The sequence below is a fragment of the Enterococcus mundtii genome (assembly GCF_002947535.1).
GTDB classification, from domain to species: domain Bacteria; phylum Bacillota; class Bacilli; order Lactobacillales; family Enterococcaceae; genus Enterococcus_B; species Enterococcus_B mundtii_B.
On record NZ_PUAP01000027.1, the window covers coordinates 57,672 to 173,014 of the forward strand.

Consider the following 115,343-nt stretch of genomic DNA (forward strand, 5'->3'; position numbering starts at 1 on the left):
TGTTCGAGACTTTTTGAGAGGATCTCAGCGCCATGTTGTTGAAAAAATTCGGCCATTGGTTAAACCTCCTTTGTTTCAGATGGCGTACCAATTGCATCAGTAAGCGATGATTCTTCGCCCCAGATCACGTCATAGACGATGTCGACAAGAGACGCTCGAGTTAAAATACCAACGACTTTATTTTGTTCATCAACTACTGGTACATATTTTAAACCACGTTTTAAGATTCGTTGTAGGGTATCACGTAAATAAGCAGATTGTTTTACATAAAAAACATCCTTGTTCAAGATATCGCCAACACTCGAGACTTTGCCACGTTTCTTATCGATTGTTTCAACATCGATAAATCCTTTTAAGGTATTTGAATTATCAGTCACTAAAAGCGTATCGACGCGTTTTTCACGCATCAATTTGATGGCTTCTTGCAATGATTTTTCTGGCGTGATCGTGATGGCTTGGTTCAGCATGACTTCGCCTACTTTTGTCGTATCTGGTTTGGCTTGAAGCAAGCGATCTTCACCAATCAATTCTTCGACAAATTCATTGGCAGGGTGGCGTAAAATGTTTTGTGGCGTATCAAACTGAATGACTCTGCCTTCGCTCATGATCGCAATGCGACTGGATAATTTGATTGCTTCATCCATATCATGTGTTACGAAGACAATCGTTTTTCCTAAACGTTCTTGCAGATCCTTGACTAAATCTTGTAAAGAATCTCTTGTGATAGGGTCTAACGCGCCAAAAGGTTCATCCATCAAAATGATGTCTTGATTCGCTGCTAACGCGCGAACGACACCGATACGTTGCTGTTGACCACCAGATAACTCATGTGGGTAACGATCAAGCATTTCACGAGGAAGCTCCACAAGATCGATCATTTTCTCAGCTGTTTTGTTCCGTTCTTCTTGGCTGACCTTCAATAATTTTTGCACAAGAGTGATATTTTCTCGGATCGTCATGTGGGGCATCAAACCGATACTTTGGATCACATAGCCGATTTGTCGTCGGAGTTCAACGGGGTTGATTTCTTGGATCGATTTTCCATCAATCAAAATCTGACCTTCTGTCGGGTCTGTCATGCGGTTAAGCATCCGCATCGTGGTTGTTTTTCCGCTACCACTGGTACCGATAAAACAAATGAATTCGCCTTTTTCAAAAGAAATATTGACGTTCTCAACCGCGATTTTTCCACCTTTGTAAATTTTTGATACATTCTGAAATTCAATCATATTTGCACCTCTTCTTTTCTTTTCCATAAAGAATGTTCTTATAATAGTATGCCTAAAATAACTAAGGAATACAAATTTGATGATTTATTTACTATACAAATAACTAGATTAGTAGGCATTTTTTGAATTTATAAATAAAAAACAACTGAAAAGATAACGCAACTAATTATAAGTGAATGGAAACAGAAGATTTTTGCTTTTTGGCATTGTCCGCATAAAATGGTAAAATAAAAGGGCCAAACAGAGAAAGTGAGTGACGATATGTTAACAACAGAAGATTTTGATTTTGAGTTACCCGAAGAACTGATTGCCCAAACACCATTAAAAGATCGGGATCATTCCCGATTACTTATAGTTGACCGTAAGACAGGTGAGATGATGGACAAACATTTCCATGAAATCATTGAGGAATTAAACCCTGGTGATGCGTTAGTGATGAATAATACACGCGTATTGCCTGCGCGTTTATATGGTGAAAAAGTTGAGACTGGCGCCCATTTAGAAGTCTTGCTTTTAACCAATACAGAAGGTGACACGTGGGAGACACTGATCAAACCAGCCAAACGTGCCAAAGTAGGAACGGAGATCGTTTTTGGTGACGGCCGTCTAAAAGCAGTTGTGAAAGAAGAGCTAGATCATGGTGGACGAATCATTGAATTTGCTTATGAAGGGATTTTTTTAGAAAATCTAGAAGCACTTGGTGAAATGCCGTTGCCTCCTTATATCAAAGAACGGTTAGAAGATCCAGATCGCTATCAGACTGTCTATGCAGAAGAGAATGGCTCAGCAGCTGCACCAACCGCTGGCTTGCATTTTACAACAGAACTGTTAAAGGAAATCAAAGCAAAAGGGGTAGAGCTTGTCTATTTGACTCTCCATGTCGGTCTAGGAACCTTCCGTCCAGTGAGTGTCGATAAAATCGAAGAGCACGAAATGCACAGTGAATTTTATCGTTTGACCGAAGAAGCTGCTACTCGCTTAAATCAAGTTCGCCAAAATGGCGGGAAAATCGTAGCAGTAGGTACGACTTCGATCCGCACATTAGAAACGATCGGTACGAAATTTGATGGTGAGATCAAAGCAGATAGTGGGTGGACCGATATCTTTATTACGCCAGGGTATGAGTTCAAAGTAGTTGAAGCTTTTTCTACGAATTTCCACTTACCAAAATCCACTTTAGTGATGTTAGTCAGTGCGTTTGCTGGTAGAGAATTGACATTATCAGCATATCAACATGCCATTGATGAACGTTACCGTTTCTTCAGTTTTGGAGATGCAATGTTTGTGAAGTAACTTTTTAAGATAAAAAAGACCCCGACTCTCGATTAGTCGGGGCTTTTGTGCTTCGGAAGGAAACAAATAAATAGAATTAGTGTAACTTTCCATAGAACATGCAAAGTACGGTGTTGAATTTCTTCTTGATAAACAAAAAATCTTGTTTTCTTTACATCTTCAACAGTTGAATCATCTCTTGTTCCTATTCAATTTTCAGATGTTCGTGTTATTTAATTGTTACGTATCCCATTACTTCTTTTTTTGAACGATTTTCGTTTCAAACAGTCATACGCATTCACTATTTATAATGGTTACTTCACATGCTCGTTAAGGTGAAACTTGTACTTCTAACAACTTTGTTTGCTTATACTACTCTATCGAGAAATTCTTCTATCTATTTGTCTTTTCCTCCTTCCTTATGGTTAAATAATACCACGTTTTGGTAGCGTTTGCAATTGATATGTATTGATTATTTTAAAATATTTCTCTTCATATATATATGCGATATAGTTGAATTAATTAAAAAAATGATGTTATACTAAAATAGTACGTTATACATAACGTATGATTTTTAAAGGAGGTATAGGATGGACAGTTACAAAAAAACAATAGAAGAAACAGTAGAAGAAACAAAAGTAGATATAGATCAAGGATTGTCGACTACTGAAGCAAAGGAAAGGAGTCGACAACAAGGAAAAAATCAATTCGAAGAAGCCCCCAAAGAATCACTCTTCAAAAAGTTTATACGAAGTCTTTCAGATTTTACCACGATTATTTTATTAGTTGCCGCAGTCATCTCATTTTACACCGCATTTGCAACGGAACACGGAGACCTATTTGAAGGGCTCTTGATCATTGCGATCGTTATCATCAATTCAGTTCTAGCGATCGTTCAAGAAGGAAATGCAGAAAAAGCATTAGAATCTCTACAGGATATGAATAAACAAACCGCTACGGTCATCAGAGATGGCAAAGTAGAAAAAGTAGATGCTGAGAATCTAGTCGTTGGGGATGTACTGGTATTAGAATCAGGCTCAGCAATTGCTGCGGATGCTCGCTTAGTTGAAACATCACAATTACGTGTAGAAGAATCAGCTCTAACCGGTGAAAGTGAGGCTGTCGAAAAAGACGCAGGTTACATAAGTCAAGAAGATGACTCTCTCGGTGACCAATTGAACATGGTCTTCAAAGGTTGTACTGTTGCTGCTGGTCGTGGGAAAGCGATCGTCACAGCGATTGGTATGCAGACCGAAATGGGAAAAATCGCCGGATTATTAAATGACCATACAATGCAGAAAACGCCATTACAAGTTCGTTTGAACCAATTAGGGAAGCGAATCAGTGTGATTGCATTAGCAGCTGCTGCCTTAGTCTTTTTGATTGGTGAACTTCAAGGTGAACCGTTGCTTGAAATGTTCATGACTTCGATTTCGTTGGCTGTTGCCGCAGTACCAGAAACGCTCACTGTTATCGTTACGTTGACACTTGCTTATGGTGTGCAGAAAATGGCGAAAAAACATGCGATCATTCGTCAGCTGCCAGCTGTTGAAACACTCGGAACTGCTAATGTCATCTGTTCGGATAAAACCGGTACACTGACACAAAATCGGATGCGCGTCCGTCGTGTGTGGAGTAAAGAAGATGAAGTAACAGATGTCGAAGATTCAATGACAAATAGCGCTATGGAAATTTTAAAAATGGCTGCATTATGTACAGATGTGACGGTTGAAAAAGAGGACGATGAATTGATCGTCAAAGGTAATCCAACGGAAGCAGCAATCGTACGTGCAGTTGAGGAAAATATCATACAAAAGAAGAATTAGAAGAAAAATACCCAAGAGTTGACGAACTCCCATTCGACTCAGATCGAAAAATGATGACGACTGTCCATAAAATGGGTGATAAGTATATCTCTATCACAAAAGGCGCATTTGATGTCTTAGCACCAAAATTTACGTCTGGAGATGTTGAACAAGCAGAAGTGGTCAACGACCGTTTTGGGAAACGTGCCTTACGTGTGATTGCAGTAGGTTATCGAACGTATGACGAAAAACCACAAGAAATCACTTCAGAAGCTTTAGAAAAAGATTTACGTTTGATTGGCTTGATCGGTATGATCGATCCGCCACGTCCTGAAAGTAAAGGTGCTATCAAGCGTGCGAAAAAAGCTGGTATCAAAACAGTGATGATCACTGGGGACCATGTTGTCACTGCCAGTGCGATTGCCAAAGAATTGGGGATTTTGACCAATAGTAACGAAGCTCTTTCAGGTGCGGAACTCCGTGCTTTATCTGATGAAGAATTAGATGATCGAGTAAAAGATTTATCCGTTTATGCTCGCGTAACCCCTGAAGATAAAATCCGAATCGTCAAATCATGGCAACGAACAGGTGCTGTGGTCGCAATGACAGGTGATGGTGTGAACGATGCGCCAGCATTGAAAGCGAGTGACGTTGGATGTGCGATGGGGATCACCGGTACAGATGTGGCGCAAAGTGCCGCTGACATGATTTTGACCGATGACAACTTCGCTACGATCGTTGATGCAGTTAGCCAAGGACGTTCTGTTTATCAAAATATTCGAAAAGCAATCAACTTCTTATTAAGTTGTAATATCTCTGAGATTTTTATCGTATTGATTGCGATGTTAGTTGGTTGGGGTGCACCATTTACAGCCGTTCAACTGTTGTTCGTAAACGTTGTCGCTGATGGACTACCTGGTTTCGCTCTAGGAAGAGAACCAGCAGAGGAAGGGATCATGAATGAAGCACCAATTCCTAAAAATGAAGGGATTTTCGCTCGAGGTCTAATGAAGAAAATTGCCATCAATGCGGGAATATTTACGGTAGTTACTTTGTTTGGTTACTACTTAGGAAGCTTCGTTGATACGATCAGCCCTTGGGTCGATGCTAGTCAAGAAGTTGGACAAACAGTAGCCTTTCTAGTATTGGCTTACTCTTCGATCATCCATGTCTTTAATGTTCGTAGTAGTCAATCGATTTTCAAAGTGAACTTAGCAACGAATAAATCGTTAGTCGAAATGGCGATCCTTTCCATTCTTATCACGTCAGCGGTCGCTTTGTTGCCATTCACGCAAGAATTATTTGGTTTAGTTCATATCAGTCTGAATCATTGGTTCTTAGTAGGAATCTTGTCGATCGTACCGATTGCGGTCAATGAATTGATCAAGTTCCACCAATTGCCAGATGAGGAAGAGGCAGTAGAAGCACCAGAGTCTGAAATGTAAAAAAATAAACACCAAAAAAAGGATTGGAGATTTTCCAATCCTTTTTATTATGGTGAAAAAGCTGATTAAACTTGTTTTGGTAATTGTTCGTAAAAAGCAGCTTTAGTTGCAGTGATATATGGATTCAACCATAGATAACCGATACCGACTGTGGCAATTGCTAAGATGTGCCATCCGATAAACGATAAGTCTAACCAGAATAATTTTCCTTTGTAGCCATCCATCAATTTGCGGCTTGCAGTGATCGTATCAAGGATTTTTGGTTTTTCGCCTGTCTCTGTCACGACATCATAGTAAATGAAATAACTTTGAGAATAGGCATACCCTTTGATGATACCAGGAATGACTAAAAGCAATGCCCATAATGTAGTGAAAATCGTTGTCACTAGTGCTAACAATAGAACGCCACCGAAGAATACGCCTGAAAAACCTCGGAAAGCATCTTTAAATGGTTCGATCGTTGTTCGTTTCCCACGGATGATGTCTAAATAGGTCCAAGAGATCCCACTCATGAACAATGCACTGATGATCGTAGAAACGATCCCTCCGCCTGAACTACTGCTACTTGAACCACTCACCATTTCTTGCATTGCGCTACTGTCTTGCATCGTTGCAATCAGTAAAGCAGTAGGTAAAGCTAAAATAAGAATAATAGCAATTGTGATCAATGTTGGAATCAGATTTAATAGAATTGCTTGCCCCCAACGTCCCTTTAAGCTGTCTTTTGCTTGTTGTTTTAATTCCCCAGAAGATACCATATTTTCCACTCCTTTTTTTTGATAATCTTAGTATATCAAAGAAGGACTGATTTTGCTCTAGGAATCCTCTTTCGTTATTGAAAGGTTCACAAAAAAAGCAGGTTAAAAAAACCTATAAAAAAAGAGAAGCTCTTGCAAAAAGTGGTTGAAAAGATTATGATGGTGGGAGTTGCAAACGTGATTCTATAAAAGAAAGTAGGGAATTGAATGACAGAACCTGCCATTCGTTATCGTTTAATAAAAAAAGAAAAACATACAGGCGCCCGCCTTGGTGAATTGATTACTCCACATGGAACTTTTCCAACGCCGATGTTTATGCCTGTGGGTACATTAGCTACTGTTAAAACTATGTCGCCTGAAGAATTAAAAGAAATGGGTGCCGGCGTGATTTTGAGTAATACCTACCATTTATGGCTTCGTCCTGGAGAAGATTTAGTCGAAGAAGCAGGTGGATTGCATAAATTTATGAATTGGGACCAGCCGATTTTAACCGATTCTGGTGGATTTCAAGTCTTCTCATTAAGTGATATGCGTAACATCGTTGAAGAAGGTGTGCATTTCAAAAACCACTTGAACGGCTCAAAAATGTTCTTGTCTCCTGAAAAGGCCATCAACATCCAAAATAAATTAGGTTCTGATATCATGATGAGTTTTGATGAATGTCCTCCATTTGATGAGAGCTATGATTATGTAAAAAAATCAGTTGAGCGGACTTCTCGTTGGGCTGAACGTGGATTGAAAGCTCATGCGAATCCAGATCGTCAAGGATTATTTGGTATCATCCAAGGAGCTGGTTTTGAAGATTTACGTAAACAAAGTGCGAAAGACTTGATCAGTATGGATTTCCCTGGGTATTCCATCGGAGGTTTATCTGTCGGTGAACCAAAAGCTGAGATGAACCGTGTCTTAGAATTTACGACGCCATTGATCCCAGATCATAAACCACGTTATTTGATGGGTGTAGGAGCTGCGGATTCATTGATCGATGGCGTGATTCGTGGAGTCGATATGTTCGACTGTGTTTTACCAACTCGAATCGCTCGTAACGGGACATGTATGACTTCGCAAGGACGATTAGTCGTAAAAAATGCGCAATATGCTCGGGACTTCCGTCCAATCGATGAAAAATGTGATTGCTACACTTGTAAGAATTATACGAGAGCGTATATTCGTCACTTGATCAAATGTGATGAAACATTTGGTATCCGTTTAACGTCTTATCACAATCTATACTTCTTATTAAACTTGATGAAACAAGTTCGACAAGCGATTATGGATGATAACTTATTAGAGTTTCGTGCAGCCTTTTTCGAAGAGTATGGGTTCAATAAAGAAAACGCAAAAAGTTTCTAGCAGGATTTGTGAAATTTAGTTAAAAAACTAGTTTCTAGCGCCTTTTTCTGCTAAAGTGTTTAGTGTAGATATTTAGTTAGTGAGGTGAAAAAAATGGGTTCATTACCAATGTTAGTGATGTTCGTTGCCCTATTAGGGATGTGGTTCTTTATGTCACGTACACAAAAGAAACAACAACAAGAACGTCAAAACTTGCTTGACAGTATGAAAGCTGGCGATGAAGTAGTCACGATCGGTGGGCTTCATGGCGTAGTCTCAGAAATCGACGAGACAAATCGTACAGTCGTTTTAGACTGCGAAGGTATCTTTTTAGAATACGATCGAGCAGCCATCAAAACGGTAAAACCAGGTACAGGCGCGATGACGAGCACACCAATTGCACCAGTAGAAGAACCGACAGAACCAGAAGTAATTGAAACTGTTGAAGTTCCAGAAACACCTGAAGAGAAAAAAGAAGAAAAAGAATTGTAGACACCGGTTGTTTCCCACGCGTTGGCTAAATGTACAGGAGTTAGAGCATTCTTTATCAAAAAGACTGATAGTCATTCCTATCTCATATGGAGATAAGATGGCGATCAGTCTTTTTTTTGTATAACTTTACTAAATAAATCACTTATTCCATTATTGAAGGGTTGCTCGATGATCAATCCTACTGAATGGACTATTTTCTAAAGAAAAACATAACTGTGAAAAAAATCACAAAAAAGTGTTTACATCGAAAAAAAAGTATTGTATGATGTGTATGTGAAATAATTAACAAATTACCATGACTCGGTAGGAGGATTATAATGGCTAAAATAATGGAAAAAGAAGAGACGAAAACGGTTGATGTACAAGCGATGATCGACGATTTAGCAACAAAAGCAAATGTTGCGTTGAAAGAAATGGAAAGTTTTGATCAAGAGAAAGTGGATCACATTGTGCATGAAATGGCAATGGCGGCGTTAGATCAACATATGCCTTTAGCAAAAATGGCTGTCGAAGAAACTGGCCGTGGAATCTATGAAGATAAAGCAATCAAAAATATGTATGCTTCAGAATATATCTGGAACAGCATCAAATATGATAAAACTGTCGGAGTAATCAATGAAGATACTCAAAAAGGATTGATTGAAATTGCTGAACCAGTCGGCGTCGTTTGTGGAGTAACACCAACAACGAACCCAACTTCAACAACGATCTTTAAATCAATGATCGCTTTGAAAACCAGAAACCCAATCGTTTTTGCTTTCCATCCAAGCGCTCAAAAATGTTCTGCTGAGGCAGCAAGAGTCGTTCGTGATGCAGCGATTGCAGCAGGTGCACCAGAAAACTGTATCCAATGGATCGAGCATCCATCGATCGATGCGACTTCAATGTTGATGAACCACCCAGGGATTGCGATCGTATTAGCAACTGGTGGTGCAGGCATGGTAAAATCGGCTTATTCAACTGGTAAACCAGCTTTAGGTGTAGGACCGGGTAACGTTCCTGCTTATATCGAAAAAACAGCAAAAGTAAAACGTGCAGTGAATGACTTGATCGTATCAAAAACATTCGATAACGGAATGATTTGTGCTTCTGAGCAAGCAGTCATCGTAGATAAAGAAATCTATGCAGCTGTAAAAGCAGAATTCCAAGCACACCAAGTTTACTTCGTCAAACCAGCAGAGCTTTCAAAATTAGAAGATGCTGTCATGAATGAAGGCAAATACGCTGTAAATCCTGCAATCGTGGGACATTCAGCAATGGATATCGCAAAATTAGCAGGAATCAATGTACCAGAAGGAACCAAATTATTAGTGGCAGAATTAGAAGGTGTAGGGCCTGATTATCCACTTTCACGTGAGAAGCTTTCACCAGTTTTAGCAATGGTCAAATCAAACAGTACAGAACATGCTTTCGAATTATGTGAAGGAATGTTGAACCTTGGTGGATTAGGACATACAGCTGTCATCCATTCAGAAAACGAAGAGTTGCATGTCCAATTCGGACTACGCATGAAAGCTTGCCGTATCTTAGTCAACACACCATCAGCAGAAGGCGGAATCGGAAATATCTACAACGAAATGATTCCATCATTGACACTAGGTTGTGGTTCATACGGAAAGAATTCTGTTTCAAGAAACGTATCAGCAGTCAACTTAATCAATGTCAAAACTGTAGCGAAACGGAGAAATAACATGCAATGGTTCAAATTACCACCAAAAATCTTCTTTGAAAAGAACTCTTTGCTTTACTTGGAAAAAATGGAAAACGTCGAACGTGTCATGATCGTTTGTGACCCAGGTATGGTCCAATTCGGCTACTGTGACACAGTAAGAGAAGTACTAGCACGTCGTAAAAATGATGTGAAGATCGAGATCTTCTCAGATGTTGAACCAAACCCTTCAACAAACACAGTTTACGCTGGTACAAAAATGATGGCGGACTTCAAACCAGATACAGTGATCGCTCTTGGGGGCGGATCAGCAATGGATGCGGCGAAAGGCATGTGGATGTTCTATGAGCACCCAGATACTTCATTCTTTGGCGCAAAACAAAAATTCTTAGATATCCGTAAACGTACGTACAAGATCGACAAACCTGAAAAAACTCAGTTTGTATGTATCCCAACAACATCAGGAACTGGTTCAGAAGTGACACCATTTGCGGTAATCACAGATAGCGAAACACACGTGAAATATCCGTTAGCTGACTACGCATTGACACCAGACGTAGCGATCGTTGACCCACAATTTGTTATGTCAGTTCCAGCTTCTGTTACAGCGGATACAGGTATGGATGTATTGACACATGCCATCGAATCTTATGTATCTGTGATGGCTTCTGACTACACTCGTGGTTTAAGTTTACAAGCAATCAAATTAGTCTTCGACTACTTGGAAAAATCAGTGAAAACACCAGATATGGAATCACGCGAAAAAATGCATAATGCGTCAACAATGGCTGGTATGGCCTTTGCGAATGCCTTCTTAGGAATTTGTCACTCAGTTGCGCATAAGATCGGTGGAGAATACGGTATCCCTCATGGACGTACAAATGCGATCCTATTACCGCATATCATCCGATACAATGCGAAAGATCCACAAAAACATGCGATGTTCCCTAAATATGACTACTTCCGTGCGGATACAGACTACGCAGATATCGCGAAGTTCTTAGGTTTGAAAGGGAAAACAACAGCAGAGCTTGTAGAAGCATTAGCAACAGCTGTTAGCGACTTAGGAAAATCTGTTGGTATCGACATGAGCTTGAGAGCGCAAGGCGTGACGCAAGAAACATTAGACACAACAGTTGATCGCATGGCTGAATTAGCTTACGAAGATCAATGTACAACAGCCAATCCAAAAGAACCATTGATCAGTGAATTGAAACAAATCATTATCGACGCATATAACGCGTAATTCATAACTAAAAGTTGTCCCAACAACGAATCAAGCATGAGAGAATCTTCTCACTTGGTTCGTTGTTTTTTCTTTTTAAGATAATGACTATCAAGCGATACACCAGAAGAATTCGAAAATAATTTTTGTAGAATCGCTCAATATGTTGTTAGAAGAGAAAAATATCGTAGCTTTTTTTTCTTATATCAAAAAAAAGAAGTATTAGATAACTCGAATAATAGTCATTTCAAGAATGGTGCTATGCTACTATTTTTTTATAAAAAAGGAGATGAGATCTTGAAGAAATATATCTTTACTTTGTTGATTGCATGTATCGTTTCTCTTGGGCTATCCTTTCTTTTGGAACGAGAAATCTTGCGTAATATTGGCATTGGTTTACTTTTGATCGGAATTGCACTTTCTGGAACAGCAGTTTCAGGGGATCGGATGCGAGCGAATCAGGAAAATAGCGAGTTGGGTTTTCGTAAGAACTACTTTTGGTTTCCGTTACTTGCTTGTTTGCCATTTTTTATGGTGTATACATTTTTATGAACTGTTGATTTTGAAGAGGTCGGGACAGAAGTGTTCAGCCTCGAGAAATAAGGCGCCATCCACGAAAATTGTTCTTCAAATTTTTGTGGATGGCGCCTTATTTCCGAAGAGGTTACTTCTGTTCCCGCCGTTTATTCGGTTTTAGGTGGTACAAGAGGACTAATGTCCCAGACACTTTTCTTTTGGTAGCACTCTTTTTCACATGAAATCCATTAATAATCTTGTTATGTCAATTTTAGATAGTTTTTGTTCAAATGATGCTATTTATTGAGAAAGCGTTTACTGATATATTAACAGCATAGAATGAAAGCGTTTGAAAAAGGAGCGGGATAAATGATCATTAAAGAGGAAATATTCGTACAGAAAGAAGTTGTGGAAGAAACAATCGATCGATTGGTGGAGAATTTGACGACGATCAAAGATGATTCAGGGGAATTTTTATTGGATTTTGATGGGTTAAAGGTAGATGACAAAAGTTGGTCTATTTGGAATTGGCCACAAGGTGTGGGGTTGTATGGTATCTATAAAAATTATCAGTTGACTAAAAATCCTCGTGCGGCGGAAGTGGTGAAAGAATGGTTTGAAAAAAGGATGCAAGAAGGCGCACCACCGAAGAATGTCAATACAATGGCACCAATCCTCACGATGGCGTATTTATATGAGGAGACGGGTGATACACGCTACTTGCCTTACTTGCAACAATGGGCGGAATGGGTCATGAATGATATGCCGCGGACAGAGGAAGACGGATTACAGCACGCTACATATGGACCAGAAAATAAGAATCAATTGTGGGATGACACGTTGATGATGACGGTTTTGCCATTAGCCAAAATCGGTAAGCTCCTAGATCGTCCAGAATACCTAGAGGAAGCCAGATACCAATTTATGATCCATATCAAATATTTGATGGATAAACGTACAGGTCTTTGGTACCACGGATGGACCTTTGAAGGTAATCATAATTATGCGGAAGCATTTTGGGGACGAGGGAATTGCTGGCTGACGATTGCGATTCCTGAAATCATCGCGATTCTTGAACTGAAAGAAGGCGATGCTTTCCGTAAATTATTAATCGAAACTCTAGAAGCACAAGTAAAAGCCTTAGCAGATCATCAATCAGCAAGTGGCTTGTGGCATACCTTGATCGATGACCCAACCTCATACTTAGAATCATCTGCGACAGCAGGTTTTGCTTACGGTATTTTAAAAGCAGTGCATGAGCGCTACTTGCCAAAGAAATATTTAGAAACCGCCTATCGTGCGATCCAAGGGTTGCTTGAGCAAGTAGATGAAACTGGCGAAGTACAAAATGTTTCGGTAGGTACAGGCATGGGCGATGATTTAGAGTTTTACCGTACGATCGGTAAGACAGCGATGCCTTATGGACAATCGTTACTTGTATTATGTCTGACAGAATTACTTGTGTCGTATTGTTGAAAGAAAGGAGAAAAAAATGAAAAAAACACTTGCTTTTGCTTTGGTTCTATTAGGAATTATCGGTTTGAGTGGATGTGGTAGTCAGTCAAGTGTCGGTGTTGTTGCAAATGCAGAGGAAGAATCAACGATCACTTTACGGTTTGCTTATGCTAGTAATAGTCAGCCAGTCATTGATGCAATGAATAAATTCGGAGAGTTAGTAGAAGAAAAAACAGCTGGCTCAGTCAAAGTAAAATATTTTCCTGATGGTCAATTGGGGGGAGAACGTGAATTGATCGAACTGACTCAATCAGGTGCGATTGATTTCACGAAAGTCAGTGCTTCTGCGTTAGAAAGTTTCTCTAAAGTCTATTCGATTTTTTCAGTTCCTTACTTGTTCAATGATGAGCAACATTTTTTCAATGTCATGGAGAACGAAGAAATCATGCAACCCATTTATCAATCGACGACAGATCTAGGTTTTTCTGGAATCACTTACTATGATTCAGGGCAACGTAGTTTTTACATGGTCGATGGCCCGATCCATACACCGGATGATCTAAAAGGAAAAAAAATCCGAGTGATGCAAAGTGAAACGGCCATTAAAATGGTGGAACTACTAGGTGGATCACCTGTGCCGATGGGCAGTGACGAAGTATATACTTCGCTGCAGTCAAACTTGATCAACGGATCAGAGAACAATGAATTTGTTTTGTATACAGCCGGGCATGGTGGTGTAGCAAAGTATTATTCCTATGATGAGCATACACGAGTACCGGACATCATCATCATGAACGATGCGATCAAGGAACGTTTGACTGCTGAGCAACAACAAGCAATCGAAGAAGCGGCGAAAGAATCAACGATTTTTGAAATCGAAGCATTCGCTCAAGCAATCGAAGAAGAAAAAAGAGTGGCAATTGAAGAATACGGCGTCCAGTTCAATGAAGTGGACAATACGCCATTTCGTGAAGCAGTCGCACCGTTACATGATGAATTCAAAAATCATCCAGATTTTCAAGCGCTTTACCAAATGATCCAAGAAGAAGGAGTGTAATAGATGAAAACAGGAATCAGTCGGCTGTTAGAACTTCTAGGGGCATGTCTGTTGATCGGTATGATCATCATTGTCTTGTGGCAAGTATTCTCGCGCACGGTTTTAGGTAACCCCAATACCGTCACAGAAGAGTTAGTACGGTTTGGACTAGTCTGGCTTGCGATGCTTTCTTCCGCTTATGTAGTGGGTCAAAAAGGGCACTTAGCAGTTACGTTGTTAAGTGAGAAATTGAGCGGTAAAAAAGCCAATATATTGGAAATCGTCGTTCAGTGTCTTTTTCTAGCTTTTGCAGCAACGATCATGGTTTATGGCGGATGGAATGCTGTGACATTGACGATGGGACAAATTTCCCCTTCATTAGGGATTCCGATGGGCTATGTCTATTTATCGGTGCCAATCTCAGGTGTTTTGATCATTATCTACAGTCTGATCAATTTGATTGAAGTAATGAATGGGAAGTCTGTCGTTCAGGAAAAGGGATAGGAGGAATTTGATGGCTTTAGAAGCAGGTGCAATTTTATTTTTCGTTTTTGTCTTTTTGTTGATTGTTGGAATGCCAATTGCAATCAGTATCGCTTTTTCATCGATGCTCACATTGTTGTTAGTGATACCCTTTGACGTCGCAGCGTTTAGTTCTGCACAAAAAATGGTTGGTAGTATCAATAGTTTCTCATTGATCGCCATTCCGTTTTTCGTTTTTTCGGGAATCATCATGAACCATGGTGGGATTGCCAAGAAATTAGTTGATTTTGCCATGTTGTTTGTTGGTCGGATCCCAGGTTCTTTAGCCCATACAAATGTATTGGGAAATGCGTTGTTCGGCTCGATCTCTAGTTCGGCGATTGCTGCTTCGACAGCGATTGGTGGTGTGTTGATCCCACAACAAGTAGAAGAAGGGTACGATCGTAAATTTGCGACAGCAGTCAATATTGCTTCGGCACCTACAGGGATGGTGATTCCGCCCAGTACGGCGTTTATTATGTACTCTCTAGTTGCCGGCGGCGCTTCGATCTCAGCTCTATTTATGGGTGGTTATCTCGTTGGCGCATTGTGGTCATTAGGGATCATGCTCGTTGCTTTTGTGGTGGCGAAGAAAAATAAATATCCGACGGTACCAAAAGGACAAGGGAAGCAAGTCGGAAAAGTGTTAAAAGAAGCGATTCCTAGTTTGGCTTTGATCGTGATCATCATTGGTGGTATTTTGACTGGTTTCTTTACAGCTATCGAAGCTTCAGCGATTGCGGTATTGTATTCTCTGTTGATCTCCATGTTCTTTTACAAGACAGTGAAACTAAAAGATATACCAAAGATGTTGGTACAAGCCGTGGCGATGTCGGGAACGATCATGTTTTTATTAGCGACGTCTTCCATGATGTCATTCGCTATGGCATTTACTGGAATACCTCAAGCAATCAGCAGTCTGATCATTGGGGTCACTGATAATCGATTCATTATTTTATTATTGATCAATATCATTTTGTTACTTGTCGGCATGTTCATGGATGTTGCACCAGCCATTTTGATTTTCACACCAATTTTTTTACCGATCGTTACAAGTGTAGGTGTTGATCCTGTTCATTATGGTCTATTTTCAATTATGAATCTTTGTGTTGGATCAATTACTCCTCCAGTTGGGACAGGGCTTTATGTAGGTGCCAGTGTAGGTGGTGTGAAAGCAGAATCCATGCTAAAACCATTGCTACCATTTTACGGTGTCATATTAGCAGTTTTATTTTTGATTACGTATTTCCCACAAATCGTAATGTGGTTACCGAATCTATTAGGATAAAGGAGAAGGCATGATGAACTTAAACCTAGTTGCCAGAGGTCATGACTTGAGCCACGTACAAACCGTGGATGATTTAGCAAAAAAAGCGAGTCAACAAAACATTTCTACGCTACAATTAGCATTAAGCCGCTCGTTTCCTACACTTGCATCAGATGGACAAGCCATCAATGCCGGAATGGGTCATTACATGAAGCGAAGCCTCGCAAAAGAAGGGATAAGTGTCGGTATCTTAAGCTGTTATATCAATATGATCCACCCTGATCTCTCTGTTCGCGAAACGTTGCTTCGCCAGTTTGAACGATATCTCCAGTATGCTGCAAGCTTTGGAGCAACGATGGTCGCAACCGAGACGGGGAGCGTGAGTGAAGGGGGTTATACAGAGAAGAATTTTTCAGATGATGCCTTCGCACAAATCGTTGAAGCCATTCGCCGATTAGTACGTGCTGGAGAAAAACATCGAATGATGGTGGGGATCGAACCAGGGTTGAATCATCCGTTATATTCATTAGATCGTGTGGCAGAATTAATTGCAACGATTGATTCGGACTATCTAGGGATCATTTTAGACCCAACCAATCTGATCACTTCAGAAAACTATCATCAACAAGTAAGTTTAGTTGAAGAAGCTTTTGAACGTTTTGGAGAGAAAATTTGCGGATTACATTTGAAAGATTATATCGTTTCTAATGAAGGCGAGATCATTCCGGTTGATTTAGGTATGGGTGTGATCGATTATGAAGCAATCGTAAAGATCGCACAGAAATATCGTCCTTATCTCTATATCGTCTTAGAAGAAACGAAAGATGATGCATTAAAACAAGGTGTGTCCATATTGGAGCAAGTCACTGGATAAGAAAATAATGGAATGTATGATTGTTCAACAGTGAGCAATCGAAAAAGGGGGATAGACATGAAAAAGAAACCAATCAATGGAAAAGAAGTGAATACGATGATTTCGGATCAGTATGAGATCTATCATGTAAAAGATATCGTTAGTCAAAACAAAACGGTTTATCATCATCATGATTTCTATGAGATCCATGCTACTTTGGAAGGGGAAGCCATTTTTTATTTAGATGGTCGTCAGTTTACGATCCAATCAGGAAATGTCTTATTGATCCATTCAAGAGATCTACATCGGATCGTTCGTCAATCAACTGACGTATTCGAGCGTGTCTACATGTTTATCACCCCTGCATTCTTGGAGAGTCGTTCCACCAAGTGGTCCAATCTATCCGCCTGTTTTTGGCCAATCGGTGAACACCGAAGCCGGATACTACATATCGAACCACAAATATTAAAAGAAAAACTCGCTTTTATCGACCAAACGTTGGATCGTTCAGATTATGGTGCGGATATTCGTTATGAACAAGCATTAGTCGAATATTTGATTTTTCTAAATCGCATGGTACAGATCGAAGAACATATTCCGGAAGAAAATTTTACTGTACCAAATGAACGTTTAGAAAAAATGCTCCAATTTGTCGCAAAAAATCTGAGTGAACCACTTTCCCTTGAACAAATGGAAAAGGAATTTTTTATCAGTAAGTATCATGTGACACGAGAATTCAAAAAACATACTGGTTTTACATTCCATCAATACGTAATGAAGAAAAAACTACTTTATTCAAAACAACTATTAAGAGAGTACGGCAGTTCAAGTTCTGTTTATAGTAAATGTGGTTTCGCCTCCTATCCTCATTATTTACGTGCATTCAAAACCGAATTTGGCTTAACTCCGAAAGAATTTTTGAAAAAAGATCTCGCAGGAGAGTTTGTTCATTATACGCATTATGAAGAAGAAAACAAAGACCCCTTTTAAATTTGCTGTCTTTCCGATATAATTTCCTATATAGAAATAGGAGAGTGTAATATGGAAAATAAAAAACCTTATGGAACCGTTCTAATCAAAGCATCATATATTTTAGACTATCTAGCAGAGCATCCAGATGCTTCATTACAAGAAATTGCAAAAGGCATCGACATGACTTCCTCCACTACATTAAAAATCTTAGATACATTATCTTTGATTGGCTATGTAAATAAAAACCAAGAAAAAAATTATCGTTTAGGGGCGAAACTCGTACGATATGCAAACAAAAATATCGATCAAATCGATCTCGTTGAACGTACCTTGCCATTTTTGGAAAAACTACAACAAACAATTGATGAAACCATTCATCTAGGTATTTTAGACAACAACGAGATCCTCTATGTCAATAAGCTGGACCCTAAAAATCAAACGATCCGCATGTCTTCAAAAATCGGTATCACCAGACCTTTATATAGTTCAGCAATGGGGAAAGCTGTCTTAGCACATTTTACGGAAGAGCAATATCAACAGTATATCGAACAATGTCCTCTGATCCCCTTCACTGAATATACGATTACCAATCCATTAAAACTAAAAAAAGAAATCCAACAAGTCGAACAAACAAAAATCGCCTTCGATGATGAAGAAGTCGAAAAAGATATCTTTTGTATCGGGACTTCTTTAGTTCATGAAAACCAAGTAGTCGGAGCATTCAGTGTTAGTATGCCGAAATATCGATTGAGTGAAGAAAGCAAGGCTCAAATCATTCAAATGATCCTACAAACCAAAGAAGAAATCGAAAAAACTTTTGAAAAAAGCTAAAAAGCGTTTGCATTTTTTTATTCCTGCCGTATAATAAAGATGTAAATTTCTTTATTGTAAACTATAATTTCCAAATAAGAAATGGGTGGGAAAATGAAAAAAATGGAGATCTTATCTCGTTTAAAACAAGCGGGAGTTATTGCAGTCGTGCGAGGAGCAACAAATGAAGAAGCACTAAATGCTTGTCACGCCATTGTCAAGGGCGGAATAACAGGCATTGAATTGACCTTCACCGTGCCACAAGCAGATCAAGTAATCAAAGAATTAGTAACGACCTACAAAGACCAACAGGATGTGGTGATCGGTGCAGGGACAGTATTAGATGCTATTACTGCGCGTTTAGCGATTTTAGCAGGTGCTGAGTATATCGTCAGCCCGTGCTTTGATCAGGAGACTGCAGAACTATGTAATTTATACCAAATCCCTTATTTACCGGGATGTATGACGATCGATGAAATCAAAACAGCGCTCAAAAGTGGCGTAGACATCGTCAAACTATTTCCTGGAAGTGCTTTCGGACCAAGTATCATTTCTGCATTCAAAGCACCGATGCCTTATGTCAATATCATGCCTACTGGTGGGGTCAGTCTAGAAAATATGCAAGACTGGTTTGATGCAGGTGTGATCACTGTTGGTGTAGGTGGCAACTTATTGGCTCCAGCAGCACATGGAGATTTTGAGGAAGTAACAAAAGTCGCACAACAATATGCGACAAAAATGAAAGAAATCACGAGGTAATCGCTCATGGGAAGAGTAGTGACACTCGGAGAAATCATGCTACGCTTGTCGACAGAACAAGGGCAACGGTTGCAAGATAGTCGTCATTTTTGTGGGCATTACGGTGGTGGGGAAGCGAATGTCGCAATCTCACTAGCAAACTATGGACATACGGTTTCGTTCATGTCAAAAGTCCCAGAGCATTCACTGGGTCAGGCAGTCGAAAAACACTTACGAAGCTATGGGGTGGATACTAGCCTGCTGTTAAAAGGTGGCCCACGGCTTGGCACATATTATATGGAAACGGGGATCGGTGAACGTGCGGCTTCAGTCATTTATGATCGTGCCGGTTCCAGTTTCGCGGTGATGGATCGTTTGGAGTGGTCACTAGAAGACTGCTTTAAGGAAGTCGAACTATTCCATGTTTCAGGAATCACACCGGCACTATCAGAAAATTGGCGATGGCTGACAAAAGAAATCATGGAAGCAGCCAAACAAGCAGGTTGTCAAATCAGTTTTGATATCAATTATCGCGGCAAGCTGTGGACACAACAAGAAGCGGGGAAAGCGTTAGAACAATTATTACCACTCGTGGACATTTGTTCAGCCGGTGAGATGGATGCGCTTTATTTATTAGGGATACCAAAAGCACCTGAAACGACAGTAGATCCGCTTATTTATTATTACGAAAAAATGCAAGAAAAATTTCCCAACATCCAAACGTTTTACTCAACAAAACGCACGGTACATTCAGCGAGTGAAAATGATCTACAAGGTACCTTGTGGATGAAGGATAGCTATTTCGAATCGCCACTTCATCAAATCACTTCGATCGTGGATCGTGTGGGTGGAGGAGATGCGTTTGCTGGGGGATTGCTTCATGGGATTTTAGAAGAGATGCAGCCACAAGCGATCATTGATTTTGCGACTGCAGCCTCTGCATTGAAACACACCATTCATGGGGATTGCAACCAATTTAATCAAGCAGAAGTGGCTAGTTTTATCACTAGCGGTTCTGGAAAAATCATTCGATAAAGGAGAGTCTATCAACATGCAAGAAATGGAAACACGTTATACACATAGCCCAGAGGATATTCGTCATTATTCAACAGAACAATTGAGAAATGAATTTTTAGTAGAGAAAGTATTTGTTCCAGGGAAAATCAGTCTTACTTATACGCACAATGATCGTATGATCTTCGGCGGCGTAACACCAACAACTAGTCCATTAGAAATCAAACTAGATAAAGAACTAGGTGTTACTTATTTCCTAGAACGTCGCGAGCTTGGTGTGATCAATATCGGCGGACCTGGATTCATTGAAATCGACGGCGAAAAAGAAGAAATGAAGAAACAAGATGGGTATTACATCGGTAAAGAAACGGAGCATGTTGTCTTCTCCTCTGTAGATCCAGAGAATCCTGCAAAATTTTACATCAGTTCTGTGCCAGCTCATCACAAATACCCGAATGTAAAAATCAGCATCGATCAAGTGAAACCAATGGAAACAGGCGAAGGTGTCACATTGAATGAACGTAAAATCTACCAATATATCCATCCAAACGTCTGTGAAAGTTGTCAATTACAGATGGGTTATACCATTTTAGAACCTGGTAGTTCATGGAACACGATGCCTTGCCATACACATGAACGTCGCATGGAAGCGTATGTTTACTTTGATTATGCAAATGAAGATACACGTGTGTTCCATATGATGGGTAAACCAGATGAAACCAAACATCTAGTCGTAGATAATGAACAAGCCGTGATTTCACCAAGCTGGTCGATCCACTCAGGAGTTGGCACAAGCAATTATTCGTTTATCTGGGCAATGTGTGGTGAAAATATCACCTATACAGATATGGATATGGTATCAATGGATCAATTGAAATAGGAAAGGAAGATAAAAATGTCATTCAATATGGATATGTTTCGCTTAGACAATAAAGTCGCTTTAATCACCGGTGCGGTATACGGAATCGGTTTTGAGATCGCTCGCTCATTAGCGGAAGCTGGAGCAACGATCGTCTTCAATAATTTAACGCAAGAATCAGTAGATGAAGGGATTGCCAACTACAAAGAAATTGGCATCGAAGCAAAAGGCTATGTTTGTGATGTGACGGATGAGTCAGCTGTACAAGCAATGGTCAAACAAATCAAATCAGAAGTTGGTCCAATCGATATTTTGGTCAACAATGCAGGTATCATCAAGCGTACACCAATGATCGAAATGGATGCGGCGGATTTCCGTCAAGTCATCGACGTAGACTTGAATGCACCATTTATCATGTCAAAAGCAGTCATCCCAGATATGATTGAAAAAGGTGGCGGGAAAATCATCAATATTTGTTCAATGATGAGTGAACTTGGCCGTGAGACAGTAAGTGCTTATGCTGCTGCTAAAGGCGGATTGAAAATGTTGACGAAAAATATTGCTTCAGAATATGGACAATACAACATTCAATGTAATGGGATCGGACCTGGTTATATCGCGACGCCGCAAACAGCGCCATTAAGAGAAACACAAGAAAACGGGGAACGTCATCCATTTGACCAATTCATCGTTGGACGTACACCAGCTGCTCGTTGGGGCGACCCAATCGACTTAGCTGGCCCATCTGTCTTCCTAGCATCAAGTGCCTCTGATTTTGTTAACGGACATATCTTGTATGTAGATGGCGGTATCTTAGCTTATATTGGAAAACAACCATAATAAACAAAAAATGGCGAGTGCATACGATGCACTCGTCATTTTTATTTGCGTCGACCATATTTTGATAATGGGATGTCTCTGGCTTCACACCATTCTTTGACAGGGCCAGACAAAATCAAGGATTGCTTCGTTAAATCACTCGTTTTTGTTGCACCGACCATGGCATAGAGCATCCGTAGTTCTTCTTGCCACTGTGTCATAAGGGAAATTGTCTCCTCAACACCGTGTGTCATGTAATGCGTCAAGATCGTTCCGGAAATCCCTACAGCATTCGCACCAAGGCACAATGCTTTAAAGATATCATAAGCATTTCGTATGCCACCCGAAGCAATGATTTCGGCGGCTGTATTCGCTTCGTTCGCTTCAAGTAAGGAGGACACAGTAGACTGGCCCCAATCGGTCAAATAAGCCAATTCACGTTTTTTACGACGAGCATTTTCGATTTGTGTGAAGCTGGTTCCGCTACGTCCGCTGACATCAATCGTCTTGATACCTAGTTCAGACAGTTCAATGATGGTCTCCCTCGTCATCCCAAAGCCTACTTCTTTTACGATCACTGGAACATCAAGAGTTTGTTGGATTTCTGCAATCAGTTCTTTCCATTGCGAAAAATCGCGATCCCCTTCAGGCATGACTAATTCTTGTGGTGCATTTAAATGGATCTGTAATGCATCCGCTTGGAAGAGTTGTACAGCTTCTTGGGCACGTGCGACAGAAGTACCAGCACCGACATTCGCTAAAATCTTCCCTTCAGGATAGACCTCCCGCATCACCGTATAAGAATCTGTCAAGGAAGGATCTTTCAAGGCGGCGCTGACAGAACCGGTAGCAATCATCAACCTAGCACTTTTAGCAATCTGTGCAAGGTCATGATTGATCTTTTTTGTTTTTTCGCTACCGCCAGTCATGGCATTGATATAGAAAGGACTAGAAAGAGTAAAACCTGCAACTTCTGTCTTCAAAGACACTTCAGCAACCTTGCTTTGTGGAAGTGGACGATGAACAAGTCGAACGAAGTCGAATTCATTTATCTGTTTGTTGTGAAATGCTTTGGCTAATGATACATGTTCATCTTTTCGATTCATAACTTGTCCTCTTTCTGTTGATGGTAGACATGTAATGGAAGTGGGGTGATCTCAGCTTCTTCCCAAGCACTCATCAATGGAAGGATACCTGATTTTTGGTCCACGATCACGATGCCACAATCCCCACCGCCAGCGCCAGAAGATTTTGCCGCGCCTTCAAACTGTTCAGCTAGACAACATAATTTATTTAATGCCGGCGTTTCAATCAATACGCCAGTGATGGCAGACAGGTCACGCAATAATTCACGGTTTTTACGAATCATTTCTTGGATCAGAGCAACATCATTTTCTTTGAATCCTTGGATCATCGTGTTGACGCAAAGCGTACTATCTTCGAGAAATTGTTGATACGCCGCCATTTTATCTTCGCGAGAGCGATGCACTTGGTCCACTAAGTCGGAAGTAGAGGCAGGACTGCCAGTCCAACCAATCAATAAACGGAGATCTTCCGGAGTGTGTAAGGATTCAATGGATAAACCAGGCCAATCGAGCGCTAATAATTCACTGATCGATTTATTTGTTTCCTGTTCTTTGAGCCATTGGTGGTCAAAAGTGGAAAAAGCGATCCAACCACCATAACAGCTAGCCGCAATATCACCACAAGAACCATTGTCTTGGACAGCTAGATTAGCTAAGGCTGCAATTTTAAAAATCTCAAGCTGAGATAAATTCAGTGCGTAAAATTGGTTCAATGCTCGAACAGTCGCTACCGCAACTGCACCACTAGAACCAAGTCCATACTTCCTACCGTTTGAGCTATCCAATTCACTTGTTACCTTCAAATCATAAAATGAAAGAAGAATGTTTTTTTCCTGTGCATATTTCTCAGTTAAACGTATAGCAGCAAGGATATAATGGAACGGATTTTCACGGATATCCAAAACGAGTTCGCCTTTTCGTCTTGTCCAGCGCACAGGCATCTCACTGTATTGTGCAGATTGGATACTTCCTACTTTGCGAGCAGCTTCCACTGTTACTGTGACGAATTGATCGACTGCCACGATGATTGCCGGATGTCCCGTTTCGACAACTGCGTATTCTCCAGCGATATAAAGTTTTCCAGGTGCAGATACTTCAACCATAACAATCTCCCTTTATTCAATAATCGTGATTCCTTGCCCCGCATGAGCAAGTATCACTTGTTGACGGCTAAATAATTCAATGAATTTTGCTTGAACAGCCGTTTGATTTTTCTTTTCAACTAACACTTTGACATTAGGCCCCGCATCCATCGTGAAATAGCAAGGAATGCCTGAAGCACGTAGTTCACGAACTGCTTGCATCGCCTTTAGGCTATCTGGAGACCAATAGGTGAAGGGCGGATTAGCAGCTAACGTGGTGCCGTGCATTTTTAACCCGTTTCGCTCCATGACTTCGCCCACTGTTTGGAACGACTTTTCAGCGATTGCTTGTTTCAGCTCCATTAGATCTGTTTCGACTGAATCAAGCCACCCTTGATAAAAATGCGAAGTCTCCACTGTTCGACGCATCCCATCACGACTGGATACATCTTTTTGTTGGTCATTGATCAATACAAATACCATGGCGAGCTCTTCTTCAAATCCATTAGAAGGGATTTGTTGCGCGTAAGAGGTTTGGTCATCATGGCCTTTTTCCCATTCCACGAAGCCTCCAAAAATACTGCGACAAGCAGAGCCAGAACCCCGACGAGCGAGTCTAGAGAGGGCTTGCTCATCAAGATTTAGCCCTAAGGCTTCATTACAGGCACCAGCCAATGCAGCTAGTCCGCTTGCAGAAGAAGCTAGACCTGCGGCTGTTGGAACAAAGTTGTGACTGATCACTTTAGCGCGTTTGTTTGTATTCGCTTGTATGCGTACAAGATCAAGGAAGCGACTGATTTTTTTTGTTGCTGCTTCTGTTTGTAATTCATGATCTAAATAGAACAGATCGTCTGTGAACGTATCTGAAAAAATCACTTCGGTTTCTGTATAGAAGGCATCGAGAGTGAGAGATAAACTGTTGTTCATCGGAAGAATCAATTCTTCGTTTTTCTTGCCCCAATATTTGATCAAGGCGATATTTGTATAAGCACGGGCTTTACCACTAAGCATAGGTATGTACTCCTAATCCTTGAATCCAAGTTTCAGCTGCGCCTGCTTGTATTAGTGCGTGGCTGATTTCTTGAGCTTCTGTTTTTGTTTGTGCTAAAGCAATCATACATCCACCACGTCCGCCACCGGTCAATTTTGCACCTAAAGCGCCAGCAGCACGTGCGGTAGCGATCAGAGTGTCTAAAAAGTCATTACTGATCGTTAAACTTTTTAGAATGTGCTGGGCATCATTCATTGCTTCAGCTAGCTTTTCTGGTGAGTTGTCGATAATTGCTTTTTTAGCTTGTTTCGTCAAGTATCCTAGTTGTTGGATTTTTTGTCCAGTTTTCTGCGCATCTTTTTCAAAAAGGTGAGCCACATCTTTTACAGCTGCACGTGTTTGACCTTTGATTCCCGTATCAGCAACGATCAAAAAAGCATCGATATTCAACGCAAAATAATCAAAAGGATGTCCTTTTGTAAAATAAATAGGTTCGTATCCACTTGTTGCGGCAGCATCGATTCCACTGGGATTTCCATGAGCGATTTTTTCAGAAACTTGCACATGTGCCAATAGTTGTTCTCGTGATAACGGCAACTCATAGGCGGAATAAAAAGCCCTTGTGATCGCAGTGGCTACAGCTGCACTGGAACCCATCCCGCGTTCTGCAGGGACGGTACTTTCAATCGTCAAACGCAATGTGTCTTGCACATGATAGTGGCTTTTCAGTCCAGCAATCAGCTGTTTGATATTGTTCAACGCATGTGGTGCGTCATTTAAATTTCCTATATAGTAGGAAGAAATAAGTTGATCTTTATTGAATGATGGGAGTGCTTCAAGTGTAGCCGTTACTTTTGTTGCATAAAACGGAAAGGCAATGGCAGGCTCGCCGTAAACGACAGCATGCTCACCCATTAAAATCAGTTTTCCACTCGATTCCCCTTGGCCATGAATTGCCATAGTACAACTCCTTCTTTTCCTCTGAGAGTAGCTTTTAAACAAAAAATAAAGCGCCTATTACTACGTGCGCGATGTTTGTCCAAAAAAACAGTCCTTCTTTATTTTACTAAAACCAGTCAAGAAGTAAAATAAAGAATACGATTTCTCGACAAAAAACGCGATTTTCTTAATAAAATTTTGATTTTTCTTAGGAAAGAATCTTGTCGATTTCGTTTGACACCACAAGATATTGGGGTTATATTTAGAAACATGAGAAAAAAACACTGTATTTAGTGGGAGAAGTGAGTTGGAGGGAAATGAGTGTGATTGTTTTAGCAGGAACGATAGGAGCAGGGAAATCAAGCTTAACAAAAATGATTGCTGACCATTTTAAGAGTCAGGCGTTTTACGAATCGATCGATGACAACGAAGTATTGCCTTTGTTTTATGCAAACCCTGAACAATATGCGTTTTTATTGCAAATTTATTTTTTGAATAAGCGATTTGCAAGTATCAAGCAAGCGATGCAAGAGGATAACAATGTGTTAGACCGTTCGATCTATGAGGATTCATTATTGTTTCATTTAAATGCAGATCTTGGTCGAGCGACAGCAACAGAAGTCCAAGTCTACGATGAATTATTGGCAAACATGATGGAAGAATTGCCCTATGCGGCATCGAAAAAACATCCCGATCTATTGGTTCATATTCGTGTATCTTTTTCAACCATGTTAGAACGGATCGAAAAAAGAGGTCGGTCATACGAGCAGCTTTCTTTTGACCCTAGTCTCTATGAGTATTATCAAGAGTTGAATCGCCGTTATGATGAATGGTATGAAGCTTATGATGAAAGTCCTAAGATTCAAATCGACGGTGACTGCTTGAACTTTGTGGAAGATGAAGCAGCAAAAGTGCAAGTGTTACAAATGATCGAAGAAAAACTAACAGATATCCGTGAAGAATTAAGTGTCTAAAACTGTTCTGACGTTAGCGAAACTTTTATTTGCTCAAATAAAGAAATCACAAAAAAGGCAACCACGAATGAGTGATTGCCTCTTTTTTTTATTTAAATCGTTGTTTAGTCGAACAAAGGGTAGTGTGTTGATTTATTTAGGGTAGAATAATGAGTGAGCAATTCCTGGTGCCCAGTTTGTATCACCGTAGTTCAAGTGAGACTGCCAAGTAATATAAGTCACACCATTGTGGACTACCTCTTCACCAGCTGTATAAGAAACAGGTGAGAAGAAGCTTCCTACTGTCCATTGACGTCCTGTAACGACTTCACCGCCGCCGTTTCCGCCATCGCCACCGTTTTCGTCACCGCCGCCATTTTCATCGCGATCAGTTGTGATTGTTAGTGTATTACTTGCATCTGAAACATCGCCTTCGTTGCTGATTGCGCGTACTACAAATGAGTATTGTGTTTCAGCTTTTAATCCTTCTACTTCAAAAACAGTTTCAGTTGTTGAACCAATTACTTGGCCATCACGCAAGATTTCGTACTCTTTGATTCCTTTTGAGTGAGTAGAAGCTCCCCACATCAATGAAACGCTAGAACTTGTCTGACCCATTGAGTGTAAGTGGCTAGGTGCAGTTGGTTTTTCTTCTGTAGTTTCAGATAAAGTTGTAACAGATAAAGCTGTTCTTTCAGAAACTAGCCCTGTTTGTCCAACTGCTTCGATCTCATATCTATATGTAGTTTCTGCAGTTAGGTTTTGATCGCTGAAATCTGGTGAAGCTGTGTTTCCTAATAATTGACCATCACGGTAAACGTTGAATGATGAAGCATTCGCTTGTCCATCCCAAGTCAATTGAGTTGTTGAAGAAGTTACGTTAGTAGTACGAACGTTACGTGGTGCTGTTGGTGCTACTGGGATTGCTGAATCACCTTTCAAGTTCACATCGATTACTTGGTAGAATGCCATTCGTGTATCGTCGATATCCCAAACTGCTAGAACAACATGGTAACCAAGACGATCATTAGGGATATTCACTGAATGTGATGGATTTGTTGAAGCTTGAGCCCCACCATGGTTGATCGTTGTTAACAATTCAAAATCGCTACGATCTAACTGATCATTTGGATTCCAATCAGCTTTTGTGATGTAGTAATGCCATTTAGTTGTGCTGTGTGATTGTGTATAGCGCCAAGTGAATGTATTAGGACCTGTGTTCAAGTCTTGTTTTGTCCACATAGTCGAAGTTTGACGGTCTAAGTTGAAGTTGTTTCCAACTGCACCGCTTGCAGAAGCAATCTGTCCGTCAGCAGGACCAGCTGCTGGGTAGCCTTTCAATGCTTCTAATGATTGTGGTTCATAAATCACTGGACCGTATTTTGCTAATGCTGCATTATGGTTCACATTACGGTCTAAGTGACCTTGGTATGAACGACTGATCGGTGACTGCACATAACCGTGAGCTGAAGCGTCTTGGCCTCCGATAGATAAACCTACTCCTACTAAAACGCTAGAGCATAGAACTGTTGCTAAAATTTGTTTTTTCATGTTTCCCTCCATAGATAAAATGATATTTTAGATAACTAATAAGGTCGATGAGTATGACTCGTACGATGTGTCTTGTTGTTATCTGTATTTAATATTATCAGAGAATTGGACTATTGGATAATCTGTTTATACCGAACATTAGGTAAAATTGGGTCTTGACTTCAGATGATAGTGTTTTTATCCAAAACATGAATAAATATTGATTTAAAGGCATTTTTGTTGTCTTTTTTATTTGCTATTAGTTATTTATTTTGTATAATAAATAACTAAGAAAAAATAAAAAGATAAAATTTGATTCTAATTGAGAAAGCTTGTAGTGACGTTTATAGTTATTTTTTAACGTTTGCTTATTTTTTTAAATATATCTTTTTATTGGCTGTTTTATTCCTTTTTTATGGATTTGACCATCAATTTTTTGGTCTGAGATTGTGATAGGAGCGTTCGGTCTTATTATCGAAAAAAGTCAAATTAGAATATCGTTTATTTGGATTCAAGAGTTTCGAGAGGACTAAATACCACCTCTCAAGCAATTCTAGATATTTTATCTATTTATAGAAGGAACTGGATACGAAGAGGGAGAGAATGTGTTTTGCAATCTGTGATAATGGATAAGCGCTTTGAAAAAAACAGCACCTGTAATATTCGTCTCGAATGTTACAGGTACTAGCTTATTTTTGAGGCAAAGAAAGTTGTTCTAGCCTCATTCTTATAGGGTTTTGTTTACGTGGAATGTTTTCTATATTATCGTTTTAATTACGTTGATAAGGTTTATTTTATTTAGGATAGAATAAAGCATGAGCAATTCCTGGCGCCCAGTTTGTATCACCATAGTTCAAGTGAGATTGCCAAGTGATGTATGTCACACCGTTGTGAACAACTTCTTCGCCTGCTGTATAAGAAACCGGTGCGAATAAGCTTCCTACTGTCCATTGACGTCCTGGAGTGACTTCACCGCCACCGTCGCCACCATTGTCATCGCGATCTGTCGTAATAGATAACGCATTGCTTGCATCAGATAGTTCATCCGTATTGCTGACTGCGCGAACCACGAATGAGTAGGCAGTGTTTGCAGCTAATCCAGACACTTCGTATTCTGTTTCTTTTGTTGAACCAATCAATTGATTGTTACGGTAGATGTTGTATTGTTTGATTCCTTTTGAATGAGTAGAAGCGCCCCACATCAATGAAACACTTGAACTTGTTTGACCCATTGAGTGTAAGTGAGTCGGTGTAGTTGGTTTTTCTTGTGTATTTTCTGTTGCAGTTTTTACTGTCAAAGCTGTTTTAGCAGAGACTAAGCCAGTTTGTCCAACTGCTTCGATTTCATAGTTATAAGAAGTATCTGCAGTTAAGTTTGTATCATTGAAATCTGGCGATGATGTATTTCCGACCAATGCGCCATCACGATAAACATTATAAGATGCAGTGTTCGCTTGACTATTCCAAGCTAATTGGACAGTTGAAGAAGTTACATTCGTCGCACGCACGTTTTGTGGTGCTGTTGGTGCTACTGGAATCGCTGAATCACCTTTCAAGTTGACATCAACTACTTGATAGAAGGCACCGCCTGTATCGTGAATGTCCCATACAGCTAAAACAACATGATAACCGATACGGTCGTTTGGAATGTTGACTGTGTGGTTACGATTATTTGCAGAAGCAGTTCCATCATGTTGGATTTCTGTGATCAGCTCTAAATCGCTACGTTTCAGTGGTGCATTCGGGTTCCAACCTACTTTAGTAATGTAATAATGCCATTTAGTTGTACGGTGAGATTGTGTATAGCGCCATCTGAATGTATTCACGCCTGTATCTAAGTTTTGTCTTGTCCACATTGTTTCTGTTTGATTATCTAGCAAAAAGCTTCCGCCAACCGCTCCGTTTGCAGAAGCGATACGACCGTCGACAGGACCTCTTTCTGGGAATCCCTTACCAGCTTCTAATGATTGTGGTTCATAAATGACAGGACCATATTTTGCTGCTGCAGCGGATAAATTAACATTACGATCTAAGTGTCCTTGATACGCACGACTGATCGGTGATTCGACATAACCGTGAGCAGAAGCGTCTTGTTCTCCAATCGCTAAGCTTGCTCCAAATAAGATCCCCGAGCATAAAACTGTACCCAAAATTTGTTTTTTCATTTTTTCCTCCATATGTAAATAAGATTTAGATAACATATATTGAACGATGAGTTTCGTAATTATCATTTTTTTGTGTTATCTGAAATTAAGATTATCAAAAAAAATAAGTAGTTACGAATCAGTTTATACCGATGTGTAGGTAAAAAAATAATAGGAGCATAAATAATACGGTTTGTTATAATGTTGATTTTTAAGGGTTTTAGTACCTTTTTTGAAAACGTAAATAAATTTTTGATAAAAGGATACTTTTTAGGGGAGTAAGAAATGAATGATTTGTTCAGGTTTTGTTGTAGTTATCTTAAAATAAAAGAAATGGAATTATATAAAACGTGGATGGAGTAGTAGCAGAAGGGATTCATATTCGATTGGTGATATGCGGAACAACAGTCCATTTAGAATGCGTACAAGATGGGGAAGTGCTACGATCAAATAGAAAAAAGTGAAGAAATGATTGACAAAAAGAAATAGATTTGGTATGATAATTAAGTTGAGAAATAAAAGCAGAAGCACCCGCTTCTCGCCTTAGTTGATACAGTCACTGGGCTAGATAGTTTTCATCTATATGTAGTATAGATGGAGTACGTGCGGGTTCTATCAAAAGAACTCGTTTTTTTTATTGCCGTTCATTCGGTAAGCTTTTCTTTCTCTCATAATATTTGGAGGTGAATGACCATAGCAAAGGATATGATGGTTAACGACGGCATTCGTGCACGTGAATTACGATTGATCGGTTCAGATGGTGAGCAATTAGGAGTTAAGTCAAAAGCAGAAGCATTGCAAATTGCAGAACAATCAAACTTGGATCTTGTGTTAGTTGCTCCAGGTGCGAAACCACCAGTAGCGCGAATCATGGACTACGGAAAATACCGTTTCGAGCAACAAAAGAAAGACCGCGAAGCGCGTAAAAAACAAAAAGTGATCAATGTAAAAGAAGTTCGTTTAAGTCCAACGATTGATTTGAATGACTTCAATACAAAACTTCGTAATGCACGTAAGTTCTTAGAGAAAGGCGATAAAGTGAAAGCTTCTATCCGTTTCAAAGGCCGTGCCATTACCCACAAAGAAATTGGTCAAAAAGTCTTGGATCGCTTAGCTGAAGAAACTGCTGATATTGCAACAGTGGAACAAAAAGCGAAAATGGACGGACGCAGCATGTTCTTGACGCTGGCACCGAAAAACGACAGTAAGTAATTTGAATGACTAACTGATTGTTGGACAGTCAATAGTCGGATAACGAAAGATTTTGAGGAGGAAATATAGTCATGCCAAAACAAAAAACACACCGCGGATCAGCAAAACGTTTCAAACGTACTGGTAAAGGCGGATTGAAACGCTTCCGTGCGTTTACAAGTCACCGTTTCCACGGTAAAACTAAAAAACAACGCCGTCAATTACGTAAAGCGCGCATGGTTTCTAGTGGCGATTTCAAACGTATTCGTCAACAACTAGCAAAAATGAAATAAGAACGTAAAATAACTGAAATTTAAAGATTTATTTTTATTAGGAGGAATTATACATGGCACGTGTAAAAGGTGGAACAGTAACTCGTAAACGTCGCAAAAAAATGCTGAAATTAGCAAAAGGTTACTACGGTTCAAAACACACTTTATTTAAAACAGCAAAAGAACAAGTAATGAATTCATACAACTACGCATATCGCGATCGTCGTCAAAAGAAACGCGACTTCCGCAAATTGTGGATCGCTCGTATCAACGCAGCGGCTCGTATGAATGGCTTAAGCTACTCAAAATTGATGCACGGTTTGAAATTAGCTGAAATCGACATCAACCGCAAAATGTTAGCTGACTTGGCTGTCCATGATGCAGCAGCATTTACTGCATTAGCTGACCAAGCAAAAGACGCTTTAAGCAAATAATCGAACTAACGTTGGTACACCAACGTTTACCCCGCCTTTATTGAGCGGGGTTTTTATTTTCATTAATTTGTTATTCCATAACGAATCACGTCTTTATTTTAAAGATCTAAAAGAATTTGAAAATTAATATAAATAAATTGACGAATAGTGTTCCTTGATTTAAGAGCATCCAACGATTTAAAATGTTATAATAATATTCATAAGTAATCACTTAAATAATTGTTGGAAGGGAAGAACAAAATGAATCGAATAATCGATAGTATCTGCAAACATAAGAAGATGATTGTGATAGTTTCTGTTTACGTAGTCATGGTCATCTTGAATTTTTTAACGCCATTGATTGCAGATGATATTGAATACATGTACAAAACAACAAGTTTTTCAACTATTCTCCATGACGAATATATGCAATACATGAATTGGACAGGTCGATCAGTGGTCCATATCATTGCGCGTTTATTTTTATTGATGCCAAAAATCGTATTCAATTTTATGAATCCATTGATTTATGTATTACTAACTATTTTGATCTATAAAATATCAACTAAAGATAATAAGAATTTTTATGTGTTTAAATATTTAATGATCAATTTGTTGATTTGGTTATTTGTCCCAACTTTCGGACAAACGATCTTATGGGAGACTGGAGCGGCAAATTATCTATGGGGTGGCATCCTCATTATTAGTTTCCTTTCTATGTATCACCGCTATTATACAAATGGCCGAGAATTACCATTTAATCAACCGTTACAGATTATTTTTATGACAGTTTTAGGGATACTTGCCGGATGGTGTAATGAAAATACATCTGGTGGAGCAATTCTTGTTGTTTTAGGGTATATCTATTTTATCTATAAAGAGAAAAGACCGTTTAAGGTATGGTTGTTTTCAGGCTTAGGTGGAGCAATCTTTGGATTATTGATGATGGTTGCGGCTCCAGGGAATGCGATACGAGCAACGTACTTTGACCGTAGTGCATGGTCGCTTCCTCACAAGCTATATTCTGGTTTTTCTACAATCACACGAACTCTTTACGAAAACAGTTTGCAATTATTTGTTTTAGCGGCTATTTTAATTGCATTAGGTATTATTTTTAACCAACATAAAAACTGGTTCCGACTTTCGTATGTATATGTACTTGCCGGACTAGCAACTATCTATGTATTGTCTCTTTCACCAACAGGACTTAACTGGGGGCGTTCATTTTTTGGAGGCGCATTGTATATTATCATTGCGATGTTAATCGAATGGCCAGATAAATTAACGAAGACGACAGCTGGAAGTTTTTATAGTGTGATCAGCTCAGTTCTCATTGTTCAGTTTTTATTTTCCTTTGTCTTAGGTGTGCATGGGATCATTCAGTCTTATCGTGATATCAACGAACAATATAGGTATGTGGAGAGCCAGAAAAAGCAAGGGAATCTGAATTCTTTGATCGCTGATTTCAATGCAAATGAAGGGATGCCCTATCCAGCATATTCTAGCGCGCTGTCACACGTTGGCGCGAGCATAGACTCCCAGATCAACCGTTCAAATGCTAAATATTTTGACTTAGAGACGATTCGATCGGTTTCTAAAGATGCTTGGAATACGATTTATAAAAATGGAGATCCAACCTTGATGAACATTTGGGATTATCAGGAATATCTAAAAGAATTAGAAGACTCAGATTATACAGTTCTGATTGCTGGTGCAGGGGAGTCCCAACAAATGAGTGAAGCTTTAGCAGTGGAAATAGCAAAACTTTTACCGGATCTTGATTTACAGAAGTTTACTCATGACTGGAATTTTACTGGTATTCATCAAGCGAATCAGAGTCCTATTCTTGCGCAAAATGAAAATTATAATGAGGTTAATCAAAAACTCACTGATAAGAACATCTCAATGGTTTCTAGTTTTACATCTTATGAGGAGCAACAATTTTCTAGAATTAAAATCGACGGCGTTGATGTATCAAGAAATAAAACAGGTGTCAATATTATTGTATTATCTGAGGACGGTCGGATCATGGATGCGGTAAACATCGCTTCAAATGAACAGGGAGTGACCGTTTCAAGATAAATATAGGATTTAAAGTAAAACACGTCTAAGCTTGCTTAGGTGTGTTTTTTTATATCTATCATTCTTCAATAAAATTTCTGTTATCTATAAATAGATTGAAATAACCCAATAAATAAAGTACATGATATTTTTTTGAAAAGAGAGGTGATCATTGCTTATTTTTTATCTTAGATAGTAAATCTATTTATATAGTTAGCTAAATGAAATGTTTTTTGAAAAAACATTTTAGTAGCCCATAATGAATCTTCTTTAATCATATGTCCTTGTTCTGTCGTCAATATTTAATGAAAGCGATTTCTCGGTGAGGTAGAATGAACCCAACTGATATATCAGTGAGATGAAATAGAATGGAGTGAGTCTATGAGTGAAATGATTATTGGTATGTTGTTGATTTTGTCGTTCTTCTTTATGGTTTGGTATTGTGTCAAAGGACTTAATTTGATGGTCGGTTTAGCGATCATGGCGACGATTTGGATGGGGTTAGCGCTGATTGGTAATTTTTTCTCACAGAATGCCGCAATGGAAGGACAGTCAGTCATTGATGTGTTGACCCATGTATATGCTACTGGTCCAGCAGAGTATGCGAAATCAATTTTAGTGAATGTATTCTTTGGTGCTTTTTTTGGTCGAGTATTGGTAGATAGTGGGATAGCGGCTACGTTGATTCGGAAAGTCGTGGAGCTTGGCGGTGATAAACCGCGGATCACGATGAGTCTTTTATGTCTTGTGACGGCAATTATTTTTATGTCGATGACCGGGATTGGCCCAGTGATTTCGATTGCTGTCATCGTTTTACCGATCTTGATGTCGTTAGGAATTGCTGCACCAGTTGCTCTATTTGCATTCATGGGTTCGATCATGGCAGGGATCTTTGCGAATATTGTCAATTTCAAGCAATATCAAACGATCTATGCGGGATTTAATTCTGCGGCTGAAAATTATACATACAATGATTACTTTCAAATCGGGATGATTGGCATGGTCGTGAGTTTAGTGATCGTTCTACTTGTAGCTAATATATCAATGAACCCGAAGAAACGCTATGCAATGGCGGCTGAACTTCCACGAGAAGGTGGAGAGGCGCCTATGATTTCTTGGTTGGCAGTCGTTATACCTGTGTTAGGAGTGGTGGTGTTAGAAATCCCGATCATTCTTGGTTTTATGTTGGCAGGGATCTGGGCGTTGCTATTTACAGGGAAATTACGTGGGGGATACAAGGAGATCTGTCGGCAATTCGCTAAATTATTTACAGATGGAGCAACAGATGTGGCACCAATGGTTGGCTTTTTGATGACTTTAGCGATGTTCAATAATTCGGCGGTGTATGCTTCTTCTTATTTCTCTGCGATCCTTGGCGATTTTATTCCCCAGACACCTGTTGTATTGGCACTTGCCTTTGCATTGTTGACCCCTCTCGGGTTTTTCCGTGGTCCGTTGAGTCTAGTCGGTTCGGGATCAGCGATTTTAGCAGTAGTTTTAGCAGTCAATCCGACGATGCCCGTGGCCTTTTTATTTCCACTATTTGCGACAACGACCATTGCGCCGCAGCATTTAGATATCACTCAATCCTGGATTGCATGGGGATTAGGGTATACAAAGGTTTCCTCTCGTGAATTCATGAAAAAATCGATTCCGACAGGGTGGGCGATCGGTGTGATCGTCTGTATCTTGACGTTGATCCTTTATGGTAATTTTTGATAGGTATAGAAAGTAAAAAATTTGGAGGATGCAAAAATGAAGCGTGCAGTAAGAATGGGCATCGATGTAGGTGGTACCCATACAAAAGCAGTCGCAATCGACAATGCGACACATGAAATCATCGGTAAATCATCTGTCAAAACAACGCACCACCATCCAGAGGGGGTAGCTGCCGGGGTTGTACAATCGTTTCAAAATTGTTTGCAAGAAAATCTGATCAGCCCGGAAGATGTCGTTTTTGTCGCGCATTCCACGACCCAAGCAACAAATGCATTGATTGAAGGAGATGTGGCAAAAGTAGGAGTGATCGGAATGGCGAAGGGCGGGTTCGAAGGTTTTTTGGCGAAAAGACAAACTCGGTTAGCCCCGATCGATTTAGGGAATAATCGAAAAATAGACATCGCAAATGTCTTCTTGCCACTTAAACAACTGACAAACGAACGAGTGTTAGAGACGATTGCTACACTGAAAAAGGAACAGGCGGAAGTTTTGGTTTCTTCAATGGCTTTTGGCGTAGATAATAGTGAGTCGGAACAGGTCATTTATTCCCTTGCTTCGGAACAAGGGATACCAACAACGATGGCTTCTGAGATCACTAAGCTTTATGGGTTGACGAGACGAACGCGAACGGCAGCGATCAATGCCTCGATTTTGCCTAAAATGTTGGAGACAGCGACGTCGACTGAACGTTCGGTTAGAGCTGCCGGTGTCAATGTTCCTTTGATGATCATGCGTGGCGATGGTGGGGTAATGGAAATCGCTGAAATGAAGAAGCGGCCAGTTTTAACGATGCTTTCAGGACCAGCTGCCTCTGTCATGGGTTCTTTGATGTATTTACGTGCCTCGAATGGTGTGTATTTTGAAGTAGGAAGGACAACGACAAATATTGGTGTCATCAGAAATGGGCGTCCTGCCATCGATTACTCAGTGGTCGGCGGGCATGCGACCTATATTTCCTCTTTAGATGTTCGTGTCTTAGGTGTTGCCGGTGGTTCGATGGTTCGGGCAGATCGGACAGGGATTCTTGATGTAGGACCACGTTCTGCCCATATCGCCGGGTTGGATTATGCTGTATTCACACCGATTGAAAAAATCGATCAACCGAAAGTCGTCTTTTTCTCCCCTGTTGAAGGAGATCCGGCTGATTATGTCAAAGTAATTTTGGCAGACGGAAAAGAGGTCACTATCACCAATTCTTGTGCAGCGAATGTTCTTGGTCTTGTCCAAGAAGAACACTTTTCCTATGGTGATGCACAAGCCGCAAGAAAAGCCATGGAAGCTTTGGCTGCGTATTGTCAGACTACTGTGGAAGATATCGCTGAGCAGATCATGGCAAAAGCTTATGCAAAAATCGAACCAGTTATTTTGGAACTGGCAGAAAAATATCAATTGGAGAAAGAACAAATCTCTTTGGTGGGTGTAGGCGGTGGAGCAGCTTCCTTGATCACCTATTTTAGTCGGAAAATGGGTGTTAAGTACTCCATACCGGAAAATGCAGAAGTGATTTCTTCGATCGGTGTGGCATTAGCGATGGTGAGAGATGTAGTGGAACGGATCATTCCTTCACCAAGCAAAGAAGATATTCGAGGATTGAAAAATGAAGCGATGAATAAAGCAATCGAATCTGGCGCCACACCGGAATCGATTGAAGTCCATGTTGAAATTGATCCTCAAACCTCAAAAATCACGGCAATTGCCACAGGATCAACGGAAGTCAAAGCGACTGATTTAACAAAACAGATCAGTAAAAATGAGGCGTTGTCAATAGCGTCAGAAGACCTGCGGATGCCTCTAAAAGCTGTTTCCTTATTAGCGAATACTGACTTCTTCTATGTGATTGGGGAAAATAGTCCAGAACATTCGATCGGCGCATTACGGATCATCGACCAAAAAGGATTTATCAAAGTTCAAAGAGGGTATGCCAAATGTTTAAAAACCACAGCTGAACAATATCTCTTCGCTGTCCAACAGTTATGGGATGAACTTGCGGTCTATCAGACTGAACTGATTGCTCGTCCAGAATTTTATCTATGTATCGGCGCACGTGTCGCAGATTTTTCGGCGACAGAATTTGAACAATTACAACTCTTGATGGAGTTAGAAATCTCGATGTTAGATCCAGAGGAAGAAGTGATTGTGATTGCGGGGAATATCAAGCAAAAATAAACTAGATGAGTTGATTTTAAAATTACGGACGATTTCTGATGAACAGTGGTGTGATTATCAATTTCAACGAGAGCTTTTAGTAGAGAAGGTCTCGCTTTCTGAACAACAAAGATGGGGGGCACTAGCGAGAGAATGTGGAAAGACGCTAGCTGAAACGATCAACCGAAAGTATTGTACAAGGAATATTCAAGAACTATGGCGATTTTTTGGGTATCGTCATCAGTCTAAGATCCGAGCATTGAGTGAAATTGCAGCAATGAGTTTTTCGGAGAAGTTGAATAACGTGGGATTCTCACCATATGTGTTAGAAGTCGCTATGACTTGGCCATATGATCCGCAATTGTGTGAGCATCTCGTCCAGTCATTTCAGTCGTTTTGAATAAGAAAGGCATAGTCCTTCCTGAAAGTTCGGGAGGCTACGCCTTTTTTCATCATGCTTCAGAAGAGATTGTTTCAAAATAACTCGGATAATGTAGAATCACTTGTTCTTGTTCCTCAATGATCATATGGAGGTGGAGGTTACAAAGGAAGCCTACTTCATCAAGTGAATGTTCTTTCATAGATTTCAACAGGAGTTGATGTTCATCTAATACACGGCCCCAATCTAATTCGGAAATCGTCAAGCGTAACCAACGGAAACGATCTAAATGAGTACTATAGCTTTCAAGCCAAGTCCATATTTCTTCTTTGCCCGCGACTTTGTAACACATTTGATGAAAGGCTTTATCTAAAAGAAAGAAGGTTTTTTTGTCTTGTGCTAAGATTGCTTGATCTGTCTGTTCTAAAATCATCTCCAAGCGCTGATGCGCTCTATCGTTCATTTTAGCACTGCACTCTTGTAAAATCGGTTGTTCTAATTTTTCTCGCATGTAACGTGCCAAGTCTGCGGAACGTATGTCGATTTTTGAGATATATGTACCGGATTGAGGAATCGTTTTGATCAATTCCTGATTTCTAAGTTGGATCAATGCTTCCCGAATCGGCGTGCGTCCGATTGCTAATTGTTCTTCTAAAAATCTGTCAGAAAGCTTACTCCCCGGAGCTAATTCAGAATAGATGATTTGTTGCCTGATAGCTTCGTATGCTTGTTGTTGCAAATTGTTCCCCATAGAACACCCCTTTCAAAAAGCTATACCTAGTATAGCATATCCTTTCCTGAGAATAGAGTAAGGGAGGGGACGAGCTGATCAGCGAACAGAAACACAAAAATAGAGCCGCAAACGATTGGTTTGTCGACTCTTTTCAATACATATCCATGGGGCGAACATCTCATCCTTTCACGAAAGCAACAGTCAATCTGGGCGAACTTCCTGCAGTTGTTTGACACGACCACCGATTTGATTGGCAAAGGTTTCTGATTCTTTTTTGTCTTTGAAGACAAGCAAGGTTTCCGGGTTTTTTTCACGTGTGCGACAGCCAGTTTTATCAATATAACCGTGTAGTACTTTCACGACATACATTATAATCACCTGCTTTTTTTCTTTCCATTATACAAATCGGGGGTTAAAAGGCAAGAATAAACACTTATTTTTTCTTTTATTTCATTTCTGTTGCAGAATCAGGGGCTGCGTCGATGTTTGCGTAAGTTTTAAACAGTCGATCCAAGTTAGGATTGACACGACCTAGTTTGACTAAACGTTGGTTTTCTGCAAGCAAGAAACAGTGTTGGCTTGTTCCAGTCGTCCGTAAACGTTGATCTTCTGTACCGTAGATCTCGTAACGAAAATTCAACCGTGTGCCTGTATAGCTTTCGATCATTGGTTTAATCAAAATTTTGTCTCCATAACGGATCATTTCTTTGTATTCACAACTTACGCCTAGTACAGGTATGATGATGCCTTGTTCTTCGATTTTCTTGTAACTAAAATCTAAGTGTTCTAATAAAGCAACGCGTGCTTCTTCGAACCAGCGGATATAGTTGCTGTGGTGAATGATACCCATTTGATCGGTTTCGTAATAAAAAGGCTCTCTAAGGTAGCCGGTATATTTTTCCATTGTGATGCTCCTTCTTATCTTTGACTAAAATAATGCATCCATCTTGGGATCTGCTGACTGATTTCAGTTGGTAAAACGACATATCGCTCTTTTGCTAATTGGTCGCCGATAAAGCTATGCAAATAGACAGCGGCACTGATCGTTTGGTCATTTTTTGGAAACTGAGCTAAAAAACCAGTAATCATACCAGCTAACGTATCCCCCATGCCACCTATTGCCATGGCTGGTGAACCTGCTGTATTGTAATAGATCCCATTTTGCCCATAGATCGTTGTTTGATGACTTTTTAAAACAAGTGATGCACCTAATTCTTGTTGCTTCAGCTGATTATTTTCTCTAGACTGTTCCTCTAAACTCAATCCGCTGACACGTTGCCATTCCATTTGATGGGGTGTGAGAACGGTGTGCTCTGGATAAGGAAGATCCAGGGAATGCGTAGCGAGCAATGTCAAAGCAGAACCGTCAATGACTAACCATTGTTTTTTTGTTTGGTTGGTCAAGACAAATTGCAGAAGTTCAAGGCTTTGTTGATTGGTTCCTAATCCCGGACCAATTAGTAAGACATCCGCATCTTCAAAAGCCGAATACCATGTTTCTTTATTTGTCCAATCCCCCACCATTGCTTCTGGTAAATGACTATGGACGGCCACATGATTATTAGGATCTGTTACAACAGTTGTCAAGCCAGCCCCACTATGGACAGCTGCTAAAGCGCTCATGATGATCGCACCACCGAATTGCTCGTTTCCGCCAATCAACAGGACTTTACCAAATGTACCTTTATGAGATTCGATGGGGCGAGGAGTAATCACTTGTTGGAGTAATTGTTCATTTAGTTCCATGGGAAAGCCTCCTTTTTTTCATTATAGCTTATAATATTTATGGAAAAAACTGTTTCGTTTATCCGTTGTCTGATTTTTTAAACAATTCGCCTGATTTATGTTATGATGAACTCGTAGACTGAATGAGTGGAGGAGTAACTTTATGACAATCAATTGGCAAAAAGAAGTCGAAGCACGTAAAGAAGACTTGCTTGAAGACTTAAAAAATCTTTTACGCGTAAGCAGTGAACGTGATGATTCAAAAGCAACTGCAGATGCACCATTTGGACCTGGGCCTCGTGACGCATTGAAACACATGCTTGCTTATGGTGAACGTGATGGCTTCGTTGTAAAAAACGTGGACAATTACGCAGGACACATCGATCTAGGTGAAGGAGACGAAACCTTAGGTATTTTTGGTCATATGGATGTTGTGCCCGCTGGCGATGGCTGGGATACTGATCCTTACGAACCAGTGATCAAAGACGGAAAAATCTTTGCTCGTGGTTCAAGTGATGACAAAGGACCAAGTATGGCAGCCTACTATGCGATGAAAATCATCAAAGACCTAGACTTAGAATTATCGAAAAAAGTTCGCTTTGTCGTAGGTAGTGACGAAGAAAGTGGTTGGGCAGACATGGCTTACTACTTTGAACATGAAGAAGAACCTGATTTCGGTTTCTCACCAGATGCGGAATTCCCGATCATCAACGGAGAAAAAGGCAATGTTTCTTTCGCATTCCGCTTTAAAGGTGATAACGCCGGCGACTATGTATTGAAATCATTTACGTCAGGTTTACGTGAAAACATGGTGCCAGGAACAGCGACTGCAAAAATCGAAGTACCAAGCGCAGATGCAGCAGTTGCATTGGAAAAGGCATTTTATGAATTTATTGAAGCAAATCCAATCAACGGTTCGATCGAAGCAGAGCATACATTTGTTACGATCAACGTAGTCGGAAAAGGTGCACATGGCGCAAGCCCACAATCTGGGATCAATGCCGGCTCTTTCTTAGCAAACTTCCTTGATGATTACGAATTTATCGGTGCAGCTAAACAATTCATCCATGTGGCAGCTACTTACGTCCATGAAGACTTTTATGGTGAGAAATTAGGCGTTGCCCACGAAGATGAAAAAATGGGTAAACTAACAATGAATGCTGGATTGTTTGCGTTTAAAGAAAATGGGACAGAAGAAGAGAACTACATCAACATGAACTTCCGTTTCCCTAAAGGCACGACTACAGATGAATTAGAAAGCAAACTGAACAAAACAGTAGCAGACGAAGGTGCATCAGTTACTCGTGGTGCCCGTGTGATGGAACCACATTATGTACCAATGGATGATCCGTTGGTCGAAACATTATTACAAGTGTACGAAGATCATACCGGCGAAAAAGGCTACGAACAAATCATCGGTGGCGGCACATACGGACGCTTATTGAAACGTGGTGTTGCGTATGGCGCAATGTTCCCAGGCTACACAGATACGATGCACCAAGCAAATGAATTTATGAGTCTAGATGACTTATTCCGTGCTACAGCAATTTATGCAGATGCCATCTATCGTTTGGCGAAGTAAATCATCTTTATTCGTACTTCAACATTCCTTGGAAAAGTCAGAAATAGTTGTATGTCTAACTTAGATATAACATGATAAAAACAATAGGCAACAAATGACAAAGAATTGAGTGATACTTGGCCTTCAGAGAATTGGACTTCTCTGAAGGTTTTTTTGGCTTCAAAAAGCGATGATTTCAATGAATGAACAAGCGACTGGCTAATTGATCATTTGTTTATTTATTAGTTATAGTTGTAAAGGTTGTTTACATTTGTTTGTTAATCTAATATTATAATAAGTGTATACAAATTTTGGAGGTGAAATGAATATGCCTAAATACATCGAAATCGCACACTCCTTGAAAAATAAGATTATCGACGGTGAATTTAAAGAAGGGGAGCTATTGCCAAACCAAGAAGCATTGGCAAAAACCTATAATACGAGTCGAGTAACTATCAGAAAAGCCATACAGGTATTGATTGATGAATCTTTACTTTACACGAGGCGAGGATCGGGGACATATGTGAGAAGCAACATTAAAAAGGACAAGGAGAATGTGACCCAGATCAATAGCGTATTCGGGACTTCTGCTCAAGAAGGGACGGAGGTGACCAGTAAAATCATCCGCTTTGACGTGCGTTTCCCCACTTCTTATGAGTCTGAGGAACTGAAAATAAAAGCGACTGATCCGGTCTATGACATCAAACGTGTAAGGTATGTAAATGAAGAGGCGAGAAGTATAGAGACATCTATCATGCCTCTTAAGTACATCAAAGATTTGGATGAAGAGATTTTAAAGGGGTCTATCTATAACTATATCAGAGAAGAGTTGGGTTATGTGGTCAGTGCGGCCCGTCGAGTGATCATTGCTTCAAAGGCAAATCATTTAGACAGTGAAGAGTTTGAGATCGAGGTAGGAGAACCGATTTTAGAAACCAATCAAATCGTCTTTTTTGATGATGGTACGCCATTTGATTTATCTAAGACAAGATATCCCTATACATCAGGAAAAATAGTAGCAGATATCAATTAGAAAATGACGTTTGTAAGACTGTACTTGAAACTATCAAGTGTGGTCTTTTTTATTTTTTATAAAAATAAGTATACACTAATTTTAATTAAGTATTTACAAAAGCGTTTTCAAGTGATATTCTGTATTAGAAGTTGATATACAACTATAGACAATTCAGGAGGCATAAATAAATGGATGTGAAAAAAAGGGAAGCTTTGATGGGGAAATTTGTTTTAACAGCACAAAAAATCGGCAATCAAATTTATTTGAGAACACTACGTGATTCGTTTGCTACTATCATGCCTTTATTCATTTTAGCAGGTATTGCTATTTTAATTAATTCGGTCGTGTTAGATCCGTCAGGTTGGTTCCAAAATATGATCAGCGCGGACACAATGGCATCTTGGCAAAACTGGGGATCGATCATTACGAACGCGACCCTTAATATCACTGGGATTATTCTTGTGATCACCATTGGCTATTTCTTGTCAAAAAATAGAGAATATGATAACCCAATTGGGGTTGTGATTGCTGTTGTTCCAGCATTTTTGACGTTGCTTCCAACTATGATCGAGACAACGCCGATCAATGGGGAAACGGCTGTAGAAATCAGTGGGGTCATCAGTTACGGGAATATTGGTTCAAAAGGAGTCTTTGCTGCCATCATTACTGGATTATTGGCAACCGAGCTATACATTCGTCTGACACGTTCTAAGAAATTGCAAGTCAATTTAGGAGATAGTGTACCGCCAGCAGTCGGAAAATCTTTTAACACGATGTTCCCATTGATCATTGTCGTTTCATTGTTTGCCTTTGCTTCATTTTTGATCCAACTAACAGGAAATGATTTTATGAGAATCATTGAACAATTCATCCAAGAGCCATTACGTGGTGTAGGGACTTCATTTTTTGGCTACTTGTTTTTAGTTTGCTTTGGAAACTTACTATTTTCTTTCGGTATCCATCAATCTGTCATCACCGGTCCGATCCTAGATCCATTATTGATGGTAAATATGAATGAGAATATGGCAGCTACTGCGAATGGTGAAGCTGCTCCTCACATCATCAACTCAGCGTTCCACCAAGTATATGGCGCTTTGATGGGTGGTACGGGTTCGACCATTGCTTTAGTGATAGCAATTTTACTTTTTAGTCGCTATCAAGCATATAAAGATTTATCTAAGTTGGCGTTAGGTCCTAATATTTTCAACATCAATGAACCTGTGATTTTTGGATTACCGATCGTCTTCAATTTACCGATGATCATTCCTTTTGTATTATCACCGATCGTAGGTACGACTATTGGCTATTTAGCAACATCAATGGAGCTAGTCAATCGCTGTGTGGTGACCATTCCTTGGACAACACCACCGTTTTTAAGTGGCTTTTTAGCAACTGCAGGTGATTGGCGAGCAATTGTTGTTCAAGCAGTCATTATCGTCGCGTTAGTCTTCTTCTATCTGCCATTCTTAAAAATCAGTGAACGGGTTGCTCGTACAAATGCTGAGATGAGTCTTTCTTAGAAGATTGATGAATGGAATAGATAATTGAAAAATTAGAATAATGATTGGAATGAGAAGATGGGAAAGAAAAAATTTTTTTGGGGAGATTCCTCCTCAAGTATGCAAACAGAAGGCGCTTGGAACGAAGGCGGAAAAGGCTTGTCTGTTTATGACGTTCGGGAAGCGACTGAAACTACTTCGGATTGGAAGCATGGGATTGATCGCTATCACCGATATGAAGAAGATCTTGATTTGATGCAAGAAATGGGCATGAACTTTTATCGCTTCCAAACTTCTTGGTCACGTGTCAATCCAACAGGTGATGGGGCATTCAATGAAGAAGGACTCTTATTTTATGATCGTTATATCGATGCGATGTTAGAACGGAATATTGAACCAATGCTATGTCTCTATCATTTTGATATGCCGCTTCATCTTGCGCAGAATTACGATGGCTTTATGAGTAAACATGTCGTAGATGCTTTTGTGGAATACGGAAAAAAAATGGTGGATCGCTACAAAAGTAAAGTCAAATATTGGGTGACTTTCAATGAACAAAATTTGTATTCAACACCTTTGGCACTATTATATGGAGGAACATTGAATACGGAAGATACAGCGGATAATATTCATCAAATCGCGCATAATATCATGGTCGCACATGCCAAAATCGCCAACTATATCCATGAAACAACAGAGGGACAAATCGGTGGGATGTTAGCTTATTCTAATATGTACCCTGCGACTAATCACCCCAAAGATGTATTGGTTGCGAGAGAATGGGATGAATTTATCAACCAGAATCTTTTGGATGCCTTTTGTGGACGTGGTTATTCGAAACAAGTTTTGACGTTTGAAAAACAGCATTTGAACGTAGATATGACCGAGGAAGAACTTGCTGAGATCGGAAAAGTAACAAGCGATTATTTAGCATTCAGTTACTATTGTACCGGAAGTATCAGCCATAAAAACATTCCAGCAGATGTTGCACCAAACTATTATTTGACGTATGGTGAAGTGGAAAATCCATTTGTTTCGATGAATGAGTGGAATCTGGGAATTGATCCTCTTGGCTTTAGAGATATCATCAACAAGATGTACCAAAAATACAATCTACCGATTTTCCCCGTTGAAAATGGGATAGGCACGCAGGAAAATTGGGATGGCAATACACCTATTCAAGACGACTACCGCATTTATTACCATGAACAACATATTAAAGCGATGCAAGATGCAATGAGCATGGATGGCTGTGAAGTACTGGGCTATCTAGGCTGGGGATTAATTGATCTACCTAGCTCAAAGGGTGATATGGAAAAGAGATACGGGATGGTTTACGTTAATAGAGGAAATCATGATCTGCGTGATATGAAACGCGTACCTAAAAAAAGCTTTCATTGGTTCAAAGATTTTCTTCAAAAAGAACAAGGCTTATAGAGTGAGTAAATAATAGCAAAATAGATAGTTGCATGTATTCGTTGGATCAAGTGGATACATGCAGTTTTTTGTATATTCTTATTTGTTTGAAGAGTGAAGTGATAAATCAATAATACAGTTAGTCTGCTGAATGTTCACGAGCGACTATCCAACAGTAATTTTTCTCTTTATAGTTTGGAGGAAATACTTTTTTTATTTTCAAAAAAAAATTTGTTCATTCTTTATCCATTTATTCAGTAGAATAATTGCTAAAGGAGGGATTACGATGGAACATGAAACACTAGAAAGTCTTAAAGAAAGAAAAGCGCGAATTTTAGCAACAGTCAAAGAGCAAGCATTAAATGAAGTCGACAGAAATAAAGAAGTAACTAAAGATAGTAAAGAAGTATCACACAGTGGTGATTCTCAGGCTATTGGGCAAAGTGAAAAAAATAAAGAGAGATAAATTTTCAAAAATCTAGAATATGAATAGAAGATACTTGAACGTCCCACTCTCTTGTTCGATTGATGCTACTTTCTAGATTTGTAGGGTTACAGTGAATCTTAGAAACCAAACTTCTTCAAAAAGAAAGGAGAGCAAGATGAAAGAAAAAGATCTAGATAAGATAAAAGAAAAAAGAAGACAAGAAATTGAGAGTATCAAACAACGTTCTTTTGCAGAAATCAGTAAAATCAAAGAGAAAAATATGAAGAAATTTAAACCAGACAAAATAGACTTTAAAGAAAAAAGAGCAAAAGATCAAAAAAATGAAGGCTATGTATTATAAAATTTTAAGTCTCTAGAAGCGTTTTTGCAGAAGTCGACAACACTTCAAAATCAGCCTACCCACCCAAAATACTTCAAGTTTTGGATGAGTAGGCTTCTTTATATTGATTATGAGTTTAAGATAAAACAGCTGTTGCAAGTGCCTGTTGTACGGCGATGATATTCTTATCTTTTCTAAATTGTAACGATTCAGCGGGTAGTTCTGCGCTAGAGATCCAAATTTTCAATTCGGCATCTAAATCAAAATGTCCACTTGTTTCAATCGAAAAACGTGAAATCGAACGGTAAGGGATCGACTTATATTCGCTTTTTTTACCAGTCATTCCTTGTTTATCGACGATAATCATCCGACGATCGGTGAAAATAATCAAATCACGTACTAATTTGAACGCTAACTCTACCTGTTCCATTGGAATCAGGATCTCTTGAACTTCTCTTGTGATATTGGTTGTATCTTTTTGGGTAGCGTTACCCATCAAGCCATCAAATAGCCCCATAAAAACACTCCTTTAGTCGTAGGATAAAATCATTTTAGTAATCTACTTCATTGTAACAAAGCTTTTGAATGAACGAGCAATTTATTCTTCAAAAGAATAAAAAAATTGAATTTGTAAGGCTGAGTCAGACAAAGTCACGTTAAACAGATGGTTTGAGGTTTGACTTTATTAATGTTACGGTTGTTATGTAATTAAGAATAGAGGAGGCAAACTATGGGGAAATATGATTTACCGCAAGTAGAAACTCATCTTTATATTAATGGCAAATGGCTTGAAGGCTCTGAAGGAACAGTTGATGTCGTCAATCCAGCAACTGGTGAAACGTTAGCAAGCGTCCAACAAGGTGGCGAAAAAGAGACAAAAGAAGCCATTGAAGCTGCCAACAAGGCATTCGAAGGTTGGTCAAGAACAGCACCAAGCGAACGAGCAAAATTAATGAATAAAATGGCTGATCTAGTAGAAGAAGACAGCGAACGTTTAGCAAAAATCATGACGATGGAACAAGGGAAACCGCTTGCTCAAGCGACGGCAGAAATCCAAACAAATGTCGAAAACCTTCGCTGGAATGCAGCGCAAGGCCAACGAATCATGGGAGAAATCATTCCTTCACCTGAAGGGAAACAATGGCAAGCACGTAAACAACCAGTAGGTGTCGTCGGCGCCATCACACCATGGAACTTTCCATCCAACATGATCATTCGTAAAATCTCTCCGGCAATCGCCGCAGGCTGTACGGTGATCTTAAAACCAGCAAAATCAACACCTCTATCAGCACTTGCGTTGATGGAATTATTCCACAAAGCTGGCTTTCCAGATGGCGTCGTAAATATCGTCATGGGGGACTCCTCAACTATTGGAAAGATTTTGTCTGAATCGGATGATATCCAAAAAATCACATTCACAGGTTCAACAGAAGTTGGACAAATTCTAAATGAACAAGCAGCACCTACCTTGAAAAAAGTTTCTATGGAGCTAGGTGGACATGCGCCATTTATTATTTTTCCAGATGCCGATGTAGAATTAGCAGTCGATACATTGATCAAAACGAAATTTATCAACAATGGACAAGTATGTACGTCACCAAATCGAATTTTTATCCATAAAGAAATCAAAGAACAAGCAACAAAATTGATTGTGGAAAAAATCAGAGAAGTGACTGTTGGAAATGGGTTAGACGATCCAACTACGGGGCCATTGATCAATGAAGAAGGCGTAAAAAAAGTTGAAGAACAATTAAAAGATGCAGTAGCTAAAGGAGCAGAAATCTTGGCTGGTGGTCATCGTCTGACGGACGGAGAGTATGTAAATGGCTTCTTCTTTGAACCGACAGTATTAGATGGCGTGAAAAAGGAAATGGATATTTTCTACAATGAAACATTTGGACCAGTGATCCCAATCATTACATTTGAAGACGAAGAACAAGTAATCAAAGATGCCAATGATACGATTTTTGGTTTAGCATCATATTTCTTTGCGACGAATATCCATACGATCAACAATGTAAGCAATAAATTGCAATATGGCATGGTCGGTGTCAATGATACGACGATCTCAAATTCTGCGACACCATTTGGGGGAGTCAAACATTCAGGGTTTGGCCGTGAGAACGGAACTTTTGGGGTAGAGGAATATGTCGAAGTGAAGTTTGTGACGATTGCATCAGAGAAATAAATGATAAGATAAAAAGAAGAGGATGATTGCATAAAATCATCTCTCTTCTTTTTTATTTTGATGATACTCATGATAAACATGATAGAGGTTCAGTTCGTACTCTTTCTTTGCATTCGTAACGACCGTATCTAAAATCATACCGGTAACTAGTGAAAGTAAAGCTAGGATCATCAATCCTGTACTTAAAATAGCTGAAGGGACTTTAGTAATAAAGCTTGTCAACATAAACTCACGAATGACAGGAATCCCAGTGAACAGACCAGCTAAAAAGAAAATGACTGTCCAGATATTGAAAAATAGGATTGGTTTATAATCTTTACACATTTTAATGATCATCATAATGACTTTGAAGCCATCAGAAAAGGTATTCAATTTTGATTCGCTACCTTCTGGGCGATCGCGGTAATCAATAGGAAGCTCAACTAATTTGAATTTTTTATCTAAGGCATGAATGGTCAATTCCGTTTCGATTTGGAATCCAGCACTCATGATCGGGAAGCTTTTGACAAAAATACGGTTAAATCCGCGATAGCCAGTCATCACGTCTCTTATTTTTGTTTTATATAAACGAGTGATCGTATTTTTGACTAAATTATTACCAAAATCATGGAAAGCACGTTTATTTTCTTCAAAGTAAGTACCATTAGAAAGACGGTCGCCAATGACCATATCCGCTTCGCCAGAACGTAATTTTTCTAAAAGTCCATGTACGGCTTCGGCTGGATAAGTATCATCTCCGTCTACCATCAAGTAGTAGTCTGCATCAATATCAAAAAACATTTGACGAATGACATTTCCTTTACCTTGACGAGGTTCTTTTTTTACAATAGCACCCGCTGCAACTGCTAAGTCGTAAGTGTTGTCCGTTGAGTTATTGTCGTATACATAAATATCTGCTTCTGGTAATTCTCGTTTAAAGTCGGCAATGACTGTGGTAATCGTTGCTTCTTCATTATAACAAGGAATCAGGACAGCAATTTTTTCTGTGTGATTCATTTTTCACTCTCCTAAATAAATTGAAAAAGTTTAAACTAAGCATAACCTATCATGTACGTTTATACCAGTTTTTATGCAAAAAAAGAAGCTCTTATCCATAGGAAAGCCTATTTCTAAGAGAATCTTTTAAAAAATGAAATCAAGCATCTGTTCCTTTTTTTCTAGAAATATCTAAAACAGTACCAGTATAGGCATCTGCTAAAAATTCATAATAGACGACTTCACCATCTTCTATGCGAGAAATCCCACCACGATAAGCTTTTGAATGAATTGCAAATTTACGTGTCGGTTCTTTCTCAAAAGAGATCCAGGAGCCTTCAATCGAGCCTTCATCTAAAAATGCTTCTTTGATGGTAGCTAAGACTTCATCAGCGGACATCGTTTTGTTGCGATTGTACCATAGTGCAGTTGCCACGCCACTTAATAATCCTAAACCAAGTCCGACAGCTAAACCACCTTTGAAATAGGCCTGTTCACTTTCTTCATACATGCTGCTTGCCCTCCTTTACACTTTCACAAGTTTCTTTGGCTTTATTTTACCACACTATCTGATTTTCTTTGAAATAAATAACCGTTTTGAAATAAAATACGGTATAATAATCACGATAGATTTGTCCAGATACTATTTTTTAAGACAAATCAAAGCTGAGATTGAAAGGAGACAAGTCTGAATTATAGACGATCATTATTATGGATGAAAAAACATTTCAACGTATCAAAGAACTAACAGAATTACAAGGAACAAGCGGTTTTGAACAAGATATCCGCGCGTACATGGAGCAACACATGGAGCCCCTAGTTGATGAATTACAATTAGATGGATTAGGTGGGATCTTTGGATTACGCCACCACCAAGAAGCAGATGCACCTCGTGTCATGGTGGCAGCACACATGGACGAAGTTGGCTTTATGTTGACACAGATCCAAGATAACGGATTGTTCAAAGTGGTTCCGCTAGGCGGTTGGAATCCTTATGTAGTATCGGCTCAACGCTTTACATTGAAGACGTCATCAGGTAAAAATTACCCATGTATTTCTTCTTCTGTTCCACCACATTTATTACGTGGCACAAGCGGTCAAAAGTCAGTCGAAGTAACTGATATTTTATTTGATGCTGGTTTTGAATCAAAAGAAGAAGCAATGAGTTTTGGTGTCTTACCAGGAGATACGATCGTACCTTTTGCAGAAACAATCAAAACAGCAAATGGCAAAAACATCATCAGTAAATCATGGGACAACCGCTACGGTTGCACGATGGTCTTGGAAGCATTAGAAGCCCTAGAAAAAGAAACACTAGGTCATACGCTGATCGCCGGCGCCAACGTCCAAGAAGAAGTGGGCTTACGCGGATCAAAAGCTTCTGTGAACAAATTCAAACCCGATCTATTCTTTGCGGTAGACTGCTCTGCTGCAGACGATACAGTAACGAAAAAAGGCACATTTGGTCATCTAGGAGAAGGCACATTGATGCGTATCCAAGATCCAGGATTGATCATGTTGCCACGTTTACGTGAATATTTACTAGATATTGCTGAAACAAACAATATTCCTTATCAATACTTTGTATCAAAAGGCGGTACCGACGCTGGTGCTGCTCATACACAAAATGAAGGTATCCCAAGTACCGTTATCGGTGTAGTTGGACGCTATATCCATACGCATCAAACGATGTTTAGTATCCGTGACTTTGAAGCAGCCAGAGAAATGTTGATCCAAACATTGAAGGGCTTAGATAAATCAACGGTGAATACGATCGTTTACGGAAAATAAGTAATCAACGAGTGAAGGCTATCCGCTTTTGCTCGTTTTTTATTTTTTAGATATAGTTTGGTCAGTTTTTTGTAAAGGTGTATAATTTAAGTAGAATATAGAATAAGAAAGAAGTGTGAACCTATGATTACTCCTAAAAGTCTTGAAGAAGTAGCTGGTTATGTTGAAAAAGGCAATCATATCTTTTTCTTTACTGCCGATTGGTGTGGCGATTGTCGCTTTATAAAACCTCAAATGGCAGAAATCGAACGTCATTTTTCAGAGTGGACATTTGTCGAAATGGATCGTGATGCGTATATCGACTTAGCAGCAGAATGGAATATTTTCGGTATTCCAAGTTTTATTGTCATTAAAGATGGGAAAGAGCTAGGTCGTCTGGTCAATAAAGATCGTAAAACAAAAGAAGAAATCGAACAGTTTTTAACAAAAACGATCCAGCAGTGAGAAACGAGAGGAGTGGGAAAAATGGAACAAGCATATAAGAAAATATTAGTTGGAATTGACGGAAGCGAGCAAGCGTTTGCTGCATTCAAAAAAGCTGTCGAGGTGGCTCGTAGAAATGAAGGCACAGTGTACGTGACGAATGTGATCGACCAACAATTTTATCAATTTATGGGGTATACGCCTATTGACCAATCCTTGATCGATCAACAGACTGAATCAGCAAAAGAATTGATTGAAGAATGTAAAAATTACGGAAAATCCGTTGACTATCAAAAAATAGAAGGTATTGTGGCTTACGGTTCGGTCAGAGAATCCATGGCAGTAAAACTACCAAAGAAATATCAAATCGACTTGATCATGATCGGTCAATCAGGGCTGAATGCTGTTGAACGTTTTATGACTGGGAGTGTGGCAAGCTACGTGATTCGACAAGCTCCGTGTGATGTCTTAGTCGTTTCAGAACCACGAGAAGCCTAGTTTTTGATTCAATAGGCAGATCCTTGAACAAAAAAGATGAGGAAACGAAAGATGGTGCATTTCGTTTCCTCGTCTTTTTTTGTGATCCGTGCTTTCTTTTTATTCCGGCAAGTTTTTCTAAGAGAATTTATCATGCAAGAACCGCCTTTTTTTGTTAAGATAAAGCAAGAGAGTTTGGCGCTGGACTACGTTGGGTTTCCCGAAAGTACGATGTATTCAGTTGCCATAAATCAAAAACAACTTCAACAAATGATATTGGAGGAAACAAAATGATTTTTGCTTATAATCGCGCACATGTGGGCGACACATTAATGGTGATCGTAGCCGACGATAAAGGGACGGAAAATACCGCTATTCGCAAATGGAATGTTGCGCAGATCAAAGATGAATCTGGCCAAATCGTTGCATGGAACTTTTTCCATATCTCAGATCATCTAACAATTGAAGGTAATGGCCAAGTAATGATCTCAGAAGAACAACTAGCTGAATTGAACCGTTTGATCAAAGAAGCTGGCTTTGAAGAAACATTGGAGAAAGACGACCAACCGAAAATCGTTGTCGGTTATGTCAAAACTTGTGAACCCCATCCAGATTCTGATCATTTATCTGTAACTGAAACAGAAGTAGATGGTGGTGAAGTCTTGCAAATCGTTTGTGGCGCACCGAATATCGAAGCTGGTCAAAAAGTAGTCGTTGCCAAACCTGGTGCAATGATGCCAGACGGTATGATGATTTGGCCTGGAGAATTAAGAGGGGTCAAAAGTGACGGCATGATTTGCTCTGCAAAGGAACTTCACGTACCTAACGCCCCAGAGAAAAAAGGCATCTTAGTTTTACCTGAAGATGCGATAGTTGGCGAAGCATTCAAAAACTAGCATGAATAAAAAAGACGACTACCTCCACTGAGGCAGCCGTCTTTTTTATTAATTATTTGAGTCATTAGAACTATTTGAATTTCCTTGATTTAATGCAGTATTATCAATGGTCAATTTGATATCTACAGTTTTTTCTTCTTCGCCACGGTAATAAGTGATCTTCACAGTGTCGCCAACTTTTTTACCATAAAGCACAGACTGTAATTCGACACCAGATGAGACTTCTGTGTCATCGATTTTTGTAATGACATCATATTGTTCTAAGCCAGCTTTTTCCGCAGGTGTTGCTGGTTGAACAGAACGAATGATCACGCCATTTGTTACAGAAGAAGGTAATTTCAAAATCTGTTCCTGTTGTTGTGTAGAAACGGCGGAAAGATCGGTCATTGTGATACCCAGTGCAGGGCGTGTTACTTTTCCATCTTTTTCAAGTTGATTGATGATATTTACGACATCATTACTTGGAATCGCAAAACCCATTCCTTCAACACTTACATTTGAGGAATCGGAAGTCGAAGCAATTTTACTTGAATTGATACCAATGACTTGTCCTTCAATGTTGACTAGCGGACCACCGGAGTTCCCTGGGTTGATCGCCGCATCTGTTTGGATCGCGTTGATATTGACCGTTTCACCAGATTCATTCGAGCTTGTTACTTGACGATTCAAGGAAGAAACAATCCCTGATGTCACCGAGTTTGCATATTGAGAACCTAGAGGAGAACCAATCGCAATCGCAGGTTCGCCGACTTTCAATGAAGCAGAGTCGCCAAATGAAGCAACAGTATCGACTTTATCAGCACTGATTTTTAAAACAGCTAAATCAGTATAAGCATCTGTACCGACTAATTCTGCTTTCACTTTTGTTCCATCTTTTAATAAAACTTCTAGTCCTTGTTGTCCATCGACAACGTGATTATTCGTCACGATATAAGCGGAATCGCCCTCTTTTTTATAAATCACACCGCTACCTTCACTGTAAGCTTGCAATTCGCCATCTTCGCCACTACTTTCTTGTTGTTGGCCAAATAATGAACCAAACGGGTCAGATGATGAACTTTGTTTTTGTAGGTTGATAACAGAAACAACTGCTCCTTGCACTTTATCCACTGCAGAAGTGATATCTGAATCTACATTGACTTTTACATTTTCGACAACTGTTTCGCCTGATGCATTTTGTGTCCCGCTGCTAGAAGAAGTCGTTACTGAGTTACCACCTCCAGTTGCTGCATAAAAAATACCGAAAGTCAGTAATCCGCCAATCACGCCACCAACTACGCCAAGACCTAGCTTTCGCCAAATGCCATTAGATTTTCTTTTTTTCATTTTTGGTGTCACATCTCTTCTGTCCATGTGATCTGCCTCCATTTATTATTTTCTAGATAAGTTAAGTATAGACTTATTTACTAAATTTAGTCTACTTCCAGACTGTGAACTTTTTATGAAAAACATTAGGAAAAATAATTGTTTTCAGATGAAAAAATTAAATACAAACTTATACACAGAAATTGTGGAAAAGTATTTGTAAAAAATGCGTATAATTGTCCATAAAAGTTATCAACAAATTGTGGAAAAAGTGGAAAAATCTGTGCGAAACATATGTTTGCTTAAGAAATACTTATGAAATAAGCAATAAAACCACGATAAACTGTGGATAAACCTGTGGAAGATGTGTATAACTATGTGGGAAAACTTTTTTAAATCACTTTCTTGAATAAGCATCCTCAATTATAATTAAGAAAGGAATAAATCGACCTGGAAGAATGAGGAAAGGAAATAATTATGAACATAAAAATCATCTCAGTAGGAAAATTAAAAGAGAAATATTTGATTCAAGGAATCAATGAGTACGTTAAGCGACTGAAAGCCTATGGGAAAATCGAACTAATAGAAGTACCTGACGAAAAAGCACCAGAAAATCTTAGCGATGCCCAAATGCGCCAAGTCAAAGAAAAAGAAGGCGAGCGTATACTCGCAAAAATCAAAGATCATGAATTTGTCTATGCTTTAGCGATCCAAGGCGAAAATCCTACCAGTGAAGCCTTTGCAAAGCAAATCGATCAATTAGGCATCCAAGGAAAAAGCCAGCTCGTCTTTGTCATCGGTGGCTCATTAGGATTAAGCGATGACGTCATGCAACGCAGCAATGCCCAAATCTCCTTCGGCAAAATGACCTATCCGCATCAACTGATGCGCCTGATCCTCGTTGAACAAATTTATCGCGCGTTTCGAATCAATACGGGGGCTCCGTACCACAAATGAAATAATTATCCCTATCAAGATCGACTGTCAATAAATGACGGTCTTTTTTTAATGTTATTTTAACGATTATGAAACCAAAACGACGTTTTATGATATGTTTTATTTTTAAATTGATTATTATATTAAAATAAAAATATAAAGAAGATGTAAAATTAATTTTATTAGTTATTTTATTTGATCAAAGGGCTAATTTTTTTATGAAATAATAAAAACCACTTCAATCGTTTTAAATATGAAAATAATTCAGATGAAATGCGTATTTAGTTTAAGAAGGTCAACGTATAAAGGACAAAAGCCTATCGCTTATAAAAATAATGTTGCAAGAAATCAACCATCAAATATCTAAGAAGGTGAATAAATGTCAATAGATAATGAAATGATCTATGAGAATCAAAAAGAAATTCGGAAAGTGGAACAGCAACAAGATGAATTAGCAAATGGGAAACGTAGGTTAGAAAACCAGCTCCTTCAATTAGAAAAAGAACTTCAAAGAGGTTTTCGCCAATTATCTGAATTGAATCATGAAGATATCCAACAAGGTATGGCCAATGCAATTTGGATGCAGAAGGAGTATGAAGCAAAGCAACAAGCATTTCAACAACAATTTCATCAGGCATATGAAGAACTTGATTTTTCGTACAGGAAAACTTTACAAGGATTAGAAGTAGAAAGAGAAGAGTTGTTTGCAGAAAGGAGAACATTTGAGTGGGGTTAGTTTATGTGAGTGGGGAATCATCAGAATTTATGTCAGCGTTAAAGAAGAACTTAGCAAGTAGTAAAGAAACGATCAATCAACTAAAGAGAGGCAGTCAAAAAGTCGTGTCAGCTGTTAACGGAAACGAATTATCTGGTGCAGCATATACAGCAGGAAAAGGATTATTTAGTGAATTGATCATTCCGACAATTACACGAACAGCGAATGCGATTGAAAAAATTGAACAGGAGCTACAAAGGTATAAAGTCGCGGATCAGATTGTAGCAATGGAAGGATACTTGGATGAGAACAAACTGAACCAGCAACTGGCGACGACACGAGTTATGAAAGCATCAGTAGACACGACTTCTGCTTTTGTCCGGTCCCAAGCACAAAGTAACCCGTTCGTCGGCATTCTCGAAACATTGCTAAATGTCCAACGAGATCTAGATCGTATGTCAGAAAGCTTTCAACAAGATATTGATCAATTACAAAATAAACTAAAAAAATTACATAATTTCAATACTCAAACTAGTGGATTATTCAGTCATAGTTTGGATGAACTAAAACTGGCGATGCAAGGTGTATTAGTGTTAAAGAATACGAGAGTGAGGATAGATGGTTCATATTTGTTACCCGAGGGAATAAATAAAAAGTGGTTTACTTCTGATCAAATGGATATAGAAAATTATGATGAAGTTATTTCAGTACTTCAAACAACAGGGGGTGCTCTGGCTAGTGAGAAAACAGAGAAACTATTTATACAAAAAGGAATACAGCATGGTCAAAATGCTTCCGACTATATCTGGAAAAACCGATATTCATTGGAATTACCAGACGGAAAGATTTTGGGAGAAGTTCCTGGAGCCACTCTAGCTGCAAGGGAATCGGCTGAGAATACAATAAAAGGGGTGTTTAAATATGGAGGCAAGGCAATAACAGAAGGAGCAGGATTATTAATTGGTGTAGGGATAGATATAGTTTCAGGCGATAGTGCTGAAGAGGCTTGGGGAAAAGGAATAATTACAGGATTAGCGAGTGCAGGAGTAATAAGTGGTATAAAGCTTAGTACGGGAGCATTAGCTGCAGTTGGACTAATTTCTGCTCCTGTAAGTATTGGTATAGTAGGTTCTATAGCTGTAGGTATAGGTGTAGGTATTGCGAATGATATTTTAAGAGAAAAATTTAAATTTGTTAGAGATTTTGAAGATAGTGTGGGACAAGCAGTAGTATCTGGATGGGGTGATTTCACTGAAGGGGTGAGTGGTTTTATTGGAGGCCTATTAGATGGAATATAACCGTAAAATTATTGGTGGAAAAATATATAATATTGCATTTCAAAAAAATAAAATTATTCGCGGATGGTTGTTATTAGTAACAGAAAACAATGAGGAATTTGTTGTTCGACAGAATTCAAATTTGTTAAGGTTGGGCAACTATCATCTGAAAAGAGAAATATATAAATCTAATACTTCTTTAATGAGTTTTTCTGTAGACTGTAAAGAGATAGAGAAAGATTATAAGAAAAAATCGAACAGTAATTACATAGGTAGTGCGATTGCTTTAGTATTATATCCAATAATAAGAAAAATAGTTCCAGTTGAATGGTTATGGGGAAATTCTGATCAATTTTTTAATTTTTCTACAGGTATAAAAAATCTATTGTTTTTTTGGCTAACTATAATAGTTTGCTTGTACTTTTGTTCATTCTTTAGAAAAAGAGTTTTTCTTTTTAAAATGATGAATAATAATTCTGCTGTAAATTTTGTGGGAAGGATAAATCTCATTAATAATTCTAAATATGCAAAAAAAGTATGGAAAATAAATAATATAGTTGGTCTAGCTTTGATTATTTGTTTTACAATCATTTTTTTGTTTATAATACCTTTTTTAGTACAAGAAAGATTGCTAAGTTTGTTGAGTTTTTATATAGTTAAAATTTTTTTGTTCAATGGTAAAGTTTATTTCGTTAATAATATTGTGAAATATATATTGTTAGAAAGCGTATCTTGACTAAATGATATGAAAATAGAAGATGGCGAGATTAGAAATTTATGCTTTGATAAAAAAAGAGTAATTTCAGGTTGGTGTCTATTGATTTCAGATAATAATGAAGAATATTTAATAAGACAAAACAATTTCATGGTAGGTTTAAAGCAATATAGGGTTAGTAGAAAGATATATCAAGCTAATATTTCTTTATGTAAATTTAGTATTTCTGGTTTAGAAATGGAAAAGGAAATCAGGAAAAAATCAGAAAAAAGTTATTTAGGAGTAGCCATTGGACTTCCTTTAAGTAACTTAGTAAGGAACTTTATTCCACAGAATTGGCTTTGGGGTAAAAGTAATTTGCCAATAGATATGTTGGAAGGAATCATCAATTTATTATTCTTCTGGTTAGCATTAGTCATCTGTCTTTCTGTTGTCTCTTATTGGCGAAAAAATAGATTAAAAAAGGAATTAGAAAAAAGAGGTAGTTCTTTAAAGCTTATAGGTAAGGGATATGCAATTACTCCATTGATCATTACACAAAAAAAATTAAAATGGTGGTGAGAATAATGAAAATGATTCATTACGTAAAGGTATTAATAGTAGGGATAGGCTTGCTTATATTTTATGGCATATTTATGCTAGTTCTTCCTTTTTTGATACAAGAAAGATTATTATTTTTTCTTACAGTGTTTATTCTTGTGAGTACTATATATAATGGCAAAATATATTCAACAAAAAAAGTGAAATATAAAATAATATTTGATAAAGATGATCGGTAAATATGTATATCTTTCTTTTGTATTAAATTTCTTATGGAATAGAAGTCGGAAATACAGAGATTGAGCCTACTAATAGCAACAGCTATAATAACTAGAATGGAGAATACATATGGAACAAACTAACTTATTGCCTTTGGGTAGTGTTGTGTACATGAAAGAAGGAATTATGCCATTACTAATTGTTGCGCGACAACCGATTTTGAAGATGCAAGAGGAAATTTATTACTTAGATTATGCTGCAGTAAATCAACTAACTGGTTTAAATAATATTGAAGAAATAGCGTATTTTAATAACGAGGACATTCGCGAAATTTTATATCAAGGATATATGAGTGAAAATGAAAAAACAGTTTTAACAGCCTTGGAAGAATGGAAGGAAAATAATTTGGACATCCCTAAAGGTAAAGTTGTTAATCTAAAACAAACTTCTAAGAAAAAAGAATACGGGGATTTAGGCAAAAAATCTTTGTTGGAAGGAGAAACATTTGGTTTTTAAATTTATATTGAGTTAATGAGAATGCTAGCAAGGCTTATTAAGCCCATCAAATACAATTTAAAGATGAGGAGGAAGATCGTTTTTGTTGGTTTTGTATGAAAAGTGAATAAATAAAAATGGCAATATAAACACACTGAAAATTGATAATGAGACTAACGGCTTTCGATCCTATCAATAAAATTATTTTTTGGGGAGTAGACAATAAAAAAGAAATAAAGTTTTTACTATATGGGAATAATTACTAGGAAGTATATTCAGATAAGAAAGAAGAAAATAGTTCCACTTTAAAAATATCAGGAAAAAGCTACTTTAAGAGTAGAGCTTTTTGGACAAGTCAAGTTCTTATGGCAGGAATAGTGACTTTTGAAACCATTTTAGATAGATTACTTATTTTTCCAGTTATAGTCAGTTTACTTCTTGTGTTATGTCTAGGATATGTGTTAGCACTCGTTTTTATAGAAATAATGATGACTAATTCATTGGGAGTGTAGTGCTATTAAAAGGCGGAACATCAAACTTATTATTGTTGGATGGGTACAGCTTTTTAACAATGAAGGAACAATTGGTTATTTTGACTATTCTGCTTTAGGTTATCCGCAAGGTGTAATAGCGGAATCCAATTTTGCATTTTTAATGATGAAGATATAAAGAAAGTCTTATTTGAAGGGTATCGAGATGAGCAAGAAGTAGCGTTTTCTGATTCTTATGCAGAAAACACGAAAAATGTGCCTTATCCTAAATTAGTGATTGAAAGAGAGATTGAAGAGGAACCAGAAACTTTTAGGTTTTAAAAATTTAGTTATTAATATGGAATAACAGAAATAAAATACTATAGAGCTGTTTTGAAAGTAATCAAGTAATAGCTTATAGTGATAAATTTTTTCAGAATCAACTGAGAAACTTGAAGGAGGCTTTAGATGATAGGAAACAACTGTGACCAAGGTATTAAAAGAATTAATGGCAGATATTATCTACTGGAATTACATGATGGCGTGTACATTGTTGATTATTTTAAGTTAATGAGGCTGAGAAACTTTTTTCCGTTTAGTACCTTTTACAACAACGCTCGGAAAAAAAGTTGGACTGCATATAAAGTAACTGGATCAGCAGAAATTTTTGAAGGTAAAAAAATTTCTGAAATACAATTTTATGTTCCTGAATCTTACGGAATTTTTGGAACCTGTGTAATTAGTCCTTTTCTTATATATTTGGGCTATCTTCAGTCAATATATTTAGCTCTATTAATTGGTAGTTTTCTTAGTACATATGGAATAATATCAACCTGTCGACTATTACATAACAATAAGAAAGTGAAAGAAATACTTAAAAATAAGACGCTTGTACAGTTAGTACTTGTTGAAAATAAAAGGTCAAAAATTTATATATTTCTGAGTAATTTTTTATCATATGTATATGGTATGTTTGTAGGCTACCTATTTATATCAGCAATTTTATCAGGTGACTTTTGGGAGGTTATTTTTGTTTCATTAGTATCACCTACAATTTCGTTAATATTTGGAAAAATCATATCAAATTTTAGAGAAGTTCCAGATTTAAATATTAAGTATAAAGTAGTAAGAAATGACGATTAGTAAAAAATTTGTCAAATTGAAAAGACAGAATAAACAGTTGGAAAAACATCAGGTGGTGTATTCGAATGAAAGAGAATGTGGTGCCGTTACTATGTAGAGCAACAAATGAATCCATTTATTTTGATTTTAAAAATCAAAAACTTTTTATACAAAAATTTACAGGGAATCATGAAGAATATTCAAAATCGCTAGTAGTAGTACTAGGATTATTTGGATCAACTGTAATGATTCCTTTCTTTGCTAAAAATTTAGATTTTATGGCTAGCATACCATCAATTATTAATTACATAGTGTTTTCCGCAATAGGTTATTCAGTCGCTAAAGTTGTTAACTTAACGATAATGAATAAAATAAAAGGGGAAAAAATATATAAAGATTTCGACAGAAAACAAGTAAAAAAGATAATTGCTAATCAAGGGGATCTACAAATAATTTGGTGGACTCAATTAGTTTTGATAACTGGCTATATAATAGGTTTCTTTATCTGTTTATTTAGTGGGATGCTCCCCATCGATATAGCGATAATAGTTTCGCTTGGTTGTTTTTTGATTATTTTATTACAGGATTCTGTTCGGCCATTTACATATAAGAAAGCGATAAAAATACTAAAAAAACAAATGACAGAAGGAAGATTCATGGTTCCTTAATCTATATCGTGGAAAGAAATAAATAGTTGAATATTAAAAAACGATTGAGGCTAAAATCCTTTATCGTTCCTAAGAAACTTACTTCTCGTACTTTACTTATTTGTAAACTCTAAAACAATAGTTTCTTTTAACACAACCTTTATTTTTTTGATGAAAAATGAGCGATTATGCATTTAAAAGAGTCAGTTATGAAAGTAATAAATATTTGGTTATTTTATATTAGAATTACAGTGTAACATCGCTATAAAAATAGGCGAGCCTTTATATTTAAATTGGGATTTTATTTGTAACTAAAAAAAATAGTTTGTTAAAAGAATTTTTTATTATCTTTTATAAGGAGTGAAGAATATGGAGAATAATGAGAGTTTAGCACTGAAAGTCGTAAATGAATCATTGAAATTACCGCTTGTAAAAGTGAATCGCTCAGAATTTTTAGTGAAAGCATTTGGAGAAAAGGTAAAAAATATTGACCAACTGATTGAAAAAGGACCACAAACATTTTTATCTAAAGAAAAATTGGATCAAGTTGCTGACAGTAGAATACACTCGATAGTCGCTCAATCTAGTACTTTGTCTTTTGCGACAGGGCTACCTGGAGGACTAGCAATGGCAGCCACGATTCCGGCTGATATTACACAGTTCTACGGATATTCGCTAAAATTGGCACAAGAAATTTCTTATATTTATGGGTATAAAGATATTTGGAATCAACAAGGTGAGCTAACTGAAGAAGCTAAAGAAACATTGATATTGTATTTAGGTATTATGTTGGGTGTTACAACTGCAGGTTCCGCTGTTAGGATCTTATCGGGAAAATTATCTACACAAGCGTTGACCAAAATACCACAAAAAGCTTTGACTAAAACTATTTATTATCCAGTAACAAAGAAAGTTCTAGCAGTCTTTGGAACAAAACTAACAAAAACGACATTCGCAAAAGGTGTTTCTAAAGCTGTTCCTTTGGTAGGTGGTGTTGTGTCTGGAGGTTTAAACTATTTCTCAATGAAACCGATGGCTATGAGGTTAAAAAATGAATTAAGAAAAGGGCTTGATTATTCTGAACAAAAATTAAATGAAGATTTGAAAATCTTGCAAGGTGAAGAGATCATGACTACGGAAGCAAATCTATCGAAAAGCACGAAGGAAGACGAGAATCTAATAGAACAAATTGAAAAAGCGCATGAACTATTAAAACAAAAAATCATTACAGAAGAAGAATTTATAGTAATAAAGAAAAGATTACTCTCAAAATAGTAAACTTGTTAGAGAGAGCTGTTGGGTAGTGAAACAAGAAATCCTACCAAATAAAGAAAAATTAGGAAATCATTCATTGTTCCATAGGAATCTTGTAATAATTATTTGATAAGGTATCATCGTGGGGGATTGAGAAAGAGGGTCCAGATGAAGAAAAATTATCAAGTGATTTGTCTATTGATCATGGCTTTTTTGTTTTTTATGCCCGTTCAAACTTTTGCTGTAGCTGGTGGGCATGGTGGTGGTTCAACTGGTGGTGGCTCTGGTGGCGGCTCGATAGGGGGAGGTTCCAATTCCTATTATCGGAGAAGTCGGACGACTAATAGTAATAGTACATCAGAAGATTTTCTCTTTGTTGGCTTATCATTAGGGAGTATATTTGTGTTTTCTTTATTTAAAAAAAAGAAAACGCACAACATGGATATCAATGATTTGTTATCAAGAATGCCTGGAACAAAGCGTGAAAAGAAAAAATTGCTTTCTGAGATCAACAGAATCTTTTATGCAATACAAAAATCTTGGGAAGAAGAGGCTCCTGAAAAAGTAAAAAATTGTTATACCCCAAGATTATTCGAAGAACATCAACAAGTGTTACAAAAAAATAAAGATGAAGGTGTAAGAAATCATACAACGAAAATGGCCATTCAAGAATTGTCTAACTACCGACAAATCAATGACAATAGTTTCTCTATACGAATCGATTTTAGTTGTTTCGATTACTTAGTTGATCGTAAGGACCAGCGATTGATTTCAGGAAATGTGAGAGAAAGGTTATATTTTTCACAAGTATGGTATTTCAACTACTCTGAAAAAGAAAAAATTTGGCAAGCAGATTTTATTCAACCGATATTTTTGGATGGATAGCGTATCTTTAGGGGAAGAACTAGTTCTTAGGATAAATCTATCACTAAATTCATTCTTTTTATAAAAAATATTTATAGGAGTCATCATTGTAATTTGTGCCTAAGATTACAATGATGTTTTTTATTTTTTCAAATCAAAATCGTTCGCTTTTTTTGTAAGGGACACCTAGATATGTAAAATAACAAGAATTTTCTGAAAATTATTCTTTTGTTTCTCTCATGAAGATGTTAGAATGGTTGTTAAACTATAAAGGGGTGATTATTTGTTAGAGAAATTTTTGAAATTGTCGTTAGTTCAACGTATTGGTTGTGGTATTTTAATTGGTATAATACTTGGTATTTTTTTACCGACCTGGGGATTTATTGCTTTATTAGGAACGTTGTTTGTTAGTTGTTTAAAAGCGATTGCGCCGCTGTTAGTGTTTTTCTTAACTGCTGCTTCGATTGCGAAACACAAAATGGGGAATGAAACATTTGTAAAGCCCATTTTAGGATTGTATCTAGGCGGAACTTTTTTAGCAGCTTTTGTTGCGGTGATCACTAGCTCGATTTTTACAGTGCCGATCACACTACAAGAAACAGCTTCGGAACAAGCGCCTCAAAATATAGGTACTGTTTTATCTACGATGTTGACCAATGTCACTCAAAATCCAATTCAAGCAATTATTGATTCTAATTATTTAGGTGTGCTATTTTGGGCGGTATTATTAGGGTTGGCATTGCGGACACGTACGGAAGCAACGAAAGAAGTTGTCGATCAGATCTCAGTCGCATTATCACAGGTGGTTCAATTGATTATTTCTTTCGCTCCGATCGGTATTTTGGGGTTAGTCTATGAATCAATTGCAACGACAGGACTTTCTGGACTGACCGAGTATCTCCAATTAGTTCTTGTGTTAGTAGGAACGATGCTCTTTGTTGCTTTGGTCATCTACCCATTACTTACTTTTTTGTTTATCAAAGAAAATCCCTATCCATTGATTTTCTTTTGTTTAAAAGAAAGTGCAATCTCTGCTTTCTTTACGCGTAGTTCTGCGGCGAACATTCCGATCAATATGATGTTGGCAGAAAAGCTGAAATTAACAAAAGAATCTTACGCCATTTCGATTCCATTAGGAGCAACGATCAATATGGGGGGAGCGGCAGTGACGATCACTGTCATGACATTAACGACTGTCCAGGCACTAGGGATCGAAGCTTCTTTTGGCTTGAAATTGATTTTAAGCATCTTGGCGGCTTTAGCTGCTTGTGGTGCATCTGGAGTAGCTGGTGGTTCATTACTGTTGATTCCTTTAGCTTGTAGCTTATTTGGCATCTCAAATGACATTGCGATGCAAGTGGTAGGAATCGGATTTATTATTGGGGTCATCCAAGATTCGGTTGAAACAGCTCTGAATTCTTCCAGTGACTTACTATTTACCGCAATTGGTGAATTAGGTGCTAGAAAGAGAAATGGGGAGAATGTTTCGATCAAAAGTCGTTTGAATGAATTGCAATAGATGGATCTTTCTACCATCATTTCAAATTACATTTTTTTTAAAGTCAACAGCAATCGTCTGTTGGCTTTTTTCATATCTTTTATTGTGAGTAGAATTATTTAGTTGTTTCTGAGTATACTAAAAAAAGACTTCGATTAGTAATGTGCATACTATCTCATTGTTTTCTAATGATTTATTTGGTCTTCTAATCGGTTGTTTGAAAAATTATAGTAAATATAGAAGGTGATGGAAAATGAAAGTTATGCACTATCAGGAAAATAAAATGCGCAGAATAACCATTCTCAATCGACTGTTGAATTTTGAACACTTAAGTTACCAACAGCTTTCTGATGAATACTTTGTCTCACGAAGTAGTATTGCCAATGATCTTTCTTATGTGAAGGATATTTTTACCAAAGAAGGATTGAGTTTGACATTTGATCGTTCGGGAACATTTTTTGAAGGAAATGAAATTCAAATCCAACGTGTGTTGAAGCGGACCATCCTTAATCATTTCAATGAACTAGAAGTGGTAGCAGAGCTGGTAGATCAGCAGCTTTTAAGAAGAATCGAGCAAGCTTTTCGGCAAGGAATCAACGAAAAACAAATGGAGATTCCAGAGAGTTATTTCAAAAGCATTGTGATTTCAATTTTATTGATTGTCCAACGCTCAAAAGAGGGTAAAAAAATAGATTTGATTGGTAAGAATCAGTATGGAAAATATTTCTTGGAGTTCAACAAGTACCCGCTTGTGTATGAACTATTAAAAAAATTAGAAGACCAGAAAATTTATCAGTTCACGCAAGAAGAGGTCCAATATTTAACTTATATTATCGTAGGAAGTGGCTTGAAATTCTTTATGAAAAGTGAAAATATTCCTTTTGCTTTTCGTGGGAAAATTCGACAATTGATCCAAAAGGTTAGCGAAGGTGTCCAGATTGATTTAACGCAAGATAACCGTTTAGAAGAAGATCTTCTAGTACACCTGTATCAATTACTTTTACGAATTGAAGCGCAAACAACGATCGTCAATCCTTTGATTGATGAAATCAAACAAAATTATCCGTCCATTTATGGGGTTGTATGGTTTGCATTAAAAGATTTTCGTTGGCCAAGTGAAGTGAATCTGTCTGAGGATGAAGTTGGGTTTGTCACCATCCATTTTCAAGCTGCTATCGAGAGAATCAAACGATTGAACAAATTATTATTTGTCTGCCCGAATGGGATTGGAACTAGTTCATTTGTTTCAGCCAAAATACGAAGAATCTTACCTGATATTGACAGCATTGAAACTGCCTCTATTGACAAGTTGACTTACATGGATCTATCAGAAATTGATTTTATTATTTCTACAGTAGATATACCCAAGCAAGAAAAGCCTGTCGTCAGAATTTCGCCCATGGTGACTAGTCGTGATATGAAACGAATCATGAATCATTATATCGATTTAGTGATTGATCATGAGCATATGAAAGAAAGGCGGATATTACCTGAAAAAACAAAACACTTGCTTGCGGCCAATATTTATTTTGGTCATTATGAGTCAAAAGAAGAAGCAATCCATTTTCTGATTGAGCAGCAAAACTTTAAAAATGACTATAAAAAAGAACAATACACCCAGTCGGTTTTTGACCGAGAAGCAATCCAATCTACCTATCTCGATAACGGTTTTGTGATTCCTCATGGTAATCCGTTATTCGTAGAAGAGACTGCTATTGCGATATTAGTAGCGGATAAACCAGTTGATTGGGGAAATCAAAAAGCAGATATCATCGTATTATTGATGATCCGAGAAGAAGATGTGAAAGAAGTTGAAGCAGTGATGAAACTGATCATGCAAGGGATTGGTGATAAAAACTGGTTCATCTCAAAAATGTTGGAGGTAAAAGAATGAGTAGAATTGATCCATTATTGGCAAAAGAGCAGATCCAAGTAATCGATACAGTGGAAAATTGGGAGACTGCCGTTGAGATTGCAAGTGAGCCTTTGTTAAAAAGTAAAATGATAGCGCATACCTATTTGGATAACATGATCAAAAGTGTAGAAGAACATGGTCCATATATGGTTTTAACCGACTATTTTGCCCTCATGCACGCCAAACCAGGAGTAGGAGTGAATGAACAAAGCATGAGTCTTTTAGTCGTAAAAAATGCAGTAGATATGAAAGAAAAAGCGGTGAAAATATTTTTAATCTTAGCTGCAAAAGATAGTGAGAGCCATCTGGAGAAATTGCAAGAAATCATGTCCATATTTATGGATGAAGTAAAGTATCAAACTATTTTATCGGGAAATAAGGAACAAATAATCCAATTACTAACCTAAGGAGGAAGAAAAAATGAAAATTTTAGCAGTATGTGGATTTGGTGTTGGAAGTTCAATGGTTTTAAAAATGTCGATTGATAAGGTGATCAAAGAGCTAGGGCTTAAAGCTACAGTAGAGAATACTGATTTATCCTCAGCAAAAGCGACTCAAGCAGATGTTTATTTTACTAGTAATGAATTACTTCCAGAACTGAAAGCTTCGGTCAAAGCGCCTGTTTATCCAATCAAAAAATATATGGATACAAATGAAGTGAAAGCACAATTAGAACAATATTTAGCAAACAAGGAGGGCTAGACTGATGAATTTTATTAGCGATCATATTTTGAAAAATCCACCTGTTCTTTTAGCCCTGATCGCGATGATCGGTTTGATCATCCAACGAAAGTCATTTTCAGAAATCATCAAAGGTTCCTTGACCGCAGCCTTTGGGATGGTGGCGTTAACGGCTGGGGTAAATATGTTGGTAGGGACGATAGCTCCTATCAATACAGCGGTCCAGACACAATTAGGTGTGCAAGTTACTGAAGGGTTATCTGATGTGACTTTTACAGCAGAATACGGTGGTACAGTCGGTTTAGCTATGTTCTTAGGATTGATCATCCATTTATTGATTGCTCGGTTTACACCAGTCAAAACGATTTTTCTGACTGGGCACATGCTGTGGTGGTTCCCATTTGTATTTGTAGCTGCCGGAGTAGAGGCTGGTCTAACTGGCACTTTACTGATTGGGATCAGTGCATTATTGTCTGCTTGCTATTGGTCATTCATGCCATGGATCATGCGCAAATATGTTTGGGATGCTACCGGTGATGATTCTTTCTTGATCGGTCATCCAACAGGGATCTTATCATTGATTTCAGGATTTGTGGCAAAGCGTGTGGGAAATAAAGAAAAATCGACAGAAGATATCAATGTTCCAGAGAACCTTTCATTTTTCCGTGAAATTTCGATCACGGGAGCATTGGTCATGTTTCTTATGAATGTGGTAGTTGGGATCATCGCACCAGTTTTGATTCCAGAAGGTGGGAATCTTGTTATGTTTGCCATTGAAGCTGGGTTGAATTTCGGTGCTGGATTATTGATCATGTTGTATGGTGTTCGTTTATTGATTAATCAAATTATTCCAGCTTTCCAAGGGATTGCTGAAAAAGTGGTACCAGGTGCGAAACCTGCTTTTGATGTCCCGATTCTATTCAATTATCGTCCGAATGCGGTCATTATTGGGTTTATCGTTGCGATGATCACTTCAACGATTTTAGTTGTCTTAGCAAATTCATTCCAGTTATTTGGTGTACTGATTGTACCATTGGTCATTACAAGTTTCTTTGAATGTGGTGGAGCTGCAGTCATTGGTGAAGGCCAAGGCGGTTTTCGTGGGGCAGTTCTCGGAACGATTGCAGCATCTGTCGCAATGGTTGCTTTAGTTGGTTTTTCTGCCATGATTTTCAGTACAACGATCCAAAGTTGGATCTTGATTTTTGGCGGAAACGATTTGTCATTGTGGGGAATGATTGGACGAGGAATCAGCAGTTTGTTTGGAGGGTTTTAAATGTTTCGTTACATGGATAAAATCAGAGAACTATTAACAATTGTCGAAGAAAAAGAAAGGCAATCAATTGGAGAAGCGATTAAATTATTGACTCAAGCAAATTTACAAAAACATTCTATCTATATTTTTGGCGCCAGCCACGCGGGTATTTTAGCAGAGGAAATGTATTACCGCGCTGGAGGAATGATGACGATCAATGCAATATTTGGACGAGAAGTGATGTTGGATCGAAATCCAGTAACCTTTACGAGTCAAATGGAGCGATTAGAAGGCTATGGAATGGCCATAGCCGGAACGATTCCTTTTAAAGAAAATGATGTATTGATTCTTCATTCAGTATCTGGCAGAAACCCGATCATTATTGATTTAGCTAAAGTGGCAAAAGAAAAAGGAGTAAAAATCATCGCACTAACAAATGTATCCTATTCGAAATCTGTAACTAGTCGCCATTCATCAGGGAAACGATTATTTGAAATTGCGGATATCGTGATCGATAACCACGGCGATATCGGAGATGCGTGTTGTGAACTAACAGGGCTATCACAAAAGGTCGGGCCTTCTTCTACGGTGATTGGAGCGTCCATTCTCAATACGATCATTGTAGAAGTTTGTGAACAGTTGATTTCTGAGGGAGTGAAACATCCACCGATTTTCTATTCTGCCAATATAGATGGTGGCGATCAATTGAATGCTGAATTATTTGAAACGTACAAAAAGGTCATTCATTATCCATTCACTTAAACTAGCGCGTCGTGAGCCATTGATTTTAAAAAGATAACTTTTTTGAGAATATAGTAAATAAGCTATGTCAAAGCAAAAAATCCTTTGATCCTAACTCACTGAGTGTGACAGAATCAATAGGATTTTTTGTTTTGCAATTAAATTGAAAATGTTATTCTGTATATAAGAATAAAAGTGTTTTGGAGGAGTACATGGTTTTTTTACGACGTTATGGGCTTTATTTTTTATTTCTAGGAGTGTTGAGTGATTTTTCGACACCTTATATTTTGGGCTTGTTCTATCCAGGTTTAGATCAATTGACGCTGCCGATCAGTGTGTTCGGTGACGTCACAAGTCCAGTGAGAACATTCTTTCTTGTTTGTTCTGTTTTTTCAGGCATCTTTTTTATCTTATCCTTACCTGCATTGTATGCTTCGTTTGAAAAAGTATCTACTCATTTAGCGAAATGGTTGGTTGTTTCACTAGGTTTCTATGCGATAGGCGATTGCCTTTTTACAGGATTGTTTAGTCTTAACACCCAAGCTACTTCGTGGGATTTCTCAACGTGGGTACATAATGTTGGTTCTAGTTTAGGTTATAGTGGCTTTCTTTTATTTCCGGTTTTTGCTTTATTGCTCTATCGAAAAGAAGCGAATCAACCAATCAGTCGAATGTATATCGTCTTAATAAGCTTGAGTCTGCTGAGTGCGATGATTTACGGACTGGCAAGGATCCCAGTGCTGAATCACCTCCCACTATTGGATAAACTAGGTTTTTGTCAAAGATTGAGTTACTTCTTCAATTATTTAACGATCGTATCAGTAGGTATCAACCAACTAAAACGAGTGACAAAATAGCTGTTTGGTTGAACGAAATGATTATTTCTAAACAATCGAATAAGCGAGCTTCCTGAAGGTTTTTTTCAGAAAATTAGCCGCGCAAGCCAAAAATAGGAGAGACTATTTTCGACTTGCGCGGCTTATTTCTCGAAAGTAGGTACTTCTGCTACTAACTTGCTTAAAAAAATTTATAAAGGTGTTCTTACTTTTCTGCCAACTTAATTGGCAGAAATCTCTACTTTTTAATTTGGAAGCGCCAACATATACTTGGTTCAGAAAGGAAAATCAATCATATGAAAACGAGAACGATTGAGTTACTTCAAAGATTTAGAGCATATCATTATCCAATCAAAGCGGAACAATTAGCTTTAGAGTATCAAGTCAGTCAACGAACGATTCGTCAAGATGTGCTTGATGCCAATAGTTGGTTGCGAGCCAATCAGCTGGCAGAGATCCAAACGATTCGTAAGCAAGGGTTTCTGTTGCGTTTAAGCGATGAGGAAGAAAAAAGATTGGCAGAAGCATTGGTGACTTATCAAGAGGAGTTGTTGAATCGTGACGAGAGGACCTTTGATTTAGTGTTATCGATTGCTTATGAGCAACAGCCAGTTTATTTGAATCGTAAGGAAGAAGCATTCATGATCTCGAAAAGTACGCTGGACGAAGATATGCGTCGTTTGCGAGCGGATTTGATCAAATACGGTATCGAGATCGTGAGTTTTGGTAGACAGGGATTGGTCTATAAAGGAGCGGAGCGCTCCATCCGCACGATGATTTATGACTTGATCAATAAGAATCTAGGAAGAATTGATTTTTCAGCAAGAAATGGTACGAAAATCACTGCGGCTCAAAGAATTTTTCAACAGTATTTTCCACCTTCGGAGATTGTAAAGCTCGAAGCCATCTATACAGATACTATGATCAGACAAGAAGATGATATCTACAAAAATCAACTCTTGCTGTTTACGATGATTTGGGTCCAGCGAGTCAGAAAGCATGAACTTATTGCAGCCATCAATTGGAAAAATAATAACGAAAAAAAAGATTGTTTCACTGATTTTATTGAAAAAGTCATCGTTGAGTTTCGCTTGACAGACGTTCCACCGGTTGAAAGAAACTACCTTCGTTTTACGATTGAGACATTCAGTTCAAAAGATATCAGTAATTCGTTGGAATGGGTCCAAGCCCAACTGTTGACGATCCAACTGATCCAGTTCGTCGAGGAACAGACCCGTATCCCATTTCACTTAAAAGAAGAAATCCTGTGTGAAAACCTTTATAAACATATGACGGCTTTGATCATTCGCATCAAACATCGAATCCAAGTCACGAATCCTTTGAAAGAAAATATTCGGGCCAATTACCGCCCCATCTATGAAGCAGTTGAATTATTTGTCCCAACGATCGAGGAAGTCATTGGTGGAGAGATAATCGAAGATGAACTTGCTTTTCTAGTGATCCATTTTTCGACGATTGCTAGCACGATCAAACAGAATGTCACGTCCATGTATAAATCAGTGGTGGTTTGTCACCATGGACTGGCGACCGGCAATCTATTAGCAGAAAATTTAAAAGAGAAGTTTCCACAAATTGAAGTTGTTGCGGTATTGAGTTCTAAAGAAGCGGAGTTGGTGGATAAGTTAGATGTTGATTTGATTTTCAGTACGTTTCAATTATCAGATCAGAACAAACCACTGCTTGTGTTGGAGCCTATTTTAACCGATGCGAATCGTCCGATCATTGCAGAATTTTTAAACGCTCACCAAAAGGTCCAACGGCTGATTCCGACAGAGAGTGGGCAAACAGAATTGTTTACCGACGTCTTGCGGATCGTGGAAGAAAGTGGAGGCAAGATCGATCGGTCAATCTACACCAAATTAGAAACATTATTTGAGCAAAATCATTTAGAAATCAATAAAAGGGAGATCCAACCAATGCTAAAAGACATTTTGACAGATAATCATATATTGATCCAAGAACACGTAGACAATTGGCAAGAAGCGATTGAACGAGTGGCTAAACCATTGTTGAAAGAAAATATCGTTGAGTCAAGTTATGTTGATGCGATGGTCCGTGCAGTAGAAGAGTATGGCGCCTATATCGTTATTGGCAAGCATCTGGCATTAGCCCATGCCAGACCAGAAGATGGCGTCAATAAGTTAGGGGTGAGTGTCGCGACGATTCATCAGCCAGTTGATTTTGGCAATGAAGAGATGGATCCGGTTAAAATCATTTTCTGCTTAGCAGCGGTGGATTCGTATTCTCATTTAACGATCATGAAAGAGTTGATCGAGTTGATCAATGACGAAACGAAATTGACTCGTTTGATCGAAAGTCCTAATGTAGATTCATTTAAAAAACGACTATTTAAGTAGAAAGAAGGAGAGAGTGGAATGAACAAATTGAATATTTTATTTGTATGTGGTGCAGGGTTAGGAAGTAGTTTTGCCGCTCAAATGTCAGCTGAAGATGTATTGAATAAATTAGGAGTGACAGCTAAGCTGGATCACTGTGATATTTCTTCGGCCGTTTCGATGAAGCCGGATGTGATCATTACCGCAGAGAATTTTCGTTCACAATTTGAGAAATTTACCATTGATCCGACAACAGCCATGATTTACTTGAAAAATATCGTCTCAAAAGTTGAGATCGAAGAGAAGTTAACACCAGTTTTACAAAGTAAGGGAGCTATCTAATCAAGAAAAATAGGGGGAGAAAACATGGGCGTTATCAATTTTATTATCGAAAACATTTTGACTCAAGCGTCGATCACGATTGCCTTGATTGCGATGTTAGGGCTGATTCTGCAAAAGAAATCAACGGGTCAGATTATTTCGGGTACATTGAAAACATTGCTAGGCTTTCAAGTTTTAAGTGCGGGTTCGAGTATCATCGTCGGTAGTTTGACGTATTTTGGGCAAATTTTTACCGAAGGGTTCCAAATGGAAGGGATCATTCCGTCAATTGAAGCAATCAATGGTCAAGCAATGAATGAACTTGGTCTAGGTAGAGATATCGCATTAACATTTTTAGCTATTTTTATCTTTAATATCTTACTTGCCCGTTTTACGAAGTGGAAATATATCTTCTTGACTGGTCAAGCAATCTTATGGATGGCGACGATGACTACTGTATTTGGGTACTTCGCTGGGTTACGTGGGTTTGTCTTGATTTTAGTTGGTGGTTTCATTGGGGCAGTGTTTGCTATTGCGATGCCAGCGATGGCGCAACCAATCATACGCAAGGTCACTGGTTCAAACGATATTGCTTTAGGCCATTTTTGTACGATCGGTTATTTATTTGAGGCTGGGGTAGCAAAAATTTTTGGTGAAAAAGGCGAGAACAAGAAATCGATTGAAGATATCAAATTGCCTGCTCACTTTGAATTTTTACAAGATACGTATCTATCGGTCATGGTGGTGATGGTACCTCTTTATATCGTGACTGTGTTGTTTGCAGGAGAGACGTTTGCGGCTGAGCTATCAGGGGGCCAAAACTACATCATGTTTGCCTTTTTACAAGCTATCCAGTTTGTTGTCGGTGTATACGTCTTACTTTCAGGGGTACGCTTATTACTAGGCGAAATTGTTCCAGCGTTTCGTGGGATTGCGATGAAACTAGTTCCTGATGCGATCCCAGCGCTAGACTGTCCGGTATTCTTCCCTTATAGCCCGAATGCAGTGATTTTAGGGTTCATCACCACAACGATCGGTACGGTCATTGCGATGTTTACATTACCGATGTTTGGATTAGCGATGATTCTGCCAGGGATGTTGACGAATTTCTTTGCTGGGGGGACAGCGGGTATTTTTGGTAATGCAGTTGGTGGACGACGAGGAGCAATCATTGGCGGGATCGCTCATGGTTTCTTTATTACCTTGTTGCCAGCATTACTAGTAACGATTTTCAATTCAATGGGATTTGTTAGTGCGACAGCGACAGATGTCGACACAGTAGTGGTAGCGCTACTTTACGCTTGGATCTTAAGTCCGATTTTAAAAGCATTCTAATGTGAAAGTAGGGATCATGATGTTTGGTTTTTTGAAAAAGAAAAAAGAGCAACCTGAAGTAATACAGACGCTTTCCAGCGAAGAAAAAGAAGAACTTCAAACAGCAATCGAACGACTCAAGAAAGATATCGACCAGACAGAAGAAACAGACCAACTAGCTGTTCTTTTTGAACAAGTAGGACTAAAACTCGCTGAGTTAGGGGATAACGATCAGGCAATCGAACAGCTTGAAAAAAGTTTATCACTGAAGAAAAGTATCAATGATGGGTACAAGAAGTTGATGTCTTTATATAATGCAAAAAGAGCAGAAGCTGCACGAGCTGGGAACGATCAAGGAATTGATCATTATATGGGGAAAATGGACGAGATGCGACAAATTGCTAAACAACTCACGATTACAGGGAATAAATAAGAATAAAGGTGGCTATAAAAAATGTATACGACATTAAAAGAAGTAACAAAAACAGCAGAAGCTTTGAATTTTACCGTGGGCGCATTCAATGCGCATAACTTGGAGATGTTGCCAGAAATGTTACGAGCAGCGAAAGAAATGGGTGCGCCGATCATTATCCAAACAAGTGTGGATACGGCGAAATATATTGGGATGAATGTCTTAGTCAATGTAGTGAAAATGATCGCTGAAGAAGAAATGGTGGATGCTGTCCTTCATCTGGACCATGCGCGTGATTTCTCTGATATCAAGCAAGCAATCGATAGCGGTTATACTTCGGTGATGTATGATGGTTCCCATTTACCTTTTAAAGAGAATATCTTGAAAACAAAAGCAGTCGTTGAATACGCCCATGCTCGTGGTGTCTCAGTGGAAGGGGAGCTAGGAACGATTGGTGGGACGGAAGAAGGAATCCATGTGGCAGAAGATGATAAAGTGTATACCAAACCAGAAGATGCGGTAGAATTCGTAGCAGCAACTGGAGTAGACGCATTAGCAATTGCTATTGGAACAAATCATGGGCAATTCAAATCAAAAACAGAAGTCAATCTACCACTCCTGAAAGAAATCGACGCAGTAGTCGATGTTCCCTTGGTCATCCACGGTGGTACTGGAGTGAAAGAGGAAGATTATCCAGAGTTGATCAATCACGGAATCCGTAAATTCAATGTTGGGACAGAGCTACTTGTCAACTGGACGAAAACCGCAAAAGAAAGCTTTGGTGAAACAGAAGTCAGCCGATCATTACGCCACAACATGATCCCAGCCAATGAAGCAGTGAAGGCAATCATCAAACATAAAATCGGCTTGTTTTTGAATACAGGAAGTGAGATCTATGCAGGAAAGAGCTAAAATAAAAAAATATTTGTTTCTTTTGGCAGGAAGTCCTGGGACAGGGAAAACCTATTTGATGGAACGACTGTTCGAACGGTTTCCAACGATGTATCGTCTTACCTTAGATGAAGTCAAAGAGTATTACGCTGAATCAATTGGGTTCGATAATTTAGCTGAACGAGCAGAGCAAGAAAAAAACAAGGTGTATCCATTCTTTTATCAGGCGTTGGAACTGTACATGGAAGCTGGGAAGAAAGTGATTGTTTCAGAGTATCCTTTCAGTGACAAACAAAAAGGACCATTAGAAGCGTTATCAAAAAAATATGGCTATGAAGTGATCACGATTCGCTTGCACGCAGACTTTGATGTACTATGGCAACGACGTTATAAAAGAGATCGTGATCCTGAACGTCATTTGAGTTATATCATGGACCATTATCATTATGGGGATACGTTGGACGATCGATCGTTAGGAACCAATCATATCACCAAAGAAGAATTTAGAGCTGTTATAAATGATCGAAAGTATGAACACTTTGAACTTGGAACGCTTTATACATTCGATGTGACTGATTTTACCAAAGTGGATTATACGCCGCTGTTAGACGAGTTAGAGTGGCGAGTGGCGAATGACCAATAAAAATTAATATCTAGTTGATTGATTCAAGTTTTAAAATGAATCGTAAAAAGTAAAAGCCTATCCTCCTATTTATCGAGAGATAGGCTTTTTTGTTTTTTATTACTAGATTTCCGTGCCATATGTCAAAGCGACTCTTTGGTGGATAACCAATCTGATAATTCCTTTAAGACTGTTTGGACTTGGGGCTCGTTTGTTTGTTTCAAAAAGTCATGTTCTAAATCATAAACAGGTTTGAATCGACTATTCGGGATCTGTTTACTTATCCTTTTACTTGAAGCAAACGGTACTTCTTGGTCTGAGGTGCTGGCGGTACTATAGCAAGGAGGAAAAGCTGCAAGTTCTTTTTCACGAATGGCATGATCCGACCAATCCAGTGATTTCGGTAAGCGATAGTAAGCGGCTAAGATTCCTTGTTGTCGTCCATAGTGATAAAGTAAGGCGCGAGCCATCAGTGGATCGTCTGCCGTGGGTGTTTGTTGATCGATGCCTATAAGCATTTCTTCTGTTAATGTGTGTGTGGTGGGATTGGTTTGTTTCTTCAGAAATTCAAAATCAGTATATCCATAAAAATTGATTAAGAAATTGGGTGAAATCCCTTTATCCATAAGCAAATATTTGGTTAGGTGGAACATCAAATAACTTCCCGCAGAACGTCCACAAATACCAAAGGGGTGTTCATGGATGATTGTCTTTTTTAAGACATCAAAGCTTTCATTTAGTTTTGCAATGATTTCTGTTACAGATGTATTTGGTGCCAACAGGTAATCAAGAGTTAGTAGAGTATAGCCATGAGCTAGAAAGAGATCCTTTAGTGTGTGGGGTATGTCACCTTTTGATCCGTAAATCAATCCGCCACCATGCAGATAAAGGATATATTTCGGTGTATCGCTCTGAGCAGGATAAATGGTTACTGTAATGTCATCGAGCAGTTGTTTGGTTTCTTTCATTTGCCTGTCTCCTCATTTTGATAATATAGGCGCCAATCTCATGATTGACCATTTGTAACGGATTTGTTAAATCAATTGATAAATAATCGAAAATTTTGTGGAGACGATAACGAATCGTTTTAGCATGTAAAAACATTGCTTCTGCTGTTTGTTTGTAGTTCCGATTGTGTTGTAAAAAACAATAAAAAGTTTCAAATAAGTCATAGTCTGTTTGAGCCAACTGCGCCAATTTTGGAGGGATTGCTTCTTGCAATGTTGCTATTTGATTCTCTCGAATAAAATGTTTGAATATGCCGATATCTTCGGATGTCACCACAGGACCGTTGTAAAATGAAGTATTGAAATTCAAAATATCCAAACATTCAAACAGCAATTCCTTGATTTCTTGTCGTGGTTTTGCTTGGCTGATGGCAAATGTTACTTGTTCATTTTCTGTGAGTATTTCTGCCATCACGCGTGAGATCTGATCTTTAGTGATAGGCCCTTCCGATTGATCAAAGTTGAATAAAACAGCTGAATATTGATGTTGGTCAAAGAAAATCGCTTCTTTTTTCAGTGTCCGTAAAAGTGTAAGGATGCGATTTTTCATTAATTGCGTTTGCATCTCTTTAGTTGAAAAGACGATTGTCTGGTAAGTATCTTTTGATTGCATATGTGCTTCTTGTAGCAAGCTATCTAGTTCTTCAGGATTTCGTGGTGTATTTTGTAAAATGGCATCAGCTAAATTATTTAAACGGGTATAGCGTTCTTTTTTCAATAGGCTTTCTGTATTGAATTTTTCTTGCAAGGCGTCAATGGCATTTTCGATAATAACTAGGTCGGTTTCTTTGATTTGTTGGTTGTTCAGATAAACAAGCAATAAGCAATTGAGAGAATAGTTATTGAAAATCGCGATCTCTAATGCATAGCGTTTTTTCGAGTCTGTTTGAGCATAAAGTGTCAGTAAAGAATAATCGTTTTTCATGAAATCTGTTTGCGGTAGCGATTCACGTGAGAGTACGATGGCATCGGTTGGAATCATCCCTTCGCAAATTTCGATTTCTTTATCAAGCAATTTTAAGGAAAAAGGAAGTTCGATGATTTGATAAAACTCTTGCATGATCGTTTCTAAAGAAGAAAACTGCTTTTCTAGGCGATTGAATCTCTGGCGTGCTTCATAGTAGGTTCGTAAAGTATGGGCATGTGCATTGAGTAACGGCTCATAAATCGTTAGTAGAATTTTTTCATAGCTGATCTCTTGACTGATTTTGATCAATGGGATTTCATATTTGAAGCACAATTCAATAAACCATTCGGGGATCACCTTGATAAAACGATCGGTTTTTAACACAAGACCACTGATCCCGATTTGACACATCTTGATGAAAAAATCTTCCAGTTCTTTTTCTGATAAGTCATTCAATGCATAAAACGAGGTCAGGATCAGCTGATTTTGTTTGCTCCAATTTTCGATATCAATGGCTTCTAAGACCATTGCAGTTTCGACTTCATTATCTAAACCGATCTCATTCGTTAGAATCTTCCCTTTTTTTAGTTCACCTAGCAATAATAACTCCCTTAATTTCATCATATTCTCCTTTTTTCCTTTTATGGATAAAAAGTATAGCATTCTTTTAGAAATACGTCCGATGAAAACACTTTCTTAATCTTCTACAATGACAGTGTAAGAATGAATAAGGAGGGGCATTATGTTAGAAACGGTTGTTTTACCAAATAATTATCAAGATTCCATCAACTTGATGCTATTGACTAATCAAATCAATTCGCTTGAGGAAGTCAAGATGAGCCAGATCATGATGGGAACGGATGCTAATAAAGACATTTTGAATAACACGTCACTTTTAACAGAAAAAGCACAAACTGCGTCTGCGAACGATTTGATGATCGTGGTAGAGAGTGAGGATGAATCAATCATGGAAAAGGTATTGCCAATGATTGATGATTTTTTAGCGGATCTATCAGCAAAAGAGACAGCGCAACCGAACAAATCAGTGACTACGTGGAAAGAAGCATTGAAACAATTGCCAGATGCCAATGTCGCCTTGTTTAGTATTCCGGGGGAATACGGCGCAGTAGAAATGGCACGTGCGTTGAAGAATAATCTGCATGTTTTTTCATTTACGGATAATATTGCGATCGAAGATGAAGTCCGTCTGAAAAAACTAGCGCATGAAAAAGGGTTACTGATGATGGGACCAGATTGTGGGACAGGTATTTTATCGAGTATCCCTATTGCTTTTACGAATGTTGTCGCACCTGGAAATATTGGCGTAGTTGGTGCATCTGGTACGGGTATCCAAGAAGTGACGACAATCATCGATCGTCTAGGTGGAGGTGTGGTTCATGCTATTGGTACTGGTGGTCGTGACCTGAGTGACAAGGTGGGAGCAATAACGGTCAAAGATGCAATCGTGGCACTTGAAAACCATGAACCAACAGATGTGATCTGTGTGATTTCTAAGCCACCTGCAAAAGAGGTGCGTGACGAAGTAGTGCAATTATTGCAGAGTATTTCAAAACCAGTCGTTGCTATATTTTTAGGAGAAAAACCAACGAATCACGAAGGGAAAGTCTATCTGGCACACACGTTAGAGGAAACTGCCCGTATCGCTGTGGATTTAGCAAACGAAGCAACAGTGAAAAAAAATTACTTTGAAGCACTAGAACAACCGGATGTTTTGACGCTTGCTAAAGAAAAAGTCGTCAAAGGGCTATATTCTGGGGGGACGCTCGCAGCTGAAGCAGGCATGTTGATTTCAGAAGCATTAGATTTAGGTGGTCTGGTCAAAGAAGATGGGTATATCTTGAAATCTCAAGGGTATGAAGTGATTGATTTAGGAGATGATCGTTATACACAAGGTAAACCACATCCAATGATCGATCCGGAAGTCCGGATCCACAAAATAGAAGAGTACGCCAAGGAAGAAGCAACTGGTGTCATCTTATTTGATGTTGTTTTAGGGTATGGTGCACATGAAGACATGGTTGGCGCATTGTTACCAACGATTCAATCTGCGCAGTCAGAAGCAGAAAAAGCAGGACGAGAACTTTATTTCGTTGCGACAGTGTGTGGGACGAAGAATGATCCACAAGACTACCAAAAATCAGTGGAACGCTTGAAAGAAGCAGGTGTTTTTGTCGCAGAGAGTAATGCTAAAGCGGTTCAATTGGCATTGTTGTTAAAAGGCATCAGATTGTCTGAAGCAGATAAAGAAGTCTTAGCATATGATGGAAAAACAGTTGCTGTACCACAACCGAGTGAGCAAGTCATGGAGTTATTGACGACGAAACCGCGTGTAGTGAATGTCGGTTTGAAAAGCTTCACCGAATCGATTGTCACCTATGGTGGACAAACAGTCCAGTTGGATTGGCGGCCTCGCGCGAGCGGTAACAAGAAAATGATCAAAATTTTAGATGAGTTAGAGGAGCATCAGGAGCAAATTGACGAAGAAAATCAGAAAGTGACAGAAAAAATCAAGAACGCACAGCCATTTCTGGTCGATGTGGTCCCTGCAAAAACGGTGATTCCTGAATTAAATGATCCAAAGCAAAAAACACTGTTGCATGCAGGCCCGCCAATTACTTGGGAGGCGATGACTGGACCGATGCGAGGCGCGTGTCTAGGTGCAGCGTTATTCGAACGTTGGGCAGAAAACGAAGAAGAAGCATTAGCACTTTTTGAAGCAAATGAAGTGCGATTCATTCCTTGTCATCATGTACAAGCAGTAGGACCAATGGGAGGGATCACTTCTGGTGATATGCCGGTCTTCATTGTTGAAAACCGGAAAGAAGGCAATCAAGCCTTCTGTATCTTGAATGAAGGTATCGGTAAGGTATTACGTTTTGGTGCGTATTCCCAAGAAGTCGTTGATCGCTTAGATTGGATCAAAGAAGTACTAGGACCAACAATCCATCAAGCGTTGGCATTCACCGAGGAAGGATTGAATCTAAATGTTTTGATCGCCCGGTCGATTACGATGGGTGATGAATTCCATCAAAGAAATATTGCTGCTTCTTTGAATTTTCTGAAAGAAATCGCTCCATTGATCATTCAAACGGAGATTCCTGAAGAACAAAAATATGATGTAATCAAGTTCTTAGCAGATACGGATCAATTTTTCTTGAACATCATGATGGCTACGGGAAAAGCAATCGTCGATGGTGCGCGCCAAGGGACTAAAGGAACGATCGTGACAACGATGACACGTAATGGTGTTGATTTTGGTGTTCGAATCGCAGAAACAGGCGATACATGGCATCTAGCGCCTGTAAACACACCAAAAGGCTTGTACTTTACAGGATTCAATGAAGAAGATGGTAATCCAGATATTGGCGATAGTGCTATCACAGAAACAGTCGGTGTAGGTGGAATGGCCATGGTGGCAGCACCAGGTGTGACCCGTTTTGTTGGTGCAGGTGGTTTTGAAGATGCGTTAGCAACCTCAAATGAAATGGCGAAAATCTGCGAAGGGCATAACCCGACGTTTTCGATACCAACTTGGGATTTTCAAGGAACTTGCTTAGGAATCGATATTCGCAAAGTGGTGGAAACAGGAATCACCCCTGTTATAAATACTGGGATCGCGCACAAAAATGCTGGAGTGGGACAAATTGGTGCAGGTACAGTTCGGGCACCACTCGCTTGCTTTGAACAAGCCTTAGAGGCCTATGCTAAAGAGCTAGGGATCAACGTTGAGTAATCAAGAAATTCAAATGAGCGAGTATTTATCTCCACTTTTGCAATTTGGAAAAATAGGTGTGATCCACAGCGTGTTTGAGCATTCCTTTAATGTTGAAATCAATCAACAATTGATCAATATCGCCTGTTTTCATGAGTATCTATCTAGTTTTGGTATCAATCTTCCTGAAGATCGATTTAACACACTTGCTTCGGCTCTTCAAACAGGAAATCGTGTGAAAATAAATGACGATCAATTGACGATCTACAGTACTTCAAGTGTCAGACAAGTGACATTAAAACCGTGTCGGCTGGTTCCGCTCAACGTCTTCAAGTTAGGGCTATCGAAAAAACAACTACTTTTATTGAAACCATTTTTGGCTGAAAAAAACTGGCAGACAAAAATCGGGTTACCGGTAGATAAACGTGCTTCCACACTGTTTGCTCGAATGGCACAGCCAAATAGAGAGTGGATGACAACTGATTGGCAAGAAGTCGTTGGTTATCTTTTAGGCAGAGGCAAAGGATTGACGCCTAGTGGTGATGACCTATTGATGGGCTATCAGCTTGTTTTAGGGACTGTTTCAGATCCCAGAGGAATCGCGTTAGCGGTTGCTCTGGGAGAAGCCCAAACGGCAACGACTGCAATCAGCCAAGCGTATCTAACTTGTGCGACAAAGGGATACGCCAATTCACTAGTGCATCAATTATTTTCAGACTTAGCACAAAATCAAGAGGAGAAAATAGAAGAACAGTTAGAGAAAATCATGAGAATCGGTCATTCTTCGGGAATGGATCTAGCTTTTGGTATTTGGTTGGCGCTACAAGCAATCGAAGGAGAAGAAAGTGAGGGTGAAACATGGAAGCGAGTAAACAAAAACAAGCAGTAAGAGTCAGTGATACTTACTGGATCAAAGTAGTAGCAATCTTTTTTATTGGTTGGATCTTGATGTATGCCACACGAACGATTTTCAACCCGATCATGGGGGTTGTTGGGGAAGAATTCGGTTTAAGCAATACGCAATTAGGCTTAGCAAATAGTATCTTCTTTCTGACATATGCCATCGCTCAGATTCCTTTTGGGATCGTCGGAGACAAAATCGGACGAAAGTTAGTCATCACGGTAGGATTTTTACTTTTGGCAGTAGCGACATACTTCACCGGATTAGCCACGACGTTTATTTTATTCTTAGTGATTCGTGCAATCGCTGGGATCGGGCAAGGTGCATACTACGGTCCACAGTTTGCCTTGTCGACAGAAGCGATTCCAAAGAGTAAACGGACGATTGGAAATGCCATCATTAATAGTGGTATGGCTTTTGGAACATCAGGCGGTTATCTTCTATCAAGTAAATTGGTCTTAGAAAACGGGGATGATTGGAGCAAACCTTTTTATCTTATGGCGATCCCTACATTGATTGTTGGCATTTTGTTTTATGTATTGTTGAAAGAAAAAGTGATCCGTCCGGGTGAAGAAGCAGAAGTGGAAGAAGGCCCCAAAGAAAAAATTTCTTTGAAACAGATTTTTACAAATCGTAACTTAGTAGCAGCCTTTATTTTATGTTTTACCAGCATTTATGCTAATTTTGTGATTCTTACTTGGTTGCCGCAGTTTTTGATTGCAGAACGTGGATTTACTGGAGCGAGTGTTGGCTTTATTTCTTCTTTAGTCCCTTGGGCATCGATACCAGGCGCCTTACTCTTTGCACGGATCAATGATAAGACAGGAGCGACGAAGAAACTAGTCTTTGTTTTGGTTCCATTAGCAATCGTTTCAGTTTTTGCTATCGCTTTTGTTACCAATCGTACCTTATTGATCACAGTGCTGATTCTTTATGGATTGACTGGGAAATTAGCACTTGATCCGATCATGGTGACGTTTGTCACGAAACATGCACCAAGAGCAGCCTTAGGAACGACGTTAAGTGCGTATAATTTTATCGGGATGTCAGGATCGATTTTAGCTCCTTACGTTACTGGTTATTTAGCAGATACTTCAGGTTCGATGCAAGTTGGTTTTTACCTCTCTTGTGTCTTGTTGTTCATCGGGTTGATTCTTTTTGCCCTATTGGCAAAAGAGGATCGTACACAAACGCTGAAGTAATAGAAAGAGGTGTAGGAAAGATATGGGATTAAATGTGATTGCTTTAGGTGGGAATGCTATTTTAGAAACTGATCCAACCGATAAAGGACAAAAAGCCGTAGTTGAACAGGCGGCTGAAGCTATTGCAGTTTTTGTTGAACAAGGAGAACAAGTCATTCTTTGTCATGGCAATGGTCCGCAGGTTGGCAATTTATTATTGCAGCAACAAGCAGGAATAAGCGAAAAAAATCCTCCAATGAGCTTAGATACATGTGTGGCAATGACGCAAGGAAGTATTGGCTATTGGTTACAACAAGCGTTAACCAATGCGTTTATGCAACATGGGATCAATCAACCGGTCGTCTCCATCGTGACGCAAGTGCTAGTTGATCCGAATGATCCATCGTTTCAGAAGCCAACGAAACCGATTGGACCATTTTATACAGAAGAGGAGGCAAAAAAATCGGTACAAAATAATGGGGGAACATACGTGGAAGATGCAGGACGTGGCTACCGTAAAGTCGTTGCATCTCCTCAACCAAAAGAAATTGTGGAAAAAGAAGCACTCCAAGCATTAGTGGCAGCTAATGTTGTCACGATTTGTGCAGGTGGTGGTGGTATCCCAGTAATCGAATCATCTGGGCTTTATCAAGGCGTGGAAGCGGTCAATGATAAAGATTTCTCAGCAGCCGTATTGGCAGACGCTGTGGGTGCCGATCGTTTGATCGTTTTAACTGGTGTCGAGCATATCTATATCAACTATGGAAAACCAGAAGAACAAGCCTTAGGGACAATGACTCCCGAAGAAGCAAAAGAATACGTGGCTGCCGGCCATTTTGCAGCTGGAAGTATGTTGCCAAAAGTAGAGGCAGCGGTCCGTTTTGTGGCAAGTGATCCAAAGCGTCAAGCAGTCATTACTTCCATTGGAAAATTGAATCATTTGACTGAAGGTGCGGGAACAGTGATTCAACAAACGAGGTAATGAGTGATGAAAAAAAATGCCATGATCATTCAAATTAGCTTTGCATTAGCTTTAGGTATTCTGGTTGGGATGTTCTGGCCAATGAGTGCGCCTGTGTTAAAACCGATTGGCGAAGTATTTTTACGACTGATGCAGATGGCGATTCCATTATTGATCCTTGGTCAGATCATTCAAGCTTTAGGCAGTATTGATTTGAAGGAATTAGCAAGTATTGGGACACGCACCTTGCTCATCTTTGGGATTTCCTCCTTATTGGCAGCTTTATGGGGTGTGTTATTGGCTGTTTTGTTTACGCCTGGATCTGGCATGGAACATATAGAGCGTTTAAGTCCTACGATCGAGGCGCAAGAACTGTCGATCCAAGAAACATTTCTCCAGTTTGTGCCTAAAAATATTTTTGAATCCCTTGCGCAAGGTTCGATTATCCAAATCATTGTTTTCGCGATTTTTTTCGGCTTAGCCTTGAATCACTATGGACAAAAACAGCCGCAATCGAAGTTGTTTCAACTAATCGTTGATTTTAACGAAGTGATTATCGAAGTCATCAAATATGTGATGCACCTTGCCCCTATTGGGATATTTGCCTTGGTGAGTAGCAGTATCAGCCGATTAGGCGCACAAGTCATTCTGCCAATGGTGAAATATCTGCTGGTGTATAGCTTAGCTACAGTATTGTTCTTACTGGGATGGTTAGTTGTTGTCAGTATATACGGCCGATTACATCCGTTAAAATTGATCATGAATATGAAGAATATGTCGATCATGGCACTTGCTACGACTTCTTCAGCCATCACTTTACCAATCGAATTAGAAGAAGCACAACATAAATTGGGGTTGAGTAAGCGAATCAGTCACTTAGTCTTACCATTAGGGATGTCATTGAACAGTAATGGCTCAGCAATGCACATGGCACTGACGGTGATCACGATCGCTCAGATGTACCAAGTAGAGTTTCAATGGACGACCATGGTCTATCTTGCGATTTTAGCCACTTTTATTTCTTTAGCCAATGCGGTAGTTCCTGGTGCGGGGCTAGTTTCTTTAGCCATCATCGTGCCGCAAATGGGGTTACCTATTGAAAGTATTGCCATTTTTGGTGGTGTCGAATGGTTAGTAGGGATGTTGCGCACGATTTTGAATGTCAATTCTGATGTGTATTCGGCGATCCTAGTGGCAAAATCAGTCGATGAAATCGATTATGAGATTTTTAACCGTGGCTAAATGAATAAAAAGAAAGGGGTTGCAATTTTAAAAAATACTTGTTATAGTAAATGTAAATAAAACAGGCATGTGACTGGTAAAGCAGGCAGGACCTAAAGAAAGACACACAAAGAATCCTTTGTTGTTATTTCTTATGGTCTTGCCTGCTTTTTTCTTTTTTGTCTGCGCAGCGAAAAAGGAAAACGAAAGAAGGAGTGGAAAAAATGGATTATCAAACTTTAGCAAAGCATATTTTACAATTCGTTGGCGGAAAAGAAAATATCATTCATTTGGAACATTGTTCAACTAGGCTTCGTTTTACGTTGAAAGATGTCAAACAAACAAATCGTGAAGAGTTAGAACGCTTAGATGGGGTCATCGGTGTTCGTAGCAATGCTCAATTCCAAGTAATCATTGGGAATGAAGTAGTGGAAGTTTATGACGAATTAGCCAAACTGATCGGAGAAATCTCTGCAGATCAGAACATAAACAAAGAAAAGAAACCTGTTGGAACAATTTTACTTGATTTTATCATTTCAGTTTTTCAACCGTTGATTCCCGCGATTGCAGGTGGCGGTGTCTTAAAATCACTTTTACTGCTCTTATCTTTATTGGGTGTCATGGATGCAAACTCATCTACTTACCTGCTATTGAATTTGATCGGAGGAGCGCCTCTTTACTTCTTACCGATTTTAGTTGCGATGACGACGGCAAGAAAGCTAAAAGTCAATGAGATCGTAGCTGTTTCAGCAGTGAGTGCCTTGCTTTTACCAGAAATGGCAACCCTTCTAGCAGACGGAACATCCTTTCTAGGGTTCTCAATTGAAAATATTGCGTATGCTTCTCAAGTCTTCCCAGCAATCTTAACGGTGTTGTTCTACAGTATCGTTGAAAAATATGTCACGAAAATTTCTCCGAAGCCGATTCGTATTTTCTTTGTTCCGATGGTTGCTTTATTAGTGACTGTCCCAGTTGCACTGCTGATTTTAGGCCCTTTAGGCTATAACGTTGGTGGCGCATTCTCATATTTGATCGTCGAGTTATATCAACGATTAGGCTGGTTAGCAACAGGCTTACTTGCTGCAGTTTTACCATTGATGGTCGTTACTGGTATGCACAAAGCGATGATTCCTTATGCTGTTTCTTCAATGGGAGAGTTAGGAAAAGAGATGCTCTATTTACCGGCTTCTTTGGCACATAATATCGCTGAATCTGGTGCATGTTTTGCCGTCAGTCTAAAAACAAAAAATATGAAATTGCGACAAACAGCGATTTCTGCAGGAATCTCAGCTTTATTTGGTATCACTGAACCCGCATTATATGGGGTCACGATCTTACACAAACGGGTATTGAGTATCGTGATGGTTTCTAGTTTCATCGGCGGGATCTTTGCCGGCATCATGGCTTTAGAAGCCTTCGCATTAGTTGGACCAGGGATTGCGAGTATCACTATGTTTGCCAGTGTAGAGCAACCGATGAACCTTGTCTGGGCATTCGTCTGTACAGCTCTTTCTTTTGTCGTTTCGTTTGTAGGTGGCTTGGTATTTTTTAAAGATCAAGAAGAAGCAGCGACACAAGAAGAGAATGAGAGTCGTAAGGTAGGTACTTGGGGGATCGTGAGTCCAGTCAAAGGCCAAGTGATTCCTCTTGAAACAGTCCCAGATGATGTCTTTTCTAGTGGGATGGTTGGCGAAGGTGTCGGGGTCATTCCAGAAGAAGGTATTGTTTTTTCTCCTGAAGAAGCACAAGTGACCATGCTATTTGAGACAGGTCATGCCATCGGCTTACGAACGGTGAGCGGAGTAGAATTACTGATTCATGTAGGAATCGATACAGTCAAGTTACAAGGTGAAGGCTTCCAGGCTTTTGTGCAAGAAGGTCAGATGGTGCAACCAGGCGAACGTTTGCTTGCGTTTGATATTGAAAAAATCAAACAAGCAGGATTTGATCCAGTCGTTGTGGTGGTCGTGACCAATCAGAAGGAGTATCACATCGATCGTCAAGTAAAAAATCAATCAGTGACACCCGAAACTGAGTTATTGATGATTTCTGCTTTAACAAAATGAAGAAAGTGAGGAATAGAAAAATGGATACGACACAAACAGGTTTTCCCGAAGGATTTCTATGGGGAGGTGCAATTGCAGCAAATCAAGTAGAAGGGGCATGGGATATTGGTGGAAAAGGCCTATCTGTGGCAGATGTTGCAACTTATAAACCTAATGTAGACAACAAAGATTACGCAGCCCATGTAGGGGTGACGATCGAAAAAGTAGAAGAAGCTATAGCTGACCCTACAGACAAATGGTTCCCTAAACGACGAGGGGTCGATTTTTATCATCGTTATAGAGAGGATCTAGCATTATTTGCGGAAATGGGCTTTACTACATTACGTCTGTCGATCGCCTGGTCTCGACTATTTCCAAATGGGGATGAAAAGACAGCTAATCCTGAAGGTGTCTCATTTTATAAAGAAGTTTTTAAGGAAATGAAGCGCCTAGCGATTGAACCGATCGTGACATTGTCTCATTATGAGATGCCACTAGCATTAGCGATGAAAGGCAACGGTTGGATTCAACGAAGTGTGGTGGATGACTTTGTTCGATTCGCAGATACTTGTTTTGATGAATTTGGTGAATATGTTCATTACTGGTTGACGTTCAATGAAGTGGATAGTATTTTTAGACACCCATTTACGACTGCAGGGATTTTGACTGATACGATCGAACCAGACAAAATCGAAGCGGCTATTTATCAAGCGTTACATCATCAATTTGTGGCAGGGGCTTTAGCAACGAAACATTGCCATGAAAAGATCCCTGGTAGCCAAGTTGGTTGCATGTTGACCAAATTGATGACCTATCCGTTGACGAGTCGACCAGAAGATGTGGAACGAACATTGAAAAAGAATATGAACAATCATTTTTATGCGGATGTTCAAGTAAAAGGTACGTATCCACCACTCGTGTTGAAAGACTTAGCCAACCGTCATATCACGATCGACATGTTACCTGGTGATAAAGAATTATTGAAAGAACATACGGCAGACTTCCTATCGTTTAGTTATTATATGTCTATGTGTGAATCCGCAGATCCGAAGGCAGAGCGGACACCGGGGAATACCGTTTTAGGTGTCAAAAATCCTTATTTAGAAGCGACAGATTGGGGCTGGCAAATCGATCCTTTAGGCTTGAAGATTTCTTTACTAGAGTTATATGACCGTTATCAAGTACCGTTGATGATCGTTGAAAATGGCATGGGAGCCTTTGATGAAGTGATTGACGATGAAATCCATGATCCCTATCGAATCGCCTATTTTACTGCACATTTCAAAGCGATGAAAGCAGCCATCGATGAAGGGGTTGATTTGATTGGTTATACCAGTTGGGGACCTATTGATTTAGTCAGTGCCGGAACCTCTCAAATGTCAAAACGTTACGGATTCATTTATGTAGATGCGGATGATGAAGGAAATGGAAGTTATGATCGCTTGCGTAAAGATTCATTTTACTGGTATAAAGAAGTTATTAGAACGAATGGTCGATCGATCGAGTGAAGGAACTGTTCGATGCGCTCAAGGAGTGACCTGGATCGAAGGAGGGTATCATGAGAAAAATACTAAAGGTGCTTAACTCCAGTGTGGTATTGATCGACAGCAATCATCAAAAAATGATTGCTTTAGGAAAAGGGATCGGTTTTGGCAAAAAGCCTGGGGAGATCATCTCGGATGATTCGATTGATGAAATCTATCTACCCTATGATGAAGGCAAAGCCATGCAATTATTGGATTTGATCAAAGAAGTTCCTTTGACCTATTTTGAATTAACGAAAGCAATGGTCTCTAGTATGGAAAAACGACTAGGGAAACGGTTGAACTCTAGTATTTATTTAACATTACCTGATCATTTACATTTTTCAGTTGAACGTATGACCCAAGGGATCATCATCACCAATCGTTTATACTGGGAGATCAAGAATTACTATCCGGAGGAATATCAAGCAGCGGAGGAAGCCTTGATGATCTTCAATGAAAAATCCGATGTGGAGTTACCCATTGAAGAAGCGGCAAATATCGCCTTTCACGTCATCAATTCATTGTCTCAAGAAAGTCAAGGAACCGATAGTATGAAGCAAGCAAAGCTGATTGGTGGGATCGTCAATTTAGTAAAATATTCGATTCGGATCGACATTGCTCCAGACTCGATCCATTATAGTCGCTTTATTACTCATGTTCGTTTTTTCGTTGAACGGTTGTTTGCGAATAAGATGTTGGATGGTCAAGATGATGGGCTATATCAACAAATGTGTATCTTGTATCCATTGGCGATGGAAAATGCAGACAAAGTAAGGCAGTATATCCAGAAAATGATCCAACAGGAAATCACGAATGAGGAAGTCACCTATCTAGGTGTGCATATCAATCGATTGATGCGGCACCCTGATTGAAGATAAAAATAGATAAGATGATGTAATGAAAAGCAGCAAGCCAAAGAAAATTTCTGGCAGCTGCTTTTTTGTGTCGAATAAGAGGAATAGGTACTTTTTTAGCGAAATGTATGTCCGCAAAATACAAGATATATTATTTTTAGAACACGATCGTGTGTTAGTTCACAAGTTTATGTGGTTAGTTATATAACGATCATGATTTTAAATTTAAGAAAAATAATCATGGTTATATTAAAAAAACGGGCTGTTTTTAGTGTATAATACTCCTTAGTGTCGTACGTCAACCCATCTGCTTTAGCTTGGAATCAATAGATAACGCTTACGTTTGTGAGCAATCAATCAGGCTATTTGAAATAAATCAAAGGAAATGGGAAAATGAGTCAAGTAAAATAGTTTTTCAAACGAATGATCAGTCATAACTAGCGGACATTGTGAATGATTGAATGATCGTGAGGGGAATTATTTGCTTATTCGTCGTATAACCAAATTAAAGGGGGAGAACAAAGAAATGAAGATAGCAATTGCTGGTGCAGGTGCAATGGGGAGTCGATTTGGACTCATGTTGCAAAAAGGTGGAAATGACGTGACATTGATCGATGGGTGGAAAGACCATGTAGAAGCGATCAAAGAAAATGGATTGAAAGCAAACTTTAATGGCGAGGACATCGTTGTCGATATCCCAGTCGTTCTTCAATCAGAAATCAATGATGCAGAAAAAGTTGATTTGATCGTCTTATTCACGAAAGCAATGCAACTTGAAAAAATGCTGGAAGATATTCGTCCAATGATCAAAGATGATACTAAAGTCCTTTGTTTATTGAACGGGATCGGCCATGAAGATATTATTGAAAAATTTGTACCAATGAAAAATATTTTTATTGGTAATACGATGTGGACAGCAGGCTTAGAAGGGCCTGGCCGTGTGAAATTATTCGGTAGTGGTTCAGTAGAACTACAAAACTTAGGAGACGGACAAGAAGAAGCTGCAAAAGAATTGGCGGAAACATTAGCTGAATCTGGATTGAATGCGAAGTATTCAAGTAATATCCATTACTCGATCTATCGTAAAGCTTGTGTCAATGGCACGATGAACGGCTTATGTACGATCTTAGACGTGAATATGGCAGGACTTGGTCGTACTTCTACTGCTCATGATATGGTTGTTGCTATCGTAAATGAATTTGGTCAAGTAGCAAAAGCCGAAAATATTGATTTAGATGTGGAAGAAGCAGTCGCACACTGTGAAACTTGCTTTGATCCTGAAACGATCGGTATGCATTTCCCATCAATGCATCAAGATTTGATCAAAAACAACCGTTTGACAGAAATCGACTATATCAACGGTGCGATTTCACGTAAAGGAAAGAAATACGGGATCGCTACGCCTTACTGTGACTTTTTGACAGCGCTCGTGCATGCAAAAGAACAGATTTTACAGGCGAAATAGGAGGAACAAGTAAATGGATACGACGAATAAATTAACGCCAAGAATTTTTTTGAACAAAGTATTAGCTGGAACGGCAACAGGGATCATCGTAGGACTGATTCCAAATGCTGTTTTAGGAGCTATTTTAAAGTATTTCAGTGAATATCCTGTTGCTGTGACGATTGCACAACTAGCTGTGATCTTCCAATTAGCGACACCATTGATCATTGGTGGTTTGATCGGGTTGCAATTTGGTTTTAATCCGATGCAAATGATGGTAGTAGCTGGTGCTTCATTTATCGGCTCTGGTGTTGTCCGCTTTATGCCAGATCTTGGTGAAGCAGGGGTATATGTAGGATCGGGTACAGGAGATATCATCAATACCATGATCACCGCAGCAATTGCTGTTGGTCTGATCCTATTGATCGGTAACGCTTTTGGCTCGGTCGCAATCGTATTGACACCAATCGTTGTCGGTGTGGGCGCAGGTCTTATTGGGTTTTATTTATTCCCTTATGTGACAGCGATCACCTCTGCAATCGGTGAAGGTATCAATAACTTTACGACATTGCAACCTCTTTTGATGTCTATTTTAATCGGTTGTTCATTTGCCTTTTTGATCATTTCACCGATTTCAACAGTGGCGATTGGTTTAGCGATCCAGTTAGACGGTGTCTCTGCTGGTGCTGCTGCTATGGGTGTCGCAGCAACAACCTTTGTGTTGATCGTCAATTCTTGGCGTGTCAACAAATCAGGTGTCACGATCGCGATTGCGTTAGGGGCAATGAAGATGATGATGCCGAACTTATTCCGTAAACCGATCATCTTGGTTCCATGTTTAGTAAGTGCAGTTATCACAGCGATACCTGTTGCACTTTTCTCCGTATCAGGAACACCTGCTTCTGCGGGCTTTGGGATCGTAGGTTTAGTTGGCCCTCTTGCTTCATTAGATGCTGGACTAAATATCGTGATGGTATTGATTTGTTGGTTCGTCGTACCAGTCGCTGCTGCTTTATTTACGCAATTGGTATTTGAGAAAGTCTTGAAACTTTACGACCGGGAAGAAGTCTTCAAATTCTTAGGTTGATCAAAAATTATAAAAAAACGCAAAACAGAGAAATTTCTGGATTGCGTTTTTTTTTTGAGAAGAAGCTGGTGTTATCTGCTATACTGACACTAAATGAAAACAATGGATCATTTGATCCGATAGAAGGAGAATACATGAGAAATATAAAATTAACGATCGAATATGATGGAAAAAGATATTCTGGTTGGCAACGACTTGGCAATGATGAAAAAACGATCCAAGGAAAGATCGAAGCGATCATTTCGCAAATGACCGGTGAAACGATTGAGATTATCGGTTCTGGTCGAACAGACGCTGGCACACATGCTAGAGGTCAAGTAGCCAACTTCAAAACAGCTAGTACGATGAGTCGAATGGAGATGCTAGATTTCCTCAATCGTTATTTGCCAAGAGATATTGTGGTAAAAAAAGTGGAAGAAGTACCTGAACGTTTTCATGCTCGATATAATGCAAAAGGAAAAAAATATAGTTACTACGTTTGGAATGCACCGATTCCAACAGTGTTTGAAAGAAACCATAGTTTTGATTATCCGAAGGCGCTTGATTTGGAGAAAATGGAAGAAGCTTGTCGAAAACTAGAAGGAAAACATGATTTTATTGGATTTTCAGCATTGAAAAAAACAAAAAAATCAACAGTACGTACAATTGAAGAATTATCGATCCAACAAGAAGGCAATATGCTTCATTTTACATTTGTAGGGGATGGTTTTTTGTATAAAATGGTACGGATCTTAATGGGAACGATTTTAGATATTGGTTCAGGTAAAGCAGATTTATCTTTGATCGATACGATTTTTGAAACAAAAGTCAGACAGCAAGCAGGCGAGACAGTTCCCGCACATGCGCTTTTTCTAGATGAAGTGTATTATTAAGAGATGTTGAATGATTCAAAGAAAATAGTGAAAAAGCACTCTCAGCTTTTTCCTGTTTCCTTGGATCGACAGTGAACACTTTGGGAGGGGGAGACCCGATGAAGAAAGAGGAAGAAATTACCACTCTCTACAATTTGATTTTAAACCCAAACACGCGAGACTGGGAGCGGCAACAGTTAATGATAGCGAAAGAAGAGTTAGCAACTTCTGTTTCTCTAAAAGAGGTACTTGAAAAATTGGAAGTTTCTTTGCGACCATTAGCTTTACGACAAAATCTAACCCCAGATGTTATGGATTTCTATTTGCATATGGTCGGTGATCCGTTAGGGGAAGCGCGGTATGATTTTTCTAAACACGAGATGACAGATCCGACTGTTCAAGAACGGGCGGTATTTGCTGGCGGTTGCTTTTGGTGTATGGTAGAGCCTTTTGAGCAAAAAGCTGGGATTGTTTCTGTGATGTCCGGGTACACAGGCGGGCAGTTTGATTCCCCTAATTATGACCAAGTCAGTGGCGGCTATACCGGTCATGTGGAAGCAGTGGAGATCATATTTGATAAGCGATTGATCAGTTATCAAGAGCTAGTCGAGATTTACTGGCAAGTAACGGACCCGACGGATGAATTTGGACAATTTCAAGACCGCGGGGAACAATATCGCCCAATCATTTTTGTTCAAAATGAAGAGCAACAAAAAACTGCTGAAGCGTCGAAACAAGCATTAAGCGAATCAGGTCGCTACAGAAAACCGATAGTTACAGCTATTTTGCCAGCGACAGCTTTTTGGCCGGCAGAAAATTACCATCAGCAATTTTATCAGAAGCAACCAAAGCGTTATAAAAAAATAAAACAGACCCGCCATCAATTAGCATTTTTGCAAAAAATGACGCACAATTGGAGAAAAAAAGCCAAGAAATAAATCAGTCATCATAATTATGATAGCGTTTTCTATCAAGGCTGATGTATCACCTGAGAGTAGACGAGGATACATGCGTACTTGAAATAGAGATGGATCAAAAAGCTGGGTTAGTAGTCATCTGCTATCCTTGAAAATGAAAAACGGCATTCCAGAAGTAACTCCTTATTTTTTCGGAGTGGAAGACTTCTGTGATAATCATAAAAAATAAGGAGTGAATGAAATGTATGTAGCTGATAAAACGCGTTACGAAAACATGGAGTATCGTAAGAGCGGTCGATCTGGCTTAAAGCTGCCCTTACTGTCTTTAGGGTTATGGCAAAATTTTGGGGAATATGATCCCATCAGTAATCAGCGGGAAATTTTAAGGGGCGCTTTTGATTTAGGCATCACCCATTTTGATCTAGCTAATAATTATGGTGGGCCTGCTGGAGCAGCTGAAACAAACTTTGGGCGACTTTTTAAAGAGGATTTCAAATCCTATCGAGATGAACTGATTATCTCTAGTAAAGCAGGCTATTATATGTGGGATGGTCCTTATGGCGATTGGGGGTCTCGTAAGTCGATCATTGCCAGTTGTGACCAGAGTTTGCAACGTATGGGTTTGGACTATGTGGATATTTTCTATCATCATCGTCCAGATCCTGAAACGCCTTTGGAAGAAACTGCAGAAGCACTGATGCAATTAGTTCGACAAGGAAAGGCGCTTTATATCGGTATCTCTAACTACAATGGGGCGGATACACAACGAATGGCGGAAATTTTACGCAAAAAAGATGCACCTTTCGTGATCCACCAAATGCGTTACAATCTGTTTTCAAGAGAATTGCTTGAGACGGACTTAGCACCTGTCCTTGATGAAAATGGACTAGGAGCGATCACGTTTAGTCCATTAGCACAGGGTTTGTTAACGAATCGTTACTTACATGGTATTCCTGAAGATTCACGTGCCCATCGAAAAGAAATCCCATTTCTCTCAGAAGAGCAGATTGCACCGACACTACGTAAAATCAAACAGTTACAGGAAGTGGCGGAAGCGAGAGGACAAACGTTGGCTCAGATGGCATTGGCGTGGAATGTACAACAACCAGCAGTGACAAGCGTCTTGGTAGGTGCTAGCCGTTTGAGTCAGTTGCAGGAAAGTGTCAAAATGAAAGACAATCTCGTCTTTGCACCAGAAGAACTAGCAACGATCGAAACGATTTTGGCAGAAAATTAACGTGTGAGAAAATCATGTTTAAATGGATACAACAAAAGCAAGAGTGACTGAGAAATTAGTCCTCTTGCATATTCTAAAACCGAATAAACGGCAGGGACAGAAGTAACTTCTTCGGGAATAAGGCGCCAGCCACGGGAATTTGAAGAACAAATTTCGTGGCTGGCGCCTTATTTCCGAGGCTAAACACTGCTGTCGCGATCTTCTATTGATTCTGCTGTCGTACCTTGTGTTTGAGAGGTGATGTAGGGACAGACGGCGCAGATTTTTCTGCTTCACTTCTTTTTTACTTGGTACAATAGCTTACCTTCTTGTTCTTCTAAACTGAAGGTTGGATTGTCTGGTTTTTTCTGTTCCCTTTCTACTTGCTCAACATTCGTTTCCGACGCAACAGAAGGAGCCTTAACATACAAAATTCGTCCATCCTCTCCGGTTTTCACTAAAGATTCGGGAAACGAGTGGCTATCGGTTCCTTTTTTGTTTTCTGACACTGTCGCTGATTCTAGCGTTAGCTCACTTATTTTTTTGGGGAATGGTTCATGTAGTTCTTCCTCGGTTTCCAAATCAATCTCTTCCTCTAGTGGTAGTTGATAAATTTCATCTAATAAACTTTTTGAGAAAAACCAACCATCATTCTTTTTTTTACCCATAGCTTTTCAACACTTCCTTTTATTTAAAAATAACTTTTCCTAAGATACGAGAATGACTCACAAGTCCAAATGTTCGGCTATCTTCAGAGATATCGGGATTATCTCCCAAAACAAAATAGGTGTTTTCTGGAAGGTAGGTCAAATGTTTCATTTGCGCGACTGCTTCTGGACTCAGTCGAAAAATCTCTGTAGGAGAATGTGGCTTGTTTCCTAAATGCAAAGTCAGTTCATTTTCAGCCACTTCGATGGAATCACCTGGAATTCCGATGATTCTTTTAACGATTTCATCCGTAGAGGATCGCTGTATAGCGATGATGCTATAACGTGTAAGTGACGAAAACTTGTCCACGATCACAATGTTGCCGTTGGCTAAAGTACCTTCCATCGATGTTCCAGTAACTTGATGAAAGTGATAGCGATGAAGCGAATAAGTAAAAGCGACACATAAAAGCAAACATATTAAGATATATGGTCCTTTCTTTTTCTTTTTTTGAAGTTGACCATTCGCCCAAATATACAAGAAAACAGCCCCCTTTTTTTACTTGATTGGTTCTTTTGGTTATTCCAAACGATTTTTTAGTTCTTGGACCTGCTCAACCAACTCGAGAATGGTCTGATGGTCATTTATTCGCGCATTTTCTAGTTCAAATAGCATGTAGACGCAAAAGGCCAATGCAATAGTTAGCAAACTGTTGATGATCAAAAGATAAAAAAATTGTTTTTTCAATAATTTCAGTTCATAAATACTGATTTTTTTATATAGAAGCGGTTGATCACTGGCTTTCTTTTTTAGCAAAATCAATCTCACTTGTTTGATCATTTGGATTCCTAAGAAAAATAAAATAGCCAACACAACAAGGGATAAGATACTGTTGACAAGCATAAGTCATGCCTCCTTTATAAGTGGTTCTTTTGAAGATGGTTTATCCAGTGGAGCAAAGCATTTATACAATATGGAACAACAGTATCGGAACCAATAAGAAAAAAACGATCGGGATCAAGGTCTGTAATGGTTCGGCGACGATCTTAGATGCCACGGACATTGACCAAGAATTAATGGGATGGACGGGAGAGTCCGCGAGAATCGTGCCATCTATGTCTGTACGTTTTTTTTCTAAGCCTAATTGTGCTAATTCAGTAGCAGATAATGTGCTTAAACTTTGTACACTACTTAAATTTCCTTGTACGACTCGACGAAAACGTGTGCCGATGTCACCTTCACAACGCACTAAAGTGATCATGGCTTGCGGTGCCTCCTTTTTGATTTCGAGTAACTCGATCTCTGTATCAACGACGACATCGTTGTAGCTCACTTCATAGACAAATAGATCTTTGAAATCCGTCGCATAGATCTTCGCATTGAGACGAAGTTGAGCGATTTGATGAAGCAAGACATTTTGTTCAAATACATTATGTGATAAGAGGACATAATTTCCTTTGCCGAGTTGTTGACTTTGCGTGTAAGTGGCTACGCCATTCATCAAGTTGTCATTATTCATACCGGCAAGTATCGGTAAGTCGATCGCTACTTCTGGGATCATTATTTTTCCGATGCCCCAGTCATTGATGCTTTGTTGGTAATTGATTTTAGCTTTGGAAAAATTACTGAGATTGACACTCGCAATGTCGATTTCAGAGTAGTTAGCTTCCGATATTTTTGGCAAGTTGAACGTTGAAAGTTCTGTATTTTGTCCTATATCAATGATCTCCATTTCTTGTTGTTTCTGAATTTGTGTATAGCCATAGATTCCGACACTTAGTAAAGCAACCATTGAAAGAACTAAAGTTATAAAGAGTCCTTTGGTCAAGAAATAAAGGCGAAGCAATTTTTTTCTGGATTTTTCTTTGACAAAGGGGTCTTCAGAGCGAAAGCGTTTGACTAGATAACGAAAACGAACAATAAGTAGGAGAGCGAGAGTGAAACAAACACTGAAAGAGCCTAATACAATGGTTTGGTAACTCCAAAAATTTCGTTTTTCAACTTGTCGATTAACGGCTTCGTTATAAGGGATCCGGACACCATTTACTAATAATCGATACGTATTGATTCCTGGTGGAGTACAAGTCAGTAAGGTGACCATATCCTTTCCAGGGATGATTTTTGCTTTATCGACTTCAGTCGGCAAGACTTCTTCAAAGGATTCGATTTGATAAGCGAGACGCTCGCCTAGAATCGTGAGAAAAAATAGATCGCCAATTTGAAGATGGATGATATCAGTAAATAAAACTTGGTTTTGGATACCGCTATGACCAGTGATGATCGACCGTGTATTTTCACCGCCTACTGGAATCGAACTCGCTTCGTAATGTCCTAAGCCACGATTAAGTGTCAAAAAATCAGTGCCGTGATAAAAAGGCATGGTTTCGATCGCCAAAGCAGGAATGTCTAGTGTACCCATTACCCCAGCGGTATTGATCAATGTTTGGTAATCAATTTCATCGAAGTCAACCAAGTCTCCTTGTTGTTCTTTATAAATCAATTCATTGTAACGTTTTGCTTGCTCGAATTTATGCCCTAATTCATCTTTCGTTAGCTGTTCTAATGCTTGATGATAATTGATGGAAGCGGTACTACGTTCACGATTTGCGAGATAGTTAGCAAAAATTGGGTAGATCAAAGTGAGTGTTCCTAAAATGATCAATAGAATAGCAAAGAACAAAAGAACAGATTTCTTTTCTTTTTCGATCAAGGTTGTTCACCTCATTTTCATTTCTTTATTTTGTTTTTAGATTTGCGAAAAAAGCAAAGTCATTGATCTTTTCTGCTTTCGGAAATGTAAAAACGAGAGTGGTAAAAAATTCTGAAATAAGCGGAAATCCACAAAAATCAACACTCGATTTTTGTGAATTTCTTCTTACTTCTTAGGTTAGAAACAATTGGTTCTAGACTGTTTAAGGCTTTTTTTTCCCTTTTGGTTTAAAATTAACGATTGTGACGATCCCTAGTAAGATGATCAATGCAAGTGTAAAATAAACCGGAAAAAGTGAACCGAGATTCCCACTTGTTTGTGGAATCCTTTTTGTAGTCGCTTGCCCTTGTTTCGGTGTAGTCGATCTAGGAGTAGCTCCTTCTGTAGGAGAGACGACCACGCTTGATTTTGGATAAATAAACAACTGATCTAAACGAGTGCCATCGGCAGTGATTGCTGGTAATTGGACAACGACTGGCTCAGCTGGGGAAGACAAAGCATCGTTTGCAAGTTCGGTGACTTCATAAAGTCCTTCAGTCAATGGAATAGTCGCTTGCCCGTTTGAACCCGTGACGATTTCGATCGGTTCAAAACTTGGGATTTCCGTAAAAGGATCACTGGCATCATTACTCGGTGTGACCTTCTTGATTTGATAACGAATCCCAGGGAAGGGGGTTAATGCCTTTCCCTGTTCGTTAGTTAACCCCGTTTCTAAGGAGCCAGTTGGCTCAGAAGGAAGTAGGTGATTATCAAGATCTTGCTCTGAAAGCTTATATTTTACAATGGTTAATTGGAAGGCTTCTTCTGCATATACCACAGAAGTAGACCCTCTTCCGTTTGAACCACCAAAGAGGAATAGTAAAACCAACAGGAGGCGAATAAATAAAATGGAGTAATCATTTTTTCTTGGATTCATCGTTATTTCCTCCTATTTTTTTTCTCTTCATTTCCTCCAATTGGTATTTTGTACCTAATCCGATTAAACCAATCAGGGATAAACTAGCAGCTGCGATTAGGACACGTTGCATGATCGAACTGTTACCGGCAAAGGGTAATTCAGTGATCAGTTCATCTTCGGCAAAGAGGTGAACGATCGTGTTGTTTTCATCCAATGTGACCTCGATTTTTTGTTTCAATAATTCATAGCCATCAGGTGCTTTTGTTTCAACCAACTCATACGTACCGAAGGGAACTTCTTCAAAATGAATACGCCCATTCGCATCAGTTGTCTTCGTTTCGATGAGCACTCCTGTTTCTTTGTCTTGAAGGACAAACTCAGCGCCAGCCAGTTTATTTCCTCCAATCAACTGATTTTCGTCATTGATATCTGGTTGATCATCCTGATCATCATCTACAGCGGTACCTGCTTCTAACTTATACAAATAAATCTCTCCAAGTGTACTGACAAGCCCTAGATTCAAATAAGGAATATGATAGATAGAATCATCTGTCGTGATCATTCCCGGCAAATTGGCTAAAGGTTCAGCGATATACTCATTGGTTCGGAAGGTTGTTTGATCTGCTTTTGAGTTGATGGAAGGATCCTCACCAACCATTGGTATCGTTACTGCAACTTCTTTTCGTTCGATTTTATCGCCGATTTGGAATTCTACTATATAGGTTCCTTCAGGTAGATAATTAAAACTGTAATGACCATTTGCATCTGTTTTTAGTGTGGAATTTCCGTTACCGTCAACAAATGATGTTCCTTTCAAGTTATGCTCGACCAACTGATCGGCTACTTCGCTTGGGTGAGTCAGGCTTGTTCGATAGAGTTTGACAGGGATATTTGCTAGCCTTTCCTCGCCATCATCGTATAGACCATCGCGATCTTCGTCTAACCATACGAACCCGCTCAACTCTCTGCCATATACTCGGGTAATCGTTTCTTGTGAATGGACAGGTAAGTCGATTTGCGCATTCATATGGGCGGTATTTCGATATTGGTCACCCGGTAATTGGTCAACTGGTTGGACGGTGATCGTAAGAGTGACTGTTTCCCCTACAGGAACATTTGGTTTTGTGACCATAAACCCTCTTGCCAGACGAATGTCTTCATTAGGTGTTGATCCTGGGGAATATTCAGTCCAAGTAGTTAGGTCGACTTCATTTGGGTTCATAGAGTCGTCGATTTGATCGTTCGTGTAATAAATCGTATAGCCTGCTGTATCCACATCCACGGAAAGAACTTCTAATGAACCGTGGAATGAAGAGCCACGAGAGTCGCCGCTATAAGGAAGAATATCCATTAAACGGAAATCTTGCGCTGGTTGTAAGGCACTGTTTGATGATGTGATCGAATAGGTAAAAGCAGTATCGCCAACTAGAGGATTCATCTCGGAATTCCCTGTTTCAATTGCTGTCTTATCGACTGTTTTGCTAATAACTAATTTCTGGACCAATTCGGTAATAAATTGGTCTTGGGAAGAACGAGCCGCCTCAGAGCGAATATCAATGATTTCAGGGGCATCGGAGATCCACATCTCACCAACTGACCGAATCACGAGAGAAGAGGTTAAGCCCATCTCATTAAATGTCAAATCCGAAATATCACTCGTTGCTTGAAAGTTTACTTCAGTCCCTGTCACAAGCGAAGAATTAGGGAAGACCCAACGTAACGTTGTTGTGCCATCTTCGTTTGTGGTGATCACAGGATCAGGTAACGGATTATCGTAGGCATCTTTAGAAGATCCGGATAGATAGTGGATCCCTCTTGGTAAAGTGGTATTCAAGGCGCTATCATAAGAAGTTTCTTCGGCACCAGTTAGTAAGCCTCTGACTTTGATATCGATTTTCTCCTCTGTTTGATACAGGGACTTGCTTGTTTCTGTATTTGTATCAATCCCAAAGTCCAAGATGAATGCGTTTGTTCCTAAAAATGGAGAAAAATCGCCCATGGAAGTATTAAATGGAGAAGTCACATCACTGCCATCTGCCGCCCACGTAGCGGGAATAAAAGTGATATCGTTTGGAACAATCTGCCTCAGCACTGAACCGTTACTATCTAATATGGCAAAAACGGCCAAATTCACATAGGGATTGTTTTCATCATCGAATGGTCCTGGTCGGCCAATGACCCTTATTGGGACACCATGCCAAGTACTGAAATCTGCGCTGGGTATATGGTATCTAAATCGAGCAGCACTAATCGTTCCAGCTGCTTGAGCTTCTTGTGGAGTGTTGTACCAAGTATATTTGGAAGCTATGTCATTTAAATTAGTAATTGTTAGATCGGGCATAGCATTCCCATTATTGCGGACACCGTAAGTCAGGTACGGACGATTAGAGTGATCGGGTTCCTGTCGTTGGGTATAAGGTTTCCGAGTATCATCATATTCAAAACCATTTGTATTCCATTGGAAAATCTGTTCTGCGGTAGAGTTTTCAGGATTAGTAAGGCTAATGAACCAACCACCTAAATAGGTTTCTTGGCCTCTCATCAGTATTGGTTTCCCGATATTATAGCTCCAAAGTGAATAGCCCAGATCATGGTTAACTCCGTTAGACCTCACACCTGTAACAGGATCTAAATCCACCAAATTAACGAAGTTTGGTCCACCTGTCACTGCTCCATTGACAGGTGCGTAATTGCTGAAAGTAAGTTTTGTATCATTGGGTGTTGTTTTACCATCATAGGTAAGACTTGGGATATTCAAAGACAAGGTGTAATATTCCCAAGCATTTTCTTCTCCTAATACTTGTAAATCTGCATCATCCCAGTTGAAAATAAACTCTGCACTGATGAATGCTTGGTTTGTAAAGGCGACTCCTTGCGTATTATATGTGTAAGGATTTTTTACGCCAGTATAGTTGGAGATCTCCCACGTTTCTTTGTGATCACCTAATTCGATCGTGATATTTCCAGAATCATAGACCCCGATCATTGCTCGATCACCATATGGTTCTGAAACATAAATATTCTCTGTTTTTCCGTGAGGGATCGGAATTTGAAAGGTAAGCAGTGTCGGATCAAATGTTGCAACATAAGGGCTTCCTGCGCTCGTTGCTTGCCAATTTGCGGCGGATCGATCAGTATGGGTAGCCGCATAAAAACGCGTTTGGGCCGTCGCATAATCTGTTGGACTGACAAGCGTAGTTTCGCCTCCTGAAGTACTAGTGACTTCTTGGACGATATCAAATGTAATAGGGCCCTCAGGATAGGCAGAACCCCGTAGATCACCAGTAATACGGCCTTCTAGATTTTCTAGTTGAATGAAGAGACCGATATTTTGAACCCGATCTGGATTCGTTGCCGCAGAATCATAGATCTGATAAGCTGTCTGTTCACCACGAACTAGCTCTGCGGAAATTGACGGTGTGGAAGAGACCACTGTTTCTGGTACATCTAGTTGGGAAAAGTGCTCTTTTGTATACGTATGATTAAAGGTTTCCAACTCACCTGTAGCGACATTAACAGCATCGATAAGTTGTAATTTGAAAGTTGGCTGTATAGTAGTTCCATTTTTTGCACCAAATACATTGACAACGATGGGTACGAATACTTGACCTGAGTTGCTAAGAGTCGATTCCAAGATGCCTTCAGAATACATTGTACCGTCACCATTATTCGTATAGATGTACGAGCCATTGGCAATTTCTCCATTAATAAACGGCGCATCATTGATCAAGGTAGTCGCGTTAGGTAATGTGCTAACGACACGATAGCGGATATTCGTATAATGATCAGTCGCCAATGTTTGGATAGAAAAACCAAGCCGATATAAAATTTGATCGTTAGAACGGACGATATTATTTTCTGGAGAACTATCATACCCAGGTGCATCATGGGAATCAAAGCTATCCGTTCCAGTTGCCATCGTTAACTTTGCATCTTTGATCGTGATGGGACTACTTGCTAGTTCTTCCATCGTGTTGAGTTCTTCGGTCAATAATTTAGGGGTAATGATGGAATCTTCTGCAGGAAACTCTTCTTCGAGAAGTTCTTCCATTGTTAAATCGGTTTCTTTCGTTTCGACCACTAAGACATTGTCTTCAGCGATGGCTTCCTCAAATGGAGGAAGTGTGGTGTCGCTGGGTTCCTCGTGGCTTTCAGTTTGTTCTGTTTGCTCCTCGTAGTTTGCTTCTTCAGAAGAAAGTGTCGTTTCTTCGGTAATGGATTCAGCAGTTTCTTCTACTGTTACATCAGATGAACTTAACCATTGAAATAGCGTTTGATATTGTTGAGAATAGACATCCGTTAATACGATACTCATATCTTTCATTGGTTCTCGAAAAACGAGAGTGACTGGCTGATCTTTGACTAAGCGTAAGTAAATAGTCGCTTGTTCCGAGGTTTCGTCGGATGCCACGCCAATCACATCACTTACTTCTGCCAGTTCAACCTTAGTAGCAAGGGGATCGGCTATGGTCTCGGTAGTTGAGGTGGTAGTTGTTTCTGTCGTTTCTACACCAATGCCTAGGCGAGCCAGCTCCTCTTCTTGAACAAAATCTTCGGTGGCATAGATAGGGATGGTTTGCTCCTGTTCCTCATTTAAGGTAGTGATTGTATAATCCGTACTAGATGGAAGAACGAGTAAACGATTTTCGCTACTTCTGATCGTGACCATTGCTGGGTCGTCAGAAATTTGTGTATCTTTGGTCAAATATGCCTGATTGCTATTAATGACTTCGACTAAAATTGCTTCTTCTTTGGCTCGAAGAGGACCACCTACAATAACGACTTTAGCGATTATACCAAGGATAATCGCTAAACCAATCACTATTAGAATAGGAGGTTTTACTTTGAGTCTAGAAAATCTAGTATTCATTGCAGTCTCCTTTCACTCTGGACTTACGTCTGTTTTCGCTTTTTCTGGATAATGACCACTGTTGTGCCAACAATGATGGCTGCAAGTGCAATCGCGATGATCAGATTTCTTCCTATACCGCCAGTAAAAGGCAAGCTTGTTTGCGGTTTATTAGTGACTGTCAGTTCAATCGTTGCATCATCTGCGGTCGTTAAATCGACAGTTACTCTTTGGGCGGCCTTCAATAATTCATAGCCTGTAGGCGCCTGGGTTTCCACTACCCAATAATCGCGTGCGACTTCGCTGTTTTCGACATAGTTATTATTATTGGCATCTGTCCAATCTAAAGCTAATCCATCAAAAGTAGCGTGGCCATTTGCATCAGAAGTCGAAGTTAAGAAAGTGACCCCTGATGGTAAATTGGCATCTTCTGCATAGCTATTTCCGTTACTAGCAATGAAAATTTTATTGTTCGCATTACTTTCAGAGATGGCAATTTTGAATTCTGCATCAGCTAAACCAGACCCGCTATTTTCTGAAATTTTTTCGATATCAAAACCACCAGTATAGTATTTCGGGTTCGTCGTTTCTGGTGGTGTCGTACTTTTTGGTCGTTGTCCTGGGAGTTGGTGATGGACGGTAAAGGTATTTTCAACAATGTTGTTCCAATATTCTGGAACATGTGTAGTAAGCACCGTACGGATATCAGTATAGCCATTTGCGACTGAACCCGCTTTGATCAGACCAGCTTCTGTCAAAGTGGTTGTCAGTCTATTTGCCTCAGCATCAAATGAGACCGTATAATCGGCAGGCGCTAAGTCTGTCCATTCACCACCAGCTTGTCTCACTTGCATTTTTGCGCTATCTGGAATATAGGTCAAATCACTATTCAGTTCGTCTACCATTGAAAAATTTGGTTGTAATAGCCCACTAGAATCCCGATAAACAATGGGTTGGCCAGCGACCATTTCAACGGTGTCCACCGCCTGTCCGGCAGCATCTAAAATGTCGATCGTCCCAGTTTGACTAGCGATTTGCCAGAGACCAGCAGGGATATTGGTAGTTAACTCCCAGCGAAAGGTTTGGCCAGCTTGGACAGAATCACCTTTTTTATCATTGATTGTTTTGTCAGGATGCAACAAATCTTCTAAAATATTCTTTGGTTCAACTTGTACATCATAGATCAATGAAGATAGATCGGTACGACTGGTTTGGGGAATATGCACAAAGAAAGGATAAACAGCTGTTTCGATTTTTTTCCATCGGTTGCAGCTAAATTTGCACCTGTACGTTCATCAGGTAATTCAGTAACTAAATAGATGCCATCATTGGCTCGACCAATGCCTAAGTCGAGAGTAGCTTTCCCACTAGTGTCAGTTGTAATCGTCTGGGCGTTGAAAGTGGTGTCGATTTCGTAATCGGTACCCAATTGTTGTTGTTTTGGATCAGTTAAAGAGCTGCCACTTGGTAATTTTCTCACCCGTTCCACTTTGAAATTGATTCCTGGAATCAACTCTCTATCTGGATTGGTGATAGTACCATCTCCTCGTGGTTCTAACTCGCTGAAGTCAGTGATCGCATACTTCCAAATCGTCAAACTTCGTCTTGATGTTTCGTTGGCGATGGCATTATCCACGGTTTCTGCTAAGGCTATTTGGGTGTTCGGTAGTCGTAACGAGTCAATACCAGAAGATAGACTGATTGATAGAAATGTTGTAGCTAATATGAGTTTCGATAGTACGTTCATTGTTGAATTTTTTTTCTTCATTTTCTCCCTCCTCAACTGGAAAGCAATACATGTCCAATAGTGAGTGATCCATGGGTTCACTGAACAAATAAACAGGCACGCTTTTTTTCCTATATAGATCAAGAGTAGAGGATGAAAGAGTTTTTTATCGTAAAAGTTTCATTAATGACACTTTTATAATTAGAATAAGATGAGTTTATAATGATAAAAGGGTTAGTTCTGACTTTTGGATTCTATACCCTTGTAGGACTCTTTAAAAAATAGTTATGGAAATAAATATGAAGCATCACTGGGAAAATGACGAGGAACATAGGTTTTGAGTAGATAAAAGAACAATCAGATGGATAGCTGTGGGAAGCATCGTCTGATTGTTCTATACGTGTTGGGTGATGGGATCGACTGTTGAAATTATTCGGGCATTTGCGCAATGACTTCCACTTTTTCCCATAATGTATGGAGTGTTTTGATTTCGAATACACCTTTTTGTTCATCTCTAAAGACATAGGCAATGATTTTTTGTAATCGGGTATATTTTTTTTGTCCTCGTTCAAATTCTCCGTTTAGTGTTAGTTTGGCGGCATACAAGAATAGTCGCCAAATTCGAAATCGGTAATTAAAACGGTGGGGCGTCCGCTTCAAAATAAATGTTGTTGCAACTAGGACATTACTTTTATGGCAAGAGTCTAAGGCTGTTTCATAATACCCAAAGTACAATAGATCCAAGACTAATGGATCTAAAACTTCTTCATGATTGGTTCTGCGATATAAGAACCGTTTGAAAAAATAATCATATTCTGCGAAGTTAAGCGTTTCCGTAATTGAAGAAAAAAGTTTTAGTTCGATATTTGTCCATAAATCTATACTGTTCAAGTAATTTTTTACTTGCTGGATCAATGTTTCGTATTCTTGATAATCCCCAACGTACTTGCTATGGATTAGACCAGCACGCCAATAGACATATTGATAACCCAAGCCATCTGTTTTAACAAATTGATCCAACGCTTGCGTTTTTATTTTTGAGATCTCAAGATAATCAAACTTAGCAAGGGCTTCGGCTAATTGATTTTCTAAAATTTTAGAACCTTGTTTGATCAAAGGGATCACTTCTTCAAATTCAGTTAATTCGATCCCAAGAATATCAATGATTTTTAGAAAATTGGTCAGACTGATTTCTCCTTCTCCGCGAACAAAGCGATAATAAGTAGGTCTTGTGATACCTGTAGCAAAAATCGTTTTTGTGGAAATCTTTTTTTTTTTTCTAATATCATTTAAGAGTTCTCCTAAAACAAGAGGATTGGTTACGTTGTTGATCATCGGATTCAGCCTTCCTTCCTTTTATGTTTAAAATAAAAAACAAATAGTTATTTTATATATAATAAGAGTTATGTTTTTGTATAATTTAATAATTTAGGAACGAGTAAATCAACTGGAAAAACATTATAATATTGGATTTATTTAGTACGTTACCTATTTTTGATAACTTTTATAATTTAAATTTTGTTATTAAAAAATAATTTTTAGGTTATCTTAAGTGTAATTTTTTTTGGTTGAGTGATAAAGTTATTTGCTTGTTGAAAGATCAAACTGTTTTTAAGTTAAGAAAATTTTAAGAAATGAGTCACTAATCTGATTTCTGTGAAAATGTGTACAAAAAATCCTTCGATCGTACCTAAAAAATCGTAGAAGAGTGTCATATATGAAACTCTCTGTCACTGTAGAACTATTTAAGTTTAGGGTAAGGATAATAAGCTATTAACTACTCGTATGTAGGAGATAAAATAGGATCACTGAAAATCAATGATTCAGTAAAAGGAGTAATTTTTATGGAAAAGGAAAAAATTTTATATAAAAATGGTAAGAAAATAATTATTAGGAGTACGAGTATCAAAAAAAGTAATGTTTACAAAAGAAAGATTGCAGGAGCATTGATGGTCATCGGCACGGTAGCGAGTAGTTTTAGTCATAGTATTGCTTCAGCTGATCAAATCATCACGAATTCGGTTGAAATAGAAGAGGCACCAATTCTACCGATCGATGAGATAGCCGTATCAGAAACTATTACGGAACCAGATAGTGAACTGCCTGAAGTCGAAGAGGAGGAAGAGATATCTACAGATGAAGATGTTGAAGTGATTCCTCCTTCACCTGTCCCAGAGGTGCCACATCAACCGGCACCAGAGACCTCTAACCCGCAACCATCTGCTCCAGAAACACCCAAGCCGCCAATACCAAGACCGCCAACAATAACACCTGAGACTCCAACAACGCCTCCACCGACAGTATCAGAAACCAATGGCAGTGAGGGCTCCGGCATAAATGATGTTGGGTCAGTTCCGATTCAAACGGAACCCGAGGGGGAAGCATGGACGTCTACATCTGAATCATCTTTGGAAGCGGTACCTACTGAGGCGGTGCCAACTGAAACGGGAGAAAGTGTAACGGAAACTAAAGGACCGACTGCCCGAACCGAACAGAGTAACATCTTTTTTAGAGGTTTTTCTGCCAATACGACCACGGAAGCTTTTATTCAAGAAATTGCACCGGGGGCTAGAAAAGTTGCTTTAAGCAACGATCTATATGCATCCGTGATGATCGCTCAAGCCATTTTAGAATCGGGTAGTGGAAGTAGTCAATTAAGTTCATCTCCTCATTATAATCTCTTTGGAATAAAAGCTTACACCGAGGAAGATTCGGTGGAATTTTTAACACAAGAAGATGATGGGACAGGAAACTTATACACGATCAGTGCACGTTTCAAATCTTATGAATCCTATGAAGAAAGCTTTTTAGATTACGCCAAATTATTACGAGAGGGATTAACGCACGATGCTGATTTCTATTCAGGTGTCTGGCGTTCGAATACTTCTTCCTATCAAGATGCTACAAGGTTTCTAACGGGCAGATATGCCACAGACACGTCCTATTACCAAAAATTAGATGCGTTGATCGATGTCTATGACTTGGAAAAGTTTGATATTGAAATCGATGAACTAATGATGGGAGAAAACGGATTTATCAATCCGTTGGAACACTTTACGATTACGAGTCACTACGGTATGAGGGGAGCGGAGTTCCATCGGGGGATCGATTTAGCTGCAAATGCCGGAGCGCCGATCTTTGCCAGTGAAGCAGGGACAGTTATAAAATCCGAATATCACGCTTCGTGGGGGAATGTCATTTCGATACGTCATGAGAACGGATTATTTACATTGTATGCGCATCAAAGTGTCAATGTTGTTGAGCCAGGGCAAGTTGTTCAAAAAGGGGAAGTAATCGGTTTTGTTGGTTCGACGGGAAATTCTACAGGACCACATTTGCATTTTGAATTATCGACAGATGCCAGTATGGAACAACGATTTTTAATCGATCCGCTTGAAATCATGCGACTATGAAAAGGAGGAACCTATGAACTTTAATGCAGAGCAATTAAGGAAGATCACTTTCCCCACGGTTTCTCTCGCGGGGTACAAAAAGCAAGATGTAGATGATTTTTTGACACACGCAGCAAATGATTATGATGCGATGAAAGAGACCAACACAGAATTAGAGAAAAGACTGACACTTGCTGAAAATCAAAAAGAGAGTTTAGTAAAAGTGTTTGAAAAAGAAAAAAGTGATTACTTGGATGAGATCAAAGAATTAAATGCTAAATTGAATGAAGCAAGTAAAGATGAAAGAGACGTGCATGCCAAAAAAAGAAGTTTTGAAAATGCCTTGATCATTGCGCAAGATGCAGCGTTGAAGATTGAAGAAAATGCTGAATTAGAAGCCAGACGTATGGTAGGTGAAGCAAGGACTGAACAAGAAAATATTCTCAAAGAAGCAAAGGTTGAAGGGAATAGCATCAAAGCCGAAGCCTATAATTTATTAGCTGAAGCAAATGGAAAAGTCAGTGAAGCGAACTCTTATTATGAAGAACAGATGACGAAGCTGGAAAGCGAAAAAGAAAAAAGGACCAAAGAAATCATGCAGTTGGAAAGTGAAGCGAATAACGTTCGCTTGCAAATCATTTCAGAATATCAACGTGCCATCAATAATTTGTCTGAGGGGAAATGGCAAAACTGGATAAATACAGTTAAAAAAACGGTCAGCGATGGCATTGAATAGTTTGAACAACCTTTCGACTGCCCCTACTTTCACCACGAACTTAGTCGGAGGATATAATAAATCGGAAGTTGACCTTTTTTTGGAAAAAATCAAAGTAGAACATGAAGAAATGACCCACACTATCCAAAAGCTAACTCTTGAGAATGAAAAGAAAACAACAGAATTGATCAATTTGATCAAAGCTAATGCGACCGTTTCTTCTATATTAAAAGAAAAAATGACTAAGATAAATGTGTTAGAAAAGTCTTCCCCGACCAAACAGACTGAAAAGTTAACGGATGCGATTCAAATCACCCAAGCAAAAGAAGCACTGTCTATTGAAAAAGAAAGCATCCATTGTTTGAAGAACGAGTTAAAACAGAGGCTACATGAATTCGAAGATTTTCGAACAAGGAATATCGAAGCATGGCGCAGTTCGATGGCTCTGCTGAATGAAGAGATAAACGAAAGTACAAGGAAGCATGAGAAAAACGTTGGATTAGTTCAGCAGGAAAAAGTTTGGAGGTTGAAGAGGTGACAGGAATCGATAAAAGCGCATGGGCTTACAAACGACAAAAATTAGAAGTCTTGGCTAAGAAACGTGTTACTTCTATAGAAGTATTACAAGAATTGAAATTTATGAAAAGAATCGATGCGATTGAATCAAAAAATAAATCAACGAAGTAACTACTTGTTGATTTTTTCTATCAGACAATCACTGAAATCCACCAAGTAAGGAGTAGCCATACTTACTTGGTGGATTTTTATACTCCATTCTCTCTTTTTGCACACTAAAAATAGTGTGCAATGCAAAAATTAGAGTGTGCTTGATAAAAAACAACGTGAAAACCCTTTTATACCAACTTGGTAAAGCGATTTCAAAGTTGGCACGATACTTGCATTATATAAAAGTGTAAGAAGAAGAAAAGGAAGTGTTCAAAATGGAAAAAAGAACAATCATGCTTGTCTGCTCTGCAGGAATGAGTACAAGTTTATTAGTGACAAAAATGCAAAAAGCAGCAGAAGAAAAAGGCGTAGAAGCGGACATCTTTGCAGTTTCAGCATCAGAAGCTGATAGCCAACTAGAATCAAAAAATGTAGACGTTTTATTATTAGGTCCACAAGTACGTTTCATGCAAAGTCAATTTGCTGAAAAACTAGCACCAAAAGGGATTCCGTTAGATGTTATCAACATGCAAGACTATGGCATGATGAACGGGGCAAAAGTATTGGAACAAGCAGAATCATTGATCAATAAATAAAAAACAGGAAAAAGAGGGAAGAAAATGGAAGATCAAAAAAATTTAGAAGCGATCATGGGCTTGATCATGTTCGGCGGCAACGCAAAAAGCGATGCAATGGAAGCGATTGCGGCTGCGAAAAAAGGCGACTTTGAATTAGCAGATGCAAAAATCAAAGATGCAGAAGAATCATTGGTCCAAGCACATCATTCGCAAACAGGGTTATTAACACAAGAAGCACAAGGGGAACACATGGAAGTTACTTTGTTGACCGTTCATAGTCAAGATCATTTGATGACATCCATCGCGTTTACAGATTTAGCAAAAGAAATCATTGATCTATACCGTCGTATAGAGGCTTAAATAAAAATTTTTTAAAGGAGAAAAGAGGAAAAGATATGGATAGCTTTGTAGCATTTATGGAGAAACACTTTATACCAGTCGCATCAAAAATCGGTGCGCAACGCCATTTAGTGGCCATTCGTGACGCTTTTATGGTCAGTATGCCATTAATGATCTTAGGCGCTTTAGCTGTAATGATCAATAACTTGCCTATCCCTGGATTCCAAGAATTGATGAATTCGATTTTTGGTGGTGAAGCATGGAAAGGGTTCGGTGCGGCTGCTTGGAACGGAACGTTTGCGATTCTTTCTGTTTTGATTGCGTTCTTATTAGCTTATCATTTAGCAAACGGTTACCGTAAAGATGGCGTATCTGCCGGAGTGATCTCATTAGGTTCATTCTTCGCACTAGGCGGCGCTTTAGGCATGAGTTCAAACGGATTATTTATTGCAATTATTGTCGGAATTATTTCAACAGAGATTTTTGTTCGTTTAAGTGGAAATGAAAAATTGATCATCAAAATGCCAGACGGAGTACCACCAGCAGTAGCAAAAGCATTTGCGTCATTATTGCCAGCAATGATCACGATTTCATTGTTCGCACTAGTTGCTGCAATCTTTGCGGCATTCGGTGTTGCTGATATTGTTGGAGCATTCTACACGGTGGTTCAAGAACCATTTATGGGTCTTGCTAACTCTTACCCATCTGCATTATTACTTGCATTTATTACACCGTTCCTTTGGTTCTTTGGACTACATGGAGCAAACATGGTCGATCCATTGATGCAAACCATCAATGCGCCAGCGATCCAAGCAAACGTCGAAGCGATTGCTAACGGCCAAAGTGCACCATTTATCGTCAACAAACCTTTCTTTGACAGCTTTGTCAATTTAGGTGGTACAGGTGCAACATTAGGATTATTGATCGCGATCTATTTAGTAGGACGTAGAAACAAACCTTATATGGTCGTAACGAACTTATCGATTGCGCCAGGAGTATTCAATATCAACGAACCAACAATGTTTGGTCTACCAATCGTTTTGAACCCAGTGATGTTTATTCCATTTATTTTAACACCAATGGTTTTAGTAACTGTTGCGTACTTTGCGAC

107 protein-coding genes, 1 pseudogene and 1 other annotated feature (2 of these 109 cut by a window edge) are annotated in these 115,343 nt (G+C 39.0%); of the genes and pseudogenes, 80 read left to right on the plus strand and 28 right to left on the minus strand.

The genetic code is table 11. The features are described 5' to 3' along the window. Together CUS89_RS08870 and CUS89_RS08875 are read right to left on the minus strand one after the other, a co-directional pair. A protein-coding gene (locus CUS89_RS08870; protein ID WP_104871841.1) for an ABC transporter permease crosses the window boundary here: on the minus strand, positions 1–56 show its 5' end (the start). It extends 586 nt beyond the left edge of the window; 56 of the gene's 642 nt are visible here — the first part of the coding sequence; the start codon lies at positions 54–56; its stop codon lies beyond the left edge, outside the window. A gap of 3 nt (positions 57–59) precedes the next feature. After that, complete coding sequence (locus CUS89_RS08875) at positions 60–1,229, minus strand: betaine/proline/choline family ABC transporter ATP-binding protein (RefSeq protein ID WP_104871842.1); 1,170 nt, start codon at positions 1,227–1,229, stop codon at positions 60–62. A 261-nt stretch (positions 1,230–1,490) separates the two neighbouring features. Here CUS89_RS08875 and queA point away from each other — a divergent pair, with 261 nt between their 5' ends. Beyond that, on the plus strand, positions 1,491–2,522 hold the full coding sequence (gene queA / locus CUS89_RS08880) for a tRNA preQ1(34) S-adenosylmethionine ribosyltransferase-isomerase QueA (protein ID WP_104871843.1): 1,032 nt from the start codon (positions 1,491–1,493) through the stop codon (positions 2,520–2,522). A 569-nt stretch (positions 2,523–3,091) separates the two neighbouring features. Next, positions 3,092–5,751: pseudogene (locus CUS89_RS08885) on the plus strand (calcium-translocating P-type ATPase, PMCA-type). A gap of 65 nt (positions 5,752–5,816) precedes the next feature. Here CUS89_RS08885 and CUS89_RS08890 read toward each other — a convergent pair. Further along, positions 5,817–6,509 carry a DUF975 family protein gene (locus tag CUS89_RS08890; protein ID WP_071866129.1) on the minus strand — a complete coding sequence of 231 codons (693 nt, stop codon included), beginning with the start codon at positions 6,507–6,509 and terminating at the stop codon, positions 5,817–5,819. Positions 6,510–6,716: 207 nt separating this feature from the next. Here CUS89_RS08890 and tgt point away from each other — a divergent pair, with 207 nt between their 5' ends. The 15 genes from tgt to CUS89_RS08965 all read left to right on the plus strand — a co-directional run bounded on the left by tgt (position 6,717) and on the right by CUS89_RS08965 (position 22,109). Beyond that, complete coding sequence (gene tgt / locus CUS89_RS08895) at positions 6,717–7,862, plus strand: tRNA guanosine(34) transglycosylase Tgt (protein ID WP_010736591.1); 1,146 nt, start codon at positions 6,717–6,719, stop codon at positions 7,860–7,862. 93 nt (positions 7,863–7,955) lie between these two features. Continuing rightward, positions 7,956–8,333, plus strand: coding sequence for a preprotein translocase subunit YajC (yajC, locus tag CUS89_RS08900; protein WP_010736590.1), 378 nt, complete (start codon positions 7,956–7,958; stop codon positions 8,331–8,333). Positions 8,334–8,650: 317 nt separating this feature from the next. Continuing rightward, the gene (gene adhE / locus CUS89_RS08905; RefSeq protein ID WP_019722420.1) at positions 8,651–11,248 is read left to right on the plus strand and encodes a bifunctional acetaldehyde-CoA/alcohol dehydrogenase; all 2,598 of its coding nucleotides are present in this window, start codon (positions 8,651–8,653) and stop codon (positions 11,246–11,248) included. A gap of 276 nt (positions 11,249–11,524) precedes the next feature. Then, positions 11,525–11,779 (plus strand): hypothetical protein, encoded by a 255-nt coding sequence (locus tag CUS89_RS08910; protein ID WP_104871964.1) that lies wholly within the window; start codon positions 11,525–11,527, stop codon positions 11,777–11,779. A 333-nt stretch (positions 11,780–12,112) separates the two neighbouring features. Beyond that, positions 12,113–13,219, plus strand: a complete 1,107-nt coding sequence (gene bglB, locus CUS89_RS08915) for a beta-galactosidase BglB (RefSeq protein ID WP_104871844.1) — start codon at positions 12,113–12,115, stop codon at positions 13,217–13,219. Between the two features lie 16 nt (positions 13,220–13,235). Continuing rightward, entirely contained in the window at positions 13,236–14,255 is a 1,020-nt protein-coding gene (dctP, locus tag CUS89_RS08920) for a TRAP transporter substrate-binding protein (protein WP_104871845.1), read from the plus strand. 3 nt (positions 14,256–14,258) lie between these two features. Next, a complete protein-coding gene (locus CUS89_RS08925) occupies positions 14,259–14,738 on the plus strand; it encodes a TRAP transporter small permease (protein WP_104871846.1) in 480 nt (159 codons plus the stop codon). Between the two features lie 10 nt (positions 14,739–14,748). Then, a complete protein-coding gene (locus tag CUS89_RS08930) occupies positions 14,749–16,044 on the plus strand; it encodes a TRAP transporter large permease (RefSeq protein WP_104871847.1) in 1,296 nt (431 codons plus the stop codon). A gap of 13 nt (positions 16,045–16,057) precedes the next feature. Then, positions 16,058–16,897, plus strand: coding sequence for a sugar phosphate isomerase/epimerase family protein (locus CUS89_RS08935; RefSeq protein WP_104871848.1), 840 nt, complete (start codon positions 16,058–16,060; stop codon positions 16,895–16,897). Positions 16,898–16,954: 57 nt separating this feature from the next. Next, positions 16,955–17,866, plus strand: a complete 912-nt coding sequence (locus CUS89_RS08940) for an AraC family transcriptional regulator (protein WP_104871849.1) — start codon at positions 16,955–16,957, stop codon at positions 17,864–17,866. A gap of 51 nt (positions 17,867–17,917) precedes the next feature. Continuing rightward, the gene (locus CUS89_RS08945; RefSeq protein WP_104871850.1) at positions 17,918–18,679 is read left to right on the plus strand and encodes an IclR family transcriptional regulator; all 762 of its coding nucleotides are present in this window, start codon (positions 17,918–17,920) and stop codon (positions 18,677–18,679) included. Between the two features lie 93 nt (positions 18,680–18,772). Further along, positions 18,773–19,417: a bifunctional 4-hydroxy-2-oxoglutarate aldolase/2-dehydro-3-deoxy-phosphogluconate aldolase gene (locus tag CUS89_RS08950; RefSeq protein WP_181055343.1), complete on the plus strand. Its 645-nt coding sequence runs from the start codon at positions 18,773–18,775 to the stop codon at positions 19,415–19,417. Between the two features lie 6 nt (positions 19,418–19,423). Further along, entirely contained in the window at positions 19,424–20,431 is a 1,008-nt protein-coding gene (locus tag CUS89_RS08955; protein ID WP_104871851.1) for a sugar kinase, read from the plus strand. A gap of 16 nt (positions 20,432–20,447) precedes the next feature. Continuing rightward, complete coding sequence (gene kduI, locus CUS89_RS08960; RefSeq protein WP_071866140.1) at positions 20,448–21,290, plus strand: 5-dehydro-4-deoxy-D-glucuronate isomerase; 843 nt, start codon at positions 20,448–20,450, stop codon at positions 21,288–21,290. A 15-nt stretch (positions 21,291–21,305) separates the two neighbouring features. Beyond that, entirely contained in the window at positions 21,306–22,109 is an 804-nt protein-coding gene (locus CUS89_RS08965) for a gluconate 5-dehydrogenase (protein ID WP_019722411.1), read from the plus strand. Positions 22,110–22,150: 41 nt separating this feature from the next. Here the strand turns inward: CUS89_RS08965 and fni are convergent, their stop codons facing one another. Genes fni through mvk form a run of 4 tightly spaced genes read right to left on the minus strand, consistent with a single transcriptional unit; the run spans position 22,151 to position 26,206 of the window. Beyond that, positions 22,151–23,194, minus strand: coding sequence for a type 2 isopentenyl-diphosphate Delta-isomerase (gene fni, locus CUS89_RS08970; protein ID WP_104871852.1), 1,044 nt, complete (start codon positions 23,192–23,194; stop codon positions 22,151–22,153). Beyond that, positions 23,191–24,276, minus strand: a complete 1,086-nt coding sequence (locus CUS89_RS08975) for a phosphomevalonate kinase (RefSeq protein WP_065096918.1) — start codon at positions 24,274–24,276, stop codon at positions 23,191–23,193. Before CUS89_RS08975 ends, fni begins: the two co-directional genes overlap by 4 nt. Before the next feature lie 12 nt (positions 24,277–24,288). Then, positions 24,289–25,266 (minus strand): diphosphomevalonate decarboxylase, encoded by a 978-nt coding sequence (gene mvaD / locus CUS89_RS08980; protein ID WP_104871853.1) that lies wholly within the window; start codon positions 25,264–25,266, stop codon positions 24,289–24,291. Further along, entirely contained in the window at positions 25,259–26,206 is a 948-nt protein-coding gene (mvk, locus tag CUS89_RS08985; protein ID WP_104871854.1) for a mevalonate kinase, read from the minus strand. Before mvk ends, mvaD begins: the two co-directional genes overlap by 8 nt. Positions 26,207–26,502: 296 nt before the next feature. On the opposite strand from mvk, the gene CUS89_RS08990 reads away from it, so the two are divergent. Next, positions 26,503–27,159, plus strand: a complete 657-nt coding sequence (locus CUS89_RS08990) for a deoxynucleoside kinase (RefSeq protein ID WP_065096921.1) — start codon at positions 26,503–26,505, stop codon at positions 27,157–27,159. Positions 27,160–27,291: 132 nt separating this feature from the next. Here CUS89_RS08990 and CUS89_RS08995 read toward each other — a convergent pair whose 3' ends face one another. Together CUS89_RS08995 and CUS89_RS09000 are read right to left on the minus strand one after the other, a co-directional pair. Further along, entirely contained in the window at positions 27,292–28,689 is a 1,398-nt protein-coding gene (locus CUS89_RS08995) for a lytic polysaccharide monooxygenase (protein ID WP_104871855.1), read from the minus strand. A 773-nt stretch (positions 28,690–29,462) separates the two neighbouring features. Further along, entirely contained in the window at positions 29,463–30,833 is a 1,371-nt protein-coding gene (locus CUS89_RS09000; RefSeq protein WP_104871856.1) for a lytic polysaccharide monooxygenase, read from the minus strand. Positions 30,834–31,325: 492 nt separating this feature from the next. Next, positions 31,326–31,455, plus strand: a sequence feature (ribosomal protein L20 leader region). Between the two features lie 44 nt (positions 31,456–31,499). On the opposite strand from CUS89_RS09000, the gene infC reads away from it, so the two are divergent. From infC to CUS89_RS09035, 7 genes are all read left to right on the plus strand, one after another. Then, positions 31,500–32,024, plus strand: coding sequence for a translation initiation factor IF-3 (infC, locus tag CUS89_RS09005; protein ID WP_010736567.1), 525 nt, complete (start codon positions 31,500–31,502; stop codon positions 32,022–32,024). Between the two features lie 71 nt (positions 32,025–32,095). After that, entirely contained in the window at positions 32,096–32,296 is a 201-nt protein-coding gene (gene rpmI, locus CUS89_RS09010; protein WP_010736566.1) for a 50S ribosomal protein L35, read from the plus strand. A 53-nt stretch (positions 32,297–32,349) separates the two neighbouring features. Continuing rightward, positions 32,350–32,709 carry a 50S ribosomal protein L20 gene (gene rplT, locus CUS89_RS09015; RefSeq protein WP_104871857.1) on the plus strand — a complete coding sequence of 120 codons (360 nt, stop codon included), beginning with the start codon at positions 32,350–32,352 and terminating at the stop codon, positions 32,707–32,709. Positions 32,710–32,949: 240 nt separating this feature from the next. Continuing rightward, on the plus strand, positions 32,950–34,770 hold the full coding sequence (locus CUS89_RS09020) for a DUF3329 domain-containing protein (protein WP_104871858.1): 1,821 nt from the start codon (positions 32,950–32,952) through the stop codon (positions 34,768–34,770). Between the two features lie 360 nt (positions 34,771–35,130). Continuing rightward, positions 35,131–36,468 (plus strand): citrate transporter, encoded by a 1,338-nt coding sequence (locus CUS89_RS09025; protein ID WP_104871859.1) that lies wholly within the window; start codon positions 35,131–35,133, stop codon positions 36,466–36,468. A 36-nt stretch (positions 36,469–36,504) separates the two neighbouring features. Further along, a complete protein-coding gene (locus tag CUS89_RS09030; RefSeq protein ID WP_104871860.1) occupies positions 36,505–38,634 on the plus strand; it encodes a hydantoinase/oxoprolinase family protein in 2,130 nt (709 codons plus the stop codon). Continuing rightward, the gene (locus CUS89_RS09035) at positions 38,609–39,013 is read left to right on the plus strand and encodes a hypothetical protein (RefSeq protein WP_104871861.1); all 405 of its coding nucleotides are present in this window, start codon (positions 38,609–38,611) and stop codon (positions 39,011–39,013) included. The genes CUS89_RS09030 and CUS89_RS09035 overlap by 26 nt, the downstream gene beginning before the upstream one ends. A gap of 52 nt (positions 39,014–39,065) precedes the next feature. Here CUS89_RS09035 and CUS89_RS09040 read toward each other — a convergent pair whose 3' ends face one another. The 4 genes from CUS89_RS09040 to CUS89_RS09050 all read right to left on the minus strand — a co-directional run bounded on the left by CUS89_RS09040 (position 39,066) and on the right by CUS89_RS09050 (position 41,471). Continuing rightward, positions 39,066–39,743: a GntR family transcriptional regulator gene (locus CUS89_RS09040; protein WP_104871862.1), complete on the minus strand. Its 678-nt coding sequence runs from the start codon at positions 39,741–39,743 to the stop codon at positions 39,066–39,068. A 183-nt stretch (positions 39,744–39,926) separates the two neighbouring features. Then, a complete protein-coding gene (locus CUS89_RS16095) occupies positions 39,927–40,094 on the minus strand; it encodes a hypothetical protein (RefSeq protein ID WP_169823213.1) in 168 nt (55 codons plus the stop codon). A gap of 76 nt (positions 40,095–40,170) precedes the next feature. Continuing rightward, on the minus strand, positions 40,171–40,629 hold the full coding sequence (locus CUS89_RS09045; RefSeq protein ID WP_104871863.1) for an acyl-CoA thioesterase: 459 nt from the start codon (positions 40,627–40,629) through the stop codon (positions 40,171–40,173). Between the two features lie 14 nt (positions 40,630–40,643). Further along, the gene (locus CUS89_RS09050; RefSeq protein ID WP_104871864.1) at positions 40,644–41,471 is read right to left on the minus strand and encodes an NAD(P)H-hydrate dehydratase; all 828 of its coding nucleotides are present in this window, start codon (positions 41,469–41,471) and stop codon (positions 40,644–40,646) included. Between the two features lie 142 nt (positions 41,472–41,613). On the opposite strand from CUS89_RS09050, the gene pepV reads away from it, so the two are divergent. The 6 genes from pepV to CUS89_RS09080 all read left to right on the plus strand — a co-directional run bounded on the left by pepV (position 41,614) and on the right by CUS89_RS09080 (position 47,729). Beyond that, positions 41,614–43,032 carry a dipeptidase PepV gene (pepV, locus tag CUS89_RS09055; protein ID WP_104871865.1) on the plus strand — a complete coding sequence of 473 codons (1,419 nt, stop codon included), beginning with the start codon at positions 41,614–41,616 and terminating at the stop codon, positions 43,030–43,032. Between the two features lie 307 nt (positions 43,033–43,339). Next, positions 43,340–44,044 (plus strand): GntR family transcriptional regulator, encoded by a 705-nt coding sequence (locus tag CUS89_RS09060; protein ID WP_104871866.1) that lies wholly within the window; start codon positions 43,340–43,342, stop codon positions 44,042–44,044. Positions 44,045–44,214: 170 nt separating this feature from the next. Further along, entirely contained in the window at positions 44,215–45,546 is a 1,332-nt protein-coding gene (locus CUS89_RS09065) for a PTS sugar transporter subunit IIC (protein ID WP_104871867.1), read from the plus strand. A gap of 57 nt (positions 45,547–45,603) precedes the next feature. Continuing rightward, positions 45,604–46,962, plus strand: coding sequence for a glycoside hydrolase family 1 protein (locus CUS89_RS09070; protein WP_104871868.1), 1,359 nt, complete (start codon positions 45,604–45,606; stop codon positions 46,960–46,962). A gap of 265 nt (positions 46,963–47,227) precedes the next feature. Next, positions 47,228–47,407 (plus strand): hypothetical protein, encoded by a 180-nt coding sequence (locus tag CUS89_RS09075; protein ID WP_065096932.1) that lies wholly within the window; start codon positions 47,228–47,230, stop codon positions 47,405–47,407. 136 nt (positions 47,408–47,543) lie between these two features. Next, positions 47,544–47,729, plus strand: a complete 186-nt coding sequence (locus tag CUS89_RS09080) for a hypothetical protein (protein WP_019724296.1) — start codon at positions 47,544–47,546, stop codon at positions 47,727–47,729. Positions 47,730–47,844: 115 nt separating this feature from the next. On the opposite strand, the gene CUS89_RS09085 is transcribed toward CUS89_RS09080, so the two are convergent. After that, on the minus strand, positions 47,845–48,225 hold the full coding sequence (locus CUS89_RS09085) for a PH domain-containing protein (RefSeq protein ID WP_065096934.1): 381 nt from the start codon (positions 48,223–48,225) through the stop codon (positions 47,845–47,847). A 213-nt stretch (positions 48,226–48,438) separates the two neighbouring features. Between CUS89_RS09085 and CUS89_RS09090 the strand changes: the two genes are divergently transcribed. After that, positions 48,439–49,896: an NAD-dependent succinate-semialdehyde dehydrogenase gene (locus CUS89_RS09090; protein WP_104871869.1), complete on the plus strand. Its 1,458-nt coding sequence runs from the start codon at positions 48,439–48,441 to the stop codon at positions 49,894–49,896. Between the two features lie 36 nt (positions 49,897–49,932). On the opposite strand, the gene CUS89_RS09095 is transcribed toward CUS89_RS09090, so the two are convergent. Together CUS89_RS09095 and CUS89_RS09100 are read right to left on the minus strand one after the other, a co-directional pair. Next, a complete protein-coding gene (locus CUS89_RS09095) occupies positions 49,933–50,892 on the minus strand; it encodes a glycosyltransferase family 2 protein (RefSeq protein ID WP_104871870.1) in 960 nt (319 codons plus the stop codon). A gap of 139 nt (positions 50,893–51,031) precedes the next feature. Beyond that, entirely contained in the window at positions 51,032–51,382 is a 351-nt protein-coding gene (locus tag CUS89_RS09100) for a PepSY domain-containing protein (RefSeq protein ID WP_019724280.1), read from the minus strand. Positions 51,383–51,582: 200 nt separating this feature from the next. Here CUS89_RS09100 and pepA point away from each other — a divergent pair, with 200 nt between their 5' ends. The 4 genes from pepA to ytpR all read left to right on the plus strand — a co-directional run bounded on the left by pepA (position 51,583) and on the right by ytpR (position 54,458). Beyond that, the gene (gene pepA / locus CUS89_RS09105) at positions 51,583–52,662 is read left to right on the plus strand and encodes a glutamyl aminopeptidase (protein ID WP_065096936.1); all 1,080 of its coding nucleotides are present in this window, start codon (positions 51,583–51,585) and stop codon (positions 52,660–52,662) included. 123 nt (positions 52,663–52,785) lie between these two features. Beyond that, complete coding sequence (locus CUS89_RS09110; RefSeq protein WP_104871871.1) at positions 52,786–53,106, plus strand: thioredoxin family protein; 321 nt, start codon at positions 52,786–52,788, stop codon at positions 53,104–53,106. 21 nt (positions 53,107–53,127) lie between these two features. Further along, on the plus strand, positions 53,128–53,583 hold the full coding sequence (locus tag CUS89_RS09115) for a universal stress protein (RefSeq protein ID WP_019724277.1): 456 nt from the start codon (positions 53,128–53,130) through the stop codon (positions 53,581–53,583). Positions 53,584–53,852: 269 nt separating this feature from the next. Beyond that, positions 53,853–54,458 carry a YtpR family tRNA-binding protein gene (ytpR, locus tag CUS89_RS09125; RefSeq protein WP_104871873.1) on the plus strand — a complete coding sequence of 202 codons (606 nt, stop codon included), beginning with the start codon at positions 53,853–53,855 and terminating at the stop codon, positions 54,456–54,458. A gap of 48 nt (positions 54,459–54,506) precedes the next feature. On the opposite strand, the gene CUS89_RS09130 is transcribed toward ytpR, so the two are convergent. Further along, positions 54,507–55,811 (minus strand): S1C family serine protease, encoded by a 1,305-nt coding sequence (locus tag CUS89_RS09130; protein WP_104871874.1) that lies wholly within the window; start codon positions 55,809–55,811, stop codon positions 54,507–54,509. 429 nt (positions 55,812–56,240) lie between these two features. Here CUS89_RS09130 and rlmH point away from each other — a divergent pair, with 429 nt between their 5' ends. The 24 genes from rlmH to CUS89_RS09250 all read left to right on the plus strand — a co-directional run bounded on the left by rlmH (position 56,241) and on the right by CUS89_RS09250 (position 77,881). Continuing rightward, positions 56,241–56,720, plus strand: a complete 480-nt coding sequence (gene rlmH / locus CUS89_RS09135; RefSeq protein WP_104871875.1) for a 23S rRNA (pseudouridine(1915)-N(3))-methyltransferase RlmH — start codon at positions 56,241–56,243, stop codon at positions 56,718–56,720. A gap of 358 nt (positions 56,721–57,078) precedes the next feature. Then, on the plus strand, positions 57,079–57,435 hold the full coding sequence (locus CUS89_RS09140) for a hypothetical protein (RefSeq protein WP_104871876.1): 357 nt from the start codon (positions 57,079–57,081) through the stop codon (positions 57,433–57,435). Further along, complete coding sequence (locus tag CUS89_RS09145) at positions 57,426–58,712, plus strand: hypothetical protein (RefSeq protein WP_104871877.1); 1,287 nt, start codon at positions 57,426–57,428, stop codon at positions 58,710–58,712. Before CUS89_RS09140 ends, CUS89_RS09145 begins: the two co-directional genes overlap by 10 nt. After that, the gene (locus tag CUS89_RS09150) at positions 58,702–59,427 is read left to right on the plus strand and encodes a hypothetical protein (RefSeq protein WP_104871878.1); all 726 of its coding nucleotides are present in this window, start codon (positions 58,702–58,704) and stop codon (positions 59,425–59,427) included. The genes CUS89_RS09145 and CUS89_RS09150 overlap by 11 nt, the downstream gene beginning before the upstream one ends. A gap of 9 nt (positions 59,428–59,436) precedes the next feature. Next, positions 59,437–59,967, plus strand: a complete 531-nt coding sequence (locus CUS89_RS09155) for a hypothetical protein (RefSeq protein ID WP_104871879.1) — start codon at positions 59,437–59,439, stop codon at positions 59,965–59,967. A gap of 327 nt (positions 59,968–60,294) precedes the next feature. After that, the gene (locus CUS89_RS09165) at positions 60,295–60,681 is read left to right on the plus strand and encodes a DUF4176 domain-containing protein (protein ID WP_104871881.1); all 387 of its coding nucleotides are present in this window, start codon (positions 60,295–60,297) and stop codon (positions 60,679–60,681) included. Positions 60,682–61,203: 522 nt separating this feature from the next. Continuing rightward, positions 61,204–61,329, plus strand: a complete 126-nt coding sequence (locus CUS89_RS16590; protein ID WP_374955053.1) for a hypothetical protein — start codon at positions 61,204–61,206, stop codon at positions 61,327–61,329. A 269-nt stretch (positions 61,330–61,598) separates the two neighbouring features. Continuing rightward, positions 61,599–62,273, plus strand: a complete 675-nt coding sequence (locus tag CUS89_RS09170) for a hypothetical protein (RefSeq protein WP_104871882.1) — start codon at positions 61,599–61,601, stop codon at positions 62,271–62,273. A gap of 65 nt (positions 62,274–62,338) precedes the next feature. Further along, complete coding sequence (locus CUS89_RS09175; RefSeq protein WP_104871883.1) at positions 62,339–62,920, plus strand: hypothetical protein; 582 nt, start codon at positions 62,339–62,341, stop codon at positions 62,918–62,920. A gap of 348 nt (positions 62,921–63,268) precedes the next feature. Beyond that, positions 63,269–64,174 (plus strand): EcsC family protein, encoded by a 906-nt coding sequence (locus CUS89_RS09180; RefSeq protein WP_065096946.1) that lies wholly within the window; start codon positions 63,269–63,271, stop codon positions 64,172–64,174. Positions 64,175–64,321: 147 nt separating this feature from the next. Next, positions 64,322–65,038 carry a TIM44-like domain-containing protein gene (locus tag CUS89_RS09185; RefSeq protein ID WP_104871884.1) on the plus strand — a complete coding sequence of 239 codons (717 nt, stop codon included), beginning with the start codon at positions 64,322–64,324 and terminating at the stop codon, positions 65,036–65,038. Positions 65,039–65,300: 262 nt separating this feature from the next. Continuing rightward, positions 65,301–66,536, plus strand: coding sequence for a serine/threonine transporter SstT (gene sstT, locus CUS89_RS09190; protein WP_104871885.1), 1,236 nt, complete (start codon positions 65,301–65,303; stop codon positions 66,534–66,536). A 232-nt stretch (positions 66,537–66,768) separates the two neighbouring features. After that, the gene (locus tag CUS89_RS09195) at positions 66,769–68,409 is read left to right on the plus strand and encodes a BglG family transcription antiterminator (RefSeq protein ID WP_104871886.1); all 1,641 of its coding nucleotides are present in this window, start codon (positions 66,769–66,771) and stop codon (positions 68,407–68,409) included. Then, positions 68,406–68,837 (plus strand): PTS sugar transporter subunit IIA, encoded by a 432-nt coding sequence (locus tag CUS89_RS09200; RefSeq protein WP_071866177.1) that lies wholly within the window; start codon positions 68,406–68,408, stop codon positions 68,835–68,837. Before CUS89_RS09195 ends, CUS89_RS09200 begins: the two co-directional genes overlap by 4 nt. A 13-nt stretch (positions 68,838–68,850) precedes the next feature. Continuing rightward, positions 68,851–69,132, plus strand: a complete 282-nt coding sequence (locus CUS89_RS09205) for a PTS sugar transporter subunit IIB (RefSeq protein WP_023518991.1) — start codon at positions 68,851–68,853, stop codon at positions 69,130–69,132. Positions 69,133–69,136: 4 nt separating this feature from the next. After that, positions 69,137–70,387, plus strand: coding sequence for a PTS ascorbate transporter subunit IIC (locus CUS89_RS09210; protein ID WP_104871887.1), 1,251 nt, complete (start codon positions 69,137–69,139; stop codon positions 70,385–70,387). Beyond that, complete coding sequence (locus tag CUS89_RS09215; protein WP_104871888.1) at positions 70,388–71,128, plus strand: sugar isomerase domain-containing protein; 741 nt, start codon at positions 70,388–70,390, stop codon at positions 71,126–71,128. 191 nt (positions 71,129–71,319) lie between these two features. Further along, a complete protein-coding gene (locus tag CUS89_RS09220) occupies positions 71,320–71,964 on the plus strand; it encodes a DUF998 domain-containing protein (protein ID WP_104871889.1) in 645 nt (214 codons plus the stop codon). A gap of 275 nt (positions 71,965–72,239) precedes the next feature. Beyond that, positions 72,240–74,321 carry a BglG family transcription antiterminator gene (locus CUS89_RS09225; RefSeq protein WP_104871890.1) on the plus strand — a complete coding sequence of 694 codons (2,082 nt, stop codon included), beginning with the start codon at positions 72,240–72,242 and terminating at the stop codon, positions 74,319–74,321. Between the two features lie 18 nt (positions 74,322–74,339). After that, positions 74,340–74,642, plus strand: coding sequence for a PTS sugar transporter subunit IIB (locus tag CUS89_RS09230; protein ID WP_010736508.1), 303 nt, complete (start codon positions 74,340–74,342; stop codon positions 74,640–74,642). 24 nt (positions 74,643–74,666) lie between these two features. Next, on the plus strand, positions 74,667–75,956 hold the full coding sequence (locus tag CUS89_RS09235; protein ID WP_104871891.1) for a PTS sugar transporter subunit IIC: 1,290 nt from the start codon (positions 74,667–74,669) through the stop codon (positions 75,954–75,956). Between the two features lie 19 nt (positions 75,957–75,975). Further along, positions 75,976–76,368 (plus strand): hypothetical protein, encoded by a 393-nt coding sequence (locus CUS89_RS09240; protein WP_074799666.1) that lies wholly within the window; start codon positions 75,976–75,978, stop codon positions 76,366–76,368. Between the two features lie 21 nt (positions 76,369–76,389). Beyond that, positions 76,390–77,259, plus strand: coding sequence for a class II fructose-bisphosphate aldolase (locus tag CUS89_RS09245; RefSeq protein ID WP_104871892.1), 870 nt, complete (start codon positions 76,390–76,392; stop codon positions 77,257–77,259). A gap of 1 nt (position 77,260) precedes the next feature. After that, on the plus strand, positions 77,261–77,881 hold the full coding sequence (locus CUS89_RS09250) for an AAA family ATPase (protein WP_071866225.1): 621 nt from the start codon (positions 77,261–77,263) through the stop codon (positions 77,879–77,881). Positions 77,882–78,003: 122 nt separating this feature from the next. On the opposite strand, the gene CUS89_RS09255 is transcribed toward CUS89_RS09250, so the two are convergent. Continuing rightward, positions 78,004–78,828, minus strand: a complete 825-nt coding sequence (locus tag CUS89_RS09255) for an alpha/beta hydrolase fold domain-containing protein (RefSeq protein WP_104871893.1) — start codon at positions 78,826–78,828, stop codon at positions 78,004–78,006. Further along, the gene (locus CUS89_RS09260; RefSeq protein ID WP_104871894.1) at positions 78,800–80,395 is read right to left on the minus strand and encodes a PucR family transcriptional regulator; all 1,596 of its coding nucleotides are present in this window, start codon (positions 80,393–80,395) and stop codon (positions 78,800–78,802) included. The genes CUS89_RS09255 and CUS89_RS09260 overlap by 29 nt, the downstream gene beginning before the upstream one ends. A gap of 121 nt (positions 80,396–80,516) precedes the next feature. Between CUS89_RS09260 and fdrA the strand changes: the two genes are divergently transcribed. From fdrA to CUS89_RS09325, 13 genes are all read left to right on the plus strand, one after another. Further along, the gene (gene fdrA / locus CUS89_RS09265) at positions 80,517–83,528 is read left to right on the plus strand and encodes a bifunctional FdrA/YlbE family protein (RefSeq protein WP_104871895.1); all 3,012 of its coding nucleotides are present in this window, start codon (positions 80,517–80,519) and stop codon (positions 83,526–83,528) included. Beyond that, a complete protein-coding gene (locus CUS89_RS09270) occupies positions 83,521–84,396 on the plus strand; it encodes a DUF2877 domain-containing protein (protein ID WP_104871896.1) in 876 nt (291 codons plus the stop codon). The genes fdrA and CUS89_RS09270 overlap by 8 nt, the downstream gene beginning before the upstream one ends. Continuing rightward, complete coding sequence (locus CUS89_RS09275; protein ID WP_104871897.1) at positions 84,366–85,610, plus strand: MFS transporter; 1,245 nt, start codon at positions 84,366–84,368, stop codon at positions 85,608–85,610. The genes CUS89_RS09270 and CUS89_RS09275 overlap by 31 nt, the downstream gene beginning before the upstream one ends. 22 nt (positions 85,611–85,632) lie before the next feature. Then, the gene (gene arcC, locus CUS89_RS09280; protein WP_104871898.1) at positions 85,633–86,571 is read left to right on the plus strand and encodes a carbamate kinase; all 939 of its coding nucleotides are present in this window, start codon (positions 85,633–85,635) and stop codon (positions 86,569–86,571) included. 6 nt (positions 86,572–86,577) lie between these two features. Further along, positions 86,578–87,792, plus strand: a complete 1,215-nt coding sequence (locus CUS89_RS09285) for a dicarboxylate/amino acid:cation symporter (RefSeq protein ID WP_104871899.1) — start codon at positions 86,578–86,580, stop codon at positions 87,790–87,792. Positions 87,793–87,995: 203 nt separating this feature from the next. Further along, positions 87,996–89,837: a beta-glucoside-specific PTS transporter subunit IIABC gene (locus tag CUS89_RS09290; protein WP_104871900.1), complete on the plus strand. Its 1,842-nt coding sequence runs from the start codon at positions 87,996–87,998 to the stop codon at positions 89,835–89,837. A 20-nt stretch (positions 89,838–89,857) separates the two neighbouring features. Then, positions 89,858–91,324, plus strand: coding sequence for a glycoside hydrolase family 1 protein (locus tag CUS89_RS09295; protein WP_104871901.1), 1,467 nt, complete (start codon positions 89,858–89,860; stop codon positions 91,322–91,324). Between the two features lie 50 nt (positions 91,325–91,374). Continuing rightward, positions 91,375–92,214 carry a PRD domain-containing protein gene (locus CUS89_RS09300; RefSeq protein ID WP_104871902.1) on the plus strand — a complete coding sequence of 280 codons (840 nt, stop codon included), beginning with the start codon at positions 91,375–91,377 and terminating at the stop codon, positions 92,212–92,214. Positions 92,215–92,722: 508 nt separating this feature from the next. Next, the gene (locus CUS89_RS09305) at positions 92,723–93,661 is read left to right on the plus strand and encodes a 2-dehydropantoate 2-reductase (RefSeq protein WP_071866186.1); all 939 of its coding nucleotides are present in this window, start codon (positions 92,723–92,725) and stop codon (positions 93,659–93,661) included. A 13-nt stretch (positions 93,662–93,674) separates the two neighbouring features. Continuing rightward, positions 93,675–94,727 carry a PTS sugar transporter subunit IIC gene (locus tag CUS89_RS09310; protein WP_104871903.1) on the plus strand — a complete coding sequence of 351 codons (1,053 nt, stop codon included), beginning with the start codon at positions 93,675–93,677 and terminating at the stop codon, positions 94,725–94,727. A 134-nt stretch (positions 94,728–94,861) separates the two neighbouring features. Next, a complete protein-coding gene (gene truA / locus CUS89_RS09315; RefSeq protein WP_104871966.1) occupies positions 94,862–95,599 on the plus strand; it encodes a tRNA pseudouridine(38-40) synthase TruA in 738 nt (245 codons plus the stop codon). Positions 95,600–95,697: 98 nt separating this feature from the next. Continuing rightward, positions 95,698–96,516 (plus strand): peptide-methionine (S)-S-oxide reductase MsrA, encoded by an 819-nt coding sequence (msrA, locus tag CUS89_RS09320; RefSeq protein ID WP_104871904.1) that lies wholly within the window; start codon positions 95,698–95,700, stop codon positions 96,514–96,516. A gap of 220 nt (positions 96,517–96,736) precedes the next feature. Beyond that, positions 96,737–97,732 (plus strand): aldo/keto reductase, encoded by a 996-nt coding sequence (locus CUS89_RS09325; protein ID WP_104871905.1) that lies wholly within the window; start codon positions 96,737–96,739, stop codon positions 97,730–97,732. 272 nt (positions 97,733–98,004) lie between these two features. Here CUS89_RS09325 and CUS89_RS09330 read toward each other — a convergent pair whose 3' ends face one another. The 9 genes from CUS89_RS09330 to CUS89_RS09370 all read right to left on the minus strand — a co-directional run bounded on the left by CUS89_RS09330 (position 98,005) and on the right by CUS89_RS09370 (position 109,877). Beyond that, complete coding sequence (locus CUS89_RS09330) at positions 98,005–98,379, minus strand: hypothetical protein (RefSeq protein ID WP_104871906.1); 375 nt, start codon at positions 98,377–98,379, stop codon at positions 98,005–98,007. A 19-nt stretch (positions 98,380–98,398) separates the two neighbouring features. Continuing rightward, the gene (lepB, locus tag CUS89_RS09335; protein WP_104871907.1) at positions 98,399–98,899 is read right to left on the minus strand and encodes a signal peptidase I; all 501 of its coding nucleotides are present in this window, start codon (positions 98,897–98,899) and stop codon (positions 98,399–98,401) included. Positions 98,900–98,938: 39 nt separating this feature from the next. Further along, positions 98,939–99,262, minus strand: a complete 324-nt coding sequence (locus tag CUS89_RS09340) for a hypothetical protein (protein ID WP_104871908.1) — start codon at positions 99,260–99,262, stop codon at positions 98,939–98,941. Between the two features lie 61 nt (positions 99,263–99,323). Then, positions 99,324–101,069, minus strand: a complete 1,746-nt coding sequence (locus CUS89_RS09345) for a sortase family protein (RefSeq protein ID WP_104871909.1) — start codon at positions 101,067–101,069, stop codon at positions 99,324–99,326. A gap of 202 nt (positions 101,070–101,271) precedes the next feature. Continuing rightward, entirely contained in the window at positions 101,272–101,985 is a 714-nt protein-coding gene (locus CUS89_RS09350) for a pilin N-terminal domain-containing protein (protein ID WP_104871910.1), read from the minus strand. Then, positions 101,966–106,837 carry a SpaA isopeptide-forming pilin-related protein gene (locus CUS89_RS09355; RefSeq protein ID WP_104871911.1) on the minus strand — a complete coding sequence of 1,624 codons (4,872 nt, stop codon included), beginning with the start codon at positions 106,835–106,837 and terminating at the stop codon, positions 101,966–101,968. The genes CUS89_RS09350 and CUS89_RS09355 overlap by 20 nt, the downstream gene beginning before the upstream one ends. 23 nt (positions 106,838–106,860) lie before the next feature. Continuing rightward, the gene (locus CUS89_RS09360) at positions 106,861–108,042 is read right to left on the minus strand and encodes a SpaH/EbpB family LPXTG-anchored major pilin (RefSeq protein WP_104871912.1); all 1,182 of its coding nucleotides are present in this window, start codon (positions 108,040–108,042) and stop codon (positions 106,861–106,863) included. Next, the gene (locus tag CUS89_RS09365; protein WP_104871913.1) at positions 108,000–108,584 is read right to left on the minus strand and encodes a hypothetical protein; all 585 of its coding nucleotides are present in this window, start codon (positions 108,582–108,584) and stop codon (positions 108,000–108,002) included. Before CUS89_RS09365 ends, CUS89_RS09360 begins: the two co-directional genes overlap by 43 nt. A 387-nt stretch (positions 108,585–108,971) precedes the next feature. After that, positions 108,972–109,877 (minus strand): helix-turn-helix domain-containing protein, encoded by a 906-nt coding sequence (locus tag CUS89_RS09370; RefSeq protein WP_104871914.1) that lies wholly within the window; start codon positions 109,875–109,877, stop codon positions 108,972–108,974. Positions 109,878–110,386: 509 nt separating this feature from the next. On the opposite strand from CUS89_RS09370, the gene CUS89_RS09375 reads away from it, so the two are divergent. The 7 genes from CUS89_RS09375 to CUS89_RS09400 all read left to right on the plus strand — a co-directional run. Further along, positions 110,387–111,955 carry a peptidoglycan DD-metalloendopeptidase family protein gene (locus tag CUS89_RS09375; protein ID WP_258082407.1) on the plus strand — a complete coding sequence of 523 codons (1,569 nt, stop codon included), beginning with the start codon at positions 110,387–110,389 and terminating at the stop codon, positions 111,953–111,955. 13 nt (positions 111,956–111,968) lie between these two features. Then, on the plus strand, positions 111,969–112,670 hold the full coding sequence (locus CUS89_RS09380) for a DivIVA domain-containing protein (protein ID WP_104871915.1): 702 nt from the start codon (positions 111,969–111,971) through the stop codon (positions 112,668–112,670). Continuing rightward, positions 112,657–113,187, plus strand: coding sequence for a hypothetical protein (locus CUS89_RS09385; RefSeq protein ID WP_104871916.1), 531 nt, complete (start codon positions 112,657–112,659; stop codon positions 113,185–113,187). The genes CUS89_RS09380 and CUS89_RS09385 overlap by 14 nt, the downstream gene beginning before the upstream one ends. Continuing rightward, positions 113,184–113,336 carry a hypothetical protein gene (locus CUS89_RS16100; RefSeq protein ID WP_181055344.1) on the plus strand — a complete coding sequence of 51 codons (153 nt, stop codon included), beginning with the start codon at positions 113,184–113,186 and terminating at the stop codon, positions 113,334–113,336. The genes CUS89_RS09385 and CUS89_RS16100 overlap by 4 nt, the downstream gene beginning before the upstream one ends. A gap of 254 nt (positions 113,337–113,590) precedes the next feature. Then, the gene (locus tag CUS89_RS09390; RefSeq protein WP_010736487.1) at positions 113,591–113,911 is read left to right on the plus strand and encodes a PTS sugar transporter subunit IIB; all 321 of its coding nucleotides are present in this window, start codon (positions 113,591–113,593) and stop codon (positions 113,909–113,911) included. A gap of 24 nt (positions 113,912–113,935) precedes the next feature. Continuing rightward, positions 113,936–114,253 carry a PTS lactose/cellobiose transporter subunit IIA gene (locus CUS89_RS09395; RefSeq protein WP_019723249.1) on the plus strand — a complete coding sequence of 106 codons (318 nt, stop codon included), beginning with the start codon at positions 113,936–113,938 and terminating at the stop codon, positions 114,251–114,253. A 35-nt stretch (positions 114,254–114,288) separates the two neighbouring features. Beyond that, positions 114,289–115,343: the 5' portion of a PTS sugar transporter subunit IIC gene (locus CUS89_RS09400; RefSeq protein WP_065096885.1), read on the plus strand. It continues 199 nt past the right edge of the window; the window shows 1,055 of its 1,254 coding nt (coding positions 1–1,055); its start codon is at positions 114,289–114,291; its stop codon lies off the right edge, out of view.

Bases quoted from the DNA above. Each gene is read 5' to 3' on its own strand.
- CUS89_RS08875 (WP_104871842.1), bottom strand. From the start codon at position 1,229: ATGATTGAATTTCAGAATGTATCAAAAATTTACAAAGGTGGAAAAATC.
- queA (WP_104871843.1), top strand. From the start codon at position 1,491: ATGTTAACAACAGAAGATTTTGATTTTGAGTTACCCGAAGAACTGATT.
- CUS89_RS08890 (WP_071866129.1), bottom strand. From the start codon at position 6,509: ATGGTATCTTCTGGGGAATTAAAACAACAAGCAAAAGACAGCTTAAAG.
- tgt (WP_010736591.1), top strand. From the start codon at position 6,717: ATGACAGAACCTGCCATTCGTTATCGTTTAATAAAAAAAGAAAAACAT.
- yajC (WP_010736590.1), top strand. From the start codon at position 7,956: ATGGGTTCATTACCAATGTTAGTGATGTTCGTTGCCCTATTAGGGATG.
- adhE (WP_019722420.1), top strand. From the start codon at position 8,651: ATGGCTAAAATAATGGAAAAAGAAGAGACGAAAACGGTTGATGTACAA.
- bglB (WP_104871844.1), top strand. From the start codon at position 12,113: ATGATCATTAAAGAGGAAATATTCGTACAGAAAGAAGTTGTGGAAGAA.
- dctP (WP_104871845.1), top strand. From the start codon at position 13,236: ATGAAAAAAACACTTGCTTTTGCTTTGGTTCTATTAGGAATTATCGGT.
- CUS89_RS08925 (WP_104871846.1), top strand. From the start codon at position 14,259: ATGAAAACAGGAATCAGTCGGCTGTTAGAACTTCTAGGGGCATGTCTG.
- CUS89_RS08930 (WP_104871847.1), top strand. From the start codon at position 14,749: ATGGCTTTAGAAGCAGGTGCAATTTTATTTTTCGTTTTTGTCTTTTTG.
- CUS89_RS08935 (WP_104871848.1), top strand. From the start codon at position 16,058: ATGAACTTAAACCTAGTTGCCAGAGGTCATGACTTGAGCCACGTACAA.
- CUS89_RS08940 (WP_104871849.1), top strand. From the start codon at position 16,955: ATGAAAAAGAAACCAATCAATGGAAAAGAAGTGAATACGATGATTTCG.
- CUS89_RS08945 (WP_104871850.1), top strand. From the start codon at position 17,918: ATGGAAAATAAAAAACCTTATGGAACCGTTCTAATCAAAGCATCATAT.
- CUS89_RS08950 (WP_181055343.1), top strand. From the start codon at position 18,773: ATGAAAAAAATGGAGATCTTATCTCGTTTAAAACAAGCGGGAGTTATT.
- CUS89_RS08955 (WP_104871851.1), top strand. From the start codon at position 19,424: ATGGGAAGAGTAGTGACACTCGGAGAAATCATGCTACGCTTGTCGACA.
- kduI (WP_071866140.1), top strand. From the start codon at position 20,448: ATGCAAGAAATGGAAACACGTTATACACATAGCCCAGAGGATATTCGT.
- CUS89_RS08965 (WP_019722411.1), top strand. From the start codon at position 21,306: ATGTCATTCAATATGGATATGTTTCGCTTAGACAATAAAGTCGCTTTA.
- fni (WP_104871852.1), bottom strand. From the start codon at position 23,194: ATGAATCGAAAAGATGAACATGTATCATTAGCCAAAGCATTTCACAAC.
- CUS89_RS08975 (WP_065096918.1), bottom strand. From the start codon at position 24,276: ATGGTTGAAGTATCTGCACCTGGAAAACTTTATATCGCTGGAGAATAC.
- mvaD (WP_104871853.1), bottom strand. From the start codon at position 25,266: ATGCTTAGTGGTAAAGCCCGTGCTTATACAAATATCGCCTTGATCAAA.
- mvk (WP_104871854.1), bottom strand. From the start codon at position 26,206: ATGGCAATTCATGGCCAAGGGGAATCGAGTGGAAAACTGATTTTAATG.
- CUS89_RS08990 (WP_065096921.1), top strand. From the start codon at position 26,503: ATGAGTGTGATTGTTTTAGCAGGAACGATAGGAGCAGGGAAATCAAGC.
- CUS89_RS08995 (WP_104871855.1), bottom strand. From the start codon at position 28,689: ATGAAAAAACAAATTTTAGCAACAGTTCTATGCTCTAGCGTTTTAGTA.
- CUS89_RS09000 (WP_104871856.1), bottom strand. From the start codon at position 30,833: ATGAAAAAACAAATTTTGGGTACAGTTTTATGCTCGGGGATCTTATTT.
- infC (WP_010736567.1), top strand. From the start codon at position 31,500: ATGACCATAGCAAAGGATATGATGGTTAACGACGGCATTCGTGCACGT.
- rpmI (WP_010736566.1), top strand. From the start codon at position 32,096: ATGCCAAAACAAAAAACACACCGCGGATCAGCAAAACGTTTCAAACGT.
- rplT (WP_104871857.1), top strand. From the start codon at position 32,350: ATGGCACGTGTAAAAGGTGGAACAGTAACTCGTAAACGTCGCAAAAAA.
- CUS89_RS09020 (WP_104871858.1), top strand. From the start codon at position 32,950: ATGAATCGAATAATCGATAGTATCTGCAAACATAAGAAGATGATTGTG.
- CUS89_RS09025 (WP_104871859.1), top strand. From the start codon at position 35,131: ATGAGTGAAATGATTATTGGTATGTTGTTGATTTTGTCGTTCTTCTTT.
- CUS89_RS09030 (WP_104871860.1), top strand. From the start codon at position 36,505: ATGAAGCGTGCAGTAAGAATGGGCATCGATGTAGGTGGTACCCATACA.
- CUS89_RS09040 (WP_104871862.1), bottom strand. From the start codon at position 39,743: ATGGGGAACAATTTGCAACAACAAGCATACGAAGCTATCAGGCAACAA.
- CUS89_RS16095 (WP_169823213.1), bottom strand. From the start codon at position 40,094: ATGTATGTCGTGAAAGTACTACACGGTTATATTGATAAAACTGGCTGT.
- CUS89_RS09045 (WP_104871863.1), bottom strand. From the start codon at position 40,629: ATGGAAAAATATACCGGCTACCTTAGAGAGCCTTTTTATTACGAAACC.
- CUS89_RS09050 (WP_104871864.1), bottom strand. From the start codon at position 41,471: ATGGAACTAAATGAACAATTACTCCAACAAGTGATTACTCCTCGCCCC.
- pepV (WP_104871865.1), top strand. From the start codon at position 41,614: ATGACAATCAATTGGCAAAAAGAAGTCGAAGCACGTAAAGAAGACTTG.
- CUS89_RS09060 (WP_104871866.1), top strand. From the start codon at position 43,340: ATGCCTAAATACATCGAAATCGCACACTCCTTGAAAAATAAGATTATC.
- CUS89_RS09065 (WP_104871867.1), top strand. From the start codon at position 44,215: ATGGATGTGAAAAAAAGGGAAGCTTTGATGGGGAAATTTGTTTTAACA.
- CUS89_RS09070 (WP_104871868.1), top strand. From the start codon at position 45,604: ATGGGAAAGAAAAAATTTTTTTGGGGAGATTCCTCCTCAAGTATGCAA.
- CUS89_RS09075 (WP_065096932.1), top strand. From the start codon at position 47,228: ATGGAACATGAAACACTAGAAAGTCTTAAAGAAAGAAAAGCGCGAATT.
- CUS89_RS09080 (WP_019724296.1), top strand. From the start codon at position 47,544: ATGAAAGAAAAAGATCTAGATAAGATAAAAGAAAAAAGAAGACAAGAA.
- CUS89_RS09085 (WP_065096934.1), bottom strand. From the start codon at position 48,225: ATGGGGCTATTTGATGGCTTGATGGGTAACGCTACCCAAAAAGATACA.
- CUS89_RS09090 (WP_104871869.1), top strand. From the start codon at position 48,439: ATGGGGAAATATGATTTACCGCAAGTAGAAACTCATCTTTATATTAAT.
- CUS89_RS09095 (WP_104871870.1), bottom strand. From the start codon at position 50,892: ATGAATCACACAGAAAAAATTGCTGTCCTGATTCCTTGTTATAATGAA.
- CUS89_RS09100 (WP_019724280.1), bottom strand. From the start codon at position 51,382: ATGTATGAAGAAAGTGAACAGGCCTATTTCAAAGGTGGTTTAGCTGTC.
- pepA (WP_065096936.1), top strand. From the start codon at position 51,583: ATGGATGAAAAAACATTTCAACGTATCAAAGAACTAACAGAATTACAA.
- CUS89_RS09110 (WP_104871871.1), top strand. From the start codon at position 52,786: ATGATTACTCCTAAAAGTCTTGAAGAAGTAGCTGGTTATGTTGAAAAA.
- CUS89_RS09115 (WP_019724277.1), top strand. From the start codon at position 53,128: ATGGAACAAGCATATAAGAAAATATTAGTTGGAATTGACGGAAGCGAG.
- ytpR (WP_104871873.1), top strand. From the start codon at position 53,853: ATGATTTTTGCTTATAATCGCGCACATGTGGGCGACACATTAATGGTG.
- CUS89_RS09130 (WP_104871874.1), bottom strand. From the start codon at position 55,811: ATGGACAGAAGAGATGTGACACCAAAAATGAAAAAAAGAAAATCTAAT.
- rlmH (WP_104871875.1), top strand. From the start codon at position 56,241: ATGAACATAAAAATCATCTCAGTAGGAAAATTAAAAGAGAAATATTTG.
- CUS89_RS09140 (WP_104871876.1), top strand. From the start codon at position 57,079: ATGTCAATAGATAATGAAATGATCTATGAGAATCAAAAAGAAATTCGG.
- CUS89_RS09150 (WP_104871878.1), top strand. From the start codon at position 58,702: ATGGAATATAACCGTAAAATTATTGGTGGAAAAATATATAATATTGCA.
- CUS89_RS09155 (WP_104871879.1), top strand. From the start codon at position 59,437: ATGAAAATAGAAGATGGCGAGATTAGAAATTTATGCTTTGATAAAAAA.
- CUS89_RS09165 (WP_104871881.1), top strand. From the start codon at position 60,295: ATGGAACAAACTAACTTATTGCCTTTGGGTAGTGTTGTGTACATGAAA.
- CUS89_RS09170 (WP_104871882.1), top strand. From the start codon at position 61,599: ATGATAGGAAACAACTGTGACCAAGGTATTAAAAGAATTAATGGCAGA.
- CUS89_RS09175 (WP_104871883.1), top strand. From the start codon at position 62,339: ATGAAAGAGAATGTGGTGCCGTTACTATGTAGAGCAACAAATGAATCC.
- CUS89_RS09180 (WP_065096946.1), top strand. From the start codon at position 63,269: ATGGAGAATAATGAGAGTTTAGCACTGAAAGTCGTAAATGAATCATTG.
- CUS89_RS09185 (WP_104871884.1), top strand. From the start codon at position 64,322: ATGAAGAAAAATTATCAAGTGATTTGTCTATTGATCATGGCTTTTTTG.
- CUS89_RS09195 (WP_104871886.1), top strand. From the start codon at position 66,769: ATGAAAGTTATGCACTATCAGGAAAATAAAATGCGCAGAATAACCATT.
- CUS89_RS09200 (WP_071866177.1), top strand. From the start codon at position 68,406: ATGAGTAGAATTGATCCATTATTGGCAAAAGAGCAGATCCAAGTAATC.
- CUS89_RS09205 (WP_023518991.1), top strand. From the start codon at position 68,851: ATGAAAATTTTAGCAGTATGTGGATTTGGTGTTGGAAGTTCAATGGTT.
- CUS89_RS09210 (WP_104871887.1), top strand. From the start codon at position 69,137: ATGAATTTTATTAGCGATCATATTTTGAAAAATCCACCTGTTCTTTTA.
- CUS89_RS09215 (WP_104871888.1), top strand. From the start codon at position 70,388: ATGTTTCGTTACATGGATAAAATCAGAGAACTATTAACAATTGTCGAA.
- CUS89_RS09220 (WP_104871889.1), top strand. From the start codon at position 71,320: ATGGTTTTTTTACGACGTTATGGGCTTTATTTTTTATTTCTAGGAGTG.
- CUS89_RS09225 (WP_104871890.1), top strand. From the start codon at position 72,240: ATGAAAACGAGAACGATTGAGTTACTTCAAAGATTTAGAGCATATCAT.
- CUS89_RS09230 (WP_010736508.1), top strand. From the start codon at position 74,340: ATGAACAAATTGAATATTTTATTTGTATGTGGTGCAGGGTTAGGAAGT.
- CUS89_RS09235 (WP_104871891.1), top strand. From the start codon at position 74,667: ATGGGCGTTATCAATTTTATTATCGAAAACATTTTGACTCAAGCGTCG.
- CUS89_RS09240 (WP_074799666.1), top strand. From the start codon at position 75,976: ATGTTTGGTTTTTTGAAAAAGAAAAAAGAGCAACCTGAAGTAATACAG.
- CUS89_RS09245 (WP_104871892.1), top strand. From the start codon at position 76,390: ATGTATACGACATTAAAAGAAGTAACAAAAACAGCAGAAGCTTTGAAT.
- CUS89_RS09255 (WP_104871893.1), bottom strand. From the start codon at position 78,828: ATGAAAGAAACCAAACAACTGCTCGATGACATTACAGTAACCATTTAT.
- CUS89_RS09260 (WP_104871894.1), bottom strand. From the start codon at position 80,395: ATGAAATTAAGGGAGTTATTATTGCTAGGTGAACTAAAAAAAGGGAAG.
- fdrA (WP_104871895.1), top strand. From the start codon at position 80,517: ATGTTAGAAACGGTTGTTTTACCAAATAATTATCAAGATTCCATCAAC.
- CUS89_RS09275 (WP_104871897.1), top strand. From the start codon at position 84,366: ATGGAAGCGAGTAAACAAAAACAAGCAGTAAGAGTCAGTGATACTTAC.
- arcC (WP_104871898.1), top strand. From the start codon at position 85,633: ATGGGATTAAATGTGATTGCTTTAGGTGGGAATGCTATTTTAGAAACT.
- CUS89_RS09285 (WP_104871899.1), top strand. From the start codon at position 86,578: ATGAAAAAAAATGCCATGATCATTCAAATTAGCTTTGCATTAGCTTTA.
- CUS89_RS09290 (WP_104871900.1), top strand. From the start codon at position 87,996: ATGGATTATCAAACTTTAGCAAAGCATATTTTACAATTCGTTGGCGGA.
- CUS89_RS09295 (WP_104871901.1), top strand. From the start codon at position 89,858: ATGGATACGACACAAACAGGTTTTCCCGAAGGATTTCTATGGGGAGGT.
- CUS89_RS09300 (WP_104871902.1), top strand. From the start codon at position 91,375: ATGAGAAAAATACTAAAGGTGCTTAACTCCAGTGTGGTATTGATCGAC.
- CUS89_RS09305 (WP_071866186.1), top strand. From the start codon at position 92,723: ATGAAGATAGCAATTGCTGGTGCAGGTGCAATGGGGAGTCGATTTGGA.
- CUS89_RS09310 (WP_104871903.1), top strand. From the start codon at position 93,675: ATGGATACGACGAATAAATTAACGCCAAGAATTTTTTTGAACAAAGTA.
- truA (WP_104871966.1), top strand. From the start codon at position 94,862: ATGAGAAATATAAAATTAACGATCGAATATGATGGAAAAAGATATTCT.
- msrA (WP_104871904.1), top strand. From the start codon at position 95,698: ATGAAGAAAGAGGAAGAAATTACCACTCTCTACAATTTGATTTTAAAC.
- CUS89_RS09325 (WP_104871905.1), top strand. From the start codon at position 96,737: ATGTATGTAGCTGATAAAACGCGTTACGAAAACATGGAGTATCGTAAG.
- CUS89_RS09330 (WP_104871906.1), bottom strand. From the start codon at position 98,379: ATGGGTAAAAAAAAGAATGATGGTTGGTTTTTCTCAAAAAGTTTATTA.
- CUS89_RS09340 (WP_104871908.1), bottom strand. From the start codon at position 99,262: ATGCTTGTCAACAGTATCTTATCCCTTGTTGTGTTGGCTATTTTATTT.
- CUS89_RS09350 (WP_104871910.1), bottom strand. From the start codon at position 101,985: ATGAATCCAAGAAAAAATGATTACTCCATTTTATTTATTCGCCTCCTG.
- CUS89_RS09355 (WP_104871911.1), bottom strand. From the start codon at position 106,837: ATGAATACTAGATTTTCTAGACTCAAAGTAAAACCTCCTATTCTAATA.
- CUS89_RS09365 (WP_104871913.1), bottom strand. From the start codon at position 108,584: ATGAAGAAAAAAAATTCAACAATGAACGTACTATCGAAACTCATATTA.
- CUS89_RS09370 (WP_104871914.1), bottom strand. From the start codon at position 109,877: ATGATCAACAACGTAACCAATCCTCTTGTTTTAGGAGAACTCTTAAAT.
- CUS89_RS09375 (WP_258082407.1), top strand. From the start codon at position 110,387: ATGGAAAAGGAAAAAATTTTATATAAAAATGGTAAGAAAATAATTATT.
- CUS89_RS09380 (WP_104871915.1), top strand. From the start codon at position 111,969: ATGAACTTTAATGCAGAGCAATTAAGGAAGATCACTTTCCCCACGGTT.
- CUS89_RS09385 (WP_104871916.1), top strand. From the start codon at position 112,657: ATGGCATTGAATAGTTTGAACAACCTTTCGACTGCCCCTACTTTCACC.
- CUS89_RS09390 (WP_010736487.1), top strand. From the start codon at position 113,591: ATGGAAAAAAGAACAATCATGCTTGTCTGCTCTGCAGGAATGAGTACA.
- CUS89_RS09395 (WP_019723249.1), top strand. From the start codon at position 113,936: ATGGAAGATCAAAAAAATTTAGAAGCGATCATGGGCTTGATCATGTTC.